Below are 115,343 nucleotides of genomic sequence, written 5' to 3'. Positions count from 1 at the left end.
CACGCCAGAGCGCAGTGCCATAGAAAGACTCGAGCCGACAACGGTTTGCAGTAAGGTTGAATCGGCGGTAAAACGCGAAATCACCTCACCAGTGCGCACCTTGGCATAAAATGCCGGAGATAATTTAAGTAATTGATTATAAACTGCAAGCCGAATATCGGCGCTGACACGCTCTCCAAGCCATGTCATCAAATAAAAGCGACAGAACACCGCTGTGCCACTCACAGCAGTAATCACCAGTACGAGTAGAATGATCTCATTGAGGCGCTGGGCGTTATCCTTAATAAAACCTTCGTCCACCATTAAACGCACACCTTGGCCGAGGGATAACCAAGCCAAAGAACCGATCAATAAAAATACAATCGCCGCAACAACTCGCAAACGATAGGGCTTAAGAAATTGCCAAATCCACGGTAACACCGCTCGCTGGTTAACCGAGGTGTATGAAGGTTTTTGAGACACTGTTAACTCCAATAATGGCCGATGGGATTGGGGGCTCGAATCTGTGGGCTCTGTGAGCGGTTTGTTCACTCTTGATATCCTGCGGCTTTATTTGTTATTCAACTTAGCACAAATAAAAGTGAACTGAGCATACAAGAAATCGCATACGATAGCTTAAGTTATGGTGACAAAGTAAAAATTCAAGGCTAAGAACAGCAAAGCCAACAATAAACCCGCATTGATAGCGGGTTTATGATGGACGGTATTTATTTAGGTAAGCATTAAGGTGTTAACTACTAATTCAGTTTTACCTCAATCAACGAGGCTAACTTAGGCCACCTGCATATCTTCAGGCGTTTTAGGCGTGCCATGGTGACCATCGCGCTTCCAGTTAACATCAAGCAGTTCGCTACCTGTTAAACGAAAAGCTTGGCCAAAGCCTTTGACATACAATCCTTGATGGGGCGCTAACTTGTACAGGTTAAAGTCCGTCAGTGCCGCCAAATTATCCGACATATCGCCAAAACGTTTAGATAACAGGCTGACTCCTTTGCTAAACGAAGGCGTATCACGCGCAACCGCTTGAGCCATGGCATCAAAGGTTAATCGTTTGCGGGCGAATACAGATTTTGCTTCAGCTTCATCCTCCACCAGCATGACAGACACTTTAGTCGACTGTTTAAGATTATGGCCGTGGCGCGCTAAATCACTCACCAAGATATAAAAACCATCGTCTGCTAATGCAAATGGCGCGTAACTGGCATTAGGTTGACCATCGGTATCGACGGTGGCGAGTTGTAAGGTTTTACGTTGCTGTTTAAAGGTCTCAATTTCAGGTAACAATTTGTCCCTTAAACGCTGTTCTTGCTCGGAAATTTCAGGCTTCATATTAGTTTCCTCAATAAATTACGTTCATCAATGTTAATCAGCAAAGGTGGCGACTAGCGCTTTAAAACGGCGCACTTGGTCAGGAAAAAGCACTCTTTGCTTGTCACGCCCTAAATAGACCTTAAATACCACCTCTCCCTGAGGCCCAAAAAAGTTAATTGAATGGCTCTCGCTGCCCCTAAAAGGTCTGCTGATTAAGGCAATCGCCTGCATGCCATCCAATTTAAGATGACCATGCAGGCCGTCTCCTTTGCCGTAGAGGTTGTAGTAGCCATGGGCAAATTTTCCTTGGGGAAAATTGCCTTTAAATTCAAATACACTGCCCGAAAGCATCACTATGGTGGTTAACGACCCCCACTCAGGTAAGCTTTGTAGTAACTCGTCCATATGGGCCAAAGGTAAAAACACTCGCTGCGCTTGAGGTAAGGCGGTAACCACCTCAAGCTCAGCAATCCCTAACTCACAGGCCAATTGTGCAGGCATTAAATCTGGTTGAGTTTCAAATCGTTGTCGCAACATTTGCAGGGTTTCAGCATTTGAATCTCGGTGGCTCAGCACGTTATCCGTGTTTTCAATGTCAACTGTTTGGGTCATTTCACAGATCCTCTATCCCAAGACTTAGAACATGTAGCGTGCAGACAGCTTCATATTACGGCCGGGCTGATACAAGGTTTGCCATGCCTGCTGATATTTCTCATCACCAATGTTTTCAATGGCAAAATCAACTCTCAGGCCCGACATCACGCCCATCGCAGGCTCCCAAGCAAGGTACACATCCCACAGGGTATAGTCGTCATACTTAGCAACACTGTAGCCTGTAGGTGTATTCGCTTGGCTGGCGACATAGGTCACTCGGGTGCCGAGTTTCATATCGCCTTCCATGATGCCTTGGGATAAGTCGACATTAAACTTATTGGCTGGCATCCCTTCGATATAATCGCCAGTGTTACGATCTTCTCCACGGGTTTGACCATAATTCATCGCTAAACGCGTTTGTCCGATGCGATAACGACCGCTGAGCTCAAAGCCCGTTAATTGAGCGTCTTCCACGTTGTTCCACGAGGTTGTTTGCTCAAGTCCTGGGATCCCACGATATGGATTAGAGACTTGCTGAACAATAAAATCGTCCACATCGTTACGGAAGATGTTTAAGGTAATCGCTAACTCATCATCACCCGCTAACTCATTGAAGCGAAAGTCAGCTTTAAGCTCTTTATTACGCGCCACTTCAGACTTTAGGTTGGGATTCGTCGCAAAGGTGTTACATAACCCTTTGGGTAAGAATCCGGGGATCGGTGGGATGCAATAATGGGTGCCGCTAGAGAACATTTCTTCCACCGTCGGTGCTCGGAAGGCCTGATCATAGCGCGCACTTAAGGTCAACCATGGCTGCGTTTGCCAACTTAATCCAAGTGAAGGAGATAGCTCAGTATCATCAGCAGATGCATTAAGGTTATGACTCTCGTTTTTAAAACTGTCATAACGTAAAGCAGCATCGAGGTTTACCGTTTGTGTCAGTTGCACATCCGCCCGAGTAAAAGCTCCCCATACCGTTGTTTCGCCATCAATATCCTCAGGACGCTGTCCAATCTGTCCCTTATCGTCTCTGACGGTTTTAAGGGTATCGCGATAGCCATCAACACCGTAGGTCAACTTAGTGTTACCGAGTTGAGAACTATTGTTCAAATTAATGCCAACGGTGCGGTATTCAGTACTATCTAATTGGCCTTTAGTGACACGGTCTTCGTCGTAATCTGTGCTATTCCAATAAACCTGCACATGAGTATCCAAATAAGGATTATTGGCTGGGGCTAAGCTGTAATTGAGGGTGATATTTTGATCGTCCGTTTTGCGGCGCACTAAAGGCACCGAACTACTCACCGCAGCAGAAGGGTTACTTGGCACCAATTCATTAATCTTGTTAACTCTTGCAGATAACGCTAAGCGCGAGGCTTCATCAGCCTGCCAGCCGAATTTAGCCAATCCACTACTTCCTGAAGAAGCACTGTTGACTAAGGTTTCATCATTGCCGGTATTAATATTATTGGAATCAAAATAACTACCATTGAGCAACCAATCGACTGTCGCTTGCTGGCCATAGACTGCACCGCTGGTTTTAGTGCGGTCGCCATTGGTGTCATAGCCTTGCTTGACATAACCACCAAAGGTTTCATTTGGCGCTAAAAAATCCTGAGCTGACTTAGTATTTTGTGCAACAACACCGCCGAGGGCACCACTGCCCCACAAACTACTGGCAGGGCCACGGATCACCTCGATAGATTTAAGTAGTTCAGGGTCCATAAAATAGGAACCGCGATGGCCCGAACTAGTATTTTGCCTTGCGCCATCGATCGTTTGTAAAACACGATCACCGCTTAAACCGCGAATTTCGACGCCCTGAGAGGTCGCTCTCGGGCCATTTGTTAAGTTAATATTCGCTTCGTTTTTTAATACTTCGGCAACCGATGAGGCCTGTGAAACGTTAAGCTGCTCTTCTGCGACAACAGCAACACTTCGACTGGTTTCAGACACTTTCTCACTCAAACGCGTCGCACTCACTAACACTTCATCAAATTCAGTTTCGACAACGCCCTGTTCAGCACTCTTCTGAACCGCGGTGGGTTTGACGCCTTCTTCAGCCGCTAACGCAAAACTTAGCGCCGTACTACTTAGTGCCATCGCAACGGCGATCACTAACGGCTTTTTGTTCATATTATCTTCCTCAAATTATTAATTTTATTAATCAATTAGTATCTAAAAAGACCCGTAACTGTCATTCGCCTACCTTGGCATTTTGCTAGTTTTTTGAGCATTCACTTTAGCAATTGCAGGCACTCTAACTGAGAATACAAATTTGATCAAATAAAAATCATTATCATTTGCGATCTTATTTATATTTATGTATCTTAATTAGCAATGATTGATGAGTGAATGCTTTTGGAACTGGAAGGTTTGCCGTGACACCGAAACGATATTTAGCTTTTGGCGCATTAACTGTTGCGATTCAAACGGGGGTTATTGCTTCGCAACCTGTGCCTGCTCAGCTAAAAATAATCAATTCACCGACCATTCAGGGTGAATCACATCAACTCGTTACCTTAAACCCGGTTACCTTAAACCTTGCTAAGCCTCAAATGGCTGCAGCATCGGATATTGCTCCTAACGCGGTTAACAAAACCCAATCCCATCACGCATCATTGGCACACACTGTTACCGCACCATCGACACGAGTGGCTCAACCGAAGCTGACAACATCCAAACCTAAAAAGCCAAATCAAAGTAAGACTGAGCAAAAACAAACTATTACTGCATCAATTGATAAAAAAAACATCGCGCAGCCAAAGTCTAAACAGTCGCAGGATCATCACTACGTCGCCAAGACTGACAATCTAAAATCCACAGAAAAAGTGACGGAACACGCTGAGTTAGCGCCAACCAAACCAAGACCAAGCTTGAATGAGCAACAGAATTCAATGGATAGCAATATGGCGCCTCATCAAACCGTGGTTGAACTCACATCCCCCACATTTGCCAGTCAACCTCCCCAGCCAACATATCCGCGCATGGCGCGCAAAAAAGGCTTGGAAGGAACCGCAACAATTGAAGTGATGTTTAACGAATTTGGACAACAGCTCGCCCTCACGTTAGTCAAAAGCTCTGGTGTCAGCCTGCTGGACCAAGCGGCACTAGAGGCGGTAGAGACTTGGCAGTTTGAGGCGCCAAGCCCAAAACTGGCAAGCCATTACAAGGTGAGGGTACCGATTCGTTTCGCCTTAAATTGATCCTGTGGCGATGCAATGCTTAACCACGCTAATCCTATTGCAACACATTTGGCTGAATGCTTGATAACAGATCTAACTATAGAGACTCACCGCTTATGACTGACTTTTCGCCCCTACATGGCCAGCTCGGTTCACTCACCTGGCCTTTGCTGATATGTGCATTCCTTGCCTTGATGATTTGCCTTGAGCGTAGCGCACTGTTTTTACAACAATCCGCAGCGTCAATCTCTCCAAAAAAACAAGCTTGGGTTAAAGAGCTACGCCACTCTGATGCCAAACCGACAAACGAAAACATTCAAGCCTTACTCACTAAAACCAGCCACCAGCAAGATTTACTGGCCCGTGGCGCAACACTGCTGTTAGCGCAAGCACATCAACCCAAACCACTCAGGGAAGAATTACTCAGTCTATGGCTGAATAAACAACAAAGGGAGCTGCAAGCGGGCCTTAAGATTTTGCAAGTGATAGGGATTATTAGTCCGCTACTGGGGTTACTCGGCACAGTACTTGGGTTAATTGACATGTTTGCCCAACTTGGCCAGTCCCAAGGGCCAGTCACACCCGCGCAACTCAGTGCGGGGCTTGGGCTGGCAATGAATACTACCGCAGCAGGCCTTATTATTGCGGTGCCGACTATTACCGCCGCCCATTTATTTGGGATCTGGGCACATAGCCAATGCTTAAAAGCGAGCCATGTGCTGAATCAAATTAACTTATGGTTATCCGGTGTAGACAAGCAGCCACTTGAGCAGGACTTATATCAGGCATTCGCTCTAGGAAATCAGGCTAATCAAACACCTAACACTCCACACGCAGCATCTCTTGAGTCTCAGCCATGATAAGCACTCACCACACGTCGTTACCCCAAGCAGGGATCAGTGCCTTAGAGCCACTGCCCAGCGTCGATCTTACGGCATTGATTGATATTATTTTTATTGTTTTAGTGTTTCTGTTGCTCACCGCAAATAGCCGTTTGCTGAGCTTACCCGTTGATGTACCTCAAAGCCCAAGCAACGCCATTACTGCACTCGAGCATAAGCAATCGATAGCCATCAATATTATGGCGACTTCACCCTACTGGGCGATTAATGGCGAAAAATTTGCTGATTTAACCGCGTTTACTACAGCCTTTGAAGCGCAGTTAACGGCTCAACCACAGGCCACCGTCATTATTGCTGCCGATAAGGCCGCGCCAGTTGAACCACTAATGCAGTTACTCGCACTTTTGCAGGGTAACGCCATTAATCAAACCCAAATTTTGATGGAACATTAACCCTAAACCTTAACTCAATCGTGTTTTAACCCGTTTACCCTGCAAGGTTGATAACACCTCGACCTTGCTTTTAGATGGATCAGGAGTTTACCCATGTTGTTTCAAGCTGTGCGTTATAGATTTAATAAACTCAGTCAACCGACCGATAGCAATGCATTCAATAAATGGTTGTGTCTACTCCCCGCAGTCATAGCACTCTTTTCATTTAATGCTTGGAGTGCAACTCAGGATATAAAGTTGGTGAGCGCGGGTGCGGGTGTCACCGAGTTAGTGCTGGCGTTAGGGGCGGCCGATGAGTTAGTGGCTGTCGATGCCACCAGCTATGTGCCTGAACAATTAAGCTCAGTCGCCAAACTGGGATACCACCGCATGCTTTCAGCTGAAGGCATTATGGCACTCAGCCCTACACTAGTTGTGGGGTCCGACGTAATGGGCCCAGAAACCACCCTCAACGTACTAAAACAAGCCAATATCAAGGTAGTGCAATTACCCTCAAGCGCCGATGAGCAACAATTAATGAGCAATATCGATACGCTGGCACAATCGCTTAATCGAACAGACAAAGCGGCCCCGCTAAAGCAGGAGTTGCATCAAAGGCTAGATAAATTAAATAAGCAAAAACAACAACTCAGCCAACATAATGCTCAGCCAAAAATCCTCTTTATGTTATTACAGGAAGGACGAGGAGCCAGAGTCGGTGGCAAAGGTACCGCTGCCGATACCATTATTGCGCTATCGGGCGCAAAGAATATTGCAGACTTTGAAGGCTATAAGACATTGTCCCAAGAGGGCATTCTCGCCTTACAACCGGATGTGATTTTAGTGTCTAACCGTAGCGAAAAAACTGACTCGCAAACCAACAGTCAAACAACCCAGGCTCTATTAAAGGAGATGCCGCTGCTAGCGCATACTCCCGCAGGCCAAAATGGCCATATCCAAACCCTTGCCCCGCAAGCTTTACTAGGAGGCTTAGGCATTAGCGCCATTGGTGCTGCCGAAACGCTTGCAGATACCCTGCTCACTCAAGGTAAAACGGCGGGCAAATAACCATGTTACAGTATCGCTGGCTTTGGCCCACAATGATGATGATCCTCATCCTGAGCAGCTTACTCTCGGTGAGTGTCGGTCCCGTAAGCATGAGTCTTATGGACTCCCTCAGCGCTGTATTTAATTGGGCAACCCAGCAAAGCATTGGCAATCTTGCACCCCATGAGCAACTGGTGGTAAGTAACGTGCGTCTGCCAAGGACCTTGTTAGCCCTTACAGTAGGCGCGATCCTTGCTCAATGTGGCGCAGTGATGCAGGGATTATTCCGCAATCCACTGGCAGACCCAGGTATTATTGGGGTGTCATCGGGGGCCGCATTAGGTGCGGCCATCTGTATCGTGTTATTTCCCGACGTGGGATCTTTTATGATTTCCCTTGGCGCCTTTCTCTGTGGGTTAGCCACAACCCTGATCGTTTATCGTCTGGCGAGTAACGGTTTAGGCACATCTGTGGTGTTATTGCTGCTGTCCGGCGTGGCGATTGCAGCGCTAGCAGGAGCGGGCATAGGCGTACTAACTTATCTCGCTAATGATATGGCATTACGTGACTTAACCCTTTGGCAAATGGGCAGTATTGCGGGAGCTCAATGGCAATATGTCGGCCTGTGTTTACTGGTATTAGTGCTGCTGAGTTGGCGGTTTCAGCGTGATGCCATGGCACTTAATGCCCTGCTACTGGGTGAAGCTGAAGCCAGACATTTAGGGATTGATGTCGACCGTCTTAAGTTAAGACTCATCCTACTCTGTGCATTAGGCGTAGGCGTGAGTGTGGCCGCAACAGGGATTATCGGTTTTATTGGTCTAGTGGTTCCCCATTTAGTGCGGATGATTTTGGGGCCAGATCATAAACGACTTTTACCCATGAGCGCCCTCTTGGGCGCTGCGCTTTTAGCCTTAGCTGACATAGGTGCGCGGGCATTTTTACCCCCCGCCGAATTACCCGTCGGCTTAGTCACAGCGCTTATCGGTGCGCCATTCTTTATCTTTTTACTCCTGCAACAACGCAGCAAATTAATCTAAACGAGAACTTCATGGCTATGAGCTTATCGGCTGCGCCCGTCGCTAAACAACATTTTGAACGTACCCAATTAACCGTGGATAGGCTCAGCTACGCTATCGGCGATAAGGCGGTGTTGAACAACATTCGCGTGCAATTTAAACCGGGCAGTGTCACCGCACTTTTAGGGCCTAATGGGGCAGGTAAATCCACACTGTTAAAGGCACTGTGCCAAGAGATCCCCACTGCGCAAGGCAGCATCAAGCTTGGCCACTGCCAACTGGTGGATTGGCCAAGGGCTGAACTGGCAAAATCCCTCGCCGTTCTGCCTCAACATGCCAGCTTAACCTTCCCCTTTACCGTGGATGAAGTGGTGGCAATGGGGCTTTATCCCTTAACCTTGAGTCAAAAAGAAGGCCAGCAGTTAGTCACAAAATGGCTTGCCGAAGTGGGTGTATTGCATTTAGCCCGGCGCAGTTACCCCACGCTTTCTGGGGGAGAAAAACAAAGGGTGCAACTGGCGAGGGTGTTAACGCAGTTAAGCCAATCCCCCTTCCCGCCGATTTTACTGTTAGATGAGCCTACCTCGGCACTGGATTTGGCACAGCAACACAAAGTATTAGCGCTAGCAAAAAATCTCGCCCACAAGCATGCCTACACTGTGATTGTGGTACTGCACGATCTCAATCAGGCAGCCCGTTACAGCGACAGAGTTATCGTCCTCAAACAGGGGCAAATCGTCAGTGAAGGTACACCTAACGACGCATTATCGATTGATATAATTCGCCAAGTGTGGGATTACGAACCTGAGTTTATTCCTGCACCACAGGGCGGTTATCCATTGATTTTTTAATGCAAAATTGACTTCACTAGCGCCTTTAGCGGCACAGTTGTGGGTATAATCGCTGCAATCGACACCTAAGTCACAGTGTGAACAGATGAAAACCACTATCTCAACAGAAACCCAGCAAGATGCCTTAGCCATGGCGAAGGCTACTCAAAAACCAGGACAAACCAAAGAACAAACTAAACTGATTGCCCAGGGGATTGAAAAGGGCATTGCCGAATATAAAAAACTGCAAAAAGCCAAAGCTCGCGAGCGGGATAAACAGAGAAAACAACAGTTAAGGGCAAAAAACCAACAAGCAAGCGCGGCTGGCGAGATGGATGACGGCGAAGATTTTTCGCTGCCACAAACTCAATTTACTCCTATTGCTTGGGCTGCCATCGCCCTGTTAGTCCTTAGCTGGCTGGGTTTTGGGGCATATATCTTCCTTTAACAGATGAAATTCGCGCGTATCGTATCAAAGTAGCCAGTCAGCTCCTGTGGTAGAAACTCTTGTACTGTTAGTGCTTTAGCGTCGATATTGCCAGCCCTTAGCTGGACTCGCCCCATATCGAGCAAAAAGGCCAACTCAAGCCAGTTGGCTCTATCGGGGTAGCCATCGAGAGTTAGGCAAAGCGCGTTATCCCGCTCAATCGCAGACTGACAATCCCAGCATTGGCCGATAAGATCGAGCAGCACTTGCCCGCTTTTCATATCGGTTAATCTGGGTGCGTACACCCAATGGGACATACGCATTTCGTGGGGAATAGTCTCAAGCTTAACGCGGCCCTGTAGGAAAAACTGTTCGGTTAACATCATCGGATCAGCAAAGTACTTATCGTGTATAAATAAATCGTGTATGAATAAAAATGACTCAGTAATGGCCTGATTAACTCTCTGGCTTGCTGTTTAACTCTCTGGTTTATAAGTAGATTAACTCATTAAACCTTCTAATCGATTCGCGAGTCGCTTAGCTAAGCCTTTTTGCCAAGCCGCACTCTTGGGCTGGCTGTAGAGCCTATCTTCCCATGCAAAAATCTTGTTCATGCCATGATAAGCGAGCCACGGCAAAGGTTCAGGTTCCCAAGGCGTTAATACTTGCTGAACAGGGGCATTAAACGCCCAAGGCATAGTGGTAAGCGGCGTATCACGCGCTAAGATCAAGTCCACCAGCGTGCGAGCAAAAAGATTGGCAGCCCCAACACCTTCGCCGCCGTAACCACCAATAAGCCCCAATCCTACATTTTTATCGTAAATAGCGTGGGGCGCAAACTGCCGCGCTAAAGCTAAGGTACCGCCCCAACCATGGGTGATTTGCACATCCGCCAATTGCGGAAATAACGCCAACAATAGCTGATAACGAAAACCAAATTCACCTTTTAACGCCGATTGACGATGACTAACGGGAGATTGGGCATTAAAGCACTCGGGATTAAATCCAAATTCAGTCCGCACTTTAGCACCAAATCCGTAGCCGCCACGGGCGCCAAATATCAAGCGGTTATCAGGACTTCGCTGACCATAGGTAACGATGCGGCTAGCATCACTAAAGGTTGCGCGATTAGCTAAACCAATGTCCTGCCACATTCTGTCCGTTAACGGCTCAGTGGCGATCAGTAAACTCTGAACAGGCAAGGTGAATCGCCCCAACTCCCCCAATTGGCGAAGATAGCCTTCAACGGCGGGCACGACAATTGCGGCGCGCGCACTCCCCTTTGGGGTATGTAATCGGGTTTGTGCCGCCCCCAAGTGCTCGATATGCGTCACAGGAGTCTGCTCAAATATCCTAACCCCTAAGTTTTGTACCACATCCGCGAGGCCACTGACTAACTTTGCAGGGTGGATCCGCGCACAATGGGGCGTAAAAAGCGCCGCTTGGCCGTAGGCCATAGACACTTGCTTATCAAGCTCGGGCTTATCCAGCCAACGAATATCCGCCTCGCCAAAACCTTGCCGACGCCAATGCGCAAATTCGGCTCGAATATTGGCTAATTGCTCAGGATAACGCGCGGCTACCCGTAAATTGCCGCCATGGTGTAAATCACAGTCGATATGATGCTGGGCGCAAACTGCGGCAACTTCAGCAATAGTTTGTTGGATCAAGGCTTTTGCTAGTAAGCGCGACTCACCTTGAAGCTGATTAAGATAGGCTACATCGCCACTAAAACCGCCCATCAACCAACCGCCATTTCGCCCCGAAGCGCCTTGGCCAATGGTATCAGCCTCAAGAATCACCACGGATAAATTGGGCTGGTATTGCTTAAGATAATAGGCCGTCCATAATCCTGAATAGCCCGCGCCAATAATGGCGATGTCAGCGGCAATATCATGTTGTAGCGCAGGTAACATAGTCCTTTGAGTTAACTTAGCTTCAGTATCAAACCAAAATCCGCGCTCTTTCACGCCACTGATTCACTTAATGCCACGGTTTCACTTACTGGAGCGACGCCGATAATTGAGGCAATTTCCTCGAAATGTGTATCAACCCACGCACTGCTAATCGGCCCCCAGGTCAAAATGCGATAATAACCTGCATTGTTTCGGCTACCATCTTGGATAAACTCGACTCGGATACCTATATCTTCAAACGCGGCGATAGCATCCTGCAACGTTCGCCTCGGCATTCCAGTCAACTTATTGAGTGATAACAAGTTATGTCGATCATCATCCATTAAATGCGCTAAATATAGCTTACGTAAAAATGCTTTATGTTGTTTCGATATTGACTGAGTAGTTGCGGGTTCAAGGGGCATAAAGAATCAATCCAAATATTGACCAAGTGAATATAAAACTACTGGATATACAGTGAATAAGAAATAGTCTCTGTTCAAATTATTCAAGCAAATTGACTCGTTTGACATTTGTTCGCGTAGATACATTTTCGCATTTGCTTGTATAAGCTCTCCATCACTGTTATTTGTAAAAAGATTAATCAATGGGAGAGCAAACGATGGGCCAAATGATGACCGCACAGCAAGTGCTATATTTCTGGTTTGAGGAAATTTCACCTCAATCTTGGTGGATAAAAGACCCAACATTTGATGCACAAATCCAATCTCGCTTTGAAGACCTATTAAAACAAGCCAAGCGCGGTGAGCTTGCGCATTGGCGCGTGACACCTCAAGGTCGTTTAGCCGAAGTCATCGTACTGGATCAATTCTCGCGAAATATCTATCGCGACACGCCAGCAGCGTTTGAGGCCGACACCATTGCGCTGGTCCTTGCACAAGAGGCTGTTGCACTCCAAATTGATAAGGAGCTTTCTCCCAAACAAGTACCCTTTTTGTTTATGCCTTTTATGCATAGCGAATCCCCAGTCATTCATCAAGTTGCTGTAAAATTGTTCAATCGAGAGGCTGCTATCGCTAATCTCGAATTTGAACTAAAACACAAAGCTATTATCGACAGATTCGGTCGTTATCCTCACAGAAACAAAATATTAGCTAGAGAGTCGACAGCAGAAGAAATCGCTTTTTTATGCCAGCCTGACTCGTCATTTTGAATATAAACAAGCTTTATTCAGATAAAAATAACTGTGGCTGTAGATTAACAAACTACACTTACAGTGATATGTCAGGGGACAACTCTGGGCATCATGAGATGGCCAATGGTGCGAAAGGTAACAGTGGGTAATGAAACAAACTAACCATATTTCCTGCGTCTCTAGAATGACCTGTATTCGCTATCCATTACTAGCAGTAATTGCATTATTGTATCCCCAATTAATCCAAGCGGCGGAACTGAAAATTGGCGTGAGCCTCTCCATTCCTCCCTATGTCATCCAAGAATCTGATAGCGGCCTAGAACTCGATTTGCTGTATCAAGCACTTGCAGTCAAAGGGCATACCGCCAATATTGAATATTTGCCTTTAGCACGCACTTTCCATGAACTTAGGGTGGGCAAACTTGACGGCATAATCAACGTAAAAGAAGGCATGATCGAAAACGTTTTTTACTCTAATGTGGCGATTCGTTATCAAAATTGCGCAATCAGCCTAGAGAAAAATAACTTTTCGATTAATAGCATTAAAGACTTAACGAATAAAAAAGTCGTTTCCTTTCAACGCGCTGCAAGCTTCTTAGGTGATGAATTTACTCAAATGACTAAAGCTAATCCTAGTTACCAAGAACAAGCTCGGCAAATACAGCAGGTTTACATGCTGATGAAACACAGGGCTGATGTCGTGGTTATGGATAAGAACATTTTCACTTACTATCTTAGACAGGCATTTATTGAGGGAAAACTCACCGAAATAGAGAGTAAACAGGTGGCGGTATGTCATCGCATTTTTCCACCGACTGAGTATAAATTTGCGTTTTTAAGCGAGCAAATCCGTGACGACTTTAACCTTGGGTTAAAACAAATTACCGAAGATGGGACACTTAGCGCCTTACATGAAAAATATCGGCAACTCATGTCCCTAGAGAATGAAGCTGAAGCCTCAAATACCATTATGAAGCAGCCAGAACTCAAGCAAGATCCTTTATAAGTTAACTACTTAACTACTAATACTGGGCATTTCGCCAATCTAACAACATCTTGACTCACATGGTGCTTTAAAAAATCCACTAAGCCGCAGCTGCCATGGCTTGCAATCACAATCATACCCGCATCGGCTGACTCAGCTAAAATCTCTTCGCTCGCATCACCATGACGAACAATACATTTAACCTTTAGTCCAGCCGCTAATCCCTGCTGCATTTGCAGCTGTAGACTCTGCATTTTTGTCTCCACAAACTCGGCCAGCTGTTGCTCAAGTGTCGCCGGAGTGTCGACCGCTACACCATAACAATGGGCACTTCTTGCGGGACTCACCACATGCAGTAAGCGGATATCCACATGATAAAGATTAGCCATTTCAACCGCATAATTAAGCGCATGGGCGGCAGTTGCCGAAAAATCCGTAGGGCATAACACTTCTTGAGTACGCATAATTTTATCCATCACTTAGGTTGTTGTGCCCAATATTAGGGCAAATGGCATTGCTTATAATCTGTATTTTATCGCAGTAACTCGGGACAAGCAGCTAGGCCGTAAAATTAATTATGCTTTAGCAATCAAAAACAAAGGGCGCCTTAGCGCCCTGTTATCTACCCAATACAAGCTATTTCACTACCAATACAGGCTATTTCACTACCAATACAGGCTATTTCACTACCAATACAGGCTATTTCACTACCAATACAGGGCATGCCGCGCCATTGGCAACAGCTTCGGCAACATTCGTATGTAAAAAGTGCGAAATTCCAGTTCGTCCATGGCTAGCAATCACCACCATACCGACGTCCTTACTATTCGCCTCTTCTAAAATCTGCTCGACAGGCTCGCCACGGCGGATAAGCGTTGTAATTGGCAAATCAGTCTTAAGTCCCTCAAGTAACGCCTGCATTTTAGTTGCTGCGGCCTCCTCCATGCTTTTAGCGAGTTCCTCAGGGGTAATCGCTAAAATCATAAAGTTTTGATCACCAATAGGTTGCTCAACAACATGTAAAATTTTTAGCCCTACATGGTATAGATTAGCCATTTCAATAGCATAGCGTAGCGCATGGGCCGCCGTTTCTGAAAAATCGGTGGGCCAGAGTATTTGACCTGAACGCATAATCTGTTCTCCTTCAGTGTGAGAGCTGTTTAAATATCGATACCAGTGTGTTTTGTGAGCGTGAATTAACAGTAACGTACAAATCTAACCTTGGAACGTCAACACAGCCTAATCGTCAAGTTCTTCTTTTAACCAAGTAATAGCATCCAGTTTATCGACAAAAAACTTAACCTTGGCTGGCGTTAACCCATTTGCCAGCTTTGCCATGACTTCCTGAAAGGTTGTTTTTCCCACAATGGCAATTCGCTCAAAATGGCGAACATGCTTTAGCCCAAGTTTGAGATCGTCCCAAGCGGCTTGAAGCTCCCAGCCATCAAGCTCAGTGACATCGACTAAGGCATAAATATCGGGATCTTTTACTCCGACGAGAGCAGCCTCGAGGACTGGCACCATCACCTCATAATCTTGATGAGTTAGTGTACCAATCGCTTTAAAGGCGACAAAAAAGTCATCGTCACCATAACGCTCTATCCCAACTGAAATTCCGTGCTTTAACAAAGTCATACTTCCTCCTTGTCTAACAACTATCCTGCTTTCAGTGTAAGAGCAAAGCCTATGACAGGCCGTGATCTTGCTCATAAATGCACCAGAATGCTTGCACAAAATCACCTGAGCCGCTAGGATAAACCGACTAATCAGTCTGTTTATGTTTTTTGAACAAAAAACGACTTTCTTTTTTAAGACTTGCACCCGAGGGATCACGATGAACATGGCAACAGACCCAGCAAAAATTTCGCCGTTAACCGAGTTACTCCAACGTCAGCGTGCAAGTTACTTAGCCGCGCCCAACCCTGATTACGCCATCCGCAAAGAACGCTTAACGCGCCTAAAGACTGCTTTGCTCAACTATCAGCAACCGCTAGTAGAGGCGCTATCACAAGACTATGGCCATAGATCGACCGACGACAGTCTGATTTCAGACATTATGCCGGTGGTCAACAACATCAATTACAGTTTGAAAAACCTCAAAAAATGGCTCAAACCGAGTCGCCGTCATGCGGGCATCTTACTCGCCCCCGCCCAAGTCAAAGTGCATTATCAGCCACTGGGCGTTATTGGTATTATCGTCCCTTGGAACTTCCCCGTGATGTTATCCATTGGCCCCTTAGTCACGGCCATTGCAGCGGGCAACCACGCCATGCTCAAACTCTCGGAATTTACTCCAGCGACCAACAAAGTCATCAAACAACTGCTGGCCGAAGTGTTTGATGAATCCCATGTCGCCGTTGTCGAAGGTGAAGCCGATGTTGCCGCGCAGTTTTCAGCCCTGCCCTTCGATCATCTGTTGTTTACTGGCTCCACCACGGTTGGCCGTCACGTGATGCGCGCTGCGGCGAATAATCTCACTCCAGTTACCCTTGAACTCGGTGGTAAATCGCCAGTGATTATCGCCCCCGATATGCCACTAGAGATAGCGGTAGAACGAATGATTTATGGTAAGTGTTTGAATGCTGGGCAAATCTGTGTAGCCCCAGACTATGTGCTTTGCCCTAACGCTAAGGTGAGTGATTTTATTCAAGCCTATCAAGCCAAATTTCTGGCCATGTATGGCGAGGTTGCCAAGAATAAGGACTACGGCAGCATTATTAATGCTCGCCAATTTGATCGGTTAATGGCTGTGCTTGAGGATGCCAAAACCAAAGGCGCCAAGATTATTTCAGCCTCAAATGAAGCGATAGACAGCCAGAATCGTAAAATCCCCACTCAGCTGATTACCCAAACAACTGAAGATATGCTATTGATGCAAGAAGAGATCTTCGGACCGTTATTACCGATTATTGGTTACGATACCTTAGATGAAGCGATTAGCTACATCAATCTTCGCGCCAGACCCCTAGCACTCTATGTGATGAGTTTTGATGAGGCAAACCAACAAAAAATTCTCCAGCAAACTCACTCTGGCGGTGTTTGTATCAATGAAACAGTATTCCATGTTGCCGCCGACGATGCGCCCTTTGGCGGCATAGGCCCATCTGGCATGGGGCATTACCACGGCAAAGAGGGGTTCCTCACCTTTAGCCACGCTAAAACCGTACTGAGCCGCGGCCGCTTCAATACCGGTAAATTTGTCCATCCTCCCTATGGCAGCTTTATTCAACGCATGTTGATGAAGCTATTTTTACGCTAATAGGGCCGAATTAGGAGGGTTCATGACAACACTGTTATCACCGAATGTTGAACATAAACCGATGACCGATAAACGTCAGGCGATACTCGATACCGCATTATCGTTATTTGTCAGCCAAGGCTTTCATGGCACGTCAACCGCTTCGATTGCTAAGCAAGCTGGCGTGGCAACTGGCACATTGTTTCATCATTTTCCAACCAAAGAAGTGTTGATGGAAAGCCTGTTTCTCACGATTAAACAAGAGTTTGCCAATGCGTTATTGTTAAATATTAAAGAAGGGGGCGATCTTAAAGAGCATGCCGAACAGCTATGGCAGAGCGCGATTGATTGGTCGATTGATAATCCAATCAAGCAATTGTTTTTTCAGCAATATTCAATGTCTCCTATGATTGCAGCTTCTATCCGCGAGCAAGCGATGAATAGCATCTTAGGATTTATCGCCCAATTAATACAAAAAGGGCAGCTAATGGGATTAATTTCCCACTATCCGATTGAATTAATGCTTGAAAATTGCCACGGACAATACTTGGCTGCCACTCGATACTTTATTGATAATCCTGAGTTGGGCAAAGATAAACATCACCGCGATGCTAGCTTTGCGCTGTTTTGGAAGGCATTACGGGCTGACTAAACCTAAAAACAACCGAGCCAGACTTATATCTGGCTCGGTCGTGGGGATATTTAATCAGCTTTGGCTTAATTCAGGTTGTTTTTCTATAGGTTGAGACAACTGCGAAGCGCTCCAATAGCCTTGCTTGATGCCCTTTTCGATAAGCTCAGCGACCGCTAACTCAATCGCTTGAAGCACACAAAACTGCACCGGTTCATTTGTGGTAAAACCCACTTCAGCTTCAGCCAAACGGTTCAAACTGGTATAGCGGAACAAGCCCGCACGCATCTCCTGTGACAAGACTCTTTTACTGGTAGAAACCGACATCATCACTTTGCCCGAGTGCACGTCGACAGCACGCAGATAAATCGTGACTAAATCCTCACGGTACATTTCTGACGCGCCAATACCATAATATTCCACCCCAGTACCACCAGTACTGGTATTGGTCTCATAGCTGATAATCCCGCCTTCTAACAATAACCGCGCAGTGGATAAAACAGGAATATCTTCGCCCTTAGTGCCGTTTTGCTTATTACTGATTTTGCGCTCAGTGAGCAAGTTTTGCAGGCCTTCACGCTCAACAGGCGTAAACCATTTAGAGTCAATCAAGGTCTGCATTAACATTGACGTCGCCCCTTGAGTGACCGCGGTGGAGAATGAACTCACGTTAGCCTGGGGCTTATACTGGCCTGTTTGGTCGCGAAACGAGTACACCGCGACTGGAATAGGAAACTTAGGCCCGGGCTGACTCTGTAGCTCCTTCATCACCTCACTCATTGGATTAACTTGAGCTGGAGTAATATTTAAGTCAGGCTTTGGGATCAAGCTACAGGCGGACATACTCAGCAGCATAGAAGCGATAAGGATGGAACGTGCCATTAGTTTCCGCCTCCAAAAGTTGGCATTTCAATCACAGTGACTTCACCGGTTTCGTTGTTAGTGATAGTCAACATCACCCCAGTGCCTGTGGAGGCCACTTCAATCCGAAAATCCCCCGTGTCATACACACCATCGGTAATCTCACCATCGGCCACACCACGGGTAATAGCATTGATAATGTTACGTTCTAAGGATTCTTTAAAGCGGGTAACAAAGTCTTTTTCGGTCGAGGTGGCTTGATTATCGTTTTGCGCCTGCGCTTTATTGAGCAGGAAAGTCCCATTGAGCGGATTACCACCAAAGCTGGGATTGACTGGCGTATAGATTAATTCGGTAGCTTGGCTGGTATGCGCTATGCAAAGCATAGCTAGCGTAAGTAACGTCCTGTAAGTCATTATTGTTATCCTATAAGTCGTCCGATGTTCCTGAAAAATCACCTGTAATCGCATTCGCTCTGATTAGAGCTAAGTAATCAATCGTCAACAAAATGGCCTGCTCAGCACTCTCCTTAACCGGATTGGCGCGGCGACCAAAATGCGTGCTATAGATGCGGGTACCATTCACCTCTAAGGTTAAAACGGTGCCTGCCTGCGGAAACACAGTCTCATACAAGGTCACATTCACCCCTTGAGTAAACGGCAGTTCTCGCCAATAACTCGCATAGTAAAAGCCAAAATCCTTACCAAAACGGGTAAGCGTTCGGTCTATCACCAATCCACTGATTTCAATGTCATCATTGGCTAACGCACTAGGAGCGCTCACAAACAGGAACGAGCATAAAATACACAACAACCGCGTCGTTAACGATTTCACCTATCCCTCCTTATGAATTAATGCGTAAACGTGACTCAACAGCCTTAAGCCCAAACGCGTTAATACTTGCGCCAAAAGACCTAACATTTAGCACTCATTTTCACAAAATAAGGTTAACAGGATTGAAGATCCTTAGTCATTACACCAAGGAGCAAATTAGTCCGAAAAGCTAAGGTAAAAACCGCAAAATAGCCCATTTGGGTAATACGTTAGAATGAGAAATGAAAACTATTGATACAAACCCAAATCAACGCTATTGCGGTAACCAGAGCAGTACCGATAAGCCGCCTTCAGTGCGATTGTGCATACTGATGCTACCGTCATGGGCTTCAATAATTTCACGGCAGAGCGGTAAGCCTAAACCTGTACCCGATTGTTTTGTTGAATAAAAAGGCAGTAACGCTTGCTCTAAGACTTCCTCAGACATTCCGCTACCACGATCCTCTATCTTGATACTAAAGCCGCCGCCATCGACCATTTTCTGATAACGAATCGACAGTGTTACCTCTTCAGGATTTGAGCCGGATTCATGGGCATTTTTAAGTAGGTTTAACAAAACTTGTTCCATTTGTCCCTGGTCAACATAACCATCTTCTATCGGCAACTCATGGGTTAACGCAAAGGGATAATGCTGTGTCAACTGCTCAATAAGCTGAGACCACGCTACTTTACGTCGCTGTGGTAAAGGCAACTTAGCAAAGCGGGCATAGTTGTAAATAAACTGGCTAAGATGATTAGTACGGCTTTCAATGGTATCAAAAATCAGCTTGAGCTTTGGATTATCGAGATCTTTTGTTAGCAAACGCCCCGAATTCACCATAGAAGCAATAGGCGCCACTGAGTTATTCAGTTCATGGCTGATAATACGGATGACTTTTTTCCATACTGCCACTTCCTGACGATTAAGCTCGCGGGTCATCTGCTTGAGCAAGATTAAATTATGCTGTTGGTTATTCAGTAAAAACTGTCCACGACTCAGATACCAAGTCTCGGCATCATCCTCCCCCATGGTAAAGAGGCCGCTCTTTTCCTGCTTCAGTGCTAAAGCAAGGGCTTCAGGTAATTCTTGCTGCAGCTCCTCAAGGCTCAATCCCTCCATTTTGCCTTTAATCTGAAATAGATGCCGAGCTGCATCATTGGCATACATCAGCCTCTGATGGTCATTTAACAGCAACATGACATTGGGGGAGCTTTGGATCACTTTATCGAGCAATAACTCCCGCTGATAAATATATTGCCGCTCTTGGCGTAACTTTGCCGCTGAGTGATTAAATAGCTCGGCCAATGTCTTAAGTTGCCCCTCGCCGTTTGTAGGAATGCTCACACTGAAGTCATTATCATTAAAGTTAAGTAATCCAACTTCTAGTGCATCAAGACTTCGGGCTAAATGTCGCGTAAACCACACAACTCCCAGAGCGCAGGCACTACAGGCAAGTAAGATAATCAACACCAATTCAAATACTGGCGGTGTATGCTCTGCCTGCGGCTCTAATGACAACGGCGGCAATTTACTCTGCTCCACCACAGGTAACGCCGGCACCATATTGGCAGGATGGGGAGCAGGGTTAAATAGCCCTTGCTTAAGCAGCTCTAGCTTGTAGAGCTTAATTTGCAGTTGCTCTTGCTTCAGCTGTTCTAATTTTTGCAGTTCATGCTTAATTTGATCGGCTCTTAAGCGTTCCTGCAATGAAAACGCCTGTTGAAATTGCTCAGTATTTTTTATTGCGGATTCGATGGCGGCTACCGAATCTTGCAATTGCGCTAAATCCAGCTCGGGGATCTGGACATCGGGTAGTGTCGCAGGCGTAGCCACTTCAGGGGACGATGTGGAAAAAAGGTACTTCATGCTAGCAAAGGTGAGCAAGACACCCAAAGCACAACAAACAGTTGAATAGATAACTAATTTTGTTCTCAGCTGCACCTTAACTTCCACCTAATTGCCACGTTTATTCACCACTCGCCTAAAGTCACTTGGCCGTTATTTCTCGAGACCAAACTTATCCATACGCCGATATAACGCCTGCCGACTCAAGCCTAAGGATTTTGCTACCCGAGCAATCACACCATTATGTTGCTGTAAAGCCGCTTCAATGTCTTCACGACTAACATCCTGCGCCTCATGGGTGTCAGTCGGGCTAACTGCATGGGCAGCGGGCAGATGGCTTTGGCGTTCAAAAGCGGAAGATAAATACTTGTTCTGCTCAAACGCGAACGCATTTGTGGCACTCAACTGGCGTGCCAAGGCTTGCGGTAAACCAAAATCCGTTTCTGTTAACACGCGGCTTTGGGCCAATAATGCAGCGCGCTTACAGGCATTTTCTAACTCACGCACATTGCCCGGCCAACGGTGCTGTAATAGCGCCTGCTGAGCCGGTTTACTCAGGCTAAAGCCTGCACCGACAAAATGTTTTACTAAGGGCAGAATATCGTCGATACGCTGATTGAGTGGCGGCAAAGCCAACTCAATCACATTTAGGCGGTAAAACAAGTCCTCACGAAAGCGGCCTTCGGCAATATCTTGGGCAAGGTCAGCATTAGTCGCACTGATCACCCTCACCTTCACCTTTAAGGTTTTATGGCTACCTAAACGTTCAAACTCCCCCGTTTGTAATACCCGTAGCAACTTCACTTGGCCAGAGAGCGGTAAATTGCCTATTTCATCTAAAAACAAGGTGCCACCATCGGCGGCCTCAAAACGGCCTATTCGCGCTTTATTGGCCCCGGTAAACGCTCCAGCCTCGGCACCAAAGAGTTCGGCCTCAAGCAATTCCATTGGCAAGGCGCCCACATTAACCTTAATAAAAGGTTTGTTTTTTAAGGGAGAATTAGCGTGAATAATATCGGCAAGCTTATCTTTACCGGCACCATTTGGGCCAGTGATCAACACGGATACATCGGAGCGCGCCAGTTGTAAAGCTAAGTCGATACAGCGCTGCATCGCGCCGCTACCAAAAACAATCCCGCACAGTTGCGCATCAGCAATCGCTACCTGGCGCTGTGAATTCACCCGCTCGAGTTGATGATTCGTGCGAGCAAGTTTATAGAGTGTAACTAAATTCGTAATACTATTTAGTAACTTAGCATCATCCCAAGGCTTACCCATATAATCGGCAGCGCCCGCTTTAACCAACTCGACGGCAGTTTCGAGCTGTGTCCACGCTGTCATTAAAATGATCGGCAGATCCGGTTGCCGCTCACGCAATGCATAAAACAGCTGTCGTCCTTCTTCCCCTGAGGTGGTATCGCGGGTGAAGTTCATATCTTGGATAACGAGATCAATATCGTGGGTCGCGATCAGGTTAAGGGCATCATCTGGTGTATGGCAAGTCAACACCTGATAACCATTGATCTCCAGCATTAATCCCAACGCCTGGCAGATGGCATGGTTATCGTCGACAATCAGAATAGTGTCCATTTTAAAAAGTATATCCCGAGTAAATCTATTAACCTTAAAGTAACAAAAAGTGCAATAACATCCTACTGTTATCGCACTTTATGCCGCTCACCTTACGCTACACCGTGCGGGTTGCTGTCGCCGGAGATATCTTGGCAGCCTTGCGTGCAGGTAAGTACACCGCAAGCGTTGTCACCACAAATAATCCCACAACAGTTAATAATGGATAGGAAAGCGCCAGCATAGGTAAGCTATACAGACTCATCAATTGCTGGCCTAACTGAATAGCTAACAGCACACCGAGGGTGCCACCCAACAGACAAAGTAGATAATTTTCCACTAAGAAGTAGCTGATAATATCGCGCTTCTTCGCTCCTAGCGCACGGCGAGTACCAATTTGCTTAGTGCGGCGCTGAATATTAAACATCACCATCCCCGTTACCCCAAGTGAGGTAATCAACAGCAGCAATACCACCATCATGGTCAGCACGGTTGCCATTAACTCATGGTCACGGTATGCCTCGATACGACGCTCACTTATGGTGGTAAAGCCTTCAATCACCCGGCTCGGATACTCTTTATGCAAGATCTCGGGGATGACCTCTTTTAGGCGCGCAATATCACTTGCCTTAGCTCTGACTAAATAACGTTTATAGTCAGCGGGATAATTCACTGACAACACAGAGCTAAACTCTACATTGCTGTTATCCACCCAAGCCGTTTGTAAACGCTCAACCACACCAATCACCACAAAATGCTGCGCTCCCATATATACGCTCTTTCCGAGTGCAGAGTCATTCGGCCACACCTTATCGACAAAGGCTTTAGTGACGATCATCTTGCCACCATCCTCTAACAGTTCAGTGGTGATCTCTTGGGGATAGAAGTTACGTCCTTCAACTAACTTAAGCCCTAAGGAGTCGATAAAATGCTCATCACTCATATACATGCCGGTATTGGGCGTGGACTTCGCACGCTCCTCTGGCCCTAGGGTAAAATTACTCGACCAACCGCCACCGCTCAGGGGAGCCATGGAACTCGGCGCAACATCAATAACCCCAGGTATAGCACGTAGGAGCTCTAAATCCCGTTTATCCTGCACAACTAAATCCGTTGATTTATCAAAATGATAAATACTGAAATCGAAGACTTCATTTTCAACAATCCCAGACTCACGCGCCATTAAACTCAAGCGTTCGACGATAATAAAGCTGGCATTAGCGACAATCGCCACTGACAACACAATCTGTAATAACAGGAGTAAAGGGCCACTTTTACTGTGTAATAAACTGCTAAAGATAGGTTTGATATGTAACATATTGCCCCCGATTATTGGCTCTTAAGATAAACACTTGGGTTAGTGGTACACACACGCCAGGCAGGATAAATTCCCGCCACTATCGCCGCTAAAATCGCAATAATAGGCGCAATGAGCCACATGCTGGCATCGAGGTGAGTGAGCGAAGCCTCTAATTGAAACTTGTTTGTGAGCAACGCAAGTGAGCCCCAAGCCCAAGCGAGGCCCAATAATCCACCGAATAATCCCATCATTGACACTTCTACCATATGTTGGGCAAAAATTTGCCCTTGGCTGGCACCTATCGCGCGGCGCACACCAATCTCGGGGGCACGGCGTAAAAACTTGGACAATAACAAACCTAACATATTGACCAAGCAGACAATTAAGAACAGTGCACTAAGGCCCACCAGCACTTTATTATCTTCAGGTACCACTTTATTAATGGCTAACCATTGGTCAACATCAGACAATTGCACATCGGCCTTAGGTGAGCTAAAACGGCCCAACTGCTTTTGCTGCTCAATATATTGGCGTACCCACTGGCGATACTCAGCTGCTTGCTCTGGCGTATCTAGTTGCACCCAAAATTGCGTCCAATGCTTTTCAGAGGTCAAACGCTGAGCATAGGTATTGATACTTTCATGGCTCCAGCCATTGGTATTGCCCCAACTACCGTATTCCTCAATCGGCGCTAGGCTATAGGGTACAAACAGGGTATCGACATTACCAAAGGCGCCATTGTTAAGGTCATAATAATTAGGACTCGGCGCCCAAGGCTTAAGCACTCCCACGACCTGATAAGGTTTAGCGTTGAAATAAATCGTCTTACCCACGCTGTTTTCGCCCGCAAACAGGGTCTTATTCAACTCATTGGTCAACACAACTTCATAGCGTGCCGTTTTGTCGACACTGTCATCCCATGCCTGACCATATTGAAATTCAAGACCAAAGAGCGGGAAAAAGTCATTATTAGTGACGCGCACCCGAGATTGCAGCACAGGTAAAAAACTAGGGTCTTCAGTCTGCACTGCACCTCCCGTGCGAAACATGGGGGTTTGTAGGCGCGGAATATCACTCTTAAGTAAGTTAAAGCCGTCCTGATAAGTGATCTGAGGATCAAAATCATCCCAAGCATCGGGGCCTTGGCTCCATAACTGCACTGCAAATAACTGGCTGGATTTATCCCCTGCAGGGTTGGTAGACATCATTTTGTAGATGTTTAGCGTAGTGATAGTGATGCCAATGCCGATAGAAATCGCCATGATCATCAGTGCCGATAACATGGGCGTTTTTTTGATACTACGCCAAGCTAAATCTAAGTAATAGAAGAACATAACCGCTCCTAGCCTTGGGCGTTAGCAACCAGTTTATCGACACTGCCGTGGCTTGCGCTGCGGGCCGCATTGGCTTGATACATGGTAAAGTCGCAGACTTGTCCATCGACGATTTGAATATTGCGCTGGGCGCGGCGCGCCAGTTCAGGGTCATGGGTTACCATGATAATGGTGGTGCCTGCCTGATTAATATTTTCAAGTAATTCCATCACTTGACGTGCCATTAAACTGTCGAGGTTACCGGTTGGTTCGTCGGCGAGTAAAAACCGTGGCTCACCCGCAAGTGCACGAGCAATCGCCACCCTTTGTTGCTGACCGCCAGATAATTGGGTAGGTAGATGCTTCATGCGGGCAGCTAAACCGACTTGCTCCAGCGCCTGTTCCACACGGCGGTTACGCTCTTTGGCGCTAAAGCCACGGTAACGCAGAGGCACTTCAATGTTTTCAGCTAAATTAAGATCGGGGATCAGGTTAAAACCTTGGAAAATAAAGCCAATTTTCTCATTACGCACGGCAGCGCTTTTGTTATCACTGAGATTTGAGACATTGATGCCATCTAAAAAGTAATCCCCATGGGTAAAGCCTTCGAGTAAGCCAGCAATATTTAGAAAGGTGGTTTTGCCCGATCCTGAGGGCCCGGTTACCGCCACAAACTCGCCCTCGCTCACCTCAAGATTAAAATCCCGCAGCGCATGGGTTTCCACTAAGTCCGTTTTAAAAACCTTACTGATATTCTTCATTGATAACATTTTAATTTCCTTAATTAATTTTATCTTTGCGCGTAAACGACTGATAAAACGCGCGGGGACTTCAATTTATCTTGAGCATGTAACAGACGAAGCAGAGGCAACCGCTTATCACCCCACAAAGGCGCCAATAATGAACCCACTCAACTTACCAAACAGCCAATCGAGGCTGGAAAATAGCAAATGCATACTCTCCATAGTGACATCGCCAATTAGACGCACCTCCTCTAAGGGATTAGTCCATTCCAAAATATTTAACCCAAGGAAAAACCAACTATTGGTCTCACCAATACCCAGTTCTACCGCCACAACCAATAACGCTAAGGCGAGGACGCTAACCAACTTGGAGGACATCAACACACTCTTATCAAGGATTTTTTGGCGCATCATTGGCTCCTATTTGCTTATCGCCGTCGTTTTTTTAACCATGGCGATGCTAATTACATCAATTTGATTAATAAGTAATTTTTGGCTATCTGTCATCAATGTATTTTGACCTGTTCAGCATGATTAAAAGGCTCAACGCTAGAAATCACCCATACATCACCCGCTTTACCACCTTCAACCACTTCCACCTGACTCATGCTGGTGCTACCCAGTTTAATCTGGCGGCGAGTCGCAATATCCCCTTCAACTTGATACACCTCATCACCACCGCTGGTCATAAAGGCGCCGCGTTTGACCATCAACACATTATCCCGATGTTCGAGCAGCACTCTGGCGGAGATCCGCTGGTTTTGGCGTAACTTAAGACTGTCATTCTGGGTAAATTGCACTCGTGCAGTGACCTCGCGATTACGCACCTCGGGAGAAATGGAGGATAATTTGCCAATCAGTTTCACCTCACCAAAACTCAGCTCAACCTCCATACCGAGCCCGAGTTCATCGGCGTAAGACTCTGGCACTGCAAGCTCGGCCTCATAGGCACTTAAATCCACCACGGTCAAAATAGGTTGGTTTGCGCTGAGGTGGTTTTTTTGCTCCGTTAGCCAGTTACCTATGATGCCGTTTACGGGTGCTTTGATATTTAAGGCTTCGACTTGGCGTTCTAATTCACGCACCGCTAACTGTTGGCGCTCAACTTCGAGTGCCTTATTTTTTACCTCAAAGGTTAAGGTGTCCTTGGTTAGTGCCACTTCCTGCAAAGCATGTTCAAATTTCAATTTGGCCTTATGCAGATCATCTTTGCCCTTTTCATAGTCAATCTGTCCTATGAGCTTACTTTGAATAAGCAGTTCACCACGGCGACGTTCACGCTCTGCCGCCTCAAGATCCACCTTGGCCATATCTAAGGTTTGATTTGCCTGCAATTGGCTGCGTCTCGCATCTAACTTGGCGCGCTCTAAGGCACTTTGCATACCCGCTAAAACTGATTGAGCTTGCTCAAGGGCATTAGTCAATCTTGGACTGTCGAGTTTCGCCACCACATCCCCGCGCGCCACGTTATCTCCCGGATTACTCAGGAGCGTAACGGTGCCCTCCTCGGTGCTATACAAAATAGGCGCATTAGCCGCAACGATTTTGCCTGTAGTGGCTACATCGCGAGTAAGGGTGCCCACATGCAAAGTGGCTGTGGTGAGCTCACTTCGGCTGATGGATTGACTCACTTTATCGCTACTGAAACTGGCCCACACTAAGGCGCTCACTAATAAGGTGCAGCCGCCAATAATCAAGGGCAGCTTAAGACGTTTGGCTGTTGATGGCACAAGGAGGGTATCTTGGCCGCTGGTATCTTTAATCATGGCGTTTCTCGCTTCCCTGACGGGTGGTGCTGTGTACCTATCACAACGGACACTATTAAAATTCGATATCCAGTAATAGCAACGCCTATGCCAAAAACACTAAGGCATTAATTTTCAAATAGTTAATTTAACTTATCGATAAAAGTGTCCGCGGACACCTCGGTCGCAAACTAAAAGTGTCCGCCTAGTTTTACAAAAGTGTCCGCTCGAGTTGAGAATGGCCCGATGTTTGGAGTGCTGTACGCAATAAAGAATAAGTAGCTAATCTCTCAACATGCGTTAACACTTTTATTCGCCAAATGGCAGAGTTTCCCTTTACAGCTAAAACCTTGCCACATAAGATCCTGCCACCCTCGCAGCAGACATATCCAATAAGATGAATCGCCCTATGAAAACACTCACAATTACGCGTCCTGACGACTGGCATATTCACCTAAGAGACGGCGCCCAATTAACCGATACCGTCCGTGACATCAGCCGCTATATGGGCCGCGCGATCGTCATGCCTAACTTAGTGCCCCCCGCGATCGATACCGAAACCGCCTTGGCTTACTATGATCGCATCAAGGCGCAAGTGCCCGCAGGCTCGCAATTCGAACCCTTAATGGTGCTGTATCTCACCGACAAAACCAGCCCAGACGAAATCCGTAAAGCTAAAGCCTCGGGCAAAGTCTTTGCCGCTAAGCTCTATCCTGCTGGCGCGACGACGAACTCAGACTCTGGCGTCACCGATTTAAAAAATATCTACCCCGCCCTTGAAGCGATGCAGGAAGTGGGCATGTTGTTTTTAGTGCATGGTGAAGTGACTGACTCATCAATTGATATTTTCGACCGTGAGCGCGTGTTTATTGAGAATATCTTGAGCAAGATCGTGGCCGATTTTCCAAACCTTAAAATCGTCCTCGAGCATATCACCACTAAGGATGCGGTGGATTTTGTCACTCAGGCGTCTGATAACGTGGCCGCCACGATCACCGCGCACCATTTACTTTATAACCGCAACCACATGTTGGCTGGCGGTATTCGCCCACATTTTTATTGCTTACCAATTTTAAAGCGCAATACCCACCAGCAAGCACTGTTAGCGGCTGCGGCGAGTGGCAATAAGAAGTTCTTCCTCGGTACTGACTCGGCGCCACACGCAAAAGACCGCAAAGAGGCCGCCTGCGGCTGTGCGGGTTCTTATACCGCCCATGCCGCCATTGAGCTCTACGCCGAAGCCTTTGAATCGGTCAATGCGCTGGATAAATTAGAAGCCTTTGCCAGTTTCAACGGCCCAGATTTTTACAATCTGCCCCGCAACCGCGATAGCATCACCTTGGTGAAAAAAGCATGGGACGTACCAGTAAGCTACCCGCTTGGCGACACCAATGTCGTCCCCATCCGCGCTGGTGAACAAATTGATTGGCAGGTTGAATAAATTTGCTTTCGGAGATGTTGCAATCGATGCGTTAACCTTCAGTTAATGAACATCGGAACGGCTAAAAGTCGCCTCTAGGCGACTTTTTATCGGCACCACAATTTTTGCCTTTTATCGCCTGATGCGCGAGTACACTTCACAGCACATCAGGCCCTAACGTATTATCTTTTTAGGAGAAAAAGTATGTACACAAGGATGTTATTCAATATTGTGTCTTCAAGCCTGATGATTGTCGCAACACTTCCCTCCACAACGTTTGCGGCCGATGAACTCACAGGCGTTTGGCTGGGGCAACTGGGTAAAAGCAAGATAAGAGTCTGCTTTAACCAATACGGCACCGGCAGTTATTACTATCAAAAATATCTCACTCCAATTCGACTCGAGCTGCAAGATGGCATCTGGAAAGAAGAAAACAACACCGGAAACTGGCAGTTTGATACCACAACGCCACAAAAACTAAGCGGCCACTGGTTTAAAGACAGCGCCAGCAAGTCACAGCCAATACAACTTGAGCGGCAAATAAGCCCAGATAACAATGATGATTGCAGCGCCGATGCCTACAACCTACCACTCGAAACGACGCCTTCACTGAGCCGTGGAAAGTGGCAAAGCTATCAAACCATTGAGTACCGTCCACTGACCTTTGGCACTGATATAGGTATCGAATTTAAAGGCCCACAAACTGGAATCACTTCGATTAATCAATTCCTTGAACGCAAACTGACCGATAAAACCCAATTATCAGATACCTTTGAAACTCGCCGCCGAATGCTGGCACAAATGGGCAGCTTTGTGGCTGACGAAACCTTTGCTGAACCGATTTTTATCAACCAGCATTGGCTCAGTGTGCGCTTGTATCGCTGGGCAGCGGGTTATGGTGCCAATGGGATCAGCCAAGAGTTTGTCAGCTTCTCGCTTGCAGATGGAAAACCTTTCCATCCGTGGCAATGGTTTATCGAAAATGAACAGCCTCAAGCTCTGCCGGAAAGTATGAGTTATCCGTTACCACAAGCACTTAAGCAAAAGCTGTTTGCCGATATCACGCCAAACGCAGAATGCCCCACCTCCGACGGCTCTGGCTATTATCAGCTGACCCTTGAAGCAAATGGAATTAAATTTTGGGAAACTCCCCGTGGCGACGGCTGTGAACAGGAGTTTATCTTGACGCCTCAAGAAGCGATGCCCTTTGCCACATCATGGGGTAAAACACAGCTTAAGTTATTGGAATAAATTACGTATTACAAAAGTACGTTAGTGGGAAAGTGGCAGTAATGGTGATAAATATGATACCAAAAGCGCTTTCCCAACCAACACAGCAACGCATTGCAAACTTACCCGTTTCAGTAAGGGATCATCCTTGAGCAATTTAACTGTAAACAGCGTGACGGCCGAAGCCTTAGTGCAAGCCCAGTTGGAAGCCTACAACCAACATGACCTTGCCAACTTTGTATCACAATTTAGTGAACATATTTGCATCTATCGTCCACCCGCCACAGAACCCGTTATTCGGGGTAAAGCCGCATTTCGCGATTTCTATCAAAATGAACGCTTTAACTTGCCGCATTTACATGCCGAAATCCTCAATCGTATGGTCGTCGGCAATAAGATCGTGGATCACGAACGGATCAGCGGCATACACGACGAGCCTTTTGAAGTGATGGTGGTATTTGAGGTGAGTGATGGGCTAATCCAAAATATGTGGAGTTTTGCGACTAGCTGATGGGTTATCGGGCGTAACTTAATGCATGATTGAGCCGCTATAAATCACTCCACATCATCCGAGTAAGGCCTGGCCTGAACAGCATCGTATGCTCAACACCTCAACATGCCCGAGTAGAAAATGGCTAAAGACCCACTACACTTAACCATCTAAATTCGCCATAAACAAGGCGCACTTCAATAGCAACGAGGGAACACATGAACGCTAAAATCATCTTCACAGCCAGTATTGCACTATTGCTATCCGCCAATAGCCACGCCATTAACGATGAGTATCGCAAGTTACTTGAGCGTTCAGGCTGTACCCAAGTATCCGAAATGCAAGGCTGCGATATCCACAAAACCAAAGAAGAAAATGCCAAAGCGATGGCGACACCCAAAGCCGCCGATGACGCTACGATCCCAAATGCCAAACAATGGCTTGCAACTGCCAGTTCAGGTGCAACGGTTGCCAAGATTCAAATCGATGATAAACATCAGGTTTGGGTTAACGGCAAACAGGTAAAATCAAGCCAAAGTGGTGGAGCGATCAAATTCAAAGACGGTATGGTGGAGTACACCATTTATCCCGATGCCAGCTCGAATAAAGACAGTGTGTGGATTGATAACGATGCAGGCTCACAAGGCCCGATTACCGCCAAGTAACGAGTGGTAGCAGCCTTCACTCGTCATCCCGCAACCATAATGGGGAAGCATTTCCTTGTAGAACATAAATGTTCGCCAACATATGCGATGAGCCCTTTAATACCATGGTCGTTTTGCAAGTATCCAATGGGCTCATTCAATCTATAAAGCGTTTGCCACCAACGGAAGTGGGAAATGACACTTCACATCCCTGAACCTCAAAGCGCACTTTACAGCATGAGTCCATCAGGGGCTCTTAACATTTACCTTTGATGCTTACACAGGCTGGTTAATCCAGTTAGGATTCACTTTACTAGAATGGTTAACCTGCCAATGTTTATCAGAAAAGTGTTACACCTATCCCATATTTACTTTCAACGACTCATTTTAACGTGAAATCAACGGATTCTGTGAGGTGGATGACTGTCCCTTGGCCGCAAAATGCCTTAGGGTTAGTAGCAATTGCCAAAAGGGTAACAGCCAAGCGCCCTTTTTCTTTAGCCACTTTGCCTAACAACAGGACTTGCTGATGTCTAATAACGAAAACGCCTTTTACGCCCGCGCCACTGAGTTGATTAAGCTCGCTAACCAGCAAAACCAAAACACCGAGATCCAAACCGGTGAGGTCAGTGCTTCCTTTATGTGGGCTCTCGCCCGCTACAACGCATGGTTTGGCTCCACCAGCTTTGAAAACAAAGAGCAAATGCAGGCCAAAAAGCAGGAAATGATGGACTACTATATGGAGCGTTATAAAGAAATGCTCGATGCCAATCTGGAAGACTATATCGAGAACTTCGACCACTACCGCGCAACGCAAAAGTAATAGTCCATCCACCATGGCATCCCAAAAGGTATGGTTGAAAAGATAAACTACGCCATACTCCTTGCCAGAATCTACAAATCAATAACCTCACAATGTTGCGAGGTTATTTGTATTCATTCCAGCTCAACTCCATACTTTCTATTCAACAGTATTCATGGAAAAATAACCTCTCTCATATCGGATGAGGCCTATCAAGGATAGCTACGGATGAATTATCGCTTTGCTCAATGCTTGTCATGCATACTGCTCATGCTGTGCACGCTGCTGACGAGTTCAATCGGCATTGCAGCCGAAAGACAAAAGTTGATCATTGCCAACTCAAAAGCATGGAAACCCTATTCCTACATCGACGAGCAAGGCAAACCATCAGGTATATTAATCGACCTATGGATCGCTTACGGCCAAGCAAATAATGTTGATATCGAATTTCAGCTTATGGATTGGAATGACTCTCTGCTAGCTGTTAAGTCTGGAAAAGCAGATATCCATGCAGGATTAATCCGCTCACCCGCAAGGTTAGAATATCTTGATTTCGATGAGCCTCTTATGGAAATCGACACACAGCTTTACGTGCACCAAACGCTGCTTGGCGACAAATTACAAGATCTTCTCACCGGACGATTGAATATTGCCGTCGGGGTCGTAAAAGGCGGATTTGAACAAGAATTTGCACAGCAACATTTTCCTCAGTTGTCTTTGATCGAATACATTGATAATGACTTAATGATGCAAGCCGCAAAACGCGGTGAACTCGACGCCTTTATCGCAGATGCACAAGTCGGCAACTTTTATATTCTGGTTGCTAATGGCGCGAAAGAGTTTATGCCTGCACAATTTCTCTATTCAGAGCCTCTTCGCCCCGCCGTTCAAAAAGGCAATCAAGCATTACTAAGTCAAATCAATCAGGGGTTTAAAAAACTCAAATCACAAGAGAAGAATCGTATTCTAAGCCGCTGGATCCATATTGAAACCGTTTATCCTCGCTATCTTATTCCTGCTTTGGCTGCAGGAATGTTGAGTGCAGGATTATTTTATACCCTGCAATTACGTCGCACGGTAAGAATACGAACACGTCAGCTTGAAGATGCAAACCGTCAATTGACGCTGCTCGCCCAGACCGATAGCTTAACGGGCATCCATAATCGCCATTACTTTTTTAACCAGTTAAATGACACTCAAGATCTGGCTAGCAGCTTAACGTTAATCGTATTTGATATTGATGATTTTAAGTCGATTAATGACACTTACGGACACAGTGCAGGGGATAGGGCAATTTGCCTTATTACTACTTGTGTACGCGAAGTCCTTGAGCCTGATATGCAGTTTGCCAGAATTGGAGGTGAAGAATTTGCCATTTTAACCCGAGGCCAATCGGCACAAGCTTCACAGCAACTGGCTGAACATATTTGTCAGCAAATAGCACAAAAAAAACTGCCGTTAACCTCAAATACAGTCATTTCATTAACGGTAAGCTTGGGATGTGCCTTTTATCCTACGCCAGACAATCCATTCACTCTTAATACCGCAGATAGTCTGATGTATGAAGCGAAGCACAAAGGGAAAAACCAAGTTGTTTTTAGAGAGTTCTGGTAATGGATAAAATGCATCGATTTACAATACGCTAATTTAGCGCAATCAACAAAACCACCTTCAACATATCTAAACAAGTGATTTATATAAAATAGCGACTGAATGATTACAAAAACATTCAAAGGTAAGGCGAATTAAAATTTATACAACTCAAAAAAACACAACTATAATACTTTAATCAATATATTTATTATGGATAGTAAAGAATTCAGATTTATTATTTAGCACAGCCATAACGCATTGGGGATCAAACTGATGACCCGCATTATTTTCTAGATAAGTAAATGCATCTTCAAATGACCATGCATCCTTATATGGACGTTTACTTGTTAAGGCATCCAAAACATCCGCAACAGTAACTATTCTAGCCTCTAAAGGAATTTCATCTCCCTTTAATCCCTCAGGGTATCCTTTGCCATCAAAACGTTCATGATGATAGTTGATGATATTTTTCAACATTTCTATATGATAAAGTCCATCTAAGCTGAACTCATTAATCATAAGATTAATCATATCTCTGCCTTTGACTGTATGAGTTTTCATCACCTCAAATTCTTCAATGGTTAATTTCCCAGGTTTTAATAGTATTGAATCTGGCACTGCAATTTTACCTATATCATGCAACTCAGAAAACAGATAAATAAACTCAACTTTTTCATCACTTAATCCAAAATCTGCCGCTAGTAATTTAGCTATAACTCGCGAATATGATGACATACGGTGTAAATGATTTGCGGTTTCTTCATCTCGATAGCGACCAAAAGTCCTGGCCGTAATAAGTGCACCATTGAAAGTTTGAATAGAAATAAATTCAACCGCAATAATACCCGCAAGAATTTGTGCATATGCAGAAAGCTCCGCACGAATTGCCTCATCAAAATAGCCAATTTCTTTTGAATTGCAAAATAAAAAACCAATAAAATGTTCATTAAAATAAAGAGGTTCGGTATAGCTAGACTCATAACCTGCCTCAAGTACTTTTCGACTATGTTCGGAATGATTCAAAAGTTGATCACATAAATTATCTAATACCCTAGCCTGACGAGTTTCAACGATATGTTGAAGAGATGGAGTCTCACTCAACTTTGCCTCATACAGGCTCAAAGGTGGCTTACCATCAGTACTGTGAACAAAGGTTTTAATTTTATCTGTGTGTTGGTCATAGATAGCAATGGCAATTCTGGTTAATTTATCAAAATTTTTACGTAGTCGCTCATGAACATAATTTATTCGTTCGTTAATGGTCCTATCCATAGCCCTATCCTCTAGTTTAAATGACAAATGATTAAAATTTAGAAATGAACAGCTATTAATCAACCATTTTAAAATCAATCTAACCAAAAGTTTGACTTAAATTCTTAAGCTGCTCTGCTCTATTCAATAAATTTTTACTCGTAGCATTAACACCTTCAACTTTAATACTATTGTCATGGGACAGGGATGAAATAAGATTGATATTTTTATTGATATCCTCAATAACTGCTTGCTGCTCATTTGCAGCAGAAGATATTTGAATGGAAAATGCTGAAACTTTATCAATTTCAACCACAATTTGATTTAAATATTCTGCACCAACCCGAGTACTAGAAAGGCATGTATTCGTTTTGCCCACATTCTGGTGCATTAACTCTTTCCACTCATTTAGTGTTTGCTGAATATGCCCTATACTCGTTTGAATCTGCTCAGTCGCAATATGAGTGCGGGTCGAAAGATTACGCACTTCATCAGCAACAACTGCAAATCCGCGACCTTGCTCTCCAGCGCGAGCCGCTTCAATAGCAGCATTAAGTGCTAACAAATTCGTTTGATTAGCAATGCCTTGTATTTCGGACATAATAGTGTCTATTCGTTCTGACTCATTAGACAAGGCCACTGCAGAATCGAAAGCTTTTCCGGCTTGACTGGCTAAAGAGGCCACTTCAGTTTCAACACTTTTTAGTTGTTGACTCGTCACAAGGCAGTGATGACGGGCTTCTTCAATCTGCAAATTACTCGCTTGGATATTACGATTAATTTCTTCCGCAGCGGATGCCATTTCAGTCACCGCAGTAGCGACTTGTTGGATCTGCGAATCTTGTGAGGTGATGTCACTACTAGTGGTAGACATAGACGTACTGATCTGATCCGCAATAGATTTTAATGAAAGGGTGGCATCATCGACTCTCCCTAACACAGTTCTTATCCGTGCCTGACCAAGTTTGATATGGAAATCAGCGATACTATGGGGAGCATCGCCAGAAAAAATCAGCCGGCTAATGCTATCGTAGTCATTCTCTAAACGCTGCAAGTATCTAGGAGTCAGGAATAATTGCTGCCGATTTAAGGCAATAATAGCGAGTAAGGGCAAGATAACTAAGAGTGATTGAGGCAAGGTTAGCCACCAAACACAACAAATAATGACTATTGATAATAGAAGAAAACTGATTAAGTGATTTGATAGTAACTTATTACCCCAGAATATATTTTTCTTGTTTTCAAGCGCTCTCAACTCCTTATACATCACACTAGCGCGCGCTTTATGCTCAGGTGTAGGGCAACAGCGGACAGATTGATAGCCAGAAATCCTTCCATCTTCATAGATGGGAGTAACATAGGCATCAACCCAATAATAGCTACCATTTTTGCAGCGATTTTTGACCATGCCACGCCAAGGTTTACCTTGCTTTAAATGTTTCCATAAATCGGCAAAAGCCGCTTTGGGCATATCAGGATGTCTGACTAAATTATGAGGCTGGCCAATCATTTCATCTAGTTGATATCCAGCAACTTGACAAAAACCTGGGTTGGCGTAGGTAATGACGCCATTCAGATCGGTTGTGGATACGAGCTGTAGATCTTCAGAAAATTTGACTTCACTCTCTTTAGTCATTACATCCTTGTGCGCCATGTTAACTGTCCTGATTTACGTTTGAGTTTATGTCAAAGTATAGTTAGGTTTTCCTTATCTGCACTTTTATCAAACAGCTGTACTAAATAATCCTAATACCAATCGTATTAAATATCTGTTCATTCAGCGGGAGTTAAACGGGCTTTAGACAAGGCGAAGGCTTGAAGGCATAGTGGCGCTCTGTCGAAAGCCTTAAACGCAGTATAAAGCCCGTTTAACCCCGCCCTTCGGGAGCCTCACAGGCATCTCACTCCCGTGTTACATTGACTTAAAAGGGAATAACCATTTCTTCGTCAATGCGCCTTGGATTGAGATGCCTGTGAGGCTCTGAACTGATTAGATATTTAATGTGATTGGTATAAATCAAGCACAAGCATATGCTAAACATTCAAGGTAAGAGATATTTTTACCGGCAAACGCATAATCAACGGCATTACATCAAGGAGAAAATCCAAAAGCCTAATTTCTTGATAAGGTGTAAGCAGAGCAACTCAACTTGATAAAATGTTAACCCCTAATTGTTAGTTTGTTCTTGTAAGCAAATGCAATGGTATATCATCATTTAGATAGGCATCATCCGCCAAATACAGCTTATTGGTGCGGATCATCTTCCGGATCATCTCAACATAGGCCTGGCCGCGCTCTGAATAGCGATCTAAGGTGCCAGCGAGTGCAGTCCCCGTAATCATTTGATTTGCTTGCCTTGATTGAGCGCGAAGCTGACGCATTTTGTAATAGGCGCTATGGGTATTTAAATTCAGTAAGTATCCTTCAACGGAGGCCAAGGGTGTCTCGAATCGCGCAAGTCCGTAGCGCCCCATCCCTTCGCGCTTATGCTTAGGCTCCATACCATTGCCATTAAAATCCCACTGACCAAACAAAGCATTACCTTCAAGCGTAAAGCGCGATGTTCCCCAACCACTCTCCTTTGCCGCTTGAGCCAATACTAAAGAAGGAGGCAAAATATCGACCCGTTCCAACAAGGCTTGTCTATGGGATGGTAATAACGACTGTGTTGGATTGCTGATGACCTTGTATTTAATAGCTAAAGCAATCAACCCTGAGTCATCTAAGGGGGCTGACATCACCTGTTGCCGCTCTTGTAACACTCTCTCATTCGCTAACAACACTAAGGGGGTCATCAATCTAAAAAATACCATTTTCTTTTGCTTTACAGGAAGTTGGTCTGATACTGACCGCCATCCCTCACCCACGGCATCAAAGGTAATTCTCGGTACCGATTTATTTCCGCCATGAAAATTTTCTGGTGTGTAATTAAGAGATTCAAAAAAGAGCATCAGTTCATCAATTGAATTAATACTCACAGTGACAGGTTTAAGCTCCGCAGGCTGCAAAGATTGCGGCTCAGGTGCCAATTGAAATCCAACACCATTCCCCCAGTGAGAACCGACTATTCCTTGAGTATTCGCTTGCATATGTGAAGGCTGAATTAAAGAAGATAATCCCATAATAGCCGGCATTGTTGCCTGACAATTTGCCAAGGGGTAGCAAACAGCATCAGAGTGGCTAGCTAATCCACTGGTTAATATCTTATTAATTTTCAGATTGTTGCTGCCAAAATCGGTTGCCGCCAGTTGAGGCGACAATATAGACAATACCATCGACATGAGCATTGCTAAGGGCAATTTACACTTTATCAACATGGAATCTCTCTGGAGTAAATCAATCGCAATCCGACTAGCCAAAATACAAGGGGGGAAAGGTAACAAGAAAAACCTGACAATTTGCTTAATAGATAGGCAATTTATCTAGGGCGTGTTGATGTGTAGAGATTGAATTTTGTTCGTTCTGGCAAGCAAGTGCTCGCGAAACGAGGAATGAGGCTAGGCTATGTTAACGTTTGGAGTGTGCAAACGCACTTGAGTGGCACTTATAAACAATGGGATGAGTTTAAACCTAACTAACCTCTGGGTTTTACCAACCACGACCAAGGATAAGACATCAGAAACTCAAAGAGGGGCAAATAATCCTATTTGCCCCTCTGATGTGGTGACACAGTAGCGAAACCGTTTCTTACATAGCGCTGCAAGAACAAACGCAATACATCGCCACTATTGAGAACATGTCTTTGTTGCTTGGCAATCTACGGCTGCCTGCTGCTTAAGTTGCTGTGCATATTGCTCTGCCGCCGCTTTTGCCTTTCACGCTTCCACCTTATGCTGTACATCCTCGGCTAAAGCCTTATCAAAGGTCTCCATGCCAAAATACTCGGAAGCATCCTGATAAATAAACCAAGCGCCAAAGGCAACTAGGCAATAGGTCAGTAGACGTAACATGGTATTTAAACCTCAAAAATGGTATCGACTTCTGCAATATAGCTGAGGTTTTTGATAAAGAAAACTGTCAAATTAATGACCAAAAACAGTCAAATAAACACCATTAATCAATAGGATACAAAAACACAAACACCTTAAATTACATAGTTTTAGCTGTTTAAGATAAAAGTTTGCTCTAAGCTGTCAAAATTAACAATTTACCAAGAAGAATGATCGATTATTTGACAAGAGCCCTTAGGTGACAAAAAATCACAACTCACTTAACTAACGTCAGAAAATCGGCGATAAAATCATCAACTCATATTTTTGACATAACACGCTAACGCCAAAGAGATCCTCTCTCGGCTTCATTGCGGTAATAGCCTTTGCGCCAATAACCAAAGCTAAATAACCTGAGCTCCCCCTTGCTTATTGGCACTTTTTAAAAACAGGAAAAGTAGCTTTGCGCGGCATTTATAGCTTAATGATTGAGCAATTCATCTCGATTTACTGTGGCGAATAACACCATCAATTGCTACTCAAAGGCTTAAAAAGCCTCAGCACCAAAATGATCGACTGATTAAAGCTTACTCACTCGCGTAATTAACTAACCTAATATTCTAAAAACAGTTTTTTGAATTATTTAGTTTGTTAATTTATCGTTTTTTAGCCTTAAGACGCGCGCTACTGAATCTTCTTAAAAAACAACTGCAACGGCCTTTAACATCAAAATATGCTTATATTTCAATCGACTCATCATCTTGAACATAACAATTTACTCACAGTCCCCTTGTTTGTTCCACAAAGTGAGGATTGCTAACATTCCCGCACCGCCCCTTTTTAAAACATCAATATGCAAAATCCCCTACAAGTATCAGCCAGCAATACACTTTCCCCTATTTTGGTTCAAGGAGCGATGGACATTGAAGTTGAGACCTTAATTGCCGCTCTTGGCAAGGTCACTATCAACACGTTTGGATCATGGACGTTCTGGGAGGGTGAACTGAGTGGCCACCCTGTCGTGGTCTCCCGCACTGAAATAGGCTTAGCAAATGCAGCGGCGGCGACCACTCTGGCCATTGCCCACTATCGACCCAAGCTAATCATCAATCAGGGCACCGCTGGCGGCCATGATCCTAAGCTGTATCGCGGTGATATCGTCATCGGTGAAACTAGTTTTAATATGGGTTCGTATCTCACCAAGTTAACGCCAAAGGGTCAGGGTATTCACCCTACCCAATGGCAAAACTTCGATATGACCATGTACCTGCGTGAACACGGCGAAGTGGTCAAGCATAACCACTTTAAAGCAGATCCAGCCTTAGTGGAGGTGGCATTATCCCAAGCACATCAATACACCAAGGGAAAAGTTGTGAAGGGAATAATAGGTACTGGTGATGAATGGAATCGCGAGCTCGACCGTATCAATTGGCTACACCACACCTTCGGCACCGCAGTCGAAGAAATGGAAACGTCAGCGGCGGCGTTAGTTGCAGAGGCTTATAAACTCCCCTTTGTCAGCATTCGCATATTGTCAAATACCGATCAACACAATCAGGACTTTGACCCGCAGACCGCAGTGGATTGCCAGCAATTTGTGCTGAACATCATCCAGCAACTGATAGGCACCACTAAATGAGTGACTCGGGCGGGATAAAAGCGATCTAGCTTCCCCCCCCATCCACAGTGAGCTTGGCCTGCACTTTGCACTGCCAAGCCTGCGATTGTTTCGCTATTCCAATGTAGATTAAATCCATGCAAATCTTAGTTAGTCTCTTAGGCATCATCACCTTACTTGCTGTTGCATACCTGGCCTCGGAAAACCGTCGAGCCATTAACTACCGCACTGTCGGCCTCGCCTTTTTACTGCAATTGGCCCTTGGGGCATTTGTGATGTACTCCGCGCTGGGGCAATCGATGATCTTCTCGATGGCTGCAGCCGTCTCCAACGTCATCAGCTACAGTAATGACGGCATGTCTTTTATGTTTGGCGGCCTTGTTAGCGATAAAATGTATGAGCTATTTGGCGCAGGCGGTTTTGTCATCGCTTTTAAGGTATTGCCAATTATTGTGTTTTTCTCAGCATTGTCGGCGGTGCTTTATTATCTGGGGATAATGCAACTGGTGGTCAAAGCCGTTGGCGGGGCGCTGCAAAAACTGCTCAACACCAGTAAGGCAGAATCCATGTCAGCCAGTGCCAACATCTTTTTAGGGGTAACTGAAGCGCCACTACTCATTAAACCCTATATGCCGCGTATGACTCGCTCAGAGTTATTTGCAGTAATGTGCGGCGGTTTAGCCTCCATCGCGGGCACTATGCTCGCGGGCTACGCCCAATTAGGTATAAAGATGGAGTACCTGCTCGCGGCCTCGTTTATGGCGGCCCCCGGCGGCCTTCTGTTTGCAAAGCTTTTGATCCCACAAACAGAAACAATCAACGATGCGCATCTACAGCTCACAGAGGAAAATCAACCTCGCAATCTGCTTGATGCCGCCACCACTGGCACCATGAGCGGACTTTCACTCGCCCTCGCGGTAGGCGCAATGTTGTTTTCATTTATCAGTTTAGTTGCCTTATTCAATGGGATGCTCGGTGGTATTGGCGCTTGGTTTGGCCTCGAGGGCCTTACGCTGCAACAGATCCTTGGCTACCTATTTGCACCACTGGCTTGGTTAATGGGCGTCTCTTGGAATGAAGCCATGCTGGCGGGCTCTTTTATTGGCCAAAAGATTGTGATCAATGAATTTTTTGCCTACATCAACTTAGCGCCTTACCTGTCAGGGGACGCCCTAGTCGCAACCACTGGGCAGCCAATGTCTGAGCGCACCCAAGTGATTTTATCTTTTGCGCTGTGTGGTTTTGCCAATATTGGTACTGTGGCTATCGCAATTGCAGGGATTGGCGGCCTAGTGCCAGAGCGCCGCGCCGAAATCGCCTCCCTCGGGCTAAAGGCCTTGGCTGCGGGGATTTTATCTAATCTTATGGCGGCGACTATCGCAGGATTATTTATGAGCTTAAGCTAACGCGGCCATCAATGCGGCGGCCCTAGCTGCCGCATTGATGCCAAATGGCCTCGAGACCAAGACTAGGCAGATAGGGCGAAATCGAGCACTAATCAACAAACGCTTGTCAACCAATTACCTTTGAGATGTTGATGCTGAGATGTTGATGCTGAGCTGTTAATGCTCAGCAGTGTCCAGTACTTATTTGTAAAATGGCGAGCATTAAAAAGCTTGAAAGAAAATCCCAAAGGCACTGAAAATCGCCACAAACCAAGAGAGGGAGCGTAAGGTGCCTTTATTTAATAGATATAAAATCTGATACGCAAAGCGCGCCACAATATGCACAATGGCTAACCATTCGGCCATGGGTGTCACCTTGCCAGTTGCGATGACAGTCAGCACCGCCAAGCCAAATATCAGCAGTGATTCAAAGGCATTTTGATGCCCCGCTAAAGCCCTCGCACCAAATCCAGTTAACTGCGCCTGCTGGCTGCGAGGATGATGGTTATCATAGCCCCCCGTTTTGGCCATCGCCCACGCGACAGGACCTTTGGCTAAATACGGCAATAACATGGCGATAAACAAACAAGTCAGTAATGTATTCATAGGGCTTCCTTAGCCAATCTCACATAATGGAATAAATATATATTAAACAGTACATTGCTGTGCTCACCACGTTAAATTTAACAGCAAGAGGCGAGCGATTAACGCGCCTTATCTAAGGCATCGCAAACAGCCTTTACGCCAAGTAAAGCTCTAGGCGTCGCGCGGTGCAATAAATCGGCATTTAATTGATAAATATGCTGGTTTTTAACGGCGGGGATTTCGGTCCATTTGCGCCAATCAATCCCTTTTACATTACCTTCTTCTTCGCTTTGTAAAATCACCTCAGGCAAGGTCAGTAACACATTCTCAAGACTCACCTGCGGATAATCACTCGCCGCATCGTAAAAGACATTTTGCCCATGGCACACGCCAATAATCTGCTGGATCCAACTGTTTTTAGCAACCGTCATTAAGGGCGTTGACCACAGCTGATAAAACACTTTTGGCTCAGATTTAGCGGCGTTTTCATTGCGAAGCCGAAGCAGTTCGCGGCGATAATCCGTTGCCACTTGATTAGCCTGCTCCACATGCCCCGTTAATTGGCCTAATTCTTCCATTTCTTTGGCGACATCTTCAAGCGTTTGTGGGGAACTGCTGTACAGTTTAAACCCTAAGTTTTTGAGTTGATTAATATCTTCAGCTTTATTACCCGTATCCCACACGACAACCAGATCGGGATTAAGCTCTAATACCCGCTCAATTTGGATCCCGTAATAACCACCAATACTGGGGATTTTTTTCGCCGCTTCGGGATAATCCGCATAATCTGTCGCGGCTACAATCGCCTCCCCCGCGCCAATGGCATAGAGCATTTCAACCGCGTGGGGAGACAACGCAATAATCCGTTTTGCTGGCTCTGCCATGGCAGTAATGGGTAATAGGGCAAGGCTCAAACTGAGGACAATAAAGCGGCGCATTAACATTAAATTCCTTATTATTTAATCAATTAACTCTTGTGGCCAGCCGAATTTTTCAAGGTAAGCCTGCAGGTTTTTAGGCCGATACTTGGGATCTTGCTCCCAACGCACTTTGACCGAGCGATGCAACAATACCGGTGCAACATCGGGATCAAGCGGTCGCAAATACGGCTGCTTAATCCGATAAAAACTGCGGCGAGAATCGTGCAGCGTCGCCAAGGGATTTGGCTGCAAACTCGCTGCTAAGTGCGGCTCTATGCTCAAATTAAACCGCTCAGCCTCTGCCATCATCCACGCAAGGGCATTATCCGACAATAAAGAGCCATCTTTATCCGGCTGATAACTGCCGCCAATATTGCTATGGGCGCCAGCAAACCACACTTGCTGCATATCCATATTGTCGCGCAATTGCCAAATGGTCGGCTCAAAGTCGCTGCGATGCTCGTCTATCGCCAAGGCATGGCGGGCAACACGCACATTGCGGCCAATTTTAGTGTCGTAAAACTCGTCTTTATCTTCAAATAAGCCGAGGAAGGAAATCGGGATCCCCATGGCGCCCACCGTATCCCACACGCCGACAAACTTAATCTCCCGCGATTCGTGGCAATGTTCATGCCTAAACTCAACGGATTTATCGCCGCTTGGGGCAAAGGGCGCACTGCTTTTTTTATAATGGTCAAAGGCTTGCTGGATAAGCCGAGCTTCAGGACGCTTAAGAATACCGCAGTTATTAATAAGGCCGCACAGACAGCGCACTGTATAGGCACCGCGGCTAAAACCAAAGAGATAAATCTCATCACCGGGCGAGTAGTTTTGCACAATATAGCGATAACCATCCATGATGTTTTTATGCAGCCCACGCCCCGTGGCGCCGCCAATCACTTCATCGTAATAGGAGCCGACACCCCAGTCATAAAATACCTGCTGAGGTTTACCATCGGCCGCCATCGGGCTAATGGCCCGCGCCAAACGTAGCACATTGGTGGGAAAATCCACCTTAAGATCTTTCTCGGGTCGATTCCACGTGCCGTCGGCACAAATCACAATACGTTTATTCATCGCATCATCCTTGAGGCACTGATGCCCAATCTAGCAGGTAAAAAGCTGTCGATACAGACGCTAACGGGTTTTACCAAGGGATCACCGCCTCGATAGCCTTGTTTACGGGCGATCTAAGACGGAAAAACTGACCTTGCTTTACATGCTCACGTCGCAGCAAAAAACCTATACTGACATAAAACCCTAAGCTAACAAATTGGAACAATAAAATGCAGCGACAGTTTGCATGTGCAACCTTCATACGAAAGCAAGATTAATGCAGCCTTTAACAAGGTATTGAACAAAAGCGATTAATCTTTTTATCTATTTATGGAGTTTATTGTCATTGTTTCCCCAGTGACTCGCCGTGAATATATCCCTATAGGCTCGACGGCGACATCCATGTCGCCAACGGTCACTGGTGCCCCAATGCCAATTTTAACTACCCATTTGCGATATGTACGTTAAAAGCAAATGGACAAAAGCGTGTCAGCACGTCGACTGTATCAGGTGAATTTCGGATAAAAATTTCTATGGGTTAACGCTTTGCTAATGGGCAGCCGAAACGCAGTGTAGGCTGTCCCGTGGAGGCCACGCTTTTTGTGGCCGGAACGAAATTTAGCAACTTGTTATACGTCATTTTCAAAGGCAATCAATTCCTAAGGAACATACTGTGTATATGCCAATTAAAGGGAAAAACGCCGTATAAATAGCTGAGAAAACACCTGCAAACCAATGAATAAAGAGTGATGAAGGTTTCTTAAAAAAGCTGGTTGCAACAAGCATTAATATAATCGGACTCCCATACACAATAATGTTGCTCAAAGCATACTTAATTGGGGGCTGCACTATTCCATAGGGAGAACTTTCGAAGAAATACCCATATGCACCAAGCAGAATTACTACAAACAATACTATAAAACAGACAGGAATTGCTCCCATTCTAATTCGTAACCTAAAAATCAATTCAGCAGCCGCGAAAAGAAGTAAGAAAATAGTGATTAATATCGTGGCCAAGATACTCTCCTTGACGTATAACTACCGCCACACAGGCGAGCAACTTGTTGCGAGTCCAGCGCCACAGGCGCGGTGTGCTGGCGTTTGTTATGCATTTTGCGACAATGCCTCTGAAATGGCCTTTTTCATTAATTCTTCATCATCAAGTAATTCACGGTAGTTTTCGTAAGGCAAGTTTCCATCGTTTACTTGCCTCACAACAAAGATCTGCATTCGCCACGGATCTGGGTCGGGTTTGTCAAAATCAAAATCGATCCCTCCAACATCAGGAGTTTTAAAAACATCTACACCGATACCGTGAGTTCGAATATACCAAACTGTTCCTGGCACTAATTTGCAGCCACGATTTTCGCTAGAAAGAATGTCTTCAGCTTTCGATAGACCGAATCCAAGTCGAATTAGCTCTTTCGCCCAGCTCATCTGGGCATACCATAATGGAATGGCCGCTGAGATTGGATTCGTACTCATGACATCCTTAATGCATAACGCTTTGCTAATAGGCTGCCGCAGCGCAGCGTAGGCAGTCCAGTGTAGGCCACGCTGTTTGTGGCCGGAACGAAATTAAGCAACTTGTTATAAGCCATTTGTGTTGACCCTGTTACCGCAATGAATACAAACGATTGAGCCTGAAAACCAATGCCAAACAACTTTAGACCAATCTCCACTTGATGCTGGATGTGGCGATTTAAACCCTTGAATAGTTAAACACTTATTGCAGTGAGGGCAACGATTAAAAAATGCCAAAACAATATGTACAACTACGGCGCCAAAAAACGCACCGAAGATGTATATCAAATGACTCGCACTAGACTCCGGCGGAGAGAAAAACTTAACGTAACCTAGTGCTAGAAAAAAAGCGATAAGAAGCAACCATGAAATAAAAACGCTGAGTACATCAAGTTTCCCGACTAACGATTTCATCACCGATCTATCCTATGGCTTATAACATTTTATTAGTGCGCATGCGCGTTTACTTCATTAGACCAGTAAAAACGCACATCATTAACTGCTTGTATTGCAAAGAACTTATCAGCTTTTTATCTAATACACCATCCGGAAAAACGCGCAAACTAATGAGTTTAAAAACACTCAAAAGCATCTAAATTTAAATACGACTTTATACCCATATATTATTAGTCGCTTTACGGTAGGGCCAAACATTGGGTAAATAGATGAGATTTTGCAGGGCAATTAATTCTTTATTTTTCAATTCACTAAATGAATGCTAGCCAGCTTTGGGACAAAAGCTTTTAGCCAGATGAACAGTTCAATGGTCATTAAAATTGCCATTGTTGCAACAGTGACCGTTGGCGGCATGGATGCCGTCGTCGAGCCTATAGGGATATATTCACGGCGTGTCACTGGGGAAACAGTGGCAATGCATATATCGCAATATCCGATTCAGCCGACTTGTTTTGGGGCAAAAGCATTTATCCTGATGATCAGTTCAATAGTCGTTAAGATGACATTGTTGCAACAGTGATCGTGGCGGCATGGCCGCCATTTTATCTCTGCCCCATATGGGTATAGGAAATGTAGCTTTATGGCTATAGCGACACACGCTCAGTTTAATAATCAAACCCCGGTTGTGCTTTTATGCCAGCCTCAAAGGCATGTTTTATCGGTTGAACCTCGCTCACCGTATCGGCAAGCTCAATAATCGCGCGGTGGCAGGCGCGGCCAGTGATAATCACATGTTGCATCGGCGGGCGATTTTTAAGTGCCGCCAGAACCCGCTCGACATCAAGATAGTGATAACTGACCATATAGGTCAGCTCATCGAGCATCAGGCAATCAATGCTCTCGTCTTGCAGTAAAGCTTCAGCGGCTTCCCAAGCGACTAGGGCGGCAGCGGTATCCTTTTCTTTATCTTGGGTTTCCCAAGTAAAGCCTGTGCCCATTACATGAAAAGTCACGCCTGCACCTTCAAGTAGATTACGCTCACCGCATTCCCAAGTGCCCTTGATAAATTGCACTACGGCGGCTTTTTTGCCATGGCCAACGGCGCGGGCAACGGTGCCAAAACCTGAGGTCGACTTACCTTTGCCATTGCCCGTTAGAACTAACAAAATGCCCTTTTCATCCTGAGCGGCGGCAATTTTTGCATCAACACCCGCTTTGAGTTTTTGTTGGCGCGCCTTGTGGCGTTCAGCCTTTAATTGTTCTTGGTTATTATCGTTTGCTGTTGTCATGGTTTAATGTTCATCCTACGGCTTAACTGATGCGGTTAAGATTGCCTGTAATTGTGGTAAGTCTAGATGTTCGGCTAGCACATCAGCCAAACGATTCAACTGTTGTTCGCGAATTTCATTGATATCAATTGCTTGTGCGTCTTCTAATCCCGCCCAACGCAGAATTAACTGGCACGCTGCAGGGCTATCGAATAGCCCGTGTAAATAAGTGCCTAGCACTTGCCCGTCTTCACTTAAGCAGCCGTCGGCAAAAGACTTTTCCGCCTGTTCATCGCAAGCTAGCTCATTGTTCAAGCGTAATGGCGCGCCCTTGGCGGCATCACTGTAGGTGAGATATTGGGACTCTCCGCAGTGGATCTCATAACCTTTGACAGCCACAGTCTGCCCTAGCAATGTCAACTCGCCTGCGACGCTACGTAACTGCTTTTCGGCTTTAAATTCGGTGGTTATGGGTAAATAACCCAACCCTTGGCTAGTCCCGAACACATCTTCAATCGCTAACGGATCGGCAATGCGCTCACCCAGCATTTGATAACCACCGCAAATTCCCAGCACTTTACCGCCGTAGCGCAAATGCTTGGCAATTTGCTTATCCCAGCCTTGCTCCCGTAAAAAAGCCAGATCGGCTCGGACATTTTTACTGCCAGGCAAAATAAGTAGATCGGCGACAATATCTTGTGTCTGAGCAGAGGCTTGCGTCTGGAGTGACACATAATCAAAATCGATCTCGGGATGCAGCCTCAGCGGATCAACATCCGTGTGATTGCTGGTGCGTGGATACACCAGTACCCGCACCTTAAAACGACTCTTTGCCTGCTTAGTTGGCGAGTCAATCAGCGCATCTTCGGCATCTAAGTGCAAATCATGCAAATAGGGCAGCACGCCCAATACAGGCTTTTGCGTATGCGCCTCAAGCCAGTCGATACCAGACTGCAACAGGCTGATATCGCCGCGAAAGCGATTGATCACAAAACCCTTTACCCGTGCCTGTTCTGACTCAGATAACAGCGCCAAGGTCCCGACCAAATGGGCAAACACGCCGCCTTTGTCGATATCGGCAATAATAATCACGGGGCAATCAACCGCTTCGGCAAAGCCCATATTGGCAATATCCCCAGCACGCAGGTTGATTTCAGCTGGGCTCCCCGCTCCTTCAACCACAATCGTTTGGTATTGCTGACCTAAACGCGCAAAGGATTCCAGCACGGCATTAAGGGCCATGGCTTTATAATCTTTCGATTTTTCACCAAAAAAAGCCGAGGCTTCGAGTGTCGTTAACGCTTTACCCTGCACAATAATTTGCGCGCCCGTATCTGAACTGGGTTTGAGTAAAATCGGGTTGAAATCAGTATGAGGTGCTAAATAACAGGCCGCGGCTTGCAGCGCCTGTGCGCGGCCAATCTCGCCACCATCAACCGTCACGGCACTATTGAGCGCCATATTCTGCGGTTTAAAAGGCGCGACGTTGACGCCCTGACGGGCCAGCAATCGACATATTCCCGCCACCAATGTACTTTTACCCGCATCTGAGGTGGTGCCCTGCACCATTAACACCTGTACACCTTGGGGCTGCGTTTGCGATAAGCTAGAGGTTGACGCTATATCGGTTACCGTGGATGCGGGCGTTTTATTTACATGCATGGGTAGGAATATGACTCAATAGAGGAAATTAGATAAAAGGCGCATCTTTTAATACGAACGAAACGCGAAAGCAGCTCAGAATAACATTCACTCGCTCAAACATTAGCTCAATCTAAGCATTAGCTCGATTTCAGCACCAACGGTAAACCTGCCACCACTAAGGTCACATTGTCCGCAACTGCCGCAACGGCTTGATTTAACCAGCCCGCCTCATCCACAAATTGGCGACTGAGTTCCCCCATGGGCACAATGCCAGAGCCAACCTCATTACTGATTAAAATCACCGCACCTTCAAGCGAGTTTAACGCCCCCACAAATTCCGCTTTTGCCTGTCGCCAGTGGGCTAGCGCATCATCTTTAGAGGATGTAGCAACCGTTATGGCAAAATCGGAATCGGTCGAGGCGGGTTCATCCGCAGAATTAGCTGCAAGTAATTGATTGGTTAACCAAAGTGTTAAGCAATCCACCAAAATCACTCGCCCAGGTTTAGCTAAATGCTTAAGCCTGGCGGTTAATGCCAAAGATTCTTCGACTAGCTGCCAGTCGATGTCATCCATGGCTCGACCATCTTGATGCAAACGGATCCGGCTGGCCATTTCAGCATCGAGTGCCTGCGCAGTTGCGACATAGCAAGCATCGAATCCTAAGGCCGTATACTGGCGCACTAAGGTTTCGCCGTACCGACTCTTGCCGCTACGTGCGCCGCCTAGCACTAAATGGATCACAATATGCCACCCACAACCAGCAGTACGAAATAACACACGATTTCACAGATTTGCTGCGCAGCGCCTAAGGTATCGCCAGTGTAACCACCAATTTGACGTCTAAAGATCATTACAATCAAACGGCGTAAACCTATCATCACCAACAGCAGCGACAGTGCGGCAATTCCTTTAAGCACCAGCAGCACCAACACACCGCTTGCGATCAAAATAAATAGCTCATTAATGCCTTGATGCTGGGCTAATGGCTTGGACTTACTGGTCTCATCATCACGCACGTATGTCTCGGTAAAGATAAGACTCGCGGCCACCACACGGCTCACTGTATGGGCGACTATCATCGCCGAACCGGCAACCACGGGGTCATAAAGTGCTAATTCTACTAATAATTGCCATTTAAGCAGCAGCACCATAATCAAGGCTAAAGCACCGTAACTGCCAAGGCGAGAATCCTTCATAATTCGCAGCTTGTCTTCGGCCGTCCAACCGCCACCAAAGCCATCGAAGGTATCGGCTAAGCCATCTTCGTGGAAGCCACCGGTCAACAGGATACCCGTTAACATCGACAGCAATACCGACACCCCTGCAGGCAACCAGTTTTGGGTGAGCCAAAAGATAATGGCGCTTAACAGTCCCACCAACAGACCCACTAGGCCAAAGTAACGACTGGCTTTATTGAGTTTATCGGCATCAACTTCGACCCATTTGGGCATAGGAATGCGGGTAAAATAGCCCATGGCCACAAAAAACAAATCTATCTCTTTGTGCCAGCTTTCGCGTTCTGACATAAAGCATCCTTAGTGAATACACACTTGCAGCAAGGTTTAAAGTTAAAACGGTTAGCTAAAAGTTATTATTTTAAATTAAGTTAAATAAATAACTTAGCAGGGCTACATCATACAACAGCCTCAATCCCAGCATCACTAAAACTCGCCATTTGATTGTAAAAATTTGCTGCAGCTTGAATTAACGGCAATGCTAAGGCTGCGCCCGTGCCCTCACCTAGTCTTAGCCCCAAAGATAACAATGGCTTAGCCTGTAAGTGTGCCAGCATACGTTGATGACCTTGCTCCTCTGAGCGATGGGCAAAAATCAGATAATCCCGCACATTAGCATTGATAGTCACCGCCACTAACGCAGCGGCAGTCGCGATAAAACCATCCACAACCACCAACATTTTCCGCTCGGCAGCAGCCAGCATAGCGCCAGTCATTTGCACAATTTCAAATCCGCCAAGACACGCCAGCACTTGTTTTGGCCCCGTCATGGCACTTTGATGCGACAGCAGCGCCAACTCGACCAGCGTTAACTTACGCGCTAAGGTCTCGCTATTAATGCCCGTACCTCGGCCCACACAATCGGCCACTTCTAATTGCATCATCGCCGCCATAATCGCCGCGGCAGAGGAAGTATTGCCTATACCCATTTCGCCAAACGCAACCAGATTACAACCCGCTTGATGGTGACGCTCAATTAACTCCCGTGCCATGGCAAAACCCTTATCCACGCTATCCAAAGACATAGCGGGTTCTAAGTGAATGGCCCCCGTACCCGCACCAAGGCGTTGATCGATAATCCCTTCAACTCCCTCAACCGGAGTCAAAATACCGCAATCAATCACTTCGAGCGTAAAACCTAATTGGCGACAAAACACATTGATGGCCGCGCCGCCGTGGGCAAAGTTTTGCACCATTTGGTGGGTCACTTCACTTGGGGCTATGGACACCCCTTCAGCGGCAATGCCATGATCCCCTGCAAATACCAACATGGTCGGTTTGACTATCTGTAATTGCTGCGGCCCTTGGATGCGAGCGATTTGCAGAGCTAAGGATTCGAGCATCCCTAAGGCACCGGGCGGCTTAGTCTTAAGATCGATTTTCTGTTGAATAACGTGATCCTGCGCTTTACTTACAGGCTCGATTTGAAATGACAGACTTGATTGAGACATTCACACTCCACTCGCTAATCCAAATTGAATAACTAAGGCGCATCCCACGCCTATTTTCCATACATCTTAAGCATTAAATTAACTGGCAACCTTTCGCCGACGCAGAATAAGCAAAAAGAAAAAACTGCCTATCGAAGCGGTGATAATCCCCACGGGCAGCTCTTGATTGTCCAGCAAACATCTCGCTAGCACATCAATCCACACCATAAACAGGCCGCCCACTAACGCAGTGAGCAGGATTGGCTGGCGACCAGGAAATAACAAGCGCACCGTATGGGGGATCATTAATCCAACAAAACCGATGCCGCCGCAGGTCGCCACTAAAATGGCCGTAATTAACGAGCACAGCAGCAACATATTGAGGCGTAATTTGGGCACATTCACCCCTAAGGTGTGGGCGGTTTCATCTCCTGCTTGCAGGGCCATAATCTGCCGCTTCCAACCGAGGATGATAAAAAAACTCACCAGCACAACGATGGACGGCAAAATTAATAGCGACCAACTGGCCTTAGCAAAACTGCCCAAACTCCAAAAAAGCACGGATGCTGTAGCCTGCGGGCTGGCAAAATACAGCAGTAAACTGGTTAATGCGCCAAACATAAAGGAAGTTGCCACCCCAGAGAGCAGCATGCGTTCAACTTGGCTCTTTAACCCTAAACCTGCCAACGCGAGCACAATCAGCACGGATAAACTGGCACCAATAAAAGCGCCTAAAGGTAAGCTAAACCAGAGAAGCCCCGCCAATATTTTCGTCCCACCCAATAGGCCCGAGCCCCCCAACATCGCCGAGTTGGCAATCACCCCAGCATTGCCAAATAGGCCTGACCCCGTAAACAAGGTCAGCATCACCACTGCACCAAAGGAGGCTCCTGAGCTAATCCCAAACAAATAAGGATCGGCAAGGGGATTACGAGTCACGGTTTGCAACACACTCCCCGCCAAAGACAGCCCTGCTCCCGCCACAAAGGCAAGCAATATCCGTGGCAGCCTTAATTCCATCACAATCCGCTCCGTCATCGCGGCAGAAGTTGGCGCATCGTCATTAGCAAAAAACTGATTAAATTGATTGATAAACACATGCAGCACATCTAAAAAACTGATATTCGCTGCGCCAAAACTGGCGGCCGCAATCGGCGTCAGCAGAGTAAACCCCGCCAAGGCTAACATCAGCCATTGCTGGCGAGTTAAGGGCGTAAAAATAGGGGCTAACAGCTTCATCAGCTTAAGTCTGCTTATCATGATGGGGTTTTCACCCCATTGATGGTGTCGGGAGAGTGGGATACAACCACCTCATCCATTGTCGATTTTTGATGACCATATGATTTTTGATAGCCATAAAAGTAATTAATCAACGGGTTAGCATGTTGAGGATGGGGCATCACTTGGGCGCAAACCCCAAAGACTTGAGCAATGCGCTCCTCCGTCAACACCTCAGTTGGCGTGCCCATGGCGCTCACTTGCCCATTATCCAGTAGCAGCAAGCTATCACACAGGGCGCTTGCTAAATTCAGATCATGAATCGAGGCAATCACACTAATGCCAAGGCTTCGAACCAGCTCCAAAATTTGTATTTGATAGCGCACATCGAGGTGGTTTGTGGGTTCATCTAAAATCAGTAATTGTGGTTGCTGAACGATAGCACGGGCAATCAGCGCCCGTTGTTTCTCACCGCCCGAAAGCCGCTCATATTGCTGATACAGCTTGTGGCTAAGTCCAACCTTTTCAAGTGCCTTGCTAATTTTTTCGCTATCACCGCTGGAATTAGTATCGAACATCCCTTTGTGGGGCGTGAGCCCCATAGCAACCAGTTGCTCTGTGGTCATATCAAAATAGTGCGGCGTATCCTGCTGCACTACGGCCACTTTACAGGCAAACGCCTTGGGCGAAAGCTCGCTAATGTCCTGCGAAAACAAGCTGATTTGCCCTTGCGTCGGGCGAATAAAGCGATATAGACAACGCAGTAAACTGGATTTACCCGCCCCGTTAGGGCCGATTAATCCCAGCATTTCACCACGTTGCAGGGCAAAGTTAACCCCAGAGAGAATGGTTTTACCTTCGATGGTCCAACTCAATTGGCTGACATTGAGTGCCACATGGGGTAGCGCCGCCGAAGGTTGCACAGCTGTTGATCTAGCTGTTGATCTAGCTGTTGATGTGGAAGGCTTCATTACAAGCCACTCCCACAGGCATATTTGGTGTTACCAAAACCTTGCAGCGCCATAGGCCACAGGGCGAAATGTATCAATTTCATTTTCTGCTCCCTCGAGTCACCCGCTCGAGAACTAAGGCTGCATGCAGCGACAACAGAAATAGGCAGGTCTCCTGACTTGTAGAAAAGAAGGAGCTAGGCTTTAGAATCTAGAATCTAGGCGCTTCTTTTAACTACTCACAGTTGCGGGTACAGTTCGGGCTGGCTGACGGGCAGCACCCCGATTCCCTATTATGTTTGGGTTGATCCGGCGTTTATAACGACTATTGCCTTAAGCGAATAGCGCAGGATAAAGCGAAATTCCCAACACCTATTTCTGCGACATTTAAACTTAGCGAACACAATGCGCTATCTCGCTCAAACGTCAGGGAAAAGCATTATCCTATATCTTGCTCATTAGGCAATGCAGTTTAAATCAGAAAATTTTCATCATCCCATTTAGCATGAGATTTCAAACTCAATCACCATGGCCCGATGGCCAGTCTAAGCGCCAGTATCGAGTCCCATGTTTATCTTCGAGTACATTAATCGTCACCACCGCGGCAACCGGTAAAGTAAGTTGACTGTAAAACCCTACCGTTCTCACCGCCCCCAACGCTCTTGCCATTAAATGACGGATCACCCCGCCGTGGGTCAGAACCCAAATATTGGCTGTGGGTGCATTGGCATTACGCTCGCCGTGGGCCTGTTCATCATCCAACGCCAGCAGGGCAAACTCTTTATTGAGGATCTGCTCTATTGCGCCATCGATACGAGCCTCGAAACTTGCCATCGTTTCACCATTGGGCGGCGACACGGCCCAAGGATCTTGCCAATAGGCCGCCATGCGCTCGCCATCCTGTTGATATAACTCATCGAGCACGCGACCATCCCAATCGCCAAAATCCATTTCTTGTAGATCCTCCAGCAGGTTGACCTCAAGCGGCGAAGGCGTTGGTGCCGCTAAATGTGAACTCTCAGACAACCTGGAATGCGGCTCCAGCGCCAACACCTTGGCAAATTCAGCGCCGCGCCTTGAGGTGGAGCTATAAATACCGTGGCACACAGTCGCATGAGCCTCCACCGCCGCCGACATCTGCCGCCAGCCCTTGTCACTTAAGGGCACATCAACACGGCCACGTAAAATCGCCCCACCTTCGCATTCCCCGTGGCGCAACAGTAATAAGCGAACTTGTTTCATATCTGCCTTTTAAAAATCTTAGGACCTAGAATCTAGGTGCTAGGAACCAAAGCCTAGAATCTAGATTCTCGCTCCTAATGACTTTCACCTTGCCCTGACAATCCGATGTCGCGTATTATGGACGTCTATACGTATAAATGTCCAAAACAAAACGAACGACATTCAATAATAAAATGCAATTTGCCGCAAAATTGCATACTTTTGGACTCAACTTAGCTGTAGTAAAGGTAATCATTTTATGGCGATATCACCCAATCGAGCGAGCCACACACTGGCAGACATTCGTAACCAACTGTCGAAGCGCATTCTGATCTTAGACGGTGCCATGGGCACGATGATCCAAGGCTACAAGCTGGAAGAAGCCGATTATCGCGGCGAGCGTTTCAAGGATTGGCATACCGATGTAAAGGGTAATAACGACCTGTTGGTCCTGACTCAGCCACATATTATCAAACAAATTCACACCGACTACCTATTAGCCGGTGCGGATATTATTGAAACCAATACCTTTAACGCCACCACTATCGCCATGGCCGATTATGACATGCAGTCATTGTCCGCCGAAATTAACCGCGAAGGCGCGCGCCTCGCGCGTAAGGCCTGTGATGAAATCGAGCAAGCCACGGGGAAACCTCGTTATGTCGCCGGTGTGTTAGGGCCCACTAACCGCACCTGCTCTATCAGCCCAGATGTTAACGACCCAGGCTTTCGTAATATCCACTTCGATGAGTTAGTCACCGCTTACTGCGAATCGACCCGCGCGCTGATTGAGGGCGGCGCCGATATCATTATGGTCGAGACCATTTTCGATACCTTAAATGCCAAGGCCGCCTTATTTGCCATCGAAACCGTGTTCGATGAACTCTTTGGGCCAAACTCTCCAGCGCGTTTGCCAGTGATGATCTCCGGCACCATTACCGATGCCTCGGGCCGAACGCTTACCGGACAAACCACCGAAGCCTTTTATAACTCCCTTCGCCATATCAAGCCCTTATCCATCGGCCTTAACTGCGCCCTTGGGCCCAAAGAACTGCGCCCCTACGTCGAAGAACTGTCTCGTATCGCCGAATGTTATGTGTCGGCGCACCCTAACGCGGGTTTACCGAACGAGTTTGGCGGTTACGATGAAACCCCAGAGGACATGGCCAAGGTTATCCAAGAATGGGCCCGTGAAGGCATGCTCAACATTATCGGCGGCTGCTGTGGTAGCACGCCCGAGCATATTAAGGTGATCCGTGAAGCCGTGGAGCCCTTTGCGCCGCGCGTGTTACCCGAGATCCCCGTCGCTTGCCGTTTATCGGGTTTGGAACCGCTCACTATCGACGCCCAAACCCTGTTTGTGAACGTGGGTGAACGTACCAACGTCACCGGCTCGGCCAAGTTTTTAAAACTGATCAAAGAAGGCAAGTTCGAGCAGGCGCTCGATGTCGCCCGTGAACAGGTAGAAAGCGGCGCGCAGATCATCGACATCAACATGGACGAAGGCATGCTCGATGGCGTGGAGGTGATGCATAAGTTTTTAAATCTTATCGCCTCTGAGCCGGATATCAGCCGGGTGCCGATTATGATCGACTCCTCGAAGTGGGAGGTGATTGAAGCGGGCCTCAAATGTATTCAAGGCAAGGGCATTGTTAACTCAATCTCCTTGAAGGAAGGCGAAGAGAAGTTTATCGAGCAGGCGACCCTCGTTAAACGCTATGGCGCCGCGGCCATTATTATGGCATTCGACGAGCAAGGCCAAGCCGATACGAAGGCACGCAAAGTCGAGATCTGTACCCGCGCCTACCGCGTGCTGGTCGATAAGGTCGGCTTTCCGCCCGAAGATATTATCTTCGACCCGAATATCTTCGCCATTGCCACAGGTATCGATGAGCACGATAACTATGCTGTCGATTTTATTGATGCCATTAAAGAGATTAAGGCCACCCTGCCCCATGCCATGATTTCGGGCGGGGTGTCGAACGTGTCGTTCTCGTTCCGCGGTAACAACCCAGTGCGTGAGGCGATCCACGCGGTATTCCTGTACCACGCGATTAAAGTCGGCATGGATATGGGGATTGTCAACGCGGGCCAGTTAGCGATTTTTGACGATATCGACCCTGAGCTTAAGGATAAGGTCGAGAACGTGGTGCTCAACCTACCTTGCCCAGTTGAAGGCTCGAGCAATACCGAGCAATTGCTTGAGATTGCTGAAAAATTCCGTGGCGATGGCTCAAGTAGCGCCAAAAAAGAAGATTTAGAATGGCGCTCATGGCCAGTTAATCAACGTCTCGCCCATGCGCTGGTCAAAGGCATCACCGAATTTATCGACGAAGATACCGAGGCCGCTCGCCAACTCGCCTCCCGTCCGCTGGATGTGATTGAAGGCCCGCTGATGGACGGTATGAATATCGTCGGCGACCTGTTTGGCTCGGGTAAAATGTTCCTGCCACAGGTGGTCAAATCCGCGCGGGTGATGAAAAAGGCCGTGGCCTACCTCAATCCGTTTATTGAAAAGGAAAAGGTTGCAGGCCAGTCGAACGGTAAGATTTTGATGGTGACCGTAAAAGGCGATGTGCACGATATCGGCAAGAATATTGTCGGCGTGGTGCTCGCCTGTAATGGCTTTGAAGTGTTCGATTTGGGCGTGATGGTGTCGGTAGAGCGCATTCTCGAGGCGGTGAAAGAACACAATATCGACATTATCGGCATGTCGGGGCTGATTACCCCAAGCCTTGATGAGATGGTGCATAACGTCAAAACCTTCCACCGTGAAGGCCTCACCATTCCGGCGATTATCGGCGGCGCAACCTGCTCGAAAATCCATACCGCGGTGAAGATTGCGCCCCATTATCCCCATGGCGCCATCTACATTGCCGACGCCTCGCGCGCCGTGCCTATGGTCAGCAAACTGGTCAATAACGAAACCCGCCAAGCAACCATTGATGAAACCTATGCCGAGTACGACGATATGCGCACCAAGCGTTTATCCCAAACCAAGCGTAAGGAAATCGTCTCGCTAGAGGCCGCCCGCGAAAACCGCTGCCAGCACGATTGGGCCAATTACACCCCGTTCAAGCCCAATGTGCTGGGTCGCCAAGTATTTGATGATTATCCATTAACCGACTTAGTTGACCGTATCGACTGGACGCCGTTTTTCCGCGCGTGGGAGTTGCATGGCCATTACCCCGAGATCTTAACCGACAAAGTAGTCGGCGTTGAGGCGCAAAAGCTGTTCGCCGATGGTCAGGCGATGCTTAAAAAAATCATCGAAGAAAAATGGCTCACCGCCAAGGGCGTGATTGGGTTATTCCCCGCCAATACCGTCAACTTCGATGATATTGAACTGTACACAGATGAGACTCGCACAGAGGTCGAAATGACCACCCATCACCTGCGGATGCAGCTTGAGCGGGTGGGTAACGATAACTTCTGTCTCGCCGACTTTGTGGCGCCCAAAGACAGCGGCGTTGCCGACTATATGGGCGGCTTTGCGGTCACCGCAGGCCATGGGATTGATGAGCATGTCGCGCGCTTTGAGGCCAATCACGATGACTACAACGCCATTATGCTCAAATGCTTAGCCGACCGTTTAGCCGAAGCCTTTGCCGAGCGGATGCACGAGCGGGTGCGTAAGGAGTTTTGGGGTTATGCCGCCGATGAGCAGCTGGATAACGAAGCGTTAATTCGCGAGAAATACAAAGGCATTCGCCCCGCACCGGGTTACCCCGCTTGCCCGGATCACACCGAAAAAGGCCTGCTGTGGGAACTGTTAAAGCCGAATGAAACCATCGACTTAAACATTACCGAAAGCTACGCCATGTTCCCCACCGCCGCAGTATCCGGCTGGTACTTTGCCCACCCGAAATCCCGCTACTTTGGCGTGAGTAATATTGGTCGCGATCAGGTGGAAGATTACGCGAAGCGTAAGGGGATGACAGTTGCAGAGACGGAGAAGTGGCTAGCGCCAGTGTTGGATTATGATCCTGAATAGAGAGTGATCCAGAGTAAGCTGGATCGGACTTACGCTAACGCGGTTTGAAAAGCTGATTCAAACTTCGTTTGAAATTTTAAATCAAAGTCGTGGAATTCCATTCCACACCAGGGCAAGAAGGGGATCAACAGCAATCCCCCTCTTGCATCTCCCCTTGCCGCCCCTAGCGAAGTTACATGCATTGAATACTGGCTTCGTGCTTATTCGAAAATCGCTAACGCTTCCGATGGGGCGTCCCTTCCCCCCGAAAGCTACGCAGACGTCCTGTCTGCGTCACGCGATTTTCTTCAACGCCCTTCAGCAACTTCGCAGGGGATAGGTGAACTTCTGCTGCTTTTGTGTTGCTCGCTAGCCATGCAAAGTATGCCGAGTAATGTTTACTACCAATTTTAGAGATTTAGCAATGGATTTCCAATTAAACATTAAAGCGATGAGGATTTAATCTCTAGGATAAATATCATTTTTCTTAAACCATTTTTCTACAGGTGTAGTAATCCAATTTAAGCAATCTCCATCATTATTTCGCTGTGTGCATTGGCTATCATTTGTCTGTACTTTTACTATATTTTCTTTTACTTCTATAATAATACCAACTGAAGAATCATCACCTACAGATAAGTTAGATCTAAAAGAGCGAACCTTATCTTCATAAGCATTAATTTTTTTACTCTCTTTCATTTTCCAAGCTTTGAACTCTTTTATAGACGTCACATCTGATGGTGCTGATTCAATTAATTTTCCATCTTCAAACAATCCGTGATCTGTACAACGTTGGCAACCAATAAACTTACAGTTACAACGGTAAGAAAACGTACCAAATCCATTAAACTTACTATTCAGCCATTCTCCCTCATAGTAGTCACAACCAGAGGCTGGACCACATTCTTGCCATTTGCCTTTCCCTGTCCGCTTCCCATCGACCCAATCCCCTTCATATACCCTACCACTTTGCCATGTATAGGTACCTTTTCCATGTAAATACCCATCTTTAAATTCACCTTTATAGGTATCCTTTCCTGTTGAAACTCCAAAACCATTAGCTTTACCAGCTACACAATCTCCCTCATAAGTTCCTTGAACATCAGGATCTTCAACCCAACATTCTGAAGGGTTTGAATAAGCAGATTTTGATATAAAAAGTGCTAAACCAATTAGCAAAGCCTGTTTCAATTTCATTTATCGCCATACTCCATGCAAATTATTGTTAGATTTTTATATTATTAGTCTATCGGCAGTTAATTAGGTAAAAATGACCATATAGCTAAATTTTCATGCCAATTTGCTGATTCTAAATTTACTTTTTTAGTCCTCTTCCACTACAAATAAATCAGGCAGCGATACATCAGGCCGATACATCAGGCTATCGATACATCAGGCCACCCAAAATAAAACAAGAACATAATGTACTTTATGAGGGCATTCAAGTGACGAAAAGTCACTTAGCCGTTAAAAGGGTAGCGAAGTAGGGTTACAAAGGATGATGACTGACTAAATTGACCTATTTGGCTGAAAAAACGATATTTTTAGTAAAACAAGCCCAACCCATTGCCTCGTTGGAGGTGTTGGAGCTTTTGAAGGAACGAGCAATGAAACAGGCTTGAAATCAGCCTGTGTTAAGGTAACGACAGCATTTAGCAAAGTGCCGTCGTCGCTTCTCTAAATGCTCGCAGTAATCGGTCAGTTCTTGCAACGTACCGACTGGGCCATGAAATAGCTTGCCAAACTCGGTGGTCAGTTTAAGCCAATTGTCTTGGGATATATTTAATCTGGTCAGTAACTTGTTGCTATTTCCACTTATTGCACCACGCTTATCGTTGCGGATGATCCGCCCTGTATCCTCAACTAACTCAAGATAATCCTTGAGCGTAAACGCGATTCCATTAGGTTGGTTATCGCGTTCATTACCAATGAAAGGCAGTAAATTGTTAGGCTGTTCACCTTTCAATGCAGCCCTAATGCGTAGCTGAATGCTGGTATGGTCTGATTGTTCTGGCGTGTTAGCCATTTTGGCTCTGATGGGATTCAAATCAACATAGGTCATACAGGCTAAAACCGCAGCTTCATCAAGTAGAGCCTGTGACTTAAAGCGACCTTCCCAGAAACGACCACTACAGTTATCTTCTTGATTTGCTTGTCTTGCTATTGGTTCGTTTAAGCAACGCATGAACCAACTGATATCACATAAACGGCTACGGTAAATTGCTATTGCATGTTTTAGCCTGAGGACTTGGTGAGGTTCAACCAACTCACCTTTAGCGAATTTTTGCGTTAATTCATCACCTTTAAATAGCTTATGCCACTGCTCAAGCACTTCGCGATCAGTCCAACGATTAGCACGGTCGATATCCACCCGTAACACCACATGCAAATGATTCGACATTATCGCAAAGGCCGCTATATCAATAGAAAAAACTGCTTCAAGTTCAAACAGTAGCGATTCTACCCAAGCGCGGCGATGGTCATAGTTTTTACCTGAATAAGTATCATCGCCGCATAAAAATGCACGCCGAACAACGCGACTACAACAGTGATAGAAGGGCGTGTCTTCAACACTAATCTGAGTTCTTCTAGGCCTCGGCATAGCAACTCCTCCACATAAACACTTTTACTGAGTCTAGTAGAGGAGCCTAAATAACGCGATTTGTAATGGGTGGCTAGATTTTACTTCGCTAGATTTTACTTCTGTTGATAAGACTAGTGGCGCACTTTCGTTTAAAGCATCCATGTTTTCAATAAAATCAAAAACGACATCACTAATTTTCTTTTCTTCCATAATACTCTCAATCTGGATTAGTGCTCAAACACCTAACAATTAAACTAACTGGCGAGCAAAAGCGTAGCTTTTGTGAGTCCAGCGAACAAAGTGAGCGACAGTTAAGCTCATTGTTGAACGAAGCCGCTTTGCAAAAAAGATCGGACAGGCACATTTTTATTAACGATGGATATCCATTTTATTCTACGGATTTAACAATGGAAGACCCATTAAATCCTTTTCCTTGACGGATTTGTTCAGGGTCAATCAAAGAGATCTGTTTGAGATTTTGAAAACTTAGAAGCTTGTCGGTATGACTTACCTTGCATTGTCTCATAGACAACACCACCTTCTATTTTTTCAAGCACCGTTGAAACACTATAGCCTTTAATTTTTATATCACCAACTTCATCTAACTCGCGGTGTACATTTAATACACACCTTATTGTCGAACCATGCTTAAAACTATGCTTTTCCAACAAAACCTCGTCCCTGAACTGGACGTCTAGCATATCAAAACTAATTGTTTCTTCATTATATATGCCTTTCCATTTGTGCTTAGTCTCTCGTAAGACTGGTGACACAATTTGTATGATTGCTTCAGAATCAACTTCCGAACGAAGTTTGTTAGTTGAAAGTATGAACTTCCGAAATTCACTTGATTTGACATGGCGTTCATCAAAAACTGCTTCATATTTATCATTAACTGCTGCAAATGAAACTTCAGTGACTTTGTTATACTTACTCAAGTGAGTATAAAAATTTGATTTTCTTTTTAGTATTTTTAAATTTGAATCGACTACCTTTGTTACTTTACCTATCGTTTCAGGGTTAAACTCATTTTGTTCTAACTCCTGCTTTAGTTTTTGGATGTTTAATTTTTTCTCTTCGATAGATAACTTTTTTAGCTCATTCTCCAATGTTTCGGCTTCAGGATCGGACATTGGTACTCTTGAAAAATAATGGTTATCACAACTAAAATTAACGAAATTTGGTTATTATTATTTCCTAGAAAATTCCAAAAGTCTCTAAATCCGCCTTCAGCTACTATGTCTGAATTTATATTTAAGCTTATTTCTAAAGCCACAGCAGCTTCATATGCTATAGCGAGAAGCTCTGCTTCACACTTATTTCTAACCAAAGCGTCTATTTGATGAGAATTGTCATTAAAAAAATAATGCAGCTCTAATTTATTTGCTTCTTGCATATTTTTATAATTTCCTTGTTTAAAAAATGAGGTGAAAGTTGAACCCTAACAGTGCATAACTCGGACTTCTAACAAAACCTAAGCGGTAAATGGCTTAACCTTCGAACAATCCGAATAAATAATTTAAATATTGCAGCAACTTAGTTTCGCTTATGATGAGTTTTCAACATTTTTCATACAGAAAAATCGAGACCTTACATACCGAGAAGCGTTTTAGAAAAGATCGGACAGGCGCATTATTATGCCTTAACAATCGTCCAATAACACCTGAGCCGAAGGAATACACCATCCCCTCGGAGTTGCCGCAGGGCATTTGCGTTCGTTGCGTGAGCGAGGCATGGAGGCCGAGATAGCGTCAGTCGAATCAGGGACGAGCGTCTGACGCGATAGCATAAGAACGCTTAATGCCCAAGGGGCTTTCAACTCCGTTAGGGGCGTCTTGGAGCATCCAAGGAGGATAGGACGAGCAGTCCTCCTTGGTCGGGTGTGGGGTGAAGCCCCACGACCTTGATCCACCTCGGCCGACAGGCCGCCATAAACAGATAACCGAGATAACATTGCCAATTCGCAGCGCCAAGCAAATCAGCACCATCAAAACGTTTCAACTTTGTCGTTCGACAAAAAAGCTCTGCCATGGCTACCGCACTTGGCCAACACCCATTAGCCAAGGGATTGCACTGCTGTAATGCTTTTATAGAATCTAGAATCTAGAATCTAGAATCTAGAATCTAGAATCTAGAATCTAGAATCTAGAATCTAGAATCTAGCACCTAGCACCTAGCACCTAGCACCTAGCACCTAGCACCTAGAGTCTTATCGCATATTGTTCAGGAGGTGTTCTTGCGAAATAAAGACACATCTTCCTGATGCAAGTGAACTTAGCCGTGGTCACGGACAAGTCTCATCCTTGTTAAAAACGTAAGATAACGTTCTGTTTAACATCTGTCTACCACTTTCACATTACAAATTAGATAGTTAAGTGATGACTAACATAAATTAACTTAGATGGCTATGGGCTTGAGTAAGCCCACAAAAAGCAAGGGGCCCGTGGGCCCCTGGTTGATCGCGTGTAAAAGAGCCTTATGCCGTGGCTAACAAAGGCTGATTTTTCGTTTTACGCAGATGATAGGCAGTGAAGAGCACAAACCACAGGGCGCTTACGGCAAATCCAGCTAAGGTTGAATGCATAATCCCCATGGCTAAATAGCCTAAGGTGGCACCAAAGGCGATGGCTAAGGCATAGGGTAGCTGGGTCATCACATGGTCAATATGGTGGCAACCTGCACCTGTGGCCGACAAAATACTGGTGCTCGAAATCGGCGAGCTATGATCGCCAAACACTGAACCTGCGAGCACTGCGGCCAGCATTGGCAGCATTAACGCGATATCGCTGGCTGCGGCTATATCGCCAGCCAGTGGCAACATAATACCAAAGGTGCCCCAACTGGTTCCGGTGGCAAATGCCATGGCGCAGGACAACACAAACACCACCGCGGGCAACACTTCAATTGGCAAGTTACCATTGGCAAGGGAGGCCAGATATTTGCCGGTCTCAACATCGCGAACAACCGCACCAATCGCCCATGCAAATAGCAAGATATTGATCGCAGGTAGCATGGCCATCACCCCTTGCGGGGCGGCTTTAAGCCAGTTTTTAGCGCCCAATTTTAACCGCAGTGCAAGCAGAATTGACACCGCCAAGCTGCACAGCGCGCCATACACGAGCGAGGAGCCCACATTGGTGTTTTCAAAGGAGCCAAGTACGCTAAATGGCAGCCCTTTTTCATCCAATACTGCCGCACCAGAGGAAATCATAAAATACACGGTCGCGCCTGTGAGGGTTAGGATCGGCAATACCATATCGATCATGCCACCGTTACTTTCTTCAGGGCTTTCCATATCTAAGCCGATTGGACGAGGCTTAGACGGATCCCAAAGCTTCCCCTCCAGCGCCCATGCTTCATGTTTACGCATCGGGCCGATATCCATTTGAAACGCAATCACCACCAGCACCATTAACAGGGTAAACACGGCATACAGATTCATCGGGATCATCTCAACAAAGGCTGAGATTGGGCTTTGCTCGGTAATGCCGTGGGCGGCCATAATGCCACCGATAAGCGCGATAATATAAGCGCCCCAAGAAGAGATTGGCATCAGCACGCACACGGGCGCAGCGGTAGAATCTAACAGATAAGCCAGTTTGGCGCGGGAGATTTGAAAGCGATCGGTCACCGGACGGCAAATGGCGCCAACCGATAAACTATGGAAAAAGTCGTCAATAAAAAACGCAAACACCATCACGCCAGTTAAGCCTTTTGCGCCGCGACGGGTCTTAGCGCGCTTAGCCGCCCACTCGGCAAAGGCGCGGGTGGCGCCTGAAACCGTCATCAGACTAATGAGTCCGCCAAGCAGCAACATAAATAGCAACATATTGATATTGTCGCGATTAAGTGCGCCATCGACCCAAAAAATCTTCAGCACGGTATTAAACATATAGTGCAATGAATCAAGGGGAGAAAACTGATTGAGTAACAAACTGCCGGCCACAATCCCTACGCCAAGGGATAACAGTACGCGGCGAGTGATGATCGCCAAGGCGACGGCTAACAAAGGGGGAAGTACTGACCAACCGGAGTCGGCAAAATGACTAATGTCCATGATCTCTTTTCACCTAAAGAAAACGGGTGGAGATCTACCGAGAGGATAAAGAAACAAAACCTATAGGGAGGTAATACTCCTCAGCCCCTTCAGGTAGCGCTCCATAGTGGATGACTATGGCAGTCTTGCACCTATTTGATGCAAAACCAGCAGCTCGGTTTGATGACCTGGCTACTTCGGCGCTGACTCCTTTCCTTGTACATCTGCGGCATCACCCTCCGCACAAGTAGTCATAGGCAGCGCGCCTCTACTTAAAGGTATTCGAGCGGGCATTCTAGCGAGATGGGAACTGATAGCAAGTATTTTGATCCCATTCGCGCATAAAACAACGAATCACCTACAAGTTGGCAACGGAAGAAACATCTGCTTTTCAACCGTCGCAATGGCGCAAAATGGCCTTATACGAGTAAATGTTTACCAAAGAAATCCAAGGTTCTTGCCCATGCAAGCTCAGCCGTTGGCTCATCATAACGGGCGGTGGAATCATTGTGGAAACCATGATTCACATTCGGGTAAAGATACACGACGTAATCGGCTTTATTGGCCTTTAATTGGGCTTCATACTCGGCCCATGTATCGTTAATTCGTTGATCTAAAGCGGCAAATTGTAACATTAGCGGGCCTTTAACTCGGCTACGCAGCTCAGTTGCTGCGGGTGTGCCATAAAAAGGCACGCCTGCGGCAAGCTCGTCCGGAATGGTAGCGGCAAGCATATTGACGATATAGCCACCAAAGCAAAATCCGACGGCGCCGAGTTTGCCACTACTCTGCGGGTGCGCCCTTAAAAAGCGCGCGGCGGCGATAAAATCCTGCTCGATTTTGGCCCTATCGAGGCTCGCTTGCATGGCGCGGCCCGCATCATCATTACCAGGATATCCACCAAGGCTATAAAGCGCATCGGGGGCAAAAGCAATATAGCCCTTGGCCGCTAAGCGGCGGGCCACATCTTCGATATAGGGATTAAGGCCACGGTTTTCGTGTACCACTAACACCACGGGCGCTTTTTTAGTGGGATCTAAGGTCTTAGGATCGCCCGCCTTTTGGCCTGGGATCAGCAACGCGCTTGGCAAGACTAAATAACCCCGCCCTTCGCCATAGCCTTCGGGGGACGGAAACTTCACATAACTGGCTTGGATTGTGGGATCGTTAAAGGACACTTGTTCGGCTAAGGCGTAATTAGGCATCAGTGCGCCTGTGAGTGTGCTGAGGGTAAAACCCAGAGCCACTAGACCTGCAAGGCGCGCCATAAACTCACGGCGATCGATAATGCCATGGGCATACTCATCATACCAATCAAAGGCTTCCTGCGGGATAGGCTGAGAAGTATGGGCGTTATTGTCGGACTTAGGTTGTGGGCTCATCGTTCTTTCTCCATTGAACAAGCTACCACAGGTTTATCTTCCCTAGCTTGTGAGTTATCTAGCTGTGCTCACAAGAGTAAAGGATGAAGCCTGATTTGAGCAACCGGCTTTCTCACCTTAGGCTGAAGTTCATCAGCCAAACTTATGACTGATCTTGCTCCCATATTGGCGTGTGCTTTTTATTTCCTAGGGGCTTTTTTGTGTATAATGTCGCCAATTTACAAATGAATAAGTTTACATTTCAATAACATAAATTGCCAATGGAGTTCAGATGGCTATAGGGATATGTAGGATAATTTGCATCACTGCCACGCTCACGCTGTTAACCGCTTGCGATAATAGCGTTTCTGCCACGTCGGCTGGCATACCCACTGAGCGCGAGTATCAGATTATTTCCACCTCGCACCTCAATGATGGTTTCGAAACCCGCAAAGTGTTGCAGGCAAGATTGCTGCTGGATTACCAATTACCGGATGCAGAAGGTAAGGCGGCCAGCTTAACCACGCCATTAACCCATAACGCCCGCTTTTTTATCCAACCTAACCTGCTGCAAATTAACGATTTCGGCATACCGATCCCAGTGAGTAATATCGACCCAAAAGCCAAGTCCAATGAAATCGCTCAGTTGGTTAAAGATGGTTTTAAGGTGGAGTTTAGTAATGGCGAAGTTCGCCAATTAACCCCCATTGCCAAGATGGATCAAAAAGATATCAAGGAATTATTTGACCACTGGGTGAATCTTAATAACTTGTTTAAACAAGCCCCAACCTTGCCAGTGATGCTTGAGCCTCGCGTCGGTTATAGCACTAGCGCCCCAATGGATGCGCGCTTAACTTGGACGGTTGAGCAGGTCAGCGAAGATAAGTTGCTCGCCGTTTTACAAGGTGAAAAAGGCAAGTATAAGGCCTATGGCAAGTTCGAAGTTAACCGCAAAACCGGTTGGTTAGAGAGCATGGTGTTTTTTCAACGGGAAGAACGCCAAGGCAGCACCTTCACCCACCGTACCGTGATGACGCCTAAGGATCGACCTTATATCATGAGCATGCTTTGGCATGCCGATGATACCTTTGATGCTGAGCGCGATAGGGATGATCGGCAAAAAGAGTTGTACCGCATTAGCGATGTACCGCAGCAATATCGCCCTAATGACGAGGAATTTATTAAATCCTTATTACCTGAGCAGCAAGGTATTTTAGATAATGTTGGCCCTTGGGGTACAGATACCCCCGAAGATCTGCAATTGCGCTTTGTCCACAATATGAGTCCGCAATATGTAGAGGCCGATGTGCGCTATGAAGACTTAAGCGCCTATGATGCAAGCGGTAAACCGATTGACATTCACTTCTGGCAACATGGCAAAGGTTGGGCGAGGAATTACAATCGCACGATTGAGTCTTCAACCGATATTATTGCCACAGGTTGGGATAACACCGCGAATAAACTCAAGCAGATAGACCATATTAATGCCAAGCTAACGCTTATCCCTCAGGCGAATAAGATCGTCGAAAAGTCCTGGGATGAACTGGTCGCAAAACCCTACACCTTTGGTGATGCCAGCCTAACAATCCAAGTGCTCGATGCCGAGGCAAAACTGTTTAAAGTCATATCAAAGCAGAGTGACAATCAGAGTATTAATCTTCCTTTCCAACAGTTTAAAGGCATGATGGCGGAAGCTCGTCGCGAGGGTAATTATCCTACATGGCTTGCGGCGACGGAAAAGGAACTGCTAGAGCAATTAATAGGTGCCGATGAGAGCCATCATCTGACCACTAACGCCCTGCTACTCAAGCTGGATGAAATCCCCAAAACGGTGATGTTGATAGAGCAGCAACCCCAGCCAGAGTTAAGCCAAACCAAGACGATCCGCTTTGTACAATTTACCGAGTACAACAAAAATCTGGCAAACCCTCCTAGCGAGTTTGGCAGCACTAGCCTAGGTAGCTTCACCAATCCGACGCTAGATACCGCTAAAAATGAGATCAATACGATCCAAGGAATAAAACCTGTGTCTGACAATGGCCATAATCTGTATATTCCCATGTCAGCGGCTTTGGCGACTTCCTGTAAACCTGAAATAGAACAAGGTTTTAATGAGGGTAAAAACCCAGTCACTTGGCAGTTTGATCCCAATGGCCTAAACGGCAGTGCTTATATTTTGATGACTCCGGATCATGTGCGGCAGTTTTTCTACGATAAACAGATAAAGGGTAAGATCCGTTGCCAAGGTGATATCAATTGGCAACCACTGGTGCTGCCCGCCACTCACCGCCCTTGGCTAATCGATTTACAGTCTTGGCTGACGCAAACCGGATATGGTAATGAGCCGAGTAGCAATCTTAACAATTATTTTAAGGTCGAAGATGCCCAAGGCAATCAGTTAACTATTCGACTCCCCGAAAATACTCAGCAGCGGATTAACGAGGTGCTAATTGATGGCCGCTATTTAAGTGTTGCTGGCCCCGCCGCCAAGGTGAGTTATATGACGATAGCCAAAGAAAGCGTCGATATCCCCTATGAATTCACCTTTAAACCTTTGCCTTGAGGAGCGGTTATGCGTCCATTTACCTTAAAACTGCTCCTAGGAGCACTCGTACTTACCAGCACCCATGCCAATGCGCAAAAGGTGTTACTCGATGCCCATTGGAAGGTTGTCAAAGATGAAAAACAGGCTCAGTACTATCTAAAACAATCGACCGAAGTGATCGATGGCCATTATAAGGCTGAGGTTTATTACAAAAACAAAGATATACTTTTTTGCGCCAGTGCCCTCGCCGATAACAACATAGGTAAAACACTCACCAGCGAACAATTCCGCGGTGCTTATCAATGTTATTTTGAGGATGGCAAGCCGTACGAACAAGGCTTTCGTAACGAACAAGGCCAACTTCATGGCTTGCTTAAAAAATACATTGCCACCGGCCAATTATATAGTGAATCGCACTATGAAAATGGTGTGAAACAAGGCCTCGAAACGGGTTATTGGAATGGCGGCAATATCCGCTACAAAGTGAACTTTCAAAAAGGCAAAGAAGTCGGCATCAGCGAACATTTTGGCCCAGAAGGCGAAGTCACCGCCAAAATCTGCAATGAGCCGACCTGTGTGAGCCAATATTTTAATCTTGGCAAACTTAACCGTGAAGAACATCGTGTTGATGGCCTACTGCAAGGCACTGAGACCACTTGGGGCCTGAATGGGCAAGTCATCTCGACCCAAGAGTATGTTAAAGACAAAAGGCACGGTGACTATTTTGCATATTTTGACAATGGCAAAGTCAAACACCACTTCCAATATCAAGCAGATTATAAGGTCGGTGAGCAACTGACTTACTATGAAAATGGCCAAATCCAATTAAAGGAAGTGACTAACGATAAAGGTGATGCCCTCCAAGCCATCGAATACGATGAGCAAGGGCAAATTAAAAAAACCACCAACAGCAAATACCAAGGTAATCGCTGGGTTTATCGTAAGCAGCAGCGCTTTAGCAAGGGGCAACTGATTGAGAGCACAGAAAACGACCTACTCAAAAACTGGTCACTTAGCGAAGATTACGAGCAAGGCGAGTTAGTCAATCGTCGCGAGGAACTCGATAAAAAATTAACTGGCTTGTATGTGGAATCCGTCAAGAGCCGTAGTGGTACCGACGTTATCACCCGCGAGCATTTTAACGCAGGCAAGCGTGAAGGCGCCTATGAAATGGTGAAATTCGACCATGAAACCGGTAAGCGTTGGGTGGCTGAGCAGGGTCAATACACCAATGACAAGCCCTCGGGCAAATGGAAGAAGCTGCAAGAGGATACCAGCCTCACCTTTAGCTATGATGACAATGGTGAACTCCATGGCGAGTTTCGTAATCAGACAAGTTCAGGGCAACTGCTTGAATTAATAAATTTCAACCATGGCACCCCCGACGGCTTAGTGCAACGTTACGCCAACAATGGTCAATTGTATGAAAAAGGCGTATACCGCAATGGCCAACAGGATGGCGATTGGATCTTTACCGATGGTGAGTACGGTTTCCGCCCAATACCCAACCCTGAAAGACGCTATTGGTATGGTCGCTTTGACCAAGGTAAACAAGTCGGCCATTGGGAACTGCGCTCATCTGAGGACTATGTGCTCCAAATCGCCAATTATGATGAGCAGGGCAGGCTTGATGGTAAGCAATACGAGTTTGAGGAGCATGGCTGGATAGAGGTGATTAATCGCTATGATCATGGGCAGTTTTTAAATCAGGAAACACCGCCGCCAGTAGTGACTCCTGACCCTGTTTTCTCAGCGTTTTAGCTTAATCAATTAACGTAAACATTGGCGCCGGGCACTGCATTATGTCCTGCGCCAAAGAGATAAACTCAACAGCAAAAAAATTAGGACTCTTATATAGGCCGCAAACGGCGCGGCCTTAAGACCCAGAGCAAAGGATCAGCATGAATAATACGCCATTTCGCTTTATCAGCCTCGCGATTGCGGGAACCAGCCTAGTTTGCGCCTATGCACAGGCGGCCCAAAACCTCTCCTCTATGATGGTCGAAATCCGTCAGCAGGATGGCATCCCCAGCTATTACAATCTCGCTACTGGCATGCCGCTAAATGGTGATATTGCCATCGTCCGCGATAACCAAGGCTATACCTTAGGGCAATTTTCTCAGGGAATACCTAATGGGAAATGGCAAGTATTTCATACTAATAACAGCAGAATCGTTGAAGGTAACTACCTGCAGGGCTACCAAGATGGCACATGGCGACTGTTCGATTTAGATGGCTCGATAACCGAAGAGCAGCAATTTGCCAAAGGCGTCCCCATTGGCGAATGGAAAGAATTTAGCGCCACAGGCCATGTTACCCAAAGCACTGTCTATCAAAATGGTCAAAAATCCCAAGTAAAACGTTTCTTCCCTAGCGGAAAATTGCAGGCGCAAGAAAGTTATCTTGATAACCTGCGCCACGGCAAATGGGAAAGCTTTTATGAAAACGGCACCCTATCCCAGAGCCAAACCTACGCCAATAACCAACTCACCGGCCCCTATCTTGAACAAAATCCCGAAGGCCAAGTGGTCGTAAGTGGCCGTTTTGATACCGACGGCCGCCGCCAAGGGGTATGGGAAACCTTTTTCGACGACGGCAAAAAAGCCAGTGCCAGCCAATTTAATCTTGATAAACTCGAGGGTGAAGAACGCACCTTTTACCCCAGTGGTGAACTGGCGAGCCTGTGCCACTATCAAGCGGGGCTGCGCCACGGTAAGTGCCAGCAATTTAATGAACTCGGCAAACTCCAAGTCGAAGAGCTTTACCTCGATGATATGTTAGATGGACGTCAGCAATACTTTAGCCTTGAGGGCGTTTTGACCAGCGATTTGTACTATAAGCAGGATATGCTCGCGGGTGTGCAAAAGTACTTTCACCCTAATGGCCAACTTAAAGAACTGCGAACCTACCATGATTCCCAACAGGCCGATAATGGCCAGTATCCCCTACATGGCCCCTCAGAGCGTTATGACGCTGATGGCAACATCATCGAAAAAAGCAGCTATAACATGGGGTTAAAGGATGGATTGTTTGAGCGCTATCACGCCGGCAAATTGCAAACCGCAGAAGTGTGGAAACAAGGCCAACGTGACGGTGAATTTCGTCGCTACCACGCCAATGGCCAGCTCCGCAGTTTAGATGTCTATGTGAATGGCAAACTGACTGGCCGCTCAGAATCCTTTTACGAAGATGGCTCAGTTAATGAGCGCGGCGAGCGCCTCGAAGGAGCTTGGGTCGGTAAATATGAGTCCTTTTATGACAATGGTAAACCCAGAGAACTTGCCCACTACGCCCGCAGCAAGGCGGATAACAGCAATAGTTATCCCCTCGACGGCCACTTTAGCCGCTGGTACTACAATGGCGATCTTAATGAAGAAGGCGATTACAAAGAAGGCTTAAAGCAAGGGATTTGGGTCCAATATGCTTCAGGCCTTAAGCAAAAAGAGCAAACCTTTGAACAGGGTAAACTCAATGGCGATTACGTCGAATATTACCAAGGTCGCCGCCGCGTCACTGGTCAATACGAGGATAATCAAAAAACGGGTCTCTGGATTGATTACCGCTATGAAGCCAAAGATCCAACCTATGGTGCAATCCCTGAAGGCAATGTCAGTCAAAAAACCTACTGGAAAGATAATAAACGCCATGGCACTAGCGAGTACTACAGCTTTAAGCAAGTGGTTTACCGCTTAGAAACCTATGATAATAATGAAAAAACTGGCACCTATGCCGAATATTATCCCAATAATGGCCAGCTTAAACTCAGCGGCACTCTGGATAAGGGACAACAAACCGGATTGTGGGAAAGCTGGTATGAGGACGGTATTTTAGCCAGCAGTAGCGAGTTTTTGGATAATCAACAGCATGGCACTAGCAAAGAGTATTACAGCAATAGCCAACTAAAACGTGAAGCCCAATACAGCAAAGGGCTACTTGATGGCGAACTCAAGGAATACCACCAAAATGGTAAACCCAAACTGAGCGAAACTTGGTTAAAAGGCCAGAAGGAAGGCGATGCCAGCTATTATCACGCCAATGGCAAACTCGCCGAGCAAGGCACTTATCTCAAGGATCGCAGGGAAGGTTTATGGCAACAATTTTGGCCAAATGGCGAAAAACGCAGTGAAGGCAGCTATCTTGCCGACCGCCAAGCAGGAGATTGGAACCACTTTGACCAACTCGGCAAGTTAATTAATACCGAGCACCATGGATAAAGCAATTGCGTTAAGCTGAAATTGCTCGTAAAGACCGCTCAATCCATGGATTAGCCAGAGGAATGGGTTTTGAATAAAAAGTGATCAAGCTCAAACATTTATTCTCAACCCAAAATCTAAAGGAAAATTCATGCAAAGTGTGTCATAACCAATGTCTATACTAATGGCCTTTTTCCGCTTTGGATCAACTGCCTATGAAGACATTTATCAAAGACGAATTTGCCCTATTACTCGGAATACTCACCTTAGTATTCTTTAAGACGGGCGGTGATAGTTTACTGGCCGATGACACCGCACTATCAACTTACATTCCCGTCTCTCTCGCCCTCTTAGGCGTAGTGACTTGGGCTATTTTTTCCGTGGTGCGACACTCTGACGCCCTTGCGATAAAACTGGGTGACCCCTATGGCACCTTAATTTTAACCCTGTCGGTGATTTCACTCGAAGTGGTGATGATTTCCTCGGTAATGTTAACTGGCGAACCCAACCCCGTCATGGCTCGGGATACTATGTTTGCCGTAGTCATGATTATTACCAACGGGTTAGTGGGATTTACCCTACTGCTGGGCGGTTGGCGCTATCATACCCAACACTTCAACTTAGATGGGGTTAAATCCTATTTAGTGGCGATCATTCCCCTTGCCCTACTCTGTTTAGTGCTACCTAATTTTACCGAGGGTGGCACTGTCGGTGGTATGTCAAAGCCAATGTCTTGGATGCTGATCATTATTTCGATTTTGCTCTATGGCATCTTTTTAGTGGTCCAAACCAAGAGCCACAGTCACTTCTTTGTTGATGCCGATAATGAAGATCACGAAGAGCACCACGGCATATTGCGCAGCAATATCTACCATACCTTACTGTTGATTGGTTACTTATTGGTGGTCATTTTGCTGGCAAAAACCTTAGCCATGCCCATTAATTACAGTGTTGCGTCCCTCGGTGCGCCGCCAGCACTTGGCGGTTTTGTTGTCGCCTGTTTGATCTTATCCCCCGAGGCTGTCGGTGGTTTTAAGGCTGCACTTAACAATCAACTTCAGCGGGCGATGAATCTGTATTTTGGCTCAGTGCTGGCAACGATTGCGCTCACAGTACCAGCCGTGTTGATTGTGGGTAGTGTCATAAATCAAGAGGTGCATTTAGGCTTATCGGCGGCGGATATGGTACTGCTGGCCACCACTTTAATGGTCTGCAAAGTAAGCTTTAGTAGCGGCCGCACCAATGCATTACATGGTGCGACCCATTTAGTGCTGTTTATCGTGTATCTATTTTTGATGTTTGAGCACGCATAAACACAATGAGTACACAACTGAGCCGAGGTTTTACCTCGGCTTTTTATGCATTTGATTCAGCGCTATTGGCCGTAAAACGCATCCCAATAACAAACCACTCACTAAACCACCTAGATGTGCCGCATTATCCACGCCGCCCAATAGCCCCATCACTAAGCTTGCGGATACAAACAGTGTGAGATGTAATGCCAGCAGCATATGGCTGGCTAAGGGCAGGAACCCCATCCAAATCCACATGCTCAACACGCCAAATAATCCCATAATGGCACCGGAGGCACCTATGCTGATGGTCGCCTCGTACCAACTAATACTGGCAATACTCGCCGCTAGAGCACTCATCAGATAAACCCCAAGTAAGCGCCATTTGCCGAGTAACGGTTCTAAAAATATGCCCGCAAAAAATAGCCCATAGAGGTTAAACATCAGATGCATTAAACCGCCATGTAAAAACACATTACTGATTAAACGCCAGACTTGCTGGTCAAGCACCAGTTGACGCAGGTTAGCTCCCCAGTCGAGTAACACGCTGTTAGGTAAGGTAATAAAGTGATGGCTCGCAAACACCATCAACATAAATATCAGGACGTTGCTCAAGAGCAAAATGGGCGTGATCACAAAGCCTGATCTAGGTTTAAATTCAGCTAAAAAAGCATAAAGCACAGCCTTGGGTTCGGCCGTTGTTAACTTCGCAGCGAGGGCTTTTGGCGCTAGTTGAGTGCCATCCAATGTTAACATTAGACTCATCACCAACCACAGAATGGCGCCAAAGCTTAACCATCCCAGCATCCAAGCCAGTTTATGCCCATTACGTGCTTCAAAAGGCTGATTCACTGGCATTAAGATCGTTTGATAGGCGTCATGGTACACAGTGCTTTTTTGAGCAGCCGTTAATAGTTGAGTGTAACGACTAGAAGGGCCTATACGGTCAAGATAGACAAAATCATCGGGATTAAACCCATTAAACTCTTGCTGACTTTGATAGATAAACTCCTGATATAGTGATTCTTTTTCATGTTTTTCGAGTCTATTGCTAATCGTCTGCTGATAGTGCTTACCATACCAAGCTATAGCCTTTGCCCCCTCCCGCCAACTCTCACTGCGACGGGAAAAAATCGGCATGGCAACATACAGGCTCATTTGTAGCTCACTATTACCCTTTCCCACCGGCTCAATATTACGTTGTACGCCTATGTGCTTTTTATCGATATAAAACTGTTTTAATTGGTAATACTTGGTCTGCGGCTGTAGCGATAACTCGTTAATAGAATCAAGCTGTGTCAACTTACCGGTTGCGCTATTTAGGTACTCCTGCGCCACTATAGTTGGCACCGCCAGTAACAGCGAAGCAATCAATAGATAAATAAAGCGGCTATTACTTTTAGTAAAGTGGCATAACTTAAGCCTTGGTCTTAAATAGAAAAACAACAAGGGCCATGGCAATAGCATCGGCAGCCAAAAGTTAACAAGGGATTCATCAATACTCACCAGTTGCAGCTTGATCAGCAACAACCAGTGCAGCAAGCTGTAACCTGAGACAAATAACAGACTAAGTAATAGAAAAGGCACATAAATCAGTTGGAGTTTTTTAAATACTAACGCCACACGCATATCATCCATGGTAGAAAACCATCCAATGATACGGCCAATCAACTCACAAAGCACCCTTATATGGGTCAATTGATGGTTGTGTTAGATGTCGCTAATCGTCCTTTACTAAGTGGATGCCGCATTGACAATAAAAAAGCCAGAATCGCTTCTGGCCTATTTATTTAATGATTTTAAAGGGAAATCTTAGGTCTCGCTGACCTTAGCCAATTGCTGCTGACTGCGCTGCTTTTTATATTGCTTAGCATCTGCTGGGATCGGCGTGACTTTACCCGTTTCTAGCCAGTTGCGTAAACGGTTGGCATCGGCCATGTGGGTATATTTACCCTTGGCATCAAGCACCACAAAAGCCACTTTACGCTTGGCCATTTCAGTACGCATCACAAGGCAATGGCCAGCTGCATTGGTAAAGCCGGTTTTGGTGAGGTGAATATCCCAATTATCTTTATAAACCAATCTGTTAGTATTTCTAAAATCAAGACTGTACTTTGGCTTACCAAAGGTAACGGTTTTCTTTTCGGTTGAGCTTAACTGGCCTAACATGGGATAACCTTGGCTGGCCTTGAGTAACACCACTAAATCGCGCGCACTGGATACGTTTTTCGCCGATAGCCCTGTAGGCTCAACAAAGCGGCTATTTTTCATCCCTAAGGCTTTGGCTTTAGCATTCATCGCCTTGATAAAAGCTTTATGCCCACCGGGATAATGGTGGGCAAGACTTGCGGCTGCACGGTTTTCAGATGACATTAATGTCAGCAATAACATCTCTTTACGGCTAATTTCACTACCTATGCGCACCCGAGAATATACACCGCGCATTTCCTTAGTATCCTTGATATTGATGGTGAGCTTTTCATCCATCGGCAACTTAGCGTCTAAGGTCACCATGGCTGTCATCAGCTTAGTCACTGAGGCAATTGGCCTCACCGCATCAGGATTACTGGAATAGAGAATTTCATTGGTTTTAAGATCAACCACCAGTGCACTATTGGCCGCAACTTCTTGCTTCGTATTAGCTTTTTTAGGAGTTGTTGCTTTAGTGGTGGTGCTTTTTGTAGTGACAGAGGCCGAATCGGCTGAATGCGCTGTCGCGGCAACAGTTAAACTGCTGCATACCAAAATAAAACTACCAAGCAGATAAGAGATCTTCATGTAGATGTCACTGAGTCGTTAATAAGTCGAATGTGCTACGGCACAGGATTGTGGCTAAGTATAAGAGGTATATGGTGAAAGGAATAGAACAGAACGCCACTTTTATCAGCAATATCAGCACTTTTTAAGCAAAAATTATAAAAACATCTTTGTTTTTGGTTCCAAAACACTTGAGAAAAAAAGTACCAACAATCAAAAAACATCAAATAAACAAACAAACAAACCTTTAATAAAGATAAAAATAGAGTAAAAAACTAAAAAAGCATCATTAATCAATGGTTATTGCCTTCTTATTAATTAGCAATTAAGCGAGCCGCCATCTCGATAAAAGCATCAAAGCGTGATGGCAAAGGTCGAGTGCTATTATGCACTAAATACAGCGACTCCTGCACTTTTTGTTCAAGATCAACGGCCCATAGACTCTCCCTTGGAATAAAGGCGTTGACCGTACTTAAGGGAAGTACTGTAAAACCTAGCCCTTTAGCTACGGGCAGCAGAATTTGACTCAGTTGGTTAACATAACCCGTGCGGCGGATATGATGGGTAAAAGCCATGGTATGCGCTTTGCTTGGCGATCCAGGGCGAGAATTCACCATTGGCGCTCTCCCACCAAAATTGGCCTGCAATACTTGCTGGAGGTAATAGTCACCATCTGGATGATCTATAAAGCCAATTTGTTCAAGGAGTTCAATGCCAATCTTATCAACCAGATATTGGCTTGGGAGCACCAAAGATAACTCAGCGTAACCTAAGGTTTGATACGTGAGATCGGCCTCCTCTCCTCGTTTTGTCACTATGCCCATATCGAGCTGGTTAGTTAAAATGCCAGATACGATTCGCTGATTGGGCGCCGCCTCTATCTTCACGCAAAGCTCAGGGTACTGGATTTGACGCTCAAGAAAATGGGGATAGAGCAAACTCGCAATCGCCCCAGAACAGCCAAAACGACACTCGCCAACATAGGCATTATCCGTTTGCAAGCGCGCTAGCAGCTCTGTTTCAGCTAGCTGATATTGTCTAGCATGTTGATAGAGAATGGCTCCCGCCTCCGTTAATTCAAACCGCTTACCCTTTCTAAGCAATAGGTGCACACCAACTTGTTCTTCAAGCTTTTTAATATGTTGGCTAACTCCCGGCTGTGTCATAAACAGCTTATTGGCAGTATGAGTAAAGTGTCCAACCTCAACTAAGCTGACGAACGTGGCTAACCATTGTTGATTAAGCATAAGCATTTCCGAATCAAGCACTCATCAAATAATAACTATAAATTATCAAAATAAGAATAAATGATAATTTTTAATATTCAATACAACACCATAAACTAACCCTATACAAAATGAGGCGGTGATGGTTCAGCTTCATTGGCGCTTATTCCATTCTCAGTAAGGAGTTAATATGAAACCGTATCCACGTACTTTTTCGCATATTGGTATTTCTGTGCCCGACCTCGATGCCGCAGTGAAGTTTTATACTGAGGTACTCGGCTGGTATTTGATTATGCAGCCCACAGAAATCATCGAGGATAATTCGGCGATTGGTGAAATGTGTACCGATGTATTTGGCCCGAATTGGGGATCTTTTAAAATTGCCCATTTATCAACAGGCGACAGAATTGGCGTCGAACTATTCCAATTTGCTAATCAAGTAAACCCAGAGAACAACTTTGAATATTGGAAAACCGGTGTATTCCATTTTTGTATTCAAGATCCAAACCTAGAAGAGTTGGCTGAAAAAATTGTCGCCGCTGGAGGGAAAAAACGCATGAAGGAACCAAGATATTACTATCCAGGCGAAAAGCCGTACCGCATGATCTATATGGAAGATCCCTTTGGCAACATTCTCGAAATCTATAGCCATAGTTACGAGCTACATTATGCCAGTGGTGCTTATCAATAAGTCATTCACTCTTAATAGCCCATAAAAAAACCAGCCAAAAGGCTGGTTTTTTTATATTCATCCAATGCATTGGGTCGCAGGTTTTATCTGCAACCCAATAAGCAATTAAGCTTGTGGGCGCATTGCTGGGAACAGGATCACGTCACGGATAGTGTGAGTGTTAGTGAATAGCATCACTAAACGGTCGATACCGATACCTTGACCCGCTGTTGGTGGTAAACCGTGTTCCAGTGCAGTGATGTAGTCTGCATCGTAGAACATGGCTTCGTCGTCACCTGCGTCTTTGGCGTCAACCTGCGCTTTAAAGCGGCTGTCTTGGTCCTGCGCATCGTTTAATTCGCTAAAGCCGTTAGCCACTTCACGGCCACCGATGAAGAATTCAAAGCGGTCGGTGATGAAGTGATTGTCATCGTTACGACGTGCCAGTGGCGAAATGTCCGCTGGGTAGCCAGTGATGAAGGTCGGTTGCATTAACTGCCATTCAGCAGTTTCACCGAAGATTTCTTCTAATAGTTGACCACAGGTCCAGAACTTCTCGATCTTGATGCCTAGGCTGATAGCCAGTTCACGCATGAATTCAAGATCTTTCACTTGCTCGTAAGTCATGGCTTGGATAGTCGCGTTGTCAGGATTGTACTTCTGAATCGCTTCTAACATGCTTAAACGAGCGTATGGGCCACCGAAATCAACGGTGTGCTCGCCGTATGGCATTTGCGCACTGCCTAACAGTTCAATCGCGATAGAGCTTAACAGTTCTTCGGTTAAGTCCATCAGATCTTTGTAGTCAGCATAGGCCATATAGAATTCCATCATAGTGAATTCTGGGTTATGGCGTGGCGACAGACCTTCGTTACGGAAGTTACGGTTGATTTCGAACACACGCTCAAAACCACCTACCACTAAACGCTTGAGGTATAACTCTGGCGCGATACGCAGGTACATTGGCATGTCCAGCGCATTGTGGTGAGTGATAAATGGACGCGCTGAAGCGCCGCCTGGGATCACGTGCATCATTGGGGTTTCAACTTCCATGAACTCTTTTTTGATCATAAAGTTACGGATAGCAGCAACCACTTTTGAACGCATTACGAAGGCTTGACGAGATTCTTCGTTAACGATTAAGTCAACATAACGTTGGCGGTAACGGGTTTCTTGGTCAGTTAAGCCGTGGAATTTTTCTGGCAGAGGGCGCAGTGCTTTAGTCAGCAGTTGATACTCTTCCATGTTGACGTACAGATCGCCTTTACCAGACAAGTGCAACTGACCAGTTACGCCGATGATGTCACCGATATCCAGACCTTGGTAACGATCCTTTAGATCCGCTTGAACGCCCTTTTCAGCGTAAGCTTGGATACGACCAGACACGTCTTGGATCACCAGGAATGGGCCACGTTTTGCCATGATACGGCCAGCGATGCTGGTTCTAAAACCTAAGGCTTCGAGTTCTTCCTTCGTGTTTTGACCGTATTTTTCCTGCAACTCAGCCGCTTTATGGGTGCGACGGAAGGTATTAGGGTGAGCATTAGCGCTGCAGTTCGGGCGAATGCTGTCTAGCTTGGCACGACGCTCGGCAATCAGTTTGTTTTCATCTTGTACTTGTTCAGTCATGTTATTTCTCGTCTATACCTTTGAATTAATTACAGCCCTGATTTCAAACTGGCTTCGATAAACTTGTCCAGATCGCCATCGAGTACCGCTTGGGTATTGCGCGTCTCCACGCTAGTGCGTAAGTCTTTAATACGGGAATCATCCAATACATAAGAACGAATTTGGCTGCCCCAACCGATGTCGGATTTGGCATCTTCAGCGGCTTGCTTTTCGGCATTTTGCTTATGCATTTCTAATTCGAACAGTTTGGCTTTTAACTGTTTCATCGCCGAATCTTTGTTCTTGTGCTGTGAACGGTCGTTCTGGCACTGCACTACCGTGTTGGTCGGTAAGTGGGTAATACGTACCGCAGATTCGGTTCGGTTAACGTGCTGACCACCCGCACCCGAGGCGCGGTATACGTCGATACGTAAGTCAGCAGGGTTGATATCGATGGTGATATCGTCATCAATCTCAGGGTAAACGAATACCGAGCAGAAAGACGTGTGGCGACGACCCGATGAGTCAAATGGCGATTTACGCACTAAACGGTGCACGCCAGTTTCGGTACGTAACCAACCAAAGGCATACTCACCGGTAAACTTAATGGTCGCGCCCTTAATACCGGCCACGTCACCGTCGGTCACTTCCATCAGCTCAGGGCTGAATCCGTGGGCTTCGCCCCAACGCAGATACATACGCAGTACCATGTTGGCCCAATCTTGCGCCTCAGTACCACCACTGCCCGACTGAATGTCTAAGTAACAGTTTGAGGCGTCCTGTGGACCAGAGAACATACGGCGGAATTCGAGTTCAGCCAAACGGCTCTCTAAATAATCCAGCTCTTTGGTGGTTTCATTGAAGGTGTCTTCGTCTTCTTCTTCGATGGCAAGCTCAAGTAGACCTTCAACGTCTTCAAGACCTGAGTCCATATCATCGATAGTTTTGACAACGGCTTCGAGGCTAGCGCGCTCTTTACCTAGGGCTTGAGCACGTTCAGGCTCGTTCCACACCTCAGAACTTTCAAGTTCACGGCTGACTTCTTCTAGACGCTCATGCTTAGCATCGTAGTCAAAGATACCCCCTAAGAAGCTGCGTACGCTCGGCAAGCTCCTTAATTTTGAATTTTACTGGATTAACTTCAAACATGGATTTTTAACTTCGCTTTATTTTTGCCGTTTCAATGGAGTTTCCATCAAAGGAGGCGGCGCTTAACGGTAATTGCAACCGCGCATTTTAACCTAACAACGCTGGTAAACCTAGGGCGTGTTGGCCTTTCGCTGCGATTTTCTAAGCATAAAAAGCACAGCTAGCGGTGTGAGATTAACAGACAAAGCCCAGTTAAGACTGTGATCTTACATAAAATTGCCAGCTTGATGCCCAGCTCCGCTGAGAATAGTAAAGTCAAAATAGTAGTAACCACTAAAAATACTTATTGATTAAACAAGATACGAATACAACCCACTTAAAATGCCAAGATAATCACAATATTCCTCCCGCAAAGCTTTAACAGCGCACAATCTACGATGAGTTTGTGATAAGCGCGGCAAATTAGCATCAAACTTCCCTCGCCCATAAGCGTCTTCTAAAGCGCTCTAGTTATACTCAAATCCACCTTAAGCCTGCCGCTTTACGCTATGCAGCAAGCACCCTACAAATATAAAAGGCCTTGGGATGATAGAACTTCGAATCGACAATAAGATAGTCTCGGCCGAGCCGAGCGATAACCTATTACACGCCGCTCGTAAGGCTGGCATTGCTATTCCCAGCCTGTGCGATCCCACTGACGCATCCTCTCAATTGGGCACCAATCCCCAGCCTGATAAACAGGCCTGTGATTTATGTGTAGTACAAATTGAAAATAGCGATGCGAGTCTGCGCTGCGTAAAAGCCTGCGAAACACCAGTCCAAACCGGCATGAAAGTCATCACCCAATCGGCGTTTTTAACCAAACAACGCCAAGCAGCATTAAGCGCTATTTTGAGCGATCACTTTGCCGATTGTGAAGCGCCCTGCCAACAGGCCTGCCCTGCGGGCGTCGATGTGCAAAGTTACCTCTACCACATTGCCCAGGGCGACCATACCCAAGCGATTAGAGTCATAAAAGACACCCTTCCGCTACCGTTGTCGATTGGCCGAGTCTGCCCCGCGTTTTGCGAAACCGAATGCCGCCGCGGTCTCGTCGACGACCCGATTGCCATTCGCCAACTTAAGCGCCACGCCGCCGATTTAGACTTGGCCGACGATGAACAAGGCGGCAGTTATCAACCACCACGCCTCGCAGACACCGGTAAAAAGATTGCCATTATTGGCGCGGGTCCTGCGGGCTTAAGCGCCGGTTATTACCTGTCAAACCAAGGGCATAATGTTGAGATTTTTGAAGCCATGCCCAAGGCTGGCGGCTGGCTGCGCTATGGTATTCCCGAATACCGTTTACCCAAGGATATTCTCGATAAAGAAATTGAGTTGCTGTGTCGTAATGGGTTAACCATTCATACCCAAATGCGCCTAGGTCATGAGATCCATTTAAACCAGTTGGTCACTGATTTTGATGCCGTGTGCCTTGCCATCGGCGCCCAAAAAGCGGTGCCGATGCACTATAAAGGCTCCGAGCTAGCAGGCTGTTACCTTGGGGTGGATTTTCTTAAGGACCATTGTCTCGATAAGCAATTGAAGCTTGGAAAAAAAGTGGCAGTAATTGGCGGCGGCAACACCGCCATAGATTGTGCTCGCACAGCGGTGCGCGAAGGCTGCGATGTCACCTTAATCTACCGCCGTACCCGCGCCGAAATGCCCGCTGAAGCCTACGAAGTGCACGAGGCCGAAGTTGAAGGAGTGAAGTTTCACTTCTTAACCAATCCCATTGAAAATCATAGTGATGAAAACGGACGAGTACAGTCGGTCACCTTTAGCAAAATGACGCTCGGCGAAGCCGATGCCTCGGGCAGACGCGCGCCAGTAGACACAGGGGAAACCTTTACCGAAACCTTTGACACTGTCATTGCCGCCGTATCTCAAGCGCCAGACCTGAGCTTTATGCAGGATCCTATGGGGCAACTCAGCCATGGCGAACTGGCGCTGAGCCGTTGGAACACGCTAATGGGTTGTGAGCAAACCATGTCATCGGGCGTGGAAAAGCTGTTTGTGATGGGCGATGCCCGCCGCGGCCCAGCCACTGCCGTTGCCGCCATTGGTGATGGCCGAAAAGCAGCAAAAGCCATTGATAAAATGCTTCAAATTGGCCTTAGCTGCGATTTACATGCCCATGAATTTAACTCGGTAAAAACCATTCCGGGCCCCCTTAAACAGGCTGAGGTCAAATCAGCAGAAGCAAGTTCAACCCTCTATCCCCATACAAAACGTCAGCCCCGCTTAAAAATGCCCGAACTCACGGCGCTGCAACGGCTGCTCAATTACAGTGAAGTGGAATTGGGCTTTCCCGCAGATGCGGCGATGCAAGAAGCTGCGCGTTGCCTTGAGTGCGCTTGCCAAGCCAATACCGACTGTAAACTCAGGGATTACGCTACGGATTACGGTGTTGAGAGCAAAAGCTTAGCCACTGAAAATGCAAGGCATTTCAGCGTAGATAAGAGTTCACCCTTTATTCAATTCGATGCTAACCGTTGTATTAGCTGCGGCAAATGCGTTGATGTGTGCCAGCAGCAGAGTGGTCACTGCGCCATCCAATTTACCGAAGATTCCTATCAGGCGCTGCCACAGGGCATCAGTCAAAGCCACGTGCGCCGCGCGCCGAGAGTTGGCTTTAGCGCAAGTATGGCCGATAGTCTCTGTGTACAATGTGGCAACTGCGTGCAAGTGTGTCCCACTGGCGCACTGGTCGATGCGCGGGACAAACGCCAAGGCGATAAAACAGCGCTTAAAACCGCCTCGACGATTTGTACTTACTGCGGTGTAGGCTGTCGTCTGGATCTTAAAATCGACCCCAGCACCAATCGCATTCGCCATATCGAAGGCAACAAAGACTCGGTCGTTAACCAAGGCATGTTATGTGTTAAAGGACGTTTTGGCTTCGATTTTATTCATAGCGACAAACGCCTCACCACCCCACTAATTCGTAAAAACGGCAAGCTGCAACCTTGTAGTTGGTCTGATGCTATCGACTATGTAGCAAAACGCTTAAGTGAGATAAAACAAAAAGATGGCAGCAATGCCTTAGCAAGTCTCGCCTCGGCCAAAGCCACCAACGAAGATAACTTTGTACTGCAAAAGTTTGTTCGTAGCGTTCTTGGTACCAATAATATCGATCACTGCGCCCGCCTATGCCACTCCTCGACGGTAACGGGCTTACAGCAGAGTATTGGTAGTGGCGCGATGACCAATGATATTCCTAGTATTAAGGACTCCGACGTCATTTTTATTCTGGGTTCCGATACCACCTGCGCCCACCCGATTATTGCCTCAAAAATCCAGCAGGCGGTAATGCAGCACGGCGCACGATTAATCGTGGCCGACCCGAAACGCGTAGGCATAGCAGAAAAGGCCGAACTCTATGTTGCCCACAGACCGGGCACGGATGTGATGCTATTAAACGCCATCATGGCGGAGATTATTCGCAATAATTGGCAGGATAAAGACTATATCGCCGAGCGTACCGAAGGCATTGAGGCACTGTATGCCGAGCTTACCAAGGAGGATTACTCCCTTGAAAACGCGGCACTTATCACAGGTGTTAAGGCTGAGGATATCGCCCGCATCGCGCGTACCATAGGCACAGCGCAAAAAACGGCGGTGTACTACGCCATGGGTATTACTCAGCATACGACAGGCCACGATAACGTCACCGCCATTTCTAACCTGCAACTACTCTGCGGCAATATCGGAGTAACAGGGGCGGGTATCAATCCGCTGCGCGGCCAGAGTAATGTGCAAGGTGCCTGCGATATGGGTGCATTACCCAACTACTTCACAGGCTATCAAAAGGTCACGGATATTCATGCCAGAATGCGCTTCGAAAACCACTGGCAAACGCCGTTATCGGGGGAAATTGGCGTCACAGCAACCCATATGATGCACGACATTACCAAGGGCAAAATCAAAGCCTTATATGTGATGGGTGAAAACCCAGTGCTGAGCGACCCAGACCAAGCCCATGTGCTTAATGCCTTTAGCCAGATTGAGTTTTTAGTTGTACAGGATATCTTTTTAACCGAGACGGCCGAGCTTGCCCATGTCGTTTTACCCGCCGCCGCATTTGTGGAAAAACGCGGCCACTTTACCAACACCGAACGTCGCGTGCAGCGACTCGAGCAAGCGCTTGCCTCACCGGGGGAAGCCTTACCCGATTGGCAAATCGTACAAGCGCTGGCTAATGCCATGGGCGCAAACTGGGATTACAAAGATGAAGCAGCAATTTGGGCTGAAATTAATGCATTAACGCCACAGTATCGCGGCATTCTTTGGGAGAGATTAACCGCTGGTGCGGATGGTCAAATCCCTCAAGGTATTCAATGGCCCTGTCCAGATGAAACCCATCCCGGAACGCCGATTATGCACCAAAGCCAATTCACCCGCGGTTTAGGCTTATTTACGCCCGTCAGTTATCGCCTGCCTGCTGAAATGCCCTGTAGCGAGTATCCACTTACGCTCTCGACGGGGCGTTTATTGGAGCAATTCCATACGGGCACCTTAACGCGCAAAACGCTCGGGCTGGACTTACTTGGTGCACCTAAAGTGATGATTTCTGTCTACGATGCCGAACAACTCGGGATTAATAATGGCGACAGAATTAGCCTTATCACCCGCCGCGGCGAGATTGAGATAGATGCCTTTGTGACTAAACGCGCGCAAGCCGGTGTACTGTTCTTGCCGTTCCATTTTGTCGAAGCCGCAGCGAACAAACTCACCATCAATGCCTTAGATCCCGTGGCTTATATCCCCGAGTATAAAGTGTGTGCGGTAAGAGTTGAAAAGGTGACAAAGCAACTGTGTGAGCCCGCCTAAGCTGACATCTTGTGGGTGAGCACCCAATAGACTGATATAAAAAAACGGGAGATGTTATCTCCCGTTTTATTTTATAACCCAATAATAAATCAGTATTAAACTTTAAACTGCCCAACCAACTTGCCAAGGTTAATGCCTTCCTGCGACATAGTCTGACTCACCCTGGCCGCATCTTCACTGGAATGCAGCAGCTCATTGACGATTTCTTGTATGGCGTACACGTTGCGGTTAATTTCTTCAGTCACAGAGCTTTGCTCAGTCGCCGCGGTAGCAATTTGGGTACTCATATCATTAATCGCCGTTACCGCCGAAGTGACAGAACCTAGACTTTCAGAAATCGCTCGGGAAGATTCAACCGAACGCACACAGCTTTGTTGGCTCTCATCCATGGTTTTCACCGCCTGCGATACCAATTTATGCAGTGCCGATAACATCTCGTTGATCTCTAGAGTACTTGCTTGGGTGCGGCTGGCTAAATTGCGTACCTCATCGGCAACCACTGCAAAACCTCGCCCCTGCTCTCCCGCTCGGGCCGCTTCAATCGCCGCGTTTAAGGCTAATAGGTTTGTCTGTTCAGCAATCCCCCCTATCACCGAAAGTACACTATTAATCTTTTGTGATTGCTCGCTTAAGGACTTGATACTGCCCGCCGCATGGTTGATTTGTTCCATCAAAGCGGCAATTTCTTCTAGTGAAGCATCGACGCAGCGCTGAGCATTAGCCACATCACCTGTTGCCGCTTGAGTCGCCTCAGCCACTTGAGTGGTATTTTGTGCCACTTCACTCGCGGTTGAAGACATCTCAGTAATCGCGGTAACGACTTGATCTGTCTCATTGTTATGACTAAGCAGTTGGCTTGACATCACCTTGGTTTGATCGTGGATTGCATTAGCGGCTGTTTTCACTTTGGCTGTCGCACTCGCCACATCGCCGATAATGTGTTGTAGCTTATCGACAAATAAGTTAAAGGCTCGACCTAGTTGCGCAATCTCATCTTCGCCTTTAACACTTAAGCGTTTAGTTAAATCCCCTTCACCTTTAGCGATATCATTAAGATTATCAGCCATATTTTTGATAGGCACGACCATTCGATGGGCGGCAACCATGATGACAAAGGCCGTGCCGCCGGTTAAGACCAAGGCAATTAAGAGGATCATGAGAGATTTCTCAGCCATTTGCTCAGTCACGGTTTGACGATAATCCTCCACTACAGCCTCAATATCGTCAATGTAAGCACCAGTGCCCAGCATCCAGTCCGTACCGGGGACCATCATCACGAAGCTTATTTTCTCAATTTGCTCGTTAGTATTAGGTTTTTGGTAATAATAAGAAAAATTACCATCGCCCCGTTTTGCCGCATCCAATAGACCAACAATGATCTTGGTTCCACGCGGGTCGGTCATATCGATTTTGTTTTGCCCTTCTAAATTGGGCATTAAGGCATGGAAAATATTTTTGCCTTGGGAATCATACATAAAAAAGTAACCAGCACTGCCGAAGCGAATATCTCGCAGCGCTTGATTTACATTACCTTTATCCTTTAAGGACAGTTGGTATTGCACAATGCCAGCCGCAATTTCAGTCGCTTCTTTAATTTGTTGTTTACGTTCACCGACTAATTTTGTTCTAAAGGTCACCACTTCTTCAGCGAGGGACTCCTGTTCAACATAGTAGGAGAGCGTAATGAGTACTAATAAGGTAAATATGAGGGGAAACAAAGATAACAGCAGTAATTTATTACGCAGGCTTAAATTCGACATGCTTGCTTACTCCAGAGTGATTTAGCTTATATTTTTTATATGGTCGAAGTATAGCCAAAAAGGTGCATTAGCTTAACGTATCGGTTAACAAAATTTTCTTTAGCTCGTAAAAAGTACCTTTAATTGATTTTACGCCATGAATATTAATCCGATACCGCATACGCTAAAACCTAAGACCAGTAATAACATCTGCGGTTTAAAAAGTTTTAATGCACCAAAACCAAGCAAGACAACAGCCATATCCACCGCAGATAACACCCCTTGGGTAAATACAGGTTGGTACAGCGCACCCGCCAGCAATCCCACCACACAGGCATTTACCCCTGCAAGCATCCCCGCCATCTTGGGTCTTGCAGCAATCGCATGCCAGCTTCTTAATCCAACCAACATCAGCAAAAATCCGGGTAAAAATATCGCTACTGTGGCAATCGCTGCACCGATAAAGGGATTGTCGAGCATCATCTCGGCCCCAAGAAAGGTGGCAAAGGTGAACATAGGCCCAGGTACGGCTTGAGCAAAAGCGTATCCAGTAAGAAATCGATCGCCGCTCATCGTATCACCCACAGCGGTTTCAAGCAGTGGCAGCACCACATGGCCGCCACCAAAAACGAGGCTCCCAACGCGGAAAAACTCGCCAAAGAGTCCGGCTTCAACCCCAAGATGTAAGCTAAAAAAGCTCGCAACAAATAAGACGACAAATAACCCTAAGCTTAAGTAATTTAATCTAATGGGTTCAGGCTGATTAGGCTCACTCTCGGTCGCACTCAGGAATAATCCCCCCAAAATAGCAGCAAGGATTAATAGCGCAATTTGTGTCCATAAGAAGGGCAAAATAAGTATAGCGGCAGCGCTGCCTAGCATCAGTAAGCGGCTGGGTTGACGTTGGCAAAATTGCTTAAACATCGCGATTACCGCATCCGCCACCACGACTACAGCCAGCAGTTTTAAGCCATGCACAATGCCTTGCATATATTCATTGCCTAGCCAAGCGGCAGTGGTCACAGCGAGTAAATACATCAATATAAAGGAAGGTAAGGTAAATCCAGCAAAGGCGGCTATCGCCCCTAAAAGCCCACCACGATGATAACCAATGGCAAACCCCACCTGACTCGATCCTGGCCCCGGCATAAATTGGCTTAAGGCTACAAAACTGGCGTAGTGTTTATCATCAAGCCAGCCGAGTTCGTTGACAAAGGTCTGGCGAAAATAACCGATATGCGCCGCTGGCCCACCAAAGCTCATCAGGCCAAGAGTCAAAAAACGTAGGAATATCTGTAGCATATGCTTTGTCCTTCTATGCATAAAGTGACCAAGATTATGCCACTAAAATGACTATTTGATTAAGGCCAAATCAACAGGACTTAATAACACGACCCCAAAAGTAAAAAGCCGGCAAAAATCCATTTTGCCGGCATCCTAAATTCAGGATAAATATCAATTAATTAGAAAATAAAACCCGTTTTAGTGAGCTTTTCTTCTTCTGATCATTACTCCTAAAGCAAATAGCATAGATAGGCCACCTAAAGCACCGCCGCTATCCTTATTCGGTTGAGGCTTCGGCTCGGGTGCCACAACCGGAGGCTGTGGCTCTACACCATCGGATTCAACGGTCAGCATAAAGCTGGTGCTCGCTGCATCGGCTGGGTTTTCCACATCACTCACAGTTACTGTGACTTCTACGTCACCGTGGAAGTTAGCTTCTGGTGTAATAGTGATAGTTGAACCAGAGGTATTGCCATTCACCACTGCGCTGATGTGCTCACCCGTTACGGTGATCTTATTCACGCTGTTTTGCTCATCGGCAAACATAACCTTCAGACCTTCTAAGCTCGTGTTTTCTGCAATCGTTTGGTCAGCAATCGCACCGATACTGATATTGGATGGTACCGTCACACTTTGGCTCATCTGAATATCGGCGATGCCATCGACTTGGCTAACTGCATCAACTGTCAGCACCTGACCTGCTGCGTTATTTTTCACGGTAGTCCATGCAGTCACTTCAAACTGTGACGACTCAGGGCCAACATAGTCATAACAAATCACTAAACCGTTGTGGATTTTGCCCTTCAAATCATTAAAGGCATACTGTTCACCACGGTACCCCTCCAGTGGACCATATTCATACAAATTGCCCACAAAGCCCTGCAGACCGATTGAACCACGACCATCTTCATTACCAAAATTGATATTGTCGTAGGCCATCATCAGTTCATATTCACCGTCACCGAAGCGGGTGTTTACATTGAAGAGTAACTCAAAGTCAAAGCGATCGTCTTTTGCTTCCCATTGGTTAACACGATTCGCATCTGTACCCAATGAAACATAAGAACGGGCATTATCATATTCCAAAATCCCCCAACCCGTTTGAGTACTCGCAATAGAGATACCCGCACGTTCAGCTGAAGTATTGATTAATGGTGCACTTAAAATGGCTTTACTCGCCCCAACGCCTAAGCCCCATCCTCGCCACAGCATACCTATCGAAGAATATGGGAAGCTCTTATATGGGAAGATGTCATGGTACGGGAAGAAAAACGGTTGTTTTTCAAAAAGCGACACAATACCGTGACCACGAATTTCTAGTGAGTTCTGTTGGCCAACGTTGGTTTTATCTTTATTGTTGTACAGATGGAAGCCATCGTAAGCACCATTAAAGATCGTACTGATAGGTAAGTTAATACCACTGCGATACAGGATATTATTATCCTTACCACTTAATGCCTTACCATTAGTACCGTATTCAACTGGCGCAAAACCACTAAAGATTGGGTAGATAGCAAACTCTTCTAAGTTCACATACCCGCCCGGCGTTTTGTTACCAAAGTTTGGTGTACGGCACATAGTATCATCGACGTTGGTGGTGATCTTGTAGCCTGGATCCAGATCACGAGTATCGGGTTGAATACCACTAATGGTTAACTTACCATTTTCCAGTTTTATGTCCTTAACGATAGCGCTTGAAGAAGTCAGTACATCCTCTGCACGCAAGCTCAATCCTGACGGAATGGTCGCAACTATGTTAAATGCACGGTCAACACCAGAATCGTTAGGTTGCACCTCAAAGGTAAATGGAATTTGATCGCCAGCCACAGCCGCCGTTTGGGTTGAGTCTAAGTGAACATCATCTATGCCGCGCTCTAGTTTAAAGGCGACTTTACCAATATTACCGGCGTTCACGGGCGAAGTGCCAAAATCCAGTAACGAGTAATACACGTCACCTTCTTTCATCTCTGGCATATCCCAGCTGACTTTGATATCAACAGCATCGCGACCGTTGCTCACAGGCACTTCTACACCCATGTCGCTGGCAACTTGGTCAGTCACTACCGTAGCAGCATATTTAAACGTTTCCTCAGGAGAATCAAAATAGTTATTCTGAGGAGTGCCCTTTCTTGGGTTATAGAAAATCGCCCAATATTGGCCTTCTTCTGGTTGGTTAATATTACAGAAGTTGTTGTATTGAATGTGGTTAGAGACACATAACAGTTCTTCGAAAGGATCGGCTTTACCGTTACCGTTGTAGTCCTTACCGACGTACACCATTAAATTGCCTACATCGAATGTGCCCTTAAGTGGTGATTTTTGCGTCCCGAAGGATTCCACGACTAAACGGCGCGCATTCGCAGGCACATCGATCATCTCGATATGAGTTGCTTCATCGATACGATCTTCCATTGGTACACTTAAGTCAGGATTCGTTGACCATGGGAAGCTGCCATCACCATCCTTAGGTAATACGATGGTCTTAATATCGGCTTTTACTGGGCTAAAAATTCGACCATGGATATTATCACCCTCAGGTAAATTTATGCCTTTAATCAACGCATTAGCATCGTTACGATGAGCAACCGCATTTAAACTCCCAGGCATACCGTTTTTATCGTATTTAAACACCACGGGCCAATGAGCTTCTGCAGAAGTACCATTCGTTTCAGTGAATGTTAGATTTGAATGCAGTTCAACTTCCGCATTACTAAACCAATCTTGAGTATCCATGATTGATGCTTCAACCACGATATCCATGGTTTCACCAGCTGCTAAAGTAAACTCGCTTGGTGACACCTTAATCGACACCCCGTTTTGCACTAACTGTGAACGTGAATCGACGCTCCAGTTAATCACATCACCGTTGGTCACACTCCAAGTACCGTCTTTGGTCGCTTTAATGGTACGGATCCATTGGCACTTTGGCTTACATTCAAAGTTCACTAACTGTGGGATGTTCAACTTATGAACCGCGCCACCATTGTGTGGATCCGCCGCCTTGAAGTTATCGACGGTTTCATCCATCACAAAGCCCGCATTCACTGCATTGGCCACGTTGATACGGCCAGTACCCGCACGGTAAGTTGACGCTATAGCAACATCCCCATTTTTGTCATCTAAACGATGGTATTGCACTTTGTTTTCAGCCGTCATCGCCAATGCAGATTGGATTTCAGTTGCGCTCCAGCTCGGCTGCGCTTGACGTAACAGTGCCATAGCACCAGCAACGTGTGGCGATGCCATTGAAGTACCACTTAAAAATGCAAAATCACCCGATGCTGATGCAGCACTGAATGGATGCTCGTCGGCGAAGGCCGCGTAAATATCCACCCCAGGTGCAGCAACCGCCGGGATCAAGGCTTCAGGTGTTGATGGGCTTGGTCCACGGGATGAGAATGCGGCTAACCAATCGGCACGTTCAGGATCTAACGTACGCTCGATTTTCGTCTCAGAAATGGTCAGAACATGGTTAGTGCCTTTGTTCAACCAATCAACTAATCCGTAACCCGCCATGTCATTATCCCAACGACCATCCCACTCTTCCTTGGTAATATGAATACTAGGAACAGAGTAAGATGCCGTCGCAACGAGTGGATCACCATTAGCATAGTTATACATAATCATGCCATCGGCGCCGCCCGCTTTAATATTGTCGGCTTTAACCCCACGGCCAATGCCGTTGGCATCCGTTAAGCTATTTCGCTTACACACCACAATCACATTGGTCGGATTACCATTAATATCTTTCAGATCAAATGTACCCGCAGGGAAAGGCTTGCCACAGAATTCATCACCATAATCACTGGCGTTAACCACCATACCCGTCACTGATTGGCTGTTAATCACACCACCCACAATTTCGGTCCATTTAGGTTGCTCTTTGCCCCCCATTGGATCAATCAGTTTGGTTTCCACTTCCACTTCACGAGCATGAGTGCTGGCCGCCACATTCATCAACCAAGGTGAAGCATGGTCAATTGCACCAAAATATTCTTTATAACCAGTAGGTTGGCCAGAGTTACCCGCCGCTACCGCAACAGAGATACCCGCTTCACGAGCCGATAGGAAAGCTAACTCTACATCGTCGGCCCATGGATTTGAGTCTTGACCACCGATTGAGAAGTTGATGACATCTACGCCATCGCTAATCGCATCTTCAATGCCCGCAATTAATGCCTCACCAGGACATCCCTTATTGATATTGTTATCAGGATGACACACTTGATAAGCCACAATGTTCGCGTGTGGCGCGACACCACTCATACGCGGAAATAGCTTAGGCTTAATCACTGAACCATCGGATGCGGTTTTGCCCGCGTCTGGACTCACATAATCCACATCGAGTAAAACGTTACCCGCAGCGGTAGAGGCTACGTGGGAACCGTGACCTTGATAGTCCTCACCCACGGCAGGACGAGTCGCACCGTAAACCCCACTGGTAAAGCTGTCGGTAATGACCGGATATGAGCGTACGCCAATTAACTTGTCGTTACACATGGACTCAAAATCACTCTTGGTACAGTCGCCGATATATTTGCCGGCTCCCCAAGGGTTGGTGTGATCGTAACCATCATCGCCTAAATCAGCAAATGAGCGATGATCCGAGTTAATCCCAGTATCGACGATACCAACAATAATCCCTTCACCTTTGTAAGATACTGAATCTGTTGCTTCACCAGACCAAATTTTATTGGCTTGGATTAGTTCAGGGCCTGCATCCGATAATAATTCATAGGTTTTAGAGCGACGAACAGAAGAGACATTTGCCAATTGAGACACACGTTGCGCTTCTTCCTGAGTCATCGCAATGGAGAAACCGTTGACCGCATTAGTAAATTGTTGGCGAACTTGGCGCGCACCGACGGTCGATTGAATGTCAGCAATCACTTGTCTTTGGCTGTCGAGTAAGCGGCTACGGTAGTTCTTTACCGCACTACTTGCAGGTTGTCCGGCAACGAATAATTTTTGGCTTGACGATTTCGCAACGGTTTTGCTGGCGTTGCTGCTAGCAAACAGTTCCGTACTCACTTGTGCCAGTGGTTTTTGGTTTAAGCGAACGATGTAGACTTGCTCACCGGTCAAACCTTCCTCATATTCAAATTTGTTAGCTTGAGGGGTAATTTGAAGGTTGAGCCCAACCCCTTGTGCCGAATCATCGATCTCGGCTTGGGGAGCATTTAACTTTGCAATTTGTTCTGGTGTTAACTGCATACCTTTAAGTTGATGTACATCGCCTATGCTCGCAGCAGCCTGCATAGCACCAGCACCATAAAGGGCAGCAGCAATAGTACAAGTTAGTATTTTAAGCTTCACTTTGCTTTCTCCATTATTGTTATCGCAAGCCGTTTATCACGGACAAGCTGCCTAGCGGCATACCATGTAACCACTCAATCAGGAGAAAACCTCAACACTTTCAGGTAGCATTTTGTACATCTAGATAACAAAGCGTAAACACAAAAGTCACACCCCCCCCCCCCTTTTAACAGACAAAGATGTAGCATTTTGTAGCACCATGGATAATTATGCTTAAATTCTGTAAACAAAATGATAGGCTGAGGCTCGTCTTAATGCGGTTTAGCAATGCATTTAAACAACATTGGGGATTATCTAAAAAGTGACGGTTAACGTTAGAAAACGATTCTTACTGCTCGTATTACTGAGTTGGTGCACCACACTGCAAGCTAAAGAAATTGAAACAGTTTCCGCCGGAGACTGGCAGATTTCCCTTGCTGCAGGTTATGGCGCACTCGAAAACCCAAGGGCAAAAGTTGAAAATATCAACACTTGGATACTGCCCACTTGGTATTACTACGGTGAGAACTTTTATGTCGAAAACTTCACCTTAGGTTACAGCTTGTACGAGTCAGAAAGCTTTATTGTTGACCTGCAGACACGCTTTAATGAGGACGGTTTTTTCTACGAATTCGATGGACTGAATAAACTATTATTGAGTGATATTTTAGGTTATACCCCAGTGAAAGAACCATTAAACCCTAAGATCAAAAAATTTGAGGAAATTGAACGCAATCTTTCCTACCTAGGTGGAGTCAATACCACTTGGGTGACGCCCTATCTCGATGTGAGTCTCGGGTACTTCCACGATATTACTGGAGTGCACCAAGGTAACGAGATCCAGCTTAGACTCAAACGCAGTCAAGCGTTTTCATGGGGGGCGCTCGGCTTTGAAGTCGGTGCGATTCGAAAAAGTGAAAACCTCGTCAGTTACTACTACAAACTCACCGAGGCTGAACAAGGCCCACTGCGTAGCAAATATCAACCCTCGGCCGCCATCAATTACCATGCCCGTACCGTGGTCAATGTGCCCATTTTCGACAATGTGAATTTTATTGGGATCCTCGAATATACTTGGTTGGGACAAGAAATCACTGATAGTGTGGTAATTGATAAAGCAGGCTATTTCTCTGGGTTTGTAGGGATTAGTTATGACTTCTAAACCCTATCGTTTAGGTTCACTCTGGTTCTCATATTGTGCTTATTGCAGCTTAGCCCTTATCTGTTTACTCAGCTCATCCATACTAGCCGACGAGATCAGGATCACACCAGACACTTGTGCAATTACCTTAGAAAGACCTACCTGCCACTTAGATCTACTTATAGAGTACCAATCACAGGTCCCACAATCCCTGTGCCTTTGGGTAGTAAAACATACCACTGCACTGGCCTGTTTCAACGATCGCCTCGATTTTAAATATCAGGTACAGCTAACGATTGCAGAAGACACAATGTTTGAATTAAGGGATTTTAAAAACAATCAGATAGTTACAACGGCGTTAGTTAAAGTCGCAAAATTTGAACCAGCAAACACCAGAAGACGCCGCGGTCTAAATTGGAACTTATTATGATAAGTACACCAACACCTGAGTCACTAACGCAGATTTTATTAGTAGAAGACGATATTCCCCTCGCAGAGTTAGTCTGTACTTATTTAACTCAAGAAGGGTACAGGACAATCCACATTGATAATGCTGAGGATGCTTTAGCTAGGCGAGATACCGATAACTTTGACTTAATCATTTGTGATGTCATGTTACCAGGATTAGATGGCTTTAGTTTTTACCCGCAATTGGCCGCGAGTTATCCCTGCCCGATTATCTTCCTGACAGCGCTCGATAATCATACCGATCAAATTCGTGGCCTGAATCTAGGTGCCTGCGACTACTTACTTAAACCCGTAGTACCACCACTACTGTTAGCACGCATCAAAGCAACTCTAAGGAAACAGCATAACCCCCTTAGCCGAAGTCAGCTCAAAATATACGACTTATCCCTAAACCCTAACCTGCAGCAAGTTTGTCTAGGAGATGAAGTCTTATCCTTCACTACTAAGGAATTTTCTTTACTGTGGATCTTCGCCTTACATGCAGGGAAAGTGCTCTCTCGGGAGTTTTTATTCGAGCAACTTGTCGGCCGCGAGTATGATGGTTTAGACAGGGCTATCGACTTAAAAATTAGCCGTCTGCGTAAACGCTTAGATGAGCTATATGTGCCAGGATTAGCTATTACAACTATTCATGGTAAGGGTTATTTATTCAACTACTTGCCAATCCAAGGTAGAGTCTGACCCATGAAATTTCAGTTCTACCGTTTATTTATATTTTTATTACTCTCATGTGGATTGGTCATTTGGAGCTTTGGGGAGCTTGCCGAACATTTCGCTGATGATGAATACAGTTACCAAATCAATGTCGATGACCTGCTACGAGTCGATAAAAAAACTCCTCAAATAATGCGCATAACCGCCGATTCACTCTCCCTCCCCGCCGATTTACATGCCTCTCTACAGCAAGGGGCAACCATCGCACTGCGTCATAGTGATAATGATCTCTATTACTATCGCCTAGATAAAACCACTAATGCCATATTAATGTTAGGCCCTATACAGACATCAACCCCTAAAGAACAAAATACTAGCTTAGTTCTATTAGGATTATATTCTTCACTTTGCTTAGTTGCATTTGGATGGATCTGGCCCATTTTTCGGGATCTTCACCATTTGCAACAGTCAGCAATTGAGTTTGGGCAATTGCCCCGTAAACGTCCCTTAGAAACGAATAAGCATTCGACTATTTTTCCCTTGGCTAAGGTGTTTAATAGTATCAGCCACCAAATTGTCGACTTCGTACAAATGCATAAGGAGCTGTCCCGCACCATCTCCCACGAGGTTCGTACACCTTTGGCCAGAATGCGATTTGTGCTGGAAATCATTCGACCACAAATTGCGCCCAATTATGCCAAGCGATTAAGTGAAGATATTGATGATATCGAACAACTTGCAGCTAATTACCTCTCTTTTGCCCGTCTAGAGCATAAGGAAGAAACCTTAAGTCAAGAGTTACAATCATTAACCCTTTTTATGGATAAACTCGCACATAAATACGCCATCTATCAGCCTAAGTTTAATATTGTATTTCACCATCAAGCGCAGCTGGCCCATTTCGATCCCATTACAATGACCATTGCAATTCAAAACCTAATCCAAAATGCAATGCGTTTTGCACATAATGAGATCCATGTGCATTTCTATCAAGAAGGAAACGTAAATCGTATCAGTGTCGAAGATGACGGTCCGGGCTTTGAAGGTAAAGGTAAAAAACTCTTTGCCGCCTTTGAACGGGATTCCCAGCAGAGCGATACCAGTGGTTATGGCTTAGGGCTGTATATAGTCAAAAAAATCGCCACTTGGCATTATGGCCAGCTGGAACTCTGCCGCTCAAAAACCTTGGGCGGCGCCGAAATCAGCATTATTTGGGATGATAAGTTAGTACATAAAGCTGATATAGGTTCTGACTAATTGAAGATAGTTATCAGTAACTAACCTTCAGCTAACGCGAATCTTTTACCAACATGGCTAATACTTCAAAGTGATCTGAATGGGGAAACAGATCAAACAGTTGCACCCGAGTTAACTGGTAGCCACGAATGTGGGCTAAATCCTTCGCCAGTGTTTTAGGATTACAACTGGAATACAAAATCGCCCTTGGGGCAAATTCACTTAACGCATCGCATAGGGACTCACCAATCCCGCGGCGCGGCGGATTAACGATAATCAAATCGGGCTTTGTTTGCGCCGCATCACCCTTGGCAAAATCGGTGGAATCGAGCGCCATAAACTGCACGTTATTCAGCCCCATCATTTGCGCCGACATCTTCGCGCAAGCAATTGCCTCGGCTTCGATTTCAATCCCAGTTAATGGGATATCTTTGGAGGCACAGTGCAAACCAAAGCCGCCCACACCACAAAATAAATCCCACAGCGAGTTTGGCGCAAATTCACCAACCCATTCACGGGCGGTTTGATACAGTTTTGCAGCAACCTGTGGATTCGTTTGAAAAAAGCTCTTTGGGCGAATAAACAAAGGCACATCGTTAAAGCGCTCTTCGAGGCGAGTATTTTCAGTTAAGAAAATTTCCTCATCCCCCTCAAGAATAGCCATATGAATGGGCTGAATGTTTACCGATACGACGTTGATTTGTGGAAATTCAGCCATCAGCGCGGGTAATTCCCGTTCGATACGGGCAATAGCATTAGGCGATCGCAGCACAAAACGCAGCAGATATTCGCCGCGCACTAGGCTGCGCGTCAGTAGAATAAACTTAAGCTCGCCTTTAGCTTTATCGATACGATACGGCGGGATACCCGCTTGCTGCACAAAACGTTCTAGGCGATGGAGTAACGCTTGCATATCAGCAGGGTACAGCAAGCAGTCACAAAGACTTACCGCCTCTCCATTTGGACTGACAATCCCCAGCACAGGCGCATGGGCGGCGCCAAGCACCACCATTTTCGCCTTGTTACGAAAGCCCTTGTCTTCACCCACTACGGGGGGCAAAAATTGAGTATTAGTGCTCACAACAAAAGGGGCTAACAATTGCTGCAATTCTTGGGTTTTCGCCGCCAATTGCTGTGCCATCGGGAGCGTAATATGGCGACAGGATTGGCATTGGCCTCGTTCAAAATACCCACATTGCACTAATGTACTCACAGCATCGTACCCACAGCAGTTCCCGTCTATCTTATCTATTGAGATGGCGAGTGAAATTGAGATGACAACTGAAGCATAACCAACACAGTCAAGGCCACAGTCAAAAAGCGCCACACTTTAGCGTTTTTATGCCGAAAAATCACCTTGAACCACAGCATCACGCCCAATGTTAGACAGAATTAAGTTAATCTGAGGCTGTCTACATCGGCGATTGGTGGACGTTTTCCTAACTTTTGTTCAATCCATTCAATTACTTCAGCAGAAGTGCTTCTAAAGGTGGTGAGCTTGCCACCATATAAACTCAGCAGCCTTGGATGCGAAACTGAGGTTTGCATCAAGGTATCCCTAGGCCGCTCAAAGGCAGAGCTTGCCTGTTTAGGTAGCACTCGCACGCCGCAATAGGTTTGCACTATCTTAGCCTTAAGCTCATCAATCGATGGGGAAAGTGGAAAGTAATGACGATAAATACCTAAGAGGTAATGAGTTTCAGATTCCGTTACTTGGGGAGGGGTATCGATGGACGCCAGCACTGTTTCAGTGGTGCCGATGAGCATTTGGCCATACCAAGGCATCACAAAAATCACTCGCTTATCGAAGCAGGATTCTAAATATAAAATCCCCTCTGGTGCAGGCAAGTCGAGCAATAAATGCGCTCCCTGCACCCAATCGATTTCAACACCCGCAAGTGGCGGGTCTACGTGAGCTAATACCTGATTAACCCACGGGCCTGCAGCATTTATCACTAACTTAGTTGCAATCTGTTGTACTTCGCCGCAATGGCGAAAACTCAGTTCAATATGCTCTTTTAAATGATTGAGCTGCAAAAACTCTGCCTCGACATAGATATGGGCGCCGAGTGCTTGAGCGCTACGCGCTACTGCTTGGGTAAGTAATTTATCGTCGGTTTGGGCATCCCAATATTGGAATACCGCCTTTAAACCAGAGAGTTTAAGCCCTTTAAAACGATGCCAATGCACCGCGGGAATAGAGACAAAACGCCCCAGTGGGTCGAATTCACTTAATAGCGCGTATAGACTCAATCCGGCACGAATCGTCAACGGATTGCGCTGGCTGTCCTGATAAACGGGAATGTAGAAAGGAACGGGTTTCACTAAGCTAGGCGCCAGATCCAGCAAATTGCGCCGCTCGAGCAATGACTTACGCACGAGATTAATTTGGCCACTTTCGAGATAACGTAAGCCACCGTGAATAAGCTTGCTGGAATTGGCTGAGGTTTGGCCGCCAATCTCACCCTTTTCGATAAGTAAGGTCGAGTAGCCCGCTGCAGCAGCATATTGGGCAATACCCACACCACTGATCCCGCCACCGATAATCGCAATATCGTATGAACTCATAGAGATTTTATCCATCTTTGCGTGCTTATGGCTAACGTATCCCAATACTTTCTAAGATAGCTCCCTAATCTATACTGGCATGCAACTGTGCTAAGGCTTTATCACACATAGCTTTTAGCGCCTTAAGATCATCAAGCTCAGCACCGATTTTACAGCGCATTAAATGTGGGATCTCACTGGCCTCACGCTTTAACGCCTGTCCAGAAGGCGTCAAACAGAGCACCCTAACTCTTTCATCCTGATCGCTACGACCACGACTTACCAATCCCTTTGACTCTAAACGCTTGAGTAAGGGCGTCAATGTACCCGAATCGAGGAATAATTTATCCCCTAAGGTTTTAACACTAATCCCCTGCTCCTGCCACAACACCAACATCACCAGATATTGGGGATAGGTTAAATCGAGCTTATCTAACATAGGACGATAAGCGCGGACCATGGCATTGGCAGCACTGTAAAGCGAGAAGCAAACCTGATTCTCTAAACATAACACATTGTCAGTATGGGGATTTTCAGGCATTTCTAGCGTATTTACCGCTGAAGATAACTCAGTATTTGGCATAGTCGATCCAAAAAACTTAAATATATTGCGCACAATATACTTGCATTCACACTAAAGGTCGAATTATAGTTTATCACAATTATATTGCACACAATTTAAATCATTCATTTAAAAACCGAGGAGCAAAACATGAAAACATTGTATGAAACACGAGCAACAGCAAGCGCAGGTCGTCAAGGACAAGTCAGCACAGATGATGGCTTATTAAATGTGGCACTGGCTTATCCAAAAGCCATGGGCGGAAGTGGGCTTGCGACCAACCCTGAACAACTCTTTGCAGCAGGTTATGCGGCGTGTTTTTCGAATGCCATTTTGCACGTTGCCAAAATGGCTAAAGTCGCCATTACAGAGGCTCCTGTGAGTGCCGTCGTCGGAATCGGCGCAAATGAGTCAGGTGGATTTGCGTTAACAGTGGCCTTAGAGGTCAGCCTCGATCTTCCTCAAGCAGATGCGCAAGCCTTAGTGCGTCATGCCCACCAAGTGTGTCCCTATTCCAATGCCACGCGTAATAATATCGATGTAAAACTGAACGTTAATGGTACAGCATTAAACTAAGCTACTAAAAAATAGGCTGAAAAGCACCTTGGGGTGCTTTCAGTTATTCGCTGCTTATTTCCCCAACAGTAAACCTGCCTCACTTCCCAAAAAACAGCTAATCGCGAGTTAACTAACATTTCTTAATGCTTAATTTAATCAAGGGGATTGAATTAAGTAGAGTAATAGTCAGAAATCCATTTAAAACACATCTTGTCCACGATTGTGGAGGCACTATGACTAAATACTTAACCAAATTCGCTCTGCTATGCTCCCTAGCATTAGCAATGCTAAGCACACCGAGTTGGGCCGACACCCCAAATACATCCGATCAAACTTGGCATTATGTAAACGCCCAAGGTGAGCTTAAGATCAAACTCTACTTTTTTTGGTCTAAAACCTGCCCACACTGTGCTGAAGCACACCCCTTTATCGATTCACTGCCACAAAAATATCCATGGATAGAACTCGAATCCCATATGGTTTCTGCGCCGGGAGTGCAGGATATTTGGCAAAATATCGCCGCGAAAACCACCACTGAAGCTCGCTCAGTCCCCTATATGGCTAGCTGTGAAAAAGCCATTGTGGGTTACTCGAGTGAAGCCGTGACCGGAGAGTTTCTCGTAAATCGTTTGAAGAATTGTTACTTATCCTTAGGTGGTCAGCTAAGTGAAGCGGATATGCCGACAAAAGGCACGCCGAGTTCAGCTCCTACCAGTAATGCGCCATTGTTTGGTACTTGTGGTTCTGACTCGGGCGAAGGCACCTGTGATGCATCAAGCCTGACAAGTACCGACCAAGCCGAAGTACAACCCGTTGAATTACCACTGGTTGGAGTGGTTACTCCCGAGACAATGTCACTCCCTTTATTGACCTTAGTGTTAGCAGGGGTCGATGCCTTTAACCCTTGTGCTTTCTTCGTGTTACTGTTTTTACTGTCTATTATGGTTAACGCCAAGAGCCGCAGCCGCATGCTGTTGGTAGGTGGTATCTTCGTATTCTTCTCCGGCTTTATTTACTTCCTGTTTATGACAGCGTGGCTGAATATCTTCAAACTGTTAGGTGCGGGTAGTGATGGCGGAATGATCATCTTAGCCGCAGGGATCTTGGCCTTGATCGCTGGGACGATTAACGTAAAAGACTACTTCTTTACCAAAGGTGAAGTCACCCTCTCAATGTCAGCGGAAAACCGCACTAGCCTTATCAAACGTATGGCCAAACTCTCTAATTCCAGTAGTTTAGGCGCCTTGATTCTGGGGTCAACGGTGCTAGCCATTTTAGCTAATGCCTATGAGTTGCTCTGCACTGCAGGCTTTCCAATGATTTATACCAGTGTACTGTCAATGCATAACTTGCCAGACATTGAGCGCTATATGTATCTAGTTTTATACAATATTGTCTATGTAATCCCACTGGCAATTATTGTCATTGTCTTTAGTGCGACCCTAGGTAAACGTAAATTGACCGAAAAAGAAGGACAAGCACTCAAGCTAATGTCCGGCGTGATGATGTTTGGTATGGGTATCGCGCTAGTAATTGATCCAACTGCGCTACAGAATGTAGGGCTAGCACTGGGATTAATTCTGGGGTCATTAGGGTTAACCGCCATCATAGTACTTAGCCGTAAGTTACTCGCGGCAAAAGCCAATAAAACGGCATAAGCTATAGCAGGGGTTGGATTGGCAAACTTGGGATAAAGGACTAAAGTAGATCCTGAGCTTGCCGATACAAAGACTCAGCTTACAATTGAGGTTAGTTATGTCTATTTCACTGAACACCCAAGCTATCACGCCAAACTTAGAAAACGGTGCCGTTGGCGTAAAAGTGGCCCAGTTAGCCAAGGAGCAGCAAAAGGCAGAAGGTCAAATTGCGGTTGATTTAATTAACGCAGCCACACCTCAGCCAGTGGGAAATTCCGGCCACAATATCAACACCACGGCCTGATCCTAGCTCAAGGTTTTACTAAAAAAACGCCCCAATATTCGGGGCGTTTTTTATCAAACCGCTTGTTAAACTATTCGCCGTAAGCAGCAAGCTAGCTCAAGAAAAAGCATTACCGTTGACATGCATAATAGTGAACGTCCACACCACAAAGGCCAGAGGGATATGCACTAAAGCATAAAAACATTGATCGAGCCGGCTCATCCCTTTGGCAAGCCAAATCAGATACAGATGCAAACCAATAACCAAGGGAAACAGGAGAAATAGCGGGTACAAGGCAAAAGGACTGGCATCGGCTAACAGGCTATGACTCAACAGTGCCCAGCCCACCATTAAGGCTGTAGTTAAAGGTGGGGTTGCAACACGATACTGCTCTGGATAGGGAAACATCCTAGGCCTCTTACACTTAATGATTAGCAACTTTGTCAATAAAGCCACGTGGGCTCACTGCGATGGTTTTCGCGCGATTAGCTGTGCCTTTAAACTCTGCGCACCTGAAACTGGATCGCTTAACCGCCCTTCAAAGTAATGCAATGGCTGCCAGTTAGCAAATACGGATTGCAGTTCGTTCTCTCTGAGTAAAAAATCAGGGTTGCGAGGGCGACCAATTTGCGCTTGCTGCCAAGTAAAGGTCTCATAAACAATCAGCCCACCATGTTTTATGCTTGAAGCGATTTGCGGAAACAGTGGCCGATGTAAGTAATTAAAGACGAGCACTATATCAAAGGTTTCTTGGGGTAATTCAGGTGCACTGCCATCTTCTAAATTCCACTGCCAATGATGTGCTTTGTCGTGTGCCAGCTTGGCCATGGCACTCAAATCTTGGTCGATAAAAGTTACTTCACAACCTTGTGCCAAAAACCAAAAGCCATTTCGGCCCGAGCCACAGGCTAAATCCAGTACCTTTAGCCCCACAAGCTCTGGCCATGTAAACTGGGTAATTAAGCTCGAGGCCTTGCAGAATGTGGCGTGCGTCATCCCTTTATCTCTTTCTTAGTATCAATTTGTCTGCGATGCACTATCGAATAATGCCTCAGTCCCGATGGACCATGCGAGACTATTACAGATAAAAATAACACTAAGATAAACAACTCAGGCTTGTAGTTGGCGAATGGGACAAAAAGGCAAAGCATAGCTAATTTCCCTAAGGTTAACACACCTTTAAGCTGAATGAGCCAACGCCAATCCCTGAAGATTTCCCACATCATTAATATGATGCCGGTACTCATGGCCAGATACCAATAATTCAGCCAAAAGGATTTTTCGACAGAAAGTAATATCCCTCCGCCCGCGCCCGCAATCCCCAAGATATGCAAAGCCCTTAAGGTTGTTTTACTAAGTCTCTGTACCCAAAAACTTTTTTCAGAAATCTGCTGCCCAGACATAGATTTAACCCCTTAACACCACACAGGTAACATTTTGGAAAAATATAATTCATTTTTCAAAAAAACACTGGTGACAGTTAATTATTTATTGAATACTCACATTATAAGAGCTCGCATATTTAAACCCAAGCACAAATAAATAAACAATCACAAACAAATCAAATAATTAAAAATACTTTCACTTATCCTTCCCGATTAAATGTCAATTAATAAAATATAATTTAGCCCACCAAATTATGTTAACTAGCGCAAGTTTTACCGTATAACTTAGGTGATTAACTTCAATTTCGTTAATATTTTAAGCCGTATTGCACATTTCAATTATGTAATTCTCGGTGTAACAATCGTTATGTGACCTAAGTACGCATATACCTCTTTAGATAGTGATAACTTTGTCCATGGAGAATGCTCTAAAAGTGCGTGAGCTAAGCAAAATATAAATATCACGCCATAATTAATACCCCTTATTAAGTAGATGAAATGTACGGCGGAGGAACTACTATGTTCACAAGAAAGATTCAAAAAACAGCACTAGCCATGCTGATCTCTGGCGCAATGGCAGGCACAGCCTATGCCGCTCCAGAAGTACTAGCCGATTTTCACGGTGAAATGGGCGGCTGTGATAGCTGCCACGTATCAGACAAAGGTGGCGTAACTAACGACAACCTGACCCATGAAAATGCCCAATGCGTTAGCTGCCACGGTGATTTAAAAGAACTGGCTGCAGCAGCACCCAAAGATAAAGTTTCTCCGCACAAATCTCACTTAATTGGTGAAATCGCTTGTACTAGCTGCCACAAAGGCCACGAAAAATCAGTAGCTTATTGTGATGCTTGCCATAGCTTCGGCTTCGATATGCCATTTGGCGGCAAGTGGGAACGTAAGTTTGTCCCTGTTGATGCAGACAAAGCCGCTCAAGATAAAGCCATTGCAGCAGGTGTGAAAGAAACCACAGACGTTGTGATTATCGGTTCTGGTGGTGCTGGTCTTGCCGCTGCCGTATCTGCCCGAGATGCTGGCGCGAAAGTGATTCTGTTAGAAAAAGAACCTATCCCAGGTGGTAACACTAAACTGGCTGCTGGTGGTATGAACGCCGCAGAAACTAAGCCACAGGCTAAGTTAGGTATCGAAGATAAGAAACAAATCATGATCGACGACACTATGAAAGGTGGTCGTAACATCAACGATCCTGAATTAGTCAAAGTACTAGCTAACAACTCCTCAGACTCAATCGATTGGTTAACCTCTATGGGTGCCGACATGACTGACGTGGGTCGTATGGGTGGTGCGAGCGTTAACCGTAGTCACCGTCCAACTGGTGGTGCGGGTGTAGGTGCTCACGTTGCGCAAGTACTGTGGGACAACGCTGTTAAGCGTGGTACCGACATTCGCTTAAACAGCCGTGTAGTGCGTATCCTTGAAGATGCGAGCGGTAAAGTGACCGGCGTTTTAGTGAAAGGTGAATACACTGGTTACTATGTGATCAAAGCCGATGCAGTCGTCATTGCAGCGGGTGGTTTTGCGAAAAACAACGAACGTGTTGCTAAATACGATCCTAAGTTAAAAGGCTTTAAAGCGACCAACCACCCAGGTGCGACGGGTGATGGCTTAGACGTAGCTCTGCAAGCGGGTGCAGCAACACGTGACTTAGAATACATCCAAGCTCACCCCACTTACTCTCCAGCGGGTGGCGTAATGATCACCGAGGCAGTACGTGGTAACGGTGCGATCGTGGTGAACCGTGATGGTGACCGTTTCATGAACGAAATCACTACCCGTGACAAAGCATCTGCTGCGATCCTGAAACAAAAAGGTGAAAGCGCTTACCTAGTATTCGATGACTCTATCCGTAAGAGCTTAAAAGCCATCGAAGGCTATGTTCACTTGAACATTGTTAAAGAAGGTAAAACCATCGAAGAGTTAGCGAAACAAATCGATGTACCTGCAGCTGAATTGGCAAAAACAGTAACGGCCTACAACGGTTTCGTTAAATCAGGTAAAGATGCTCAATTTGAACGTCCTGATTTACCACGTGAATTAGTTGTAGCACCTTTCTACGCCTTAGAAATCGCACCAGCGGTTCACCACACTATGGGTGGTCTGGTGATTGATACTAAAGCCGAAGTGAAGAGTGAGAAAACCGGTAAACCTATCGCTGGTTTATACGCTGCGGGTGAAGTGACTGGTGGTGTTCACGGTGCTAACCGTTTAGGTGGTAACGCTATCTCTGATATCGTCACCTACGGCCGTATCGCGGGTGCATCTGCCGCTAAATTCGCTAAAGATAATTAATATCAATAAGTTCTAGGTTAATGGACTAACCTTAAGCTCACATAGCACGACCATGAGAGCCAAGCTTGAATACTCAAGCTTATCCATACAAGCGAGCCGTCAGGGGCTCGCTTTTTTTATGGCTTTTTGTGCAATAGATGACAAAGCTCACTCTTTTTACGGGGTAAATTCATCACCAGAGGACAAATGTCGTCGAGTCACATACACTCAGTGCCAGTAACAATGTAACCCTGAGGTGATTGGAATGAGAATTGGATTTTTTAGCGCAAAACACTACGACATGCAGCATTTTAATCGTACTAATGCCGCATTTGGTGCGCAAATTGAGTATTTCGATTATCGTCTCTGCATGCAAACGGTAAAACTTGCCGAAGGTTTCGAGGTCGTTTGCGCATTTGTTAACGACTCTCTTTGTGAAGAAGTACTGGTCGAGCTCGCTAAGGGCGGCACCAAAATCATCGCCATGCGCTGTGCAGGCTTTAACAATGTCGACTTAGTCGCCGCGAAACGTTTAGGGATGCAAGTGGTCAACGTACCCGCCTATTCCCCCGAATCCGTAGCCGAGCATACCGTTGCCTTAATGCTCACGTTGAACCGCAAGATCCATAAAGCCTACCAACGTACCCGTGATGCGAACTTTTCCCTCGAAGGCTTAGTCGGCTTCAATATGTTTGGTAAAACCGTTGGTGTGATCGGCACGGGGAAAATTGGAGTAGCCACCATTAAGGTGCTACTCGGTTTTGGCTGTAAAGTGATTGCCTTTGACCCCTACCCTAATCCAGCGGTAGAAGCGCTCGATGTGGAATATCAGGATCTGGATACCATTTACGCCACCAGCGATATTATTAGCCTGCATTGCCCGTTAACACCCGATAACCATCATCTGCTGAATAAAGACAGTTTTGCCAAGATGAAACCCGGCGTTATGGTGATCAACACTAGCCGCGGCGGCTTACTCAATGCCTTTGATGCAATGGAAGCCTTAAAACTAGGGCAAATTGGTGCATTAGGGCTAGACGTATATGAAAACGAAAAAGAACTCTTTTTCGAAGACAAATCTAACCAAATCATTCAAGACGATGTTTTCCGTCGCCTATCAGCCTGCCATAACGTGATTTTCACCGGTCACCAGGCCTTTCTCACCGAAGAAGCATTAGGCGCGATTGCCAACACCACCCTAAGCAATGTGCAAGCGGTACTCGCGGGTAAACGTTGTGGTAATGAACTGTTTTAACTGACAGATAAATACCTGACTGCTAAAGTGAGGCTTCAACATTGAAGCCTCACAGAGAGAATCTCAATATGTTAGTGACTCAGCAAACTCAGGATATCAACACGCCCTCAGGGCTAATGCGTACTTATCTCTATCGCCCAGATGCCAGCGGGCAATTCCCATGTATCATTTTTTATTCTGAGATATTTCAGCAAACGACGCCCATTGCCCGTACCGCAACCATACTCGCTGGCCATGGTTTTATGGTGTTAGTCCCTGAGGTGTTTCACGAGCTTAATCCTATCGGCACAGTGCTCGCCTACGATGATGTCGGTAAAGACAAAGGCAATGCTGATAAATTCGCCAAACCCTTAGAGCAGCATGATAGCGACACCCAAGCCCTGATCGATTTTGCCCGTCAGCAAAGCTATTGTACAGGTCACGTTGGCAGCATGGGCGTCTGTATTGGCGGCCATTTAGCCTACCGCGCTGCACTCAATCCTAAGATTTTAGGAGCTTTTTGCCTTTATCCCACCGACATACATTCCAATACCTTACCCTGTGCCTATGGTAATGACTCTCTCACTCGCACAGGCGATATTCAAGGGGAATTAGTATTAGTGTTTGGCAAGCAAGATCCCCATGTATCACCTGAAGGTCGGGTACTGATCCACCAGCAACTGATGGCTAAAAACCGCAATTTCAGTTGGCTTGAGGTCAATGCTCAACATGCCTTTATGCGTGATGAAGGCGAGCGTTACGATCCCGCACTGGCACTGCAAATGTATCAGCAAGCAATCGCATTTTTTAGCAGAGTCCTCAGGTAGTTAACATCATCTATACTAAGTTCTGTTGAAAACATAAGGTTCTGATCATCGCAACTTTAATCTTCAGCGATAGAAAAAATCTGGCTGCCCTGTCGAAAAGATTAGGCTTCAACTAGGCTTAATTAGGCATTCTCGCGGTGAGAATGAAGACTAGGGAAGAAAAGATGAACAAAACCATATTACTTCTAGCTTGTTTAGTGGGACTCGTTGGTTGCAGCTCACAGTACATTATGAGTACTAAGGATGGCAAAATGATCACCTCCGATAGCAAGCCTAAACTGGATAAAACTACGGGGATGTATCTTTATTATGATGAAGATGGACGAGAAGTGATGATAAAACAAGATGATGTCACTCAAATTATTGAGCGATAACAAGTTAAAAATTTTAGCGTACACACCTTCTCTAAAGGTAACTATCAATAATATTGCGCACCTAAAGATGAAGAAATGAAGGGCTTAACTCTTTAAGCCCTTCATTTCTTTCGCACCAATCTCAATCTTAAGCTGCCATGGCATTATATAGTGGTAATACACACATCATATTCAAGCAACTTAAGTAGTTGATTTAAAACTATCTTAAACGGCTTTGACTATAAGCAATCAGTTCTTGGTTGCTGACACGAGTGATAAAAGCATCATCGAGGAAAAAGTCTACATCATTGCCAACTTTATGGCCTGATAACAACTGAGTGCTGCCATCCTCGTAAGCCAAGGTCATAGTAACCGTCTGGTCATCAGGGTAAGCAATTTGCGCCTGAGTCAATTTAACGGGCGCCGATTTCAGATCATCACTCACATGGGGATTGATCTTAAAGATGGCCTCGACTGGCATATCAACCACCGCGGGAGCTTTATCGGTAATCAGATTCTTACCAGTCCAAAACTCAATGGTATTAAAGATGAATAGATCGCCTGTCGCCGCGATGCCATACACTGGGCTTAACAGCATAAACAAGCCTGCACGACCATAACGATTATCCACCGCACTTAAATTTCCCTTAGTCACCAATTGGCTTAAGCCCATTTGTCCCATACAGCCTGTTAGTTGGGTCGCGAGCAGCGTGCCAATCGTCACCGCTAAAAGTTTAGATTTCATTAGATTCGATCCATTAGATAAAAACAAAAGCGCGGATTTTACGGATTCGTGAGCACTAAACCGTGCAACAGGGCACAATCTAAGGTAAACAAATGGAGGGAAATGTAATCAACACCACTGATTTTGTTATAAAAAATATGTTAAGCAACGAAAACTCACGCCAAGATAATAAAACTAAGAGCTTACGAGTGCGCCGACAACAGTTTGCTAATACATGTACAGCTGCGGCGCACGTAGAAAGGGGATTACTCCAGATCAAACTTCTTTTTTCCATCCTGCAACGCTTGGCGCTCGGCTAAAGGCGCCTGATCCGCCAGTTTTAATACCGCCTTTTGCAACATTAGGTTGTTGGGGTAGGTAATGGTATCGCCATTATCACGATGGATAAGCACATGAAAGAGCGCGATTTCAATGATCACGCCACTGATATCTTCATCCTTATCCACGACCCGAATGCGCTCACCGATACGGTATGGAAACACAAAAAAGATCAGCACTCCGGCAGTTAAATTACTCAATATCGACCACTGGGCGACTAAAGCGACCCCCATCACCGCAAATGCGGAGGAGACAAACAGCGACACATCCTGATAGCCCAATCCAAGGGACACCGCCATTAGAGACAAGGTGATAAAAAACATCACATAGGAAATAAACCGAGTCACAAGACTGGTACGGGCCGCACTGACTTGCTTCATCAATGAGAGTTTTTTCACCCATTGAGTTAATGCGCGCTGCAAAAAGATAAACACCGTAAGATAAATACAGGCAAGTAGGATTTGATTTGTCATAATAGTCACTTAAAAAACGAAACCAGCTGAATTCTATCTTTTTTGCACCTGCACGCAAATCAGCTCAACGCAAATAGAGTAATAACGACCATGGCCGACGCAATTCTGTTACACGAAACTCAAGATACATTCGGGCCGATCCGCGTGCTCGACTATGGAGATTCGCGCGTGCTCTCCTTCGGTGACAACGATGAGCAAAGCAAAATCCTAAAAACGGCCCCCCATATCCCACAACATACCTATGTACAGGGCATGATGCTCGTCTTGTTATTTTGTAAACCCAAAAGTGCGATAGTACTGGGTCTGGGTGGCGGTGCGCTTATCCATGTACTGCGCCGATTTGACGCAGCCATCAAGTTGACCGCTGTAGAACTTCGTCCCACAGTTATCGAGCTGGCCAAGCGTTACTTCCAGCTACCAATAGGTAAAAAACTAAATGTTATCAACGATGATGCCCTCGTCTTTATGGCATCGGCCGAGCATAAAAAAGTGGATGTGATTTTTGCTGATATCTACAGCGCCAAGGGCGTTAACACAGGGCAACTCTCTGCCACCTTCCTTGAGCAATGTACTCAACGGATTAAACCCAATGGCTATTTAGTACTCAACTGCTGGAAGGAGCATAGCCAAAATCGTGAGTTACTGGCTGATCTGCAACAGCATTTTGCCCACGTTCATGCCTGCCTCACCAGCGGTGGCAACTGGGTGATATTTGCCAGTCAAACACCGCAATCTTTGGGCGCATCGGCACTAAAGAGTCAGGCGCAAACCCTGTCACAGCAACTGGATTTTGCCCTTGAGCGCTCACTAACACGTTTTGGCCCTTGGAATTAAGATTAATCTCAGTCAAATAGCGTAAATTAGTTAACCCTAAGACTCAGCTTTGCTATGCTTCTCACTCTCCACAGATATGAGTTGTCACCATGAAAAATAAGAATAAATTTTTGTTAAGCGTTATGGCTCTGGCGTGCCTTAACTCTCTCAATGCTAACGCCGAAACCTTTAGTTTTGACACTCGTAATTCACTGAATTCAGATACTTTAGTTCTGTTCCACAGTGCAGATTCAACAACCTATAGTCTCGATTTTTTGCCCCAGTCGACCCAAGACCAACTCAATCTTGCCGTGGCCGACAATAGTTTTTCGGGTAAACGCGGCGAAGTATTAGAGATTTTAGTCCCGAGCGAAATCGATGCCAAGCGTGTGTTACTCGTTGGAATTGGCGATGCTAAGACTCTAACACCTGGTGAAATCAATACGTTAGGTGGCAACATTGCCGCCAAGCTTGAAACCGTGCCGCAAGCCACAGTACGTGTACTGACCCAAGGCCTCAATAACGCGCCGCTGTTTGGCTCAGAACTGGCCCACGGCATCGAGCTGCGCAGCTATCGCTACACCCAATTTAAAGCGAGCAATCGCGTTGAAAAAAACTATCAAATCGGCGTTGATGATTTAAGCCTCAACCAAAAACACCATAAGAATCTACAAGCCGTAGAAGCCGGTGTGTTTTTAGCGCGGGATCTCACCAATGCACCTGCGGGGAACATGTATCCCGAAAGCTTTGCTAATGAGGCTCGTAAGCTCAAATCCTTGGGCGTTAAAGTCACCGTACTTGAAGCGAAAGATATTGAACGTTTAAACCTTGGGGCCTTAGCCGCAGTAGGAAAAGGCAGCGAGCGCCCTCCAAAACTGGTGGTTGCCCATTGGCCCGGTAGTAAAGACGCGCCAATCGCCCTCGTCGGCAAAGGGATTACCTTTGACTCTGGCGGTTACAACATAAAAGCAACGGGAACCTCTATCGCGCGGATGAAGTCCGATATGGCGGGCGCAGCAACTGTGCTTGGCACCGTAAAAGCCATGGCGATTCAAAAGGCACCGGTGAACCTGGTCGCTATTATGCCGATGGCTGAAAATATGGTGTCGGGCCATGCGATGATCCCTGGCGATGTGATCACCACTGCGCAGGGGCTGACTGTTGAAGTGCTAAATACCGATGCCGAAGGTCGTTTAGTGTTAGCCGATGGCCTATGGTATGCCCGTGAAAACTACCGACCATCGGTAATCATCGATGTTGCCACCCTTACAGGCTCAAAAGTCAGTGCGCTAGGCACTGTTTATGCTGGATTATTTACTGATTCAGAGCAGCTAGTGCAGCAGCTCACCTTTGCTGGCCAGCAGGTGGGTGAAAAAGTTTGGCGTTTACCCTTGGATCAAGCCTACGACGATGAACTCAAATCCACCATCGCTGATTTAAAGAATACCGGTAAGGAAGGCAGCGCAGGAGCATCTGCGGCAGCTATGTTCCTTAAACGCTTTGCGGGCGATCAGCCTTGGGCGCATCTTGATATTGCTGGTCATGCCCTCACCGCAACTGATACCGCTGTAGTCCCAGCAGGTGCAACAGGTTATGGCGTGCGTTTACTTAGCACTTGGCTAACCCAGCCCAAAGCGCAAAACTAGAAACTAGAAACTAGAAACTAGAAACTAGAAACTAGAAACTAGAAACTAGAAACTAGA

The 115,343-nt window shown here is 46.1% G+C and carries 100 protein-coding genes and 2 riboswitches (1 of these 102 running past the window's edge); of the genes, 40 read left to right on the top strand and 60 right to left on the bottom strand.

Annotation, left to right across the window (positions count from 1 at the left end; all coding sequences use genetic code 11):
• From H9J30_RS10165 to H9J30_RS10150, 4 genes are all read right to left on the bottom strand, one after another.
• Positions 1-462 carry the 5' end (the start) of an ABC transporter ATP-binding protein/permease gene (locus tag H9J30_RS10165; RefSeq protein WP_240130929.1) on the bottom strand. The gene continues 1,326 nt to the left of window position 1, outside the view, so the window shows 462 of its 1,788 coding nt (coding positions 1-462); its start codon is at positions 460-462; its stop codon lies off the left edge, out of view.
• 309 nt (positions 463-771) lie between these two features.
• Positions 772-1,329 (bottom strand): heme utilization protein HutZ, encoded by a 558-nt coding sequence (gene hutZ, locus H9J30_RS10160; RefSeq protein WP_240130928.1) that lies wholly within the window; start codon positions 1,327-1,329, stop codon positions 772-774.
• A gap of 33 nt (positions 1,330-1,362) precedes the next feature.
• Positions 1,363-1,848 (bottom strand): heme utilization cystosolic carrier protein HutX, encoded by a 486-nt coding sequence (gene hutX, locus H9J30_RS10155; RefSeq protein WP_240130985.1) that lies wholly within the window; start codon positions 1,846-1,848, stop codon positions 1,363-1,365.
• A 99-nt stretch (positions 1,849-1,947) separates the two neighbouring features.
• On the bottom strand, positions 1,948-4,041 hold the full coding sequence (locus H9J30_RS10150) for a TonB-dependent hemoglobin/transferrin/lactoferrin family receptor (RefSeq protein ID WP_240130927.1): 2,094 nt from the start codon (positions 4,039-4,041) through the stop codon (positions 1,948-1,950).
• A 245-nt stretch (positions 4,042-4,286) separates the two neighbouring features.
• Here H9J30_RS10150 and H9J30_RS21695 point away from each other — a divergent pair, with 245 nt between their 5' ends.
• From H9J30_RS21695 to H9J30_RS10115, 7 genes are all read left to right on the top strand, one after another.
• A complete protein-coding gene (locus H9J30_RS21695) occupies positions 4,287-5,111 on the top strand; it encodes an energy transducer TonB (RefSeq protein WP_240130926.1) in 825 nt (274 codons plus the stop codon).
• A 95-nt stretch (positions 5,112-5,206) separates the two neighbouring features.
• Positions 5,207-5,950: a MotA/TolQ/ExbB proton channel family protein gene (locus tag H9J30_RS10140; RefSeq protein WP_240130925.1), complete on the top strand. Its 744-nt coding sequence runs from the start codon at positions 5,207-5,209 to the stop codon at positions 5,948-5,950.
• Positions 5,947-6,384, top strand: a complete 438-nt coding sequence (locus tag H9J30_RS10135) for an ExbD/TolR family protein (protein WP_240130924.1) — start codon at positions 5,947-5,949, stop codon at positions 6,382-6,384. The genes H9J30_RS10140 and H9J30_RS10135 overlap by 4 nt, the downstream gene beginning before the upstream one ends.
• 93 nt (positions 6,385-6,477) lie before the next feature.
• Complete coding sequence (locus tag H9J30_RS10130) at positions 6,478-7,431, top strand: hemin ABC transporter substrate-binding protein (RefSeq protein WP_240130923.1); 954 nt, start codon at positions 6,478-6,480, stop codon at positions 7,429-7,431.
• Positions 7,432-7,433: 2 nt separating this feature from the next.
• Positions 7,434-8,450 (top strand): FecCD family ABC transporter permease, encoded by a 1,017-nt coding sequence (locus H9J30_RS10125; protein WP_240130922.1) that lies wholly within the window; start codon positions 7,434-7,436, stop codon positions 8,448-8,450.
• Positions 8,451-8,461: 11 nt separating this feature from the next.
• Complete coding sequence (locus tag H9J30_RS10120; protein WP_240130921.1) at positions 8,462-9,280, top strand: heme ABC transporter ATP-binding protein; 819 nt, start codon at positions 8,462-8,464, stop codon at positions 9,278-9,280.
• Between the two features lie 85 nt (positions 9,281-9,365).
• Positions 9,366-9,707, top strand: a complete 342-nt coding sequence (locus tag H9J30_RS10115; RefSeq protein ID WP_037427114.1) for a DUF2956 domain-containing protein — start codon at positions 9,366-9,368, stop codon at positions 9,705-9,707.
• On the opposite strand, the gene H9J30_RS10110 is transcribed toward H9J30_RS10115, so the two are convergent.
• The 3 genes from H9J30_RS10110 to H9J30_RS10100 form a co-directional block, all read right to left on the bottom strand.
• On the bottom strand, positions 9,704-10,072 hold the full coding sequence (locus H9J30_RS10110; protein WP_240130920.1) for a hypothetical protein: 369 nt from the start codon (positions 10,070-10,072) through the stop codon (positions 9,704-9,706). The genes H9J30_RS10115 and H9J30_RS10110 overlap by 4 nt on opposite strands.
• 114 nt (positions 10,073-10,186) lie before the next feature.
• Complete coding sequence (locus tag H9J30_RS10105; protein ID WP_240130919.1) at positions 10,187-11,656, bottom strand: NAD(P)/FAD-dependent oxidoreductase; 1,470 nt, start codon at positions 11,654-11,656, stop codon at positions 10,187-10,189.
• Positions 11,653-12,006, bottom strand: coding sequence for a winged helix-turn-helix domain-containing protein (locus H9J30_RS10100; protein WP_240130918.1), 354 nt, complete (start codon positions 12,004-12,006; stop codon positions 11,653-11,655). The genes H9J30_RS10105 and H9J30_RS10100 overlap by 4 nt, the downstream gene beginning before the upstream one ends.
• A gap of 197 nt (positions 12,007-12,203) precedes the next feature.
• On the opposite strand from H9J30_RS10100, the gene H9J30_RS10095 reads away from it, so the two are divergent.
• Positions 12,204-12,755 carry a DUF924 family protein gene (locus H9J30_RS10095; protein WP_240130984.1) on the top strand — a complete coding sequence of 184 codons (552 nt, stop codon included), beginning with the start codon at positions 12,204-12,206 and terminating at the stop codon, positions 12,753-12,755.
• 166 nt (positions 12,756-12,921) lie between these two features.
• Complete coding sequence (locus H9J30_RS10090; RefSeq protein ID WP_240130983.1) at positions 12,922-13,743, top strand: substrate-binding periplasmic protein; 822 nt, start codon at positions 12,922-12,924, stop codon at positions 13,741-13,743.
• Positions 13,744-13,748: 5 nt separating this feature from the next.
• On the opposite strand, the gene H9J30_RS10085 is transcribed toward H9J30_RS10090, so the two are convergent.
• From H9J30_RS10085 to H9J30_RS10075, 3 genes are all read right to left on the bottom strand, one after another.
• Positions 13,749-14,186, bottom strand: a complete 438-nt coding sequence (locus H9J30_RS10085) for a universal stress protein (protein ID WP_240130917.1) — start codon at positions 14,184-14,186, stop codon at positions 13,749-13,751.
• 235 nt (positions 14,187-14,421) lie between these two features.
• Positions 14,422-14,853: a universal stress protein gene (locus tag H9J30_RS10080; RefSeq protein WP_240130916.1), complete on the bottom strand. Its 432-nt coding sequence runs from the start codon at positions 14,851-14,853 to the stop codon at positions 14,422-14,424.
• 108 nt (positions 14,854-14,961) lie between these two features.
• Positions 14,962-15,357, bottom strand: a complete 396-nt coding sequence (locus H9J30_RS10075) for a SpoIIAA family protein (protein ID WP_240130915.1) — start codon at positions 15,355-15,357, stop codon at positions 14,962-14,964.
• 199 nt (positions 15,358-15,556) lie between these two features.
• Between H9J30_RS10075 and H9J30_RS10070 the strand changes: the two genes are divergently transcribed.
• Together H9J30_RS10070 and H9J30_RS10065 are read left to right on the top strand one after the other, a co-directional pair.
• The gene (locus H9J30_RS10070; RefSeq protein WP_240130914.1) at positions 15,557-16,981 is read left to right on the top strand and encodes a coniferyl aldehyde dehydrogenase; all 1,425 of its coding nucleotides are present in this window, start codon (positions 15,557-15,559) and stop codon (positions 16,979-16,981) included.
• Between the two features lie 22 nt (positions 16,982-17,003).
• Positions 17,004-17,612, top strand: a complete 609-nt coding sequence (locus tag H9J30_RS10065; RefSeq protein WP_240130913.1) for a TetR/AcrR family transcriptional regulator — start codon at positions 17,004-17,006, stop codon at positions 17,610-17,612.
• 54 nt (positions 17,613-17,666) lie between these two features.
• On the opposite strand, the gene H9J30_RS10060 is transcribed toward H9J30_RS10065, so the two are convergent.
• The 10 genes from H9J30_RS10060 to H9J30_RS10015 form a co-directional block, all read right to left on the bottom strand.
• Complete coding sequence (locus H9J30_RS10060; protein ID WP_240130912.1) at positions 17,667-18,473, bottom strand: CsgG/HfaB family protein; 807 nt, start codon at positions 18,471-18,473, stop codon at positions 17,667-17,669.
• Positions 18,473-18,868 (bottom strand): curli assembly protein CsgF, encoded by a 396-nt coding sequence (locus H9J30_RS10055; protein WP_240130911.1) that lies wholly within the window; start codon positions 18,866-18,868, stop codon positions 18,473-18,475. The genes H9J30_RS10060 and H9J30_RS10055 overlap by 1 nt, the downstream gene beginning before the upstream one ends.
• A gap of 10 nt (positions 18,869-18,878) precedes the next feature.
• Positions 18,879-19,286 (bottom strand): curli production assembly/transport protein CsgE, encoded by a 408-nt coding sequence (locus tag H9J30_RS10050; RefSeq protein WP_240130910.1) that lies wholly within the window; start codon positions 19,284-19,286, stop codon positions 18,879-18,881.
• 253 nt (positions 19,287-19,539) lie between these two features.
• The gene (locus H9J30_RS10045; protein ID WP_240130909.1) at positions 19,540-21,207 is read right to left on the bottom strand and encodes a sensor histidine kinase; all 1,668 of its coding nucleotides are present in this window, start codon (positions 21,205-21,207) and stop codon (positions 19,540-19,542) included.
• Positions 21,208-21,264: 57 nt separating this feature from the next.
• Complete coding sequence (locus H9J30_RS10040) at positions 21,265-22,701, bottom strand: sigma-54-dependent transcriptional regulator (RefSeq protein WP_240130908.1); 1,437 nt, start codon at positions 22,699-22,701, stop codon at positions 21,265-21,267.
• Positions 22,702-22,798: 97 nt separating this feature from the next.
• Positions 22,799-23,998 (bottom strand): ABC transporter permease, encoded by a 1,200-nt coding sequence (locus tag H9J30_RS10035; protein ID WP_240130907.1) that lies wholly within the window; start codon positions 23,996-23,998, stop codon positions 22,799-22,801.
• An 11-nt stretch (positions 23,999-24,009) separates the two neighbouring features.
• Entirely contained in the window at positions 24,010-25,314 is a 1,305-nt protein-coding gene (locus H9J30_RS10030) for an ABC transporter permease (protein WP_240130906.1), read from the bottom strand.
• Between the two features lie 8 nt (positions 25,315-25,322).
• Positions 25,323-26,063: an ABC transporter ATP-binding protein gene (locus H9J30_RS10025; protein ID WP_240130905.1), complete on the bottom strand. Its 741-nt coding sequence runs from the start codon at positions 26,061-26,063 to the stop codon at positions 25,323-25,325.
• A 108-nt stretch (positions 26,064-26,171) separates the two neighbouring features.
• A complete protein-coding gene (locus tag H9J30_RS10020; protein WP_345796027.1) occupies positions 26,172-26,447 on the bottom strand; it encodes a hypothetical protein in 276 nt (91 codons plus the stop codon).
• A gap of 95 nt (positions 26,448-26,542) precedes the next feature.
• Entirely contained in the window at positions 26,543-27,802 is a 1,260-nt protein-coding gene (locus H9J30_RS10015; protein WP_240130903.1) for an efflux RND transporter periplasmic adaptor subunit, read from the bottom strand.
• A 388-nt stretch (positions 27,803-28,190) separates the two neighbouring features.
• Between H9J30_RS10015 and pyrC the strand changes: the two genes are divergently transcribed.
• From pyrC to H9J30_RS09985, 6 genes are all read left to right on the top strand, one after another.
• A complete protein-coding gene (gene pyrC / locus H9J30_RS10010) occupies positions 28,191-29,222 on the top strand; it encodes a dihydroorotase (protein ID WP_240130902.1) in 1,032 nt (343 codons plus the stop codon).
• Positions 29,223-29,405: 183 nt separating this feature from the next.
• Entirely contained in the window at positions 29,406-30,452 is a 1,047-nt protein-coding gene (locus H9J30_RS10005; protein ID WP_240130901.1) for a hypothetical protein, read from the top strand.
• 127 nt (positions 30,453-30,579) lie between these two features.
• Positions 30,580-30,942, top strand: a complete 363-nt coding sequence (locus tag H9J30_RS10000; protein WP_240130900.1) for a nuclear transport factor 2 family protein — start codon at positions 30,580-30,582, stop codon at positions 30,940-30,942.
• A 197-nt stretch (positions 30,943-31,139) separates the two neighbouring features.
• On the top strand, positions 31,140-31,586 hold the full coding sequence (locus H9J30_RS09995; protein ID WP_240130899.1) for a hypothetical protein: 447 nt from the start codon (positions 31,140-31,142) through the stop codon (positions 31,584-31,586).
• Between the two features lie 508 nt (positions 31,587-32,094).
• The gene (locus H9J30_RS09990) at positions 32,095-32,388 is read left to right on the top strand and encodes a DUF3144 domain-containing protein (protein WP_240130898.1); all 294 of its coding nucleotides are present in this window, start codon (positions 32,095-32,097) and stop codon (positions 32,386-32,388) included.
• Between the two features lie 207 nt (positions 32,389-32,595).
• Positions 32,596-33,981 (top strand): transporter substrate-binding domain-containing diguanylate cyclase, encoded by a 1,386-nt coding sequence (locus H9J30_RS09985; protein WP_240130897.1) that lies wholly within the window; start codon positions 32,596-32,598, stop codon positions 33,979-33,981.
• A gap of 171 nt (positions 33,982-34,152) precedes the next feature.
• On the opposite strand, the gene H9J30_RS09980 is transcribed toward H9J30_RS09985, so the two are convergent.
• The 4 genes from H9J30_RS09980 to H9J30_RS21615 all read right to left on the bottom strand — a co-directional run bounded on the left by H9J30_RS09980 (position 34,153) and on the right by H9J30_RS21615 (position 39,162).
• Positions 34,153-35,232, bottom strand: coding sequence for an HD domain-containing phosphohydrolase (locus H9J30_RS09980; RefSeq protein ID WP_240130896.1), 1,080 nt, complete (start codon positions 35,230-35,232; stop codon positions 34,153-34,155).
• A gap of 79 nt (positions 35,233-35,311) precedes the next feature.
• A complete protein-coding gene (locus H9J30_RS09975; protein ID WP_240130895.1) occupies positions 35,312-36,847 on the bottom strand; it encodes a methyl-accepting chemotaxis protein in 1,536 nt (511 codons plus the stop codon).
• 539 nt (positions 36,848-37,386) lie between these two features.
• Positions 37,387-38,529 carry a glucosaminidase domain-containing protein gene (locus H9J30_RS09970; protein WP_240130894.1) on the bottom strand — a complete coding sequence of 381 codons (1,143 nt, stop codon included), beginning with the start codon at positions 38,527-38,529 and terminating at the stop codon, positions 37,387-37,389.
• A 498-nt stretch (positions 38,530-39,027) separates the two neighbouring features.
• On the bottom strand, positions 39,028-39,162 hold the full coding sequence (locus H9J30_RS21615; protein WP_275679581.1) for a hypothetical protein: 135 nt from the start codon (positions 39,160-39,162) through the stop codon (positions 39,028-39,030).
• A gap of 832 nt (positions 39,163-39,994) precedes the next feature.
• On the opposite strand from H9J30_RS21615, the gene H9J30_RS09965 reads away from it, so the two are divergent.
• Positions 39,995-40,780, top strand: coding sequence for a 5'-methylthioadenosine/S-adenosylhomocysteine nucleosidase (locus tag H9J30_RS09965; protein WP_275679580.1), 786 nt, complete (start codon positions 39,995-39,997; stop codon positions 40,778-40,780).
• A 116-nt stretch (positions 40,781-40,896) separates the two neighbouring features.
• Positions 40,897-42,165 carry a NupC/NupG family nucleoside CNT transporter gene (locus H9J30_RS09960; RefSeq protein WP_240130893.1) on the top strand — a complete coding sequence of 423 codons (1,269 nt, stop codon included), beginning with the start codon at positions 40,897-40,899 and terminating at the stop codon, positions 42,163-42,165.
• A gap of 201 nt (positions 42,166-42,366) precedes the next feature.
• Here H9J30_RS09960 and H9J30_RS09955 read toward each other — a convergent pair whose 3' ends face one another.
• The 13 genes from H9J30_RS09955 to H9J30_RS09895 form a co-directional block, all read right to left on the bottom strand.
• Positions 42,367-42,750: an MAPEG family protein gene (locus H9J30_RS09955; RefSeq protein ID WP_240130892.1), complete on the bottom strand. Its 384-nt coding sequence runs from the start codon at positions 42,748-42,750 to the stop codon at positions 42,367-42,369.
• A gap of 98 nt (positions 42,751-42,848) precedes the next feature.
• Complete coding sequence (locus H9J30_RS09950; RefSeq protein WP_240130891.1) at positions 42,849-43,673, bottom strand: cobalamin-binding protein; 825 nt, start codon at positions 43,671-43,673, stop codon at positions 42,849-42,851.
• A gap of 15 nt (positions 43,674-43,688) precedes the next feature.
• A complete protein-coding gene (locus tag H9J30_RS09945) occupies positions 43,689-44,726 on the bottom strand; it encodes a DUF2235 domain-containing protein (protein ID WP_240130890.1) in 1,038 nt (345 codons plus the stop codon).
• A 621-nt stretch (positions 44,727-45,347) separates the two neighbouring features.
• Complete coding sequence (locus H9J30_RS09940; protein WP_240130889.1) at positions 45,348-45,722, bottom strand: hypothetical protein; 375 nt, start codon at positions 45,720-45,722, stop codon at positions 45,348-45,350.
• A gap of 87 nt (positions 45,723-45,809) precedes the next feature.
• The gene (locus tag H9J30_RS09935) at positions 45,810-46,190 is read right to left on the bottom strand and encodes a DUF6896 domain-containing protein (RefSeq protein WP_240130888.1); all 381 of its coding nucleotides are present in this window, start codon (positions 46,188-46,190) and stop codon (positions 45,810-45,812) included.
• Between the two features lie 1,100 nt (positions 46,191-47,290).
• Positions 47,291-47,914 (bottom strand): cob(I)yrinic acid a,c-diamide adenosyltransferase, encoded by a 624-nt coding sequence (cobO, locus tag H9J30_RS09930; protein ID WP_240130887.1) that lies wholly within the window; start codon positions 47,912-47,914, stop codon positions 47,291-47,293.
• A 15-nt stretch (positions 47,915-47,929) separates the two neighbouring features.
• Entirely contained in the window at positions 47,930-49,555 is a 1,626-nt protein-coding gene (locus H9J30_RS09925) for a cobyric acid synthase (RefSeq protein WP_427915907.1), read from the bottom strand.
• A gap of 119 nt (positions 49,556-49,674) precedes the next feature.
• Positions 49,675-50,280, bottom strand: coding sequence for a bifunctional adenosylcobinamide kinase/adenosylcobinamide-phosphate guanylyltransferase (cobU, locus tag H9J30_RS09920; RefSeq protein WP_240130886.1), 606 nt, complete (start codon positions 50,278-50,280; stop codon positions 49,675-49,677).
• Positions 50,277-51,065, bottom strand: coding sequence for an adenosylcobinamide-GDP ribazoletransferase (locus H9J30_RS09915; RefSeq protein WP_240130885.1), 789 nt, complete (start codon positions 51,063-51,065; stop codon positions 50,277-50,279). Before H9J30_RS09915 ends, cobU begins: the two co-directional genes overlap by 4 nt.
• A gap of 107 nt (positions 51,066-51,172) precedes the next feature.
• A complete protein-coding gene (gene cobT, locus H9J30_RS09910) occupies positions 51,173-52,225 on the bottom strand; it encodes a nicotinate-nucleotide--dimethylbenzimidazole phosphoribosyltransferase (protein ID WP_240130884.1) in 1,053 nt (350 codons plus the stop codon).
• 78 nt (positions 52,226-52,303) lie between these two features.
• The gene (locus H9J30_RS09905; protein WP_240130883.1) at positions 52,304-53,464 is read right to left on the bottom strand and encodes a FecCD family ABC transporter permease; all 1,161 of its coding nucleotides are present in this window, start codon (positions 53,462-53,464) and stop codon (positions 52,304-52,306) included.
• Positions 53,461-54,393 carry an ABC transporter ATP-binding protein gene (locus H9J30_RS09900; protein ID WP_240130882.1) on the bottom strand — a complete coding sequence of 311 codons (933 nt, stop codon included), beginning with the start codon at positions 54,391-54,393 and terminating at the stop codon, positions 53,461-53,463. Before H9J30_RS09900 ends, H9J30_RS09905 begins: the two co-directional genes overlap by 4 nt.
• A 127-nt stretch (positions 54,394-54,520) precedes the next feature.
• A riboswitch (cobalamin riboswitch) is annotated at positions 54,521-54,716 on the bottom strand.
• Positions 54,717-54,891: 175 nt separating this feature from the next.
• The gene (locus tag H9J30_RS09895; RefSeq protein ID WP_240130881.1) at positions 54,892-55,614 is read right to left on the bottom strand and encodes a histidine phosphatase family protein; all 723 of its coding nucleotides are present in this window, start codon (positions 55,612-55,614) and stop codon (positions 54,892-54,894) included.
• Positions 55,615-55,852: 238 nt separating this feature from the next.
• Between H9J30_RS09895 and metH the strand changes: the two genes are divergently transcribed.
• Positions 55,853-59,587: a methionine synthase gene (gene metH / locus H9J30_RS09890; RefSeq protein WP_240130880.1), complete on the top strand. Its 3,735-nt coding sequence runs from the start codon at positions 55,853-55,855 to the stop codon at positions 59,585-59,587.
• 438 nt (positions 59,588-60,025) lie between these two features.
• Here the strand turns inward: metH and H9J30_RS09885 are convergent, their stop codons facing one another.
• The 5 genes from H9J30_RS09885 to H9J30_RS09865 form a co-directional block, all read right to left on the bottom strand.
• On the bottom strand, positions 60,026-60,763 hold the full coding sequence (locus H9J30_RS09885; protein WP_169547413.1) for an MORN repeat-containing protein: 738 nt from the start codon (positions 60,761-60,763) through the stop codon (positions 60,026-60,028).
• A 427-nt stretch (positions 60,764-61,190) separates the two neighbouring features.
• Complete coding sequence (locus H9J30_RS09880; protein WP_240130879.1) at positions 61,191-62,168, bottom strand: transposase; 978 nt, start codon at positions 62,166-62,168, stop codon at positions 61,191-61,193.
• A gap of 33 nt (positions 62,169-62,201) precedes the next feature.
• Positions 62,202-62,360 (bottom strand): hypothetical protein, encoded by a 159-nt coding sequence (locus H9J30_RS09875; RefSeq protein ID WP_240130878.1) that lies wholly within the window; start codon positions 62,358-62,360, stop codon positions 62,202-62,204.
• A gap of 242 nt (positions 62,361-62,602) precedes the next feature.
• Positions 62,603-63,283: a hypothetical protein gene (locus H9J30_RS09870; protein WP_240130877.1), complete on the bottom strand. Its 681-nt coding sequence runs from the start codon at positions 63,281-63,283 to the stop codon at positions 62,603-62,605.
• Positions 63,244-63,546, bottom strand: a complete 303-nt coding sequence (locus H9J30_RS09865) for a hypothetical protein (protein WP_240130876.1) — start codon at positions 63,544-63,546, stop codon at positions 63,244-63,246. Before H9J30_RS09865 ends, H9J30_RS09870 begins: the two co-directional genes overlap by 40 nt.
• A 491-nt stretch (positions 63,547-64,037) precedes the next feature.
• Between H9J30_RS09865 and H9J30_RS09860 the strand changes: the two genes are divergently transcribed.
• Positions 64,038-64,232, top strand: a complete 195-nt coding sequence (locus H9J30_RS09860; protein WP_240130875.1) for a hypothetical protein — start codon at positions 64,038-64,040, stop codon at positions 64,230-64,232.
• Between the two features lie 394 nt (positions 64,233-64,626).
• On the opposite strand, the gene H9J30_RS09855 is transcribed toward H9J30_RS09860, so the two are convergent.
• Together H9J30_RS09855 and H9J30_RS09850 are read right to left on the bottom strand one after the other, a co-directional pair.
• Positions 64,627-66,207 (bottom strand): Na+/H+ antiporter NhaC family protein, encoded by a 1,581-nt coding sequence (locus tag H9J30_RS09855; RefSeq protein WP_240130874.1) that lies wholly within the window; start codon positions 66,205-66,207, stop codon positions 64,627-64,629.
• 86 nt (positions 66,208-66,293) lie between these two features.
• Positions 66,294-66,465: riboswitch (Lysine riboswitch) on the bottom strand.
• A gap of 140 nt (positions 66,466-66,605) precedes the next feature.
• On the bottom strand, positions 66,606-67,568 hold the full coding sequence (locus H9J30_RS09850; protein WP_240130873.1) for a dienelactone hydrolase family protein: 963 nt from the start codon (positions 67,566-67,568) through the stop codon (positions 66,606-66,608).
• A gap of 271 nt (positions 67,569-67,839) precedes the next feature.
• Here H9J30_RS09850 and H9J30_RS09845 point away from each other — a divergent pair, with 271 nt between their 5' ends.
• The 4 genes from H9J30_RS09845 (at position 67,840) to H9J30_RS09830 (ending at position 75,598) form a co-directional block, all read left to right on the top strand.
• A complete protein-coding gene (locus H9J30_RS09845) occupies positions 67,840-70,110 on the top strand; it encodes a hypothetical protein (RefSeq protein ID WP_240130872.1) in 2,271 nt (756 codons plus the stop codon).
• A gap of 9 nt (positions 70,111-70,119) precedes the next feature.
• Positions 70,120-71,853, top strand: coding sequence for a toxin-antitoxin system YwqK family antitoxin (locus H9J30_RS09840; RefSeq protein WP_240130871.1), 1,734 nt, complete (start codon positions 70,120-70,122; stop codon positions 71,851-71,853).
• A 140-nt stretch (positions 71,854-71,993) separates the two neighbouring features.
• Positions 71,994-74,306 (top strand): toxin-antitoxin system YwqK family antitoxin, encoded by a 2,313-nt coding sequence (locus tag H9J30_RS09835; protein ID WP_240130870.1) that lies wholly within the window; start codon positions 71,994-71,996, stop codon positions 74,304-74,306.
• 194 nt (positions 74,307-74,500) lie between these two features.
• Positions 74,501-75,598, top strand: coding sequence for a calcium:cation antiporter (locus H9J30_RS09830; protein WP_240130869.1), 1,098 nt, complete (start codon positions 74,501-74,503; stop codon positions 75,596-75,598).
• A 30-nt stretch (positions 75,599-75,628) separates the two neighbouring features.
• Here H9J30_RS09830 and H9J30_RS09825 read toward each other — a convergent pair whose 3' ends face one another.
• The 3 genes from H9J30_RS09825 to H9J30_RS09815 all read right to left on the bottom strand — a co-directional run bounded on the left by H9J30_RS09825 (position 75,629) and on the right by H9J30_RS09815 (position 79,581).
• Complete coding sequence (locus tag H9J30_RS09825; protein WP_240130868.1) at positions 75,629-77,215, bottom strand: rhomboid family intramembrane serine protease; 1,587 nt, start codon at positions 77,213-77,215, stop codon at positions 75,629-75,631.
• A gap of 174 nt (positions 77,216-77,389) precedes the next feature.
• Entirely contained in the window at positions 77,390-78,355 is a 966-nt protein-coding gene (pbpG, locus tag H9J30_RS09820; protein ID WP_240130867.1) for a D-alanyl-D-alanine endopeptidase, read from the bottom strand.
• Between the two features lie 293 nt (positions 78,356-78,648).
• Positions 78,649-79,581: a LysR family transcriptional regulator gene (locus H9J30_RS09815; protein ID WP_240130866.1), complete on the bottom strand. Its 933-nt coding sequence runs from the start codon at positions 79,579-79,581 to the stop codon at positions 78,649-78,651.
• 169 nt (positions 79,582-79,750) lie between these two features.
• On the opposite strand from H9J30_RS09815, the gene H9J30_RS09810 reads away from it, so the two are divergent.
• On the top strand, positions 79,751-80,251 hold the full coding sequence (locus H9J30_RS09810; protein ID WP_240130865.1) for a lactoylglutathione lyase family protein: 501 nt from the start codon (positions 79,751-79,753) through the stop codon (positions 80,249-80,251).
• A 105-nt stretch (positions 80,252-80,356) separates the two neighbouring features.
• Here the strand turns inward: H9J30_RS09810 and lysS are convergent, their stop codons facing one another.
• Together lysS and prfB are read right to left on the bottom strand one after the other, a co-directional pair.
• On the bottom strand, positions 80,357-81,859 hold the full coding sequence (gene lysS, locus H9J30_RS09805) for a lysine--tRNA ligase (RefSeq protein WP_240130864.1): 1,503 nt from the start codon (positions 81,857-81,859) through the stop codon (positions 80,357-80,359).
• Between the two features lie 29 nt (positions 81,860-81,888).
• Positions 81,889-82,987, bottom strand: a protein-coding gene (gene prfB / locus H9J30_RS09800; protein WP_164925631.1) for a peptide chain release factor 2 whose coding sequence is annotated in 2 segments (ribosomal slippage) — positions 81,889-82,911 and positions 82,913-82,987 — 1,098 coding nt in all. Because the reading frame shifts where the segments join, the coding sequence is not laid out codon by codon here.
• Positions 82,988-83,512: 525 nt separating this feature from the next.
• Between prfB and fdhF the strand changes: the two genes are divergently transcribed.
• On the top strand, positions 83,513-87,799 hold the full coding sequence (gene fdhF / locus H9J30_RS09795; protein WP_240130863.1) for a formate dehydrogenase subunit alpha: 4,287 nt from the start codon (positions 83,513-83,515) through the stop codon (positions 87,797-87,799).
• A gap of 95 nt (positions 87,800-87,894) precedes the next feature.
• On the opposite strand, the gene H9J30_RS09790 is transcribed toward fdhF, so the two are convergent.
• From H9J30_RS09790 to H9J30_RS09780, 3 genes are all read right to left on the bottom strand, one after another.
• Complete coding sequence (locus H9J30_RS09790; protein ID WP_240130862.1) at positions 87,895-89,559, bottom strand: methyl-accepting chemotaxis protein; 1,665 nt, start codon at positions 89,557-89,559, stop codon at positions 87,895-87,897.
• 129 nt (positions 89,560-89,688) lie between these two features.
• Positions 89,689-90,840, bottom strand: a complete 1,152-nt coding sequence (gene chrA, locus H9J30_RS09785) for a chromate efflux transporter (protein ID WP_240130861.1) — start codon at positions 90,838-90,840, stop codon at positions 89,689-89,691.
• A gap of 180 nt (positions 90,841-91,020) precedes the next feature.
• Complete coding sequence (locus tag H9J30_RS09780) at positions 91,021-96,138, bottom strand: S8 family serine peptidase (RefSeq protein ID WP_345796014.1); 5,118 nt, start codon at positions 96,136-96,138, stop codon at positions 91,021-91,023.
• 301 nt (positions 96,139-96,439) lie between these two features.
• Between H9J30_RS09780 and H9J30_RS09770 the strand changes: the two genes are divergently transcribed.
• The 4 genes from H9J30_RS09770 to H9J30_RS09755 are packed head-to-tail and all read left to right on the top strand — an operon-like array spanning position 96,440 to position 99,637.
• Positions 96,440-97,279: a MipA/OmpV family protein gene (locus H9J30_RS09770; protein WP_240130860.1), complete on the top strand. Its 840-nt coding sequence runs from the start codon at positions 96,440-96,442 to the stop codon at positions 97,277-97,279.
• Complete coding sequence (locus H9J30_RS09765; RefSeq protein ID WP_240130859.1) at positions 97,269-97,688, top strand: DUF3019 domain-containing protein; 420 nt, start codon at positions 97,269-97,271, stop codon at positions 97,686-97,688. Before H9J30_RS09770 ends, H9J30_RS09765 begins: the two co-directional genes overlap by 11 nt.
• Complete coding sequence (locus tag H9J30_RS09760; RefSeq protein ID WP_240130858.1) at positions 97,685-98,407, top strand: response regulator transcription factor; 723 nt, start codon at positions 97,685-97,687, stop codon at positions 98,405-98,407. Before H9J30_RS09765 ends, H9J30_RS09760 begins: the two co-directional genes overlap by 4 nt.
• A gap of 3 nt (positions 98,408-98,410) precedes the next feature.
• Positions 98,411-99,637, top strand: a complete 1,227-nt coding sequence (locus tag H9J30_RS09755) for an ATP-binding protein (protein ID WP_240130857.1) — start codon at positions 98,411-98,413, stop codon at positions 99,635-99,637.
• Between the two features lie 31 nt (positions 99,638-99,668).
• On the opposite strand, the gene rlmC is transcribed toward H9J30_RS09755, so the two are convergent.
• The 3 genes from rlmC to ohrR form a co-directional block, all read right to left on the bottom strand.
• On the bottom strand, positions 99,669-100,829 hold the full coding sequence (rlmC, locus tag H9J30_RS09750) for a 23S rRNA (uracil(747)-C(5))-methyltransferase RlmC (protein ID WP_240130856.1): 1,161 nt from the start codon (positions 100,827-100,829) through the stop codon (positions 99,669-99,671).
• A gap of 179 nt (positions 100,830-101,008) precedes the next feature.
• The gene (locus H9J30_RS09745) at positions 101,009-102,184 is read right to left on the bottom strand and encodes a glycerol-3-phosphate dehydrogenase/oxidase (protein ID WP_240130855.1); all 1,176 of its coding nucleotides are present in this window, start codon (positions 102,182-102,184) and stop codon (positions 101,009-101,011) included.
• Between the two features lie 64 nt (positions 102,185-102,248).
• On the bottom strand, positions 102,249-102,746 hold the full coding sequence (gene ohrR / locus H9J30_RS09740; protein ID WP_240130854.1) for a transcriptional regulator OhrR: 498 nt from the start codon (positions 102,744-102,746) through the stop codon (positions 102,249-102,251).
• A gap of 129 nt (positions 102,747-102,875) precedes the next feature.
• Between ohrR and ohr the strand changes: the two genes are divergently transcribed.
• The 3 genes from ohr to H9J30_RS09725 all read left to right on the top strand — a co-directional run bounded on the left by ohr (position 102,876) and on the right by H9J30_RS09725 (position 105,224).
• The gene (gene ohr, locus H9J30_RS09735; RefSeq protein WP_240130853.1) at positions 102,876-103,301 is read left to right on the top strand and encodes an organic hydroperoxide reductase Ohr; all 426 of its coding nucleotides are present in this window, start codon (positions 102,876-102,878) and stop codon (positions 103,299-103,301) included.
• Positions 103,302-103,516: 215 nt separating this feature from the next.
• Positions 103,517-104,941 (top strand): cytochrome C biosynthesis protein, encoded by a 1,425-nt coding sequence (locus tag H9J30_RS09730; protein WP_240130852.1) that lies wholly within the window; start codon positions 103,517-103,519, stop codon positions 104,939-104,941.
• A 97-nt stretch (positions 104,942-105,038) separates the two neighbouring features.
• On the top strand, positions 105,039-105,224 hold the full coding sequence (locus tag H9J30_RS09725) for a hypothetical protein (protein WP_011071249.1): 186 nt from the start codon (positions 105,039-105,041) through the stop codon (positions 105,222-105,224).
• Positions 105,225-105,320: 96 nt separating this feature from the next.
• Here H9J30_RS09725 and H9J30_RS09720 read toward each other — a convergent pair whose 3' ends face one another.
• From H9J30_RS09720 to H9J30_RS09710, 3 genes are read right to left on the bottom strand one after another with little or no spacing between them, the layout of a single operon-like run.
• Positions 105,321-105,611, bottom strand: a complete 291-nt coding sequence (locus H9J30_RS09720; protein WP_240130851.1) for a hypothetical protein — start codon at positions 105,609-105,611, stop codon at positions 105,321-105,323.
• Between the two features lie 54 nt (positions 105,612-105,665).
• Complete coding sequence (locus tag H9J30_RS09715; protein ID WP_240130850.1) at positions 105,666-106,199, bottom strand: class I SAM-dependent methyltransferase; 534 nt, start codon at positions 106,197-106,199, stop codon at positions 105,666-105,668.
• Positions 106,196-106,606 carry a hypothetical protein gene (locus H9J30_RS09710; protein ID WP_240130849.1) on the bottom strand — a complete coding sequence of 137 codons (411 nt, stop codon included), beginning with the start codon at positions 106,604-106,606 and terminating at the stop codon, positions 106,196-106,198. The genes H9J30_RS09715 and H9J30_RS09710 overlap by 4 nt, the downstream gene beginning before the upstream one ends.
• A 501-nt stretch (positions 106,607-107,107) precedes the next feature.
• Between H9J30_RS09710 and fccA the strand changes: the two genes are divergently transcribed.
• The 4 genes from fccA (at position 107,108) to H9J30_RS09690 (ending at position 111,312) form a co-directional block, all read left to right on the top strand.
• Positions 107,108-108,898, top strand: coding sequence for a fumarate reductase flavoprotein subunit FccA (gene fccA, locus H9J30_RS09705; protein ID WP_240130848.1), 1,791 nt, complete (start codon positions 107,108-107,110; stop codon positions 108,896-108,898).
• Between the two features lie 244 nt (positions 108,899-109,142).
• Positions 109,143-110,132, top strand: coding sequence for a 2-hydroxyacid dehydrogenase (gene ldhA, locus H9J30_RS09700; RefSeq protein WP_240130847.1), 990 nt, complete (start codon positions 109,143-109,145; stop codon positions 110,130-110,132).
• Positions 110,133-110,200: 68 nt separating this feature from the next.
• Positions 110,201-110,938: a dienelactone hydrolase family protein gene (locus tag H9J30_RS09695; protein ID WP_240130980.1), complete on the top strand. Its 738-nt coding sequence runs from the start codon at positions 110,201-110,203 to the stop codon at positions 110,936-110,938.
• A 164-nt stretch (positions 110,939-111,102) separates the two neighbouring features.
• Positions 111,103-111,312 carry a YgdI/YgdR family lipoprotein gene (locus H9J30_RS09690; RefSeq protein WP_240130846.1) on the top strand — a complete coding sequence of 70 codons (210 nt, stop codon included), beginning with the start codon at positions 111,103-111,105 and terminating at the stop codon, positions 111,310-111,312.
• 199 nt (positions 111,313-111,511) lie between these two features.
• Here H9J30_RS09690 and H9J30_RS09685 read toward each other — a convergent pair whose 3' ends face one another.
• Together H9J30_RS09685 and H9J30_RS09680 are read right to left on the bottom strand one after the other, a co-directional pair.
• Complete coding sequence (locus tag H9J30_RS09685) at positions 111,512-112,036, bottom strand: DUF3332 domain-containing protein (RefSeq protein ID WP_240130845.1); 525 nt, start codon at positions 112,034-112,036, stop codon at positions 111,512-111,514.
• 245 nt (positions 112,037-112,281) lie between these two features.
• The gene (locus H9J30_RS09680) at positions 112,282-112,827 is read right to left on the bottom strand and encodes a mechanosensitive ion channel family protein (RefSeq protein WP_240130844.1); all 546 of its coding nucleotides are present in this window, start codon (positions 112,825-112,827) and stop codon (positions 112,282-112,284) included.
• 90 nt (positions 112,828-112,917) lie between these two features.
• Here H9J30_RS09680 and H9J30_RS09675 point away from each other — a divergent pair, with 90 nt between their 5' ends.
• Together H9J30_RS09675 and H9J30_RS09670 are read left to right on the top strand one after the other, a co-directional pair.
• Positions 112,918-113,661 (top strand): spermidine synthase, encoded by a 744-nt coding sequence (locus tag H9J30_RS09675; protein WP_240130843.1) that lies wholly within the window; start codon positions 112,918-112,920, stop codon positions 113,659-113,661.
• An 89-nt stretch (positions 113,662-113,750) separates the two neighbouring features.
• Positions 113,751-115,286 carry a leucyl aminopeptidase gene (locus tag H9J30_RS09670; RefSeq protein WP_240130842.1) on the top strand — a complete coding sequence of 512 codons (1,536 nt, stop codon included), beginning with the start codon at positions 113,751-113,753 and terminating at the stop codon, positions 115,284-115,286.
• The last annotated feature ends 57 nt before the right edge of the window (positions 115,287-115,343 follow it).

Origin of the sequence: Shewanella cutis (assembly GCF_022410515.1) — a bacterium.
Classification (GTDB): domain Bacteria; phylum Pseudomonadota; class Gammaproteobacteria; order Enterobacterales; family Shewanellaceae; genus Shewanella; species Shewanella cutis.
Note: the sequence above shows the minus strand (reverse complement) of the source record. Positions and strands in the feature narration are given on the sequence as shown.

Excerpts from the sequence above, each read along its gene's own strand:
- hutZ (WP_240130928.1), bottom strand. The coding sequence starts at position 1,329 with ATGAAGCCTGAAATTTCCGAGCAAGAACAGCGTTTAAGGGACAAATTG.
- hutX (WP_240130985.1), bottom strand. The coding sequence starts at position 1,848 with ATGTTGCGACAACGATTTGAAACTCAACCAGATTTAATGCCTGCACAA.
- H9J30_RS10150 (WP_240130927.1), bottom strand. The coding sequence starts at position 4,041 with ATGAACAAAAAGCCGTTAGTGATCGCCGTTGCGATGGCACTAAGTAGT.
- H9J30_RS10140 (WP_240130925.1), top strand. The coding sequence starts at position 5,207 with ATGACTGACTTTTCGCCCCTACATGGCCAGCTCGGTTCACTCACCTGG.
- H9J30_RS10135 (WP_240130924.1), top strand. The coding sequence starts at position 5,947 with ATGATAAGCACTCACCACACGTCGTTACCCCAAGCAGGGATCAGTGCC.
- H9J30_RS10130 (WP_240130923.1), top strand. The coding sequence starts at position 6,478 with ATGTTGTTTCAAGCTGTGCGTTATAGATTTAATAAACTCAGTCAACCG.
- H9J30_RS10125 (WP_240130922.1), top strand. The coding sequence starts at position 7,434 with ATGTTACAGTATCGCTGGCTTTGGCCCACAATGATGATGATCCTCATC.
- H9J30_RS10120 (WP_240130921.1), top strand. The coding sequence starts at position 8,462 with ATGGCTATGAGCTTATCGGCTGCGCCCGTCGCTAAACAACATTTTGAA.
- H9J30_RS10115 (WP_037427114.1), top strand. The coding sequence starts at position 9,366 with ATGAAAACCACTATCTCAACAGAAACCCAGCAAGATGCCTTAGCCATG.
- H9J30_RS10110 (WP_240130920.1), bottom strand. The coding sequence starts at position 10,072 with ATGATGTTAACCGAACAGTTTTTCCTACAGGGCCGCGTTAAGCTTGAG.
- H9J30_RS10100 (WP_240130918.1), bottom strand. The coding sequence starts at position 12,006 with ATGCCCCTTGAACCCGCAACTACTCAGTCAATATCGAAACAACATAAA.
- H9J30_RS10095 (WP_240130984.1), top strand. The coding sequence starts at position 12,204 with ATGGGCCAAATGATGACCGCACAGCAAGTGCTATATTTCTGGTTTGAG.
- H9J30_RS10090 (WP_240130983.1), top strand. The coding sequence starts at position 12,922 with ATGACCTGTATTCGCTATCCATTACTAGCAGTAATTGCATTATTGTAT.
- H9J30_RS10085 (WP_240130917.1), bottom strand. The coding sequence starts at position 14,186 with ATGCGTACTCAAGAAGTGTTATGCCCTACGGATTTTTCGGCAACTGCC.
- H9J30_RS10080 (WP_240130916.1), bottom strand. The coding sequence starts at position 14,853 with ATGCGTTCAGGTCAAATACTCTGGCCCACCGATTTTTCAGAAACGGCG.
- H9J30_RS10075 (WP_240130915.1), bottom strand. The coding sequence starts at position 15,357 with ATGACTTTGTTAAAGCACGGAATTTCAGTTGGGATAGAGCGTTATGGT.
- H9J30_RS10070 (WP_240130914.1), top strand. The coding sequence starts at position 15,557 with ATGAACATGGCAACAGACCCAGCAAAAATTTCGCCGTTAACCGAGTTA.
- H9J30_RS10065 (WP_240130913.1), top strand. The coding sequence starts at position 17,004 with ATGACAACACTGTTATCACCGAATGTTGAACATAAACCGATGACCGAT.
- H9J30_RS10060 (WP_240130912.1), bottom strand. The coding sequence starts at position 18,473 with ATGGCACGTTCCATCCTTATCGCTTCTATGCTGCTGAGTATGTCCGCC.
- H9J30_RS10055 (WP_240130911.1), bottom strand. The coding sequence starts at position 18,868 with ATGACTTACAGGACGTTACTTACGCTAGCTATGCTTTGCATAGCGCAT.
- H9J30_RS10040 (WP_240130908.1), bottom strand. The coding sequence starts at position 22,701 with ATGGACACTATTCTGATTGTCGACGATAACCATGCCATCTGCCAGGCG.
- H9J30_RS10035 (WP_240130907.1), bottom strand. The coding sequence starts at position 23,998 with ATGTTACATATCAAACCTATCTTTAGCAGTTTATTACACAGTAAAAGT.
- H9J30_RS10030 (WP_240130906.1), bottom strand. The coding sequence starts at position 25,314 with ATGTTCTTCTATTACTTAGATTTAGCTTGGCGTAGTATCAAAAAAACG.
- H9J30_RS10025 (WP_240130905.1), bottom strand. The coding sequence starts at position 26,063 with ATGTTATCAATGAAGAATATCAGTAAGGTTTTTAAAACGGACTTAGTG.
- H9J30_RS10020 (WP_345796027.1), bottom strand. The coding sequence starts at position 26,447 with ATGCGCCAAAAAATCCTTGATAAGAGTGTGTTGATGTCCTCCAAGTTG.
- H9J30_RS10015 (WP_240130903.1), bottom strand. The coding sequence starts at position 27,802 with ATGATTAAAGATACCAGCGGCCAAGATACCCTCCTTGTGCCATCAACA.
- pyrC (WP_240130902.1), top strand. The coding sequence starts at position 28,191 with ATGAAAACACTCACAATTACGCGTCCTGACGACTGGCATATTCACCTA.
- H9J30_RS10005 (WP_240130901.1), top strand. The coding sequence starts at position 29,406 with ATGTACACAAGGATGTTATTCAATATTGTGTCTTCAAGCCTGATGATT.
- H9J30_RS09995 (WP_240130899.1), top strand. The coding sequence starts at position 31,140 with ATGAACGCTAAAATCATCTTCACAGCCAGTATTGCACTATTGCTATCC.
- H9J30_RS09990 (WP_240130898.1), top strand. The coding sequence starts at position 32,095 with ATGTCTAATAACGAAAACGCCTTTTACGCCCGCGCCACTGAGTTGATT.
- H9J30_RS09985 (WP_240130897.1), top strand. The coding sequence starts at position 32,596 with ATGAATTATCGCTTTGCTCAATGCTTGTCATGCATACTGCTCATGCTG.
- H9J30_RS09980 (WP_240130896.1), bottom strand. The coding sequence starts at position 35,232 with ATGGATAGGACCATTAACGAACGAATAAATTATGTTCATGAGCGACTA.
- H9J30_RS09975 (WP_240130895.1), bottom strand. The coding sequence starts at position 36,847 with ATGACTAAAGAGAGTGAAGTCAAATTTTCTGAAGATCTACAGCTCGTA.
- H9J30_RS09970 (WP_240130894.1), bottom strand. The coding sequence starts at position 38,529 with ATGTTGATAAAGTGTAAATTGCCCTTAGCAATGCTCATGTCGATGGTA.
- H9J30_RS21615 (WP_275679581.1), bottom strand. The coding sequence starts at position 39,162 with ATGTTACGTCTACTGACCTATTGCCTAGTTGCCTTTGGCGCTTGGTTT.
- H9J30_RS09965 (WP_275679580.1), top strand. The coding sequence starts at position 39,995 with ATGCAAAATCCCCTACAAGTATCAGCCAGCAATACACTTTCCCCTATT.
- H9J30_RS09960 (WP_240130893.1), top strand. The coding sequence starts at position 40,897 with ATGCAAATCTTAGTTAGTCTCTTAGGCATCATCACCTTACTTGCTGTT.
- H9J30_RS09955 (WP_240130892.1), bottom strand. The coding sequence starts at position 42,750 with ATGAATACATTACTGACTTGTTTGTTTATCGCCATGTTATTGCCGTAT.
- H9J30_RS09950 (WP_240130891.1), bottom strand. The coding sequence starts at position 43,673 with ATGTTAATGCGCCGCTTTATTGTCCTCAGTTTGAGCCTTGCCCTATTA.
- H9J30_RS09945 (WP_240130890.1), bottom strand. The coding sequence starts at position 44,726 with ATGAATAAACGTATTGTGATTTGTGCCGACGGCACGTGGAATCGACCC.
- H9J30_RS09935 (WP_240130888.1), bottom strand. The coding sequence starts at position 46,190 with ATGAGTACGAATCCAATCTCAGCGGCCATTCCATTATGGTATGCCCAG.
- cobO (WP_240130887.1), bottom strand. The coding sequence starts at position 47,914 with ATGACAACAGCAAACGATAATAACCAAGAACAATTAAAGGCTGAACGC.
- H9J30_RS09925 (WP_427915907.1), bottom strand. The coding sequence starts at position 49,555 with ATGCATGTAAATAAAACGCCCGCATCCACGGTAACCGATATAGCGTCA.
- H9J30_RS09915 (WP_240130885.1), bottom strand. The coding sequence starts at position 51,065 with ATGTCAGAACGCGAAAGCTGGCACAAAGAGATAGATTTGTTTTTTGTG.
- cobT (WP_240130884.1), bottom strand. The coding sequence starts at position 52,225 with ATGTCTCAATCAAGTCTGTCATTTCAAATCGAGCCTGTAAGTAAAGCG.
- H9J30_RS09905 (WP_240130883.1), bottom strand. The coding sequence starts at position 53,464 with ATGATAAGCAGACTTAAGCTGATGAAGCTGTTAGCCCCTATTTTTACG.
- H9J30_RS09900 (WP_240130882.1), bottom strand. The coding sequence starts at position 54,393 with ATGAAGCCTTCCACATCAACAGCTAGATCAACAGCTAGATCAACAGCT.
- H9J30_RS09895 (WP_240130881.1), bottom strand. The coding sequence starts at position 55,614 with ATGAAACAAGTTCGCTTATTACTGTTGCGCCACGGGGAATGCGAAGGT.
- metH (WP_240130880.1), top strand. The coding sequence starts at position 55,853 with ATGGCGATATCACCCAATCGAGCGAGCCACACACTGGCAGACATTCGT.
- H9J30_RS09885 (WP_169547413.1), bottom strand. The coding sequence starts at position 60,763 with ATGAAATTGAAACAGGCTTTGCTAATTGGTTTAGCACTTTTTATATCA.
- H9J30_RS09880 (WP_240130879.1), bottom strand. The coding sequence starts at position 62,168 with ATGCCGAGGCCTAGAAGAACTCAGATTAGTGTTGAAGACACGCCCTTC.
- H9J30_RS09875 (WP_240130878.1), bottom strand. The coding sequence starts at position 62,360 with ATGGAAGAAAAGAAAATTAGTGATGTCGTTTTTGATTTTATTGAAAAC.
- H9J30_RS09870 (WP_240130877.1), bottom strand. The coding sequence starts at position 63,283 with ATGTCCGATCCTGAAGCCGAAACATTGGAGAATGAGCTAAAAAAGTTA.
- H9J30_RS09865 (WP_240130876.1), bottom strand. The coding sequence starts at position 63,546 with ATGCAAGAAGCAAATAAATTAGAGCTGCATTATTTTTTTAATGACAAT.
- H9J30_RS09855 (WP_240130874.1), bottom strand. The coding sequence starts at position 66,207 with ATGGACATTAGTCATTTTGCCGACTCCGGTTGGTCAGTACTTCCCCCT.
- H9J30_RS09850 (WP_240130873.1), bottom strand. The coding sequence starts at position 67,568 with ATGAGCCCACAACCTAAGTCCGACAATAACGCCCATACTTCTCAGCCT.
- H9J30_RS09845 (WP_240130872.1), top strand. The coding sequence starts at position 67,840 with ATGGCTATAGGGATATGTAGGATAATTTGCATCACTGCCACGCTCACG.
- H9J30_RS09840 (WP_240130871.1), top strand. The coding sequence starts at position 70,120 with ATGCGTCCATTTACCTTAAAACTGCTCCTAGGAGCACTCGTACTTACC.
- H9J30_RS09835 (WP_240130870.1), top strand. The coding sequence starts at position 71,994 with ATGAATAATACGCCATTTCGCTTTATCAGCCTCGCGATTGCGGGAACC.
- H9J30_RS09830 (WP_240130869.1), top strand. The coding sequence starts at position 74,501 with ATGAAGACATTTATCAAAGACGAATTTGCCCTATTACTCGGAATACTC.
- H9J30_RS09825 (WP_240130868.1), bottom strand. The coding sequence starts at position 77,215 with ATGGATGATATGCGTGTGGCGTTAGTATTTAAAAAACTCCAACTGATT.
- pbpG (WP_240130867.1), bottom strand. The coding sequence starts at position 78,355 with ATGAAGATCTCTTATCTGCTTGGTAGTTTTATTTTGGTATGCAGCAGT.
- H9J30_RS09815 (WP_240130866.1), bottom strand. The coding sequence starts at position 79,581 with ATGCTTAATCAACAATGGTTAGCCACGTTCGTCAGCTTAGTTGAGGTT.
- H9J30_RS09810 (WP_240130865.1), top strand. The coding sequence starts at position 79,751 with ATGAAACCGTATCCACGTACTTTTTCGCATATTGGTATTTCTGTGCCC.
- lysS (WP_240130864.1), bottom strand. The coding sequence starts at position 81,859 with ATGACTGAACAAGTACAAGATGAAAACAAACTGATTGCCGAGCGTCGT.
- fdhF (WP_240130863.1), top strand. The coding sequence starts at position 83,513 with ATGATAGAACTTCGAATCGACAATAAGATAGTCTCGGCCGAGCCGAGC.
- H9J30_RS09790 (WP_240130862.1), bottom strand. The coding sequence starts at position 89,559 with ATGTCGAATTTAAGCCTGCGTAATAAATTACTGCTGTTATCTTTGTTT.
- chrA (WP_240130861.1), bottom strand. The coding sequence starts at position 90,840 with ATGCTACAGATATTCCTACGTTTTTTGACTCTTGGCCTGATGAGCTTT.
- H9J30_RS09765 (WP_240130859.1), top strand. The coding sequence starts at position 97,269 with ATGACTTCTAAACCCTATCGTTTAGGTTCACTCTGGTTCTCATATTGT.
- H9J30_RS09760 (WP_240130858.1), top strand. The coding sequence starts at position 97,685 with ATGATAAGTACACCAACACCTGAGTCACTAACGCAGATTTTATTAGTA.
- H9J30_RS09755 (WP_240130857.1), top strand. The coding sequence starts at position 98,411 with ATGAAATTTCAGTTCTACCGTTTATTTATATTTTTATTACTCTCATGT.
- H9J30_RS09745 (WP_240130855.1), bottom strand. The coding sequence starts at position 102,184 with ATGAGTTCATACGATATTGCGATTATCGGTGGCGGGATCAGTGGTGTG.
- ohrR (WP_240130854.1), bottom strand. The coding sequence starts at position 102,746 with ATGCCAAATACTGAGTTATCTTCAGCGGTAAATACGCTAGAAATGCCT.
- ohr (WP_240130853.1), top strand. The coding sequence starts at position 102,876 with ATGAAAACATTGTATGAAACACGAGCAACAGCAAGCGCAGGTCGTCAA.
- H9J30_RS09730 (WP_240130852.1), top strand. The coding sequence starts at position 103,517 with ATGACTAAATACTTAACCAAATTCGCTCTGCTATGCTCCCTAGCATTA.
- H9J30_RS09725 (WP_011071249.1), top strand. The coding sequence starts at position 105,039 with ATGTCTATTTCACTGAACACCCAAGCTATCACGCCAAACTTAGAAAAC.
- H9J30_RS09720 (WP_240130851.1), bottom strand. The coding sequence starts at position 105,611 with ATGTTTCCCTATCCAGAGCAGTATCGTGTTGCAACCCCACCTTTAACT.
- H9J30_RS09715 (WP_240130850.1), bottom strand. The coding sequence starts at position 106,199 with ATGACGCACGCCACATTCTGCAAGGCCTCGAGCTTAATTACCCAGTTT.
- H9J30_RS09710 (WP_240130849.1), bottom strand. The coding sequence starts at position 106,606 with ATGTCTGGGCAGCAGATTTCTGAAAAAAGTTTTTGGGTACAGAGACTT.
- fccA (WP_240130848.1), top strand. The coding sequence starts at position 107,108 with ATGTTCACAAGAAAGATTCAAAAAACAGCACTAGCCATGCTGATCTCT.
- ldhA (WP_240130847.1), top strand. The coding sequence starts at position 109,143 with ATGAGAATTGGATTTTTTAGCGCAAAACACTACGACATGCAGCATTTT.
- H9J30_RS09695 (WP_240130980.1), top strand. The coding sequence starts at position 110,201 with ATGTTAGTGACTCAGCAAACTCAGGATATCAACACGCCCTCAGGGCTA.
- H9J30_RS09690 (WP_240130846.1), top strand. The coding sequence starts at position 111,103 with ATGAACAAAACCATATTACTTCTAGCTTGTTTAGTGGGACTCGTTGGT.
- H9J30_RS09685 (WP_240130845.1), bottom strand. The coding sequence starts at position 112,036 with ATGAAATCTAAACTTTTAGCGGTGACGATTGGCACGCTGCTCGCGACC.
- H9J30_RS09680 (WP_240130844.1), bottom strand. The coding sequence starts at position 112,827 with ATGACAAATCAAATCCTACTTGCCTGTATTTATCTTACGGTGTTTATC.
- H9J30_RS09675 (WP_240130843.1), top strand. The coding sequence starts at position 112,918 with ATGGCCGACGCAATTCTGTTACACGAAACTCAAGATACATTCGGGCCG.
- H9J30_RS09670 (WP_240130842.1), top strand. The coding sequence starts at position 113,751 with ATGAAAAATAAGAATAAATTTTTGTTAAGCGTTATGGCTCTGGCGTGC.